This window comes from Mesorhizobium sp. M0491, assembly GCF_040321265.1.
Lineage (GTDB): Bacteria > Pseudomonadota > Alphaproteobacteria > Rhizobiales > Rhizobiaceae > Mesorhizobium.
Genome location: NZ_JAMYRE010000006.1, coordinates 56,720 through 166,230, shown reverse-complemented (window position 1 = coordinate 166,230; position 109,511 = coordinate 56,720). Strand labels below are relative to the sequence as shown.

General features: G+C 63.1%; 121 protein-coding genes, 1 tRNA gene and 3 pseudogenes (2 of these 125 running past the window's edge). 69 read left to right on the top strand and 56 right to left on the bottom strand.

Features of this window, described 5'->3' with window-relative positions; all coding sequences use genetic code 11:
• From NKI69_RS09780 to NKI69_RS09770, 3 genes are all read left to right on the top strand, one after another.
• Window positions 1–34, top strand: partial view of an ABC transporter permease gene (locus NKI69_RS09780; RefSeq protein ID WP_023809401.1) — the 3' end only. It extends 929 nt beyond the left edge of the window; the window shows 34 of its 963 coding nt (coding positions 930–963); the start codon falls outside the window, past its left edge; its stop codon occupies window positions 32–34.
• A 3-nt stretch (window positions 35–37) separates the two neighbouring features.
• The gene (locus NKI69_RS09775) at window positions 38–991 is read left to right on the top strand and encodes an ABC transporter permease (protein WP_023809400.1); all 954 of its coding nucleotides are present in this window, start codon (window positions 38–40) and stop codon (window positions 989–991) included.
• A 64-nt stretch (window positions 992–1,055) separates the two neighbouring features.
• Window positions 1,056–1,739 (top strand): SGNH/GDSL hydrolase family protein, encoded by a 684-nt coding sequence (locus tag NKI69_RS09770; RefSeq protein ID WP_023809399.1) that lies wholly within the window; start codon window positions 1,056–1,058, stop codon window positions 1,737–1,739.
• Window positions 1,740–1,886: 147 nt separating this feature from the next.
• Here NKI69_RS09770 and NKI69_RS09765 read toward each other — a convergent pair whose 3' ends face one another.
• A complete protein-coding gene (locus tag NKI69_RS09765; RefSeq protein ID WP_245273087.1) occupies window positions 1,887–2,258 on the bottom strand; it encodes a hypothetical protein in 372 nt (123 codons plus the stop codon).
• A gap of 108 nt (window positions 2,259–2,366) precedes the next feature.
• Window positions 2,367–3,470, bottom strand: coding sequence for a histidinol-phosphate transaminase (locus tag NKI69_RS09760; RefSeq protein ID WP_023809397.1), 1,104 nt, complete (start codon window positions 3,468–3,470; stop codon window positions 2,367–2,369).
• A gap of 130 nt (window positions 3,471–3,600) precedes the next feature.
• Between NKI69_RS09760 and NKI69_RS09755 the strand changes: the two genes are divergently transcribed.
• The 8 genes and pseudogenes from NKI69_RS09755 (at window position 3,601) to NKI69_RS09720 (ending at window position 11,985) form a co-directional block, all read left to right on the top strand.
• On the top strand, window positions 3,601–4,374 hold the full coding sequence (locus tag NKI69_RS09755; protein WP_023809396.1) for an SDR family NAD(P)-dependent oxidoreductase: 774 nt from the start codon (window positions 3,601–3,603) through the stop codon (window positions 4,372–4,374).
• A 207-nt stretch (window positions 4,375–4,581) separates the two neighbouring features.
• The gene (gene hisD / locus NKI69_RS09750) at window positions 4,582–5,904 is read left to right on the top strand and encodes a histidinol dehydrogenase (protein WP_023809395.1); all 1,323 of its coding nucleotides are present in this window, start codon (window positions 4,582–4,584) and stop codon (window positions 5,902–5,904) included.
• Window positions 5,905–5,919: 15 nt separating this feature from the next.
• Window positions 5,920–6,945: a zinc-dependent alcohol dehydrogenase gene (locus NKI69_RS09745; protein WP_023809394.1), complete on the top strand. Its 1,026-nt coding sequence runs from the start codon at window positions 5,920–5,922 to the stop codon at window positions 6,943–6,945.
• 32 nt (window positions 6,946–6,977) lie between these two features.
• Window positions 6,978–7,709 (top strand): histidine utilization transcriptional repressor HutC, encoded by a 732-nt coding sequence (hutC, locus tag NKI69_RS09740; RefSeq protein ID WP_023809393.1) that lies wholly within the window; start codon window positions 6,978–6,980, stop codon window positions 7,707–7,709.
• A gap of 109 nt (window positions 7,710–7,818) precedes the next feature.
• A pseudogene (locus NKI69_RS09735) lies at window positions 7,819–9,152 on the top strand (hypothetical protein).
• 164 nt (window positions 9,153–9,316) lie between these two features.
• Window positions 9,317–10,324: an ABC transporter substrate-binding protein gene (locus tag NKI69_RS09730; RefSeq protein ID WP_031212560.1), complete on the top strand. Its 1,008-nt coding sequence runs from the start codon at window positions 9,317–9,319 to the stop codon at window positions 10,322–10,324.
• A gap of 100 nt (window positions 10,325–10,424) precedes the next feature.
• Window positions 10,425–11,192 carry an ABC transporter permease gene (locus NKI69_RS09725; RefSeq protein ID WP_031212557.1) on the top strand — a complete coding sequence of 256 codons (768 nt, stop codon included), beginning with the start codon at window positions 10,425–10,427 and terminating at the stop codon, window positions 11,190–11,192.
• A 10-nt stretch (window positions 11,193–11,202) separates the two neighbouring features.
• Window positions 11,203–11,985 carry an ABC transporter ATP-binding protein gene (locus NKI69_RS09720; RefSeq protein ID WP_023809389.1) on the top strand — a complete coding sequence of 261 codons (783 nt, stop codon included), beginning with the start codon at window positions 11,203–11,205 and terminating at the stop codon, window positions 11,983–11,985.
• A gap of 105 nt (window positions 11,986–12,090) precedes the next feature.
• Here NKI69_RS09720 and NKI69_RS09715 read toward each other — a convergent pair whose 3' ends face one another.
• The 5 genes from NKI69_RS09715 to NKI69_RS09695 form a co-directional block, all read right to left on the bottom strand.
• The gene (locus NKI69_RS09715) at window positions 12,091–12,537 is read right to left on the bottom strand and encodes a hypothetical protein (protein ID WP_245273084.1); all 447 of its coding nucleotides are present in this window, start codon (window positions 12,535–12,537) and stop codon (window positions 12,091–12,093) included.
• A gap of 161 nt (window positions 12,538–12,698) precedes the next feature.
• On the bottom strand, window positions 12,699–13,139 hold the full coding sequence (locus tag NKI69_RS09710; RefSeq protein ID WP_023809387.1) for a DUF411 domain-containing protein: 441 nt from the start codon (window positions 13,137–13,139) through the stop codon (window positions 12,699–12,701).
• 41 nt (window positions 13,140–13,180) lie between these two features.
• Window positions 13,181–14,527, bottom strand: coding sequence for a multicopper oxidase family protein (locus NKI69_RS09705; RefSeq protein ID WP_245273082.1), 1,347 nt, complete (start codon window positions 14,525–14,527; stop codon window positions 13,181–13,183).
• A 222-nt stretch (window positions 14,528–14,749) separates the two neighbouring features.
• Window positions 14,750–15,112, bottom strand: coding sequence for a hypothetical protein (locus NKI69_RS09700; protein ID WP_245273081.1), 363 nt, complete (start codon window positions 15,110–15,112; stop codon window positions 14,750–14,752).
• Window positions 15,113–15,275: 163 nt separating this feature from the next.
• The gene (locus NKI69_RS09695) at window positions 15,276–17,084 is read right to left on the bottom strand and encodes a dipeptide ABC transporter ATP-binding protein (protein ID WP_352441998.1); all 1,809 of its coding nucleotides are present in this window, start codon (window positions 17,082–17,084) and stop codon (window positions 15,276–15,278) included.
• 190 nt (window positions 17,085–17,274) lie between these two features.
• Here NKI69_RS09695 and NKI69_RS09690 point away from each other — a divergent pair, with 190 nt between their 5' ends.
• The 8 genes from NKI69_RS09690 to frp all read left to right on the top strand — a co-directional run bounded on the left by NKI69_RS09690 (window position 17,275) and on the right by frp (window position 25,143).
• Window positions 17,275–18,633 carry an LLM class flavin-dependent oxidoreductase gene (locus NKI69_RS09690; protein ID WP_023809383.1) on the top strand — a complete coding sequence of 453 codons (1,359 nt, stop codon included), beginning with the start codon at window positions 17,275–17,277 and terminating at the stop codon, window positions 18,631–18,633.
• A 21-nt stretch (window positions 18,634–18,654) separates the two neighbouring features.
• Window positions 18,655–19,431, top strand: a complete 777-nt coding sequence (locus NKI69_RS09685; protein WP_023809382.1) for a DUF427 domain-containing protein — start codon at window positions 18,655–18,657, stop codon at window positions 19,429–19,431.
• Window positions 19,432–19,465: 34 nt separating this feature from the next.
• Complete coding sequence (locus NKI69_RS09680) at window positions 19,466–21,103, top strand: ABC transporter substrate-binding protein (RefSeq protein ID WP_023809381.1); 1,638 nt, start codon at window positions 19,466–19,468, stop codon at window positions 21,101–21,103.
• A gap of 7 nt (window positions 21,104–21,110) precedes the next feature.
• The gene (locus tag NKI69_RS09675) at window positions 21,111–22,070 is read left to right on the top strand and encodes an ABC transporter permease (RefSeq protein WP_023809380.1); all 960 of its coding nucleotides are present in this window, start codon (window positions 21,111–21,113) and stop codon (window positions 22,068–22,070) included.
• Entirely contained in the window at window positions 22,067–22,954 is an 888-nt protein-coding gene (locus tag NKI69_RS09670; protein ID WP_023809379.1) for an ABC transporter permease, read from the top strand. Before NKI69_RS09675 ends, NKI69_RS09670 begins: the two co-directional genes overlap by 4 nt.
• A gap of 70 nt (window positions 22,955–23,024) precedes the next feature.
• Window positions 23,025–24,047, top strand: a complete 1,023-nt coding sequence (locus NKI69_RS09665; RefSeq protein ID WP_023809378.1) for an LLM class flavin-dependent oxidoreductase — start codon at window positions 23,025–23,027, stop codon at window positions 24,045–24,047.
• Between the two features lie 42 nt (window positions 24,048–24,089).
• On the top strand, window positions 24,090–24,737 hold the full coding sequence (locus tag NKI69_RS09660) for a ThuA domain-containing protein (protein WP_023809377.1): 648 nt from the start codon (window positions 24,090–24,092) through the stop codon (window positions 24,735–24,737).
• Between the two features lie 61 nt (window positions 24,738–24,798).
• Complete coding sequence (gene frp, locus NKI69_RS09655; protein WP_023809376.1) at window positions 24,799–25,143, top strand: fluorescence recovery protein; 345 nt, start codon at window positions 24,799–24,801, stop codon at window positions 25,141–25,143.
• A 341-nt stretch (window positions 25,144–25,484) separates the two neighbouring features.
• Here the strand turns inward: frp and NKI69_RS09650 are convergent, their stop codons facing one another.
• Complete coding sequence (locus NKI69_RS09650) at window positions 25,485–27,506, bottom strand: amidase (protein ID WP_352610937.1); 2,022 nt, start codon at window positions 27,504–27,506, stop codon at window positions 25,485–25,487.
• Between the two features lie 146 nt (window positions 27,507–27,652).
• Here NKI69_RS09650 and NKI69_RS09645 point away from each other — a divergent pair, with 146 nt between their 5' ends.
• The gene (locus NKI69_RS09645; protein WP_023809374.1) at window positions 27,653–27,928 is read left to right on the top strand and encodes a hypothetical protein; all 276 of its coding nucleotides are present in this window, start codon (window positions 27,653–27,655) and stop codon (window positions 27,926–27,928) included.
• 15 nt (window positions 27,929–27,943) lie between these two features.
• Here the strand turns inward: NKI69_RS09645 and NKI69_RS09640 are convergent, their stop codons facing one another.
• The 4 genes from NKI69_RS09640 to NKI69_RS09625 are packed head-to-tail and all read right to left on the bottom strand — an operon-like array spanning window position 27,944 to window position 31,832.
• Window positions 27,944–29,029: a Gfo/Idh/MocA family protein gene (locus NKI69_RS09640; protein ID WP_352441781.1), complete on the bottom strand. Its 1,086-nt coding sequence runs from the start codon at window positions 29,027–29,029 to the stop codon at window positions 27,944–27,946.
• Between the two features lie 39 nt (window positions 29,030–29,068).
• Window positions 29,069–29,833: an ATP-binding cassette domain-containing protein gene (locus tag NKI69_RS09635; RefSeq protein ID WP_023809372.1), complete on the bottom strand. Its 765-nt coding sequence runs from the start codon at window positions 29,831–29,833 to the stop codon at window positions 29,069–29,071.
• Window positions 29,830–30,831: an ABC transporter permease gene (locus tag NKI69_RS09630; RefSeq protein ID WP_352721108.1), complete on the bottom strand. Its 1,002-nt coding sequence runs from the start codon at window positions 30,829–30,831 to the stop codon at window positions 29,830–29,832. The genes NKI69_RS09635 and NKI69_RS09630 overlap by 4 nt, the downstream gene beginning before the upstream one ends.
• Window positions 30,828–31,832: a sugar ABC transporter substrate-binding protein gene (locus NKI69_RS09625; protein ID WP_352721106.1), complete on the bottom strand. Its 1,005-nt coding sequence runs from the start codon at window positions 31,830–31,832 to the stop codon at window positions 30,828–30,830. Before NKI69_RS09625 ends, NKI69_RS09630 begins: the two co-directional genes overlap by 4 nt.
• 407 nt (window positions 31,833–32,239) lie before the next feature.
• Here NKI69_RS09625 and NKI69_RS09620 point away from each other — a divergent pair, with 407 nt between their 5' ends.
• Both NKI69_RS09620 and NKI69_RS09615 read left to right on the top strand, forming a co-directional pair.
• Window positions 32,240–32,473: a hypothetical protein gene (locus NKI69_RS09620; RefSeq protein WP_023809369.1), complete on the top strand. Its 234-nt coding sequence runs from the start codon at window positions 32,240–32,242 to the stop codon at window positions 32,471–32,473.
• A gap of 120 nt (window positions 32,474–32,593) precedes the next feature.
• Window positions 32,594–32,791, top strand: a complete 198-nt coding sequence (locus NKI69_RS09615) for a hypothetical protein (protein WP_023809368.1) — start codon at window positions 32,594–32,596, stop codon at window positions 32,789–32,791.
• 107 nt (window positions 32,792–32,898) lie between these two features.
• On the opposite strand, the gene NKI69_RS09610 is transcribed toward NKI69_RS09615, so the two are convergent.
• The gene (locus tag NKI69_RS09610) at window positions 32,899–33,855 is read right to left on the bottom strand and encodes an FAD-binding oxidoreductase (protein ID WP_196815301.1); all 957 of its coding nucleotides are present in this window, start codon (window positions 33,853–33,855) and stop codon (window positions 32,899–32,901) included.
• 211 nt (window positions 33,856–34,066) lie between these two features.
• Complete coding sequence (locus tag NKI69_RS09605) at window positions 34,067–34,924, bottom strand: LysR family transcriptional regulator (RefSeq protein WP_023809366.1); 858 nt, start codon at window positions 34,922–34,924, stop codon at window positions 34,067–34,069.
• A 133-nt stretch (window positions 34,925–35,057) separates the two neighbouring features.
• Here NKI69_RS09605 and NKI69_RS09600 point away from each other — a divergent pair, with 133 nt between their 5' ends.
• From NKI69_RS09600 to NKI69_RS09575, 6 genes are all read left to right on the top strand, one after another.
• Window positions 35,058–36,140: an amidohydrolase family protein gene (locus NKI69_RS09600; RefSeq protein WP_023809365.1), complete on the top strand. Its 1,083-nt coding sequence runs from the start codon at window positions 35,058–35,060 to the stop codon at window positions 36,138–36,140.
• 11 nt (window positions 36,141–36,151) lie between these two features.
• Complete coding sequence (locus NKI69_RS09595; RefSeq protein ID WP_023809364.1) at window positions 36,152–36,505, top strand: Rieske (2Fe-2S) protein; 354 nt, start codon at window positions 36,152–36,154, stop codon at window positions 36,503–36,505.
• A gap of 121 nt (window positions 36,506–36,626) precedes the next feature.
• A complete protein-coding gene (locus NKI69_RS09590; protein ID WP_352441777.1) occupies window positions 36,627–38,234 on the top strand; it encodes an ABC transporter substrate-binding protein in 1,608 nt (535 codons plus the stop codon).
• 88 nt (window positions 38,235–38,322) lie between these two features.
• Window positions 38,323–39,369: an ABC transporter permease gene (locus NKI69_RS09585; RefSeq protein WP_128306095.1), complete on the top strand. Its 1,047-nt coding sequence runs from the start codon at window positions 38,323–38,325 to the stop codon at window positions 39,367–39,369.
• A 101-nt stretch (window positions 39,370–39,470) separates the two neighbouring features.
• Complete coding sequence (locus NKI69_RS09580; RefSeq protein ID WP_502900168.1) at window positions 39,471–40,250, top strand: ABC transporter permease; 780 nt, start codon at window positions 39,471–39,473, stop codon at window positions 40,248–40,250.
• Window positions 40,240–41,871, top strand: a complete 1,632-nt coding sequence (locus tag NKI69_RS09575) for an ABC transporter ATP-binding protein (RefSeq protein ID WP_352441775.1) — start codon at window positions 40,240–40,242, stop codon at window positions 41,869–41,871. Before NKI69_RS09580 ends, NKI69_RS09575 begins: the two co-directional genes overlap by 11 nt.
• A 110-nt stretch (window positions 41,872–41,981) precedes the next feature.
• Here NKI69_RS09575 and NKI69_RS09570 read toward each other — a convergent pair whose 3' ends face one another.
• Window positions 41,982–42,545 carry a TetR/AcrR family transcriptional regulator gene (locus NKI69_RS09570; protein ID WP_352721103.1) on the bottom strand — a complete coding sequence of 188 codons (564 nt, stop codon included), beginning with the start codon at window positions 42,543–42,545 and terminating at the stop codon, window positions 41,982–41,984.
• A 103-nt stretch (window positions 42,546–42,648) separates the two neighbouring features.
• Between NKI69_RS09570 and NKI69_RS09565 the strand changes: the two genes are divergently transcribed.
• The 3 genes from NKI69_RS09565 (at window position 42,649) to NKI69_RS09555 (ending at window position 45,477) form a co-directional block, all read left to right on the top strand.
• A complete protein-coding gene (locus NKI69_RS09565) occupies window positions 42,649–43,464 on the top strand; it encodes an oxidoreductase (protein ID WP_352721101.1) in 816 nt (271 codons plus the stop codon).
• Window positions 43,465–43,549: 85 nt separating this feature from the next.
• Window positions 43,550–44,416: an alpha/beta fold hydrolase gene (locus NKI69_RS09560; RefSeq protein WP_352721099.1), complete on the top strand. Its 867-nt coding sequence runs from the start codon at window positions 43,550–43,552 to the stop codon at window positions 44,414–44,416.
• Window positions 44,417–44,475: 59 nt separating this feature from the next.
• Window positions 44,476–45,477: an NADP-dependent oxidoreductase gene (locus tag NKI69_RS09555; protein WP_352721097.1), complete on the top strand. Its 1,002-nt coding sequence runs from the start codon at window positions 44,476–44,478 to the stop codon at window positions 45,475–45,477.
• Window positions 45,478–45,497: 20 nt separating this feature from the next.
• Here NKI69_RS09555 and NKI69_RS09550 read toward each other — a convergent pair.
• The 3 genes and pseudogenes from NKI69_RS09550 to NKI69_RS09540 all read right to left on the bottom strand — a co-directional run bounded on the left by NKI69_RS09550 (window position 45,498) and on the right by NKI69_RS09540 (window position 47,769).
• Window positions 45,498–45,970: pseudogene (locus tag NKI69_RS09550) on the bottom strand (VOC family protein).
• A 43-nt stretch (window positions 45,971–46,013) separates the two neighbouring features.
• Entirely contained in the window at window positions 46,014–47,162 is a 1,149-nt protein-coding gene (locus NKI69_RS09545; RefSeq protein WP_023809354.1) for an amidohydrolase, read from the bottom strand.
• 163 nt (window positions 47,163–47,325) lie between these two features.
• Window positions 47,326–47,769, bottom strand: a complete 444-nt coding sequence (locus tag NKI69_RS09540) for an SRPBCC family protein (RefSeq protein ID WP_023809353.1) — start codon at window positions 47,767–47,769, stop codon at window positions 47,326–47,328.
• A gap of 439 nt (window positions 47,770–48,208) precedes the next feature.
• Here NKI69_RS09540 and NKI69_RS09535 point away from each other — a divergent pair, with 439 nt between their 5' ends.
• Window positions 48,209–48,352 (top strand): hypothetical protein, encoded by a 144-nt coding sequence (locus tag NKI69_RS09535; RefSeq protein ID WP_023809352.1) that lies wholly within the window; start codon window positions 48,209–48,211, stop codon window positions 48,350–48,352.
• A gap of 105 nt (window positions 48,353–48,457) precedes the next feature.
• Here the strand turns inward: NKI69_RS09535 and NKI69_RS09530 are convergent, their stop codons facing one another.
• Window positions 48,458–49,150, bottom strand: coding sequence for a DUF2270 domain-containing protein (locus tag NKI69_RS09530; protein ID WP_023809351.1), 693 nt, complete (start codon window positions 49,148–49,150; stop codon window positions 48,458–48,460).
• Window positions 49,151–49,307: 157 nt separating this feature from the next.
• Between NKI69_RS09530 and NKI69_RS09525 the strand changes: the two genes are divergently transcribed.
• Both NKI69_RS09525 and NKI69_RS09520 read left to right on the top strand, forming a co-directional pair.
• The gene (locus tag NKI69_RS09525; RefSeq protein WP_023809350.1) at window positions 49,308–50,036 is read left to right on the top strand and encodes a gamma-glutamylcyclotransferase; all 729 of its coding nucleotides are present in this window, start codon (window positions 49,308–49,310) and stop codon (window positions 50,034–50,036) included.
• Between the two features lie 196 nt (window positions 50,037–50,232).
• On the top strand, window positions 50,233–51,384 hold the full coding sequence (locus NKI69_RS09520) for an acyltransferase family protein (protein ID WP_023809349.1): 1,152 nt from the start codon (window positions 50,233–50,235) through the stop codon (window positions 51,382–51,384).
• Here the strand turns inward: NKI69_RS09520 and NKI69_RS09515 are convergent.
• From NKI69_RS09515 to NKI69_RS09495, 5 genes are all read right to left on the bottom strand, one after another.
• A complete protein-coding gene (locus NKI69_RS09515) occupies window positions 51,371–53,350 on the bottom strand; it encodes a glycoside hydrolase family 127 protein (RefSeq protein ID WP_023809348.1) in 1,980 nt (659 codons plus the stop codon). The two genes, NKI69_RS09520 and NKI69_RS09515, sit on opposite strands and share 14 nt — an antisense overlap.
• 23 nt (window positions 53,351–53,373) lie before the next feature.
• Window positions 53,374–54,231 (bottom strand): carbohydrate ABC transporter permease, encoded by an 858-nt coding sequence (locus tag NKI69_RS09510; protein WP_023809347.1) that lies wholly within the window; start codon window positions 54,229–54,231, stop codon window positions 53,374–53,376.
• Window positions 54,231–55,157, bottom strand: coding sequence for a carbohydrate ABC transporter permease (locus NKI69_RS09505; RefSeq protein WP_352721093.1), 927 nt, complete (start codon window positions 55,155–55,157; stop codon window positions 54,231–54,233). Before NKI69_RS09505 ends, NKI69_RS09510 begins: the two co-directional genes overlap by 1 nt.
• A 198-nt stretch (window positions 55,158–55,355) precedes the next feature.
• Window positions 55,356–56,603: an ABC transporter substrate-binding protein gene (locus tag NKI69_RS09500; protein ID WP_023809345.1), complete on the bottom strand. Its 1,248-nt coding sequence runs from the start codon at window positions 56,601–56,603 to the stop codon at window positions 55,356–55,358.
• Between the two features lie 62 nt (window positions 56,604–56,665).
• The gene (locus NKI69_RS09495) at window positions 56,666–57,709 is read right to left on the bottom strand and encodes a LacI family DNA-binding transcriptional regulator (RefSeq protein ID WP_023809344.1); all 1,044 of its coding nucleotides are present in this window, start codon (window positions 57,707–57,709) and stop codon (window positions 56,666–56,668) included.
• Window positions 57,710–58,132: 423 nt separating this feature from the next.
• Here NKI69_RS09495 and NKI69_RS09490 point away from each other — a divergent pair.
• From NKI69_RS09490 to NKI69_RS09480, 3 genes are all read left to right on the top strand, one after another.
• A tRNA-Cys gene (locus tag NKI69_RS09490) sits at window positions 58,133–58,208 on the top strand.
• 190 nt (window positions 58,209–58,398) lie between these two features.
• Complete coding sequence (locus NKI69_RS09485) at window positions 58,399–58,602, top strand: hypothetical protein (protein WP_023809343.1); 204 nt, start codon at window positions 58,399–58,401, stop codon at window positions 58,600–58,602.
• A 5-nt stretch (window positions 58,603–58,607) separates the two neighbouring features.
• Window positions 58,608–58,799, top strand: coding sequence for a hypothetical protein (locus tag NKI69_RS09480; protein WP_023809342.1), 192 nt, complete (start codon window positions 58,608–58,610; stop codon window positions 58,797–58,799).
• Window positions 58,800–58,827: 28 nt separating this feature from the next.
• Here NKI69_RS09480 and NKI69_RS09475 read toward each other — a convergent pair whose 3' ends face one another.
• Both NKI69_RS09475 and NKI69_RS09470 read right to left on the bottom strand, forming a co-directional pair.
• The gene (locus NKI69_RS09475; RefSeq protein ID WP_023809341.1) at window positions 58,828–59,094 is read right to left on the bottom strand and encodes a DUF1488 family protein; all 267 of its coding nucleotides are present in this window, start codon (window positions 59,092–59,094) and stop codon (window positions 58,828–58,830) included.
• Complete coding sequence (locus NKI69_RS09470) at window positions 59,091–59,339, bottom strand: hypothetical protein (RefSeq protein WP_023760015.1); 249 nt, start codon at window positions 59,337–59,339, stop codon at window positions 59,091–59,093. Before NKI69_RS09470 ends, NKI69_RS09475 begins: the two co-directional genes overlap by 4 nt.
• A gap of 250 nt (window positions 59,340–59,589) precedes the next feature.
• Here NKI69_RS09470 and NKI69_RS09465 point away from each other — a divergent pair, with 250 nt between their 5' ends.
• The 3 genes from NKI69_RS09465 (at window position 59,590) to msrC (ending at window position 62,365) form a co-directional block, all read left to right on the top strand.
• Window positions 59,590–59,952, top strand: coding sequence for a co-chaperone GroES (locus NKI69_RS09465; protein WP_023809340.1), 363 nt, complete (start codon window positions 59,590–59,592; stop codon window positions 59,950–59,952).
• Between the two features lie 33 nt (window positions 59,953–59,985).
• Window positions 59,986–61,611, top strand: a complete 1,626-nt coding sequence (gene groL, locus NKI69_RS09460; RefSeq protein WP_023809339.1) for a chaperonin GroEL — start codon at window positions 59,986–59,988, stop codon at window positions 61,609–61,611.
• Window positions 61,612–61,867: 256 nt separating this feature from the next.
• On the top strand, window positions 61,868–62,365 hold the full coding sequence (msrC, locus tag NKI69_RS09455) for a free L-methionine (R)-S-oxide reductase MsrC (protein WP_023809337.1): 498 nt from the start codon (window positions 61,868–61,870) through the stop codon (window positions 62,363–62,365).
• A 12-nt stretch (window positions 62,366–62,377) separates the two neighbouring features.
• Here msrC and NKI69_RS09450 read toward each other — a convergent pair whose 3' ends face one another.
• From NKI69_RS09450 to NKI69_RS09440, 3 genes and pseudogenes are all read right to left on the bottom strand, one after another.
• Window positions 62,378–63,433 (bottom strand): YeiH family protein, encoded by a 1,056-nt coding sequence (locus tag NKI69_RS09450; protein ID WP_023809336.1) that lies wholly within the window; start codon window positions 63,431–63,433, stop codon window positions 62,378–62,380.
• 139 nt (window positions 63,434–63,572) lie between these two features.
• The gene (locus NKI69_RS09445) at window positions 63,573–63,950 is read right to left on the bottom strand and encodes an ester cyclase (RefSeq protein ID WP_023809335.1); all 378 of its coding nucleotides are present in this window, start codon (window positions 63,948–63,950) and stop codon (window positions 63,573–63,575) included.
• A gap of 394 nt (window positions 63,951–64,344) precedes the next feature.
• Window positions 64,345–64,461: pseudogene (locus NKI69_RS09440) on the bottom strand (cation transporter); the annotation flags it as partial.
• Window positions 64,462–64,774: 313 nt separating this feature from the next.
• On the opposite strand from NKI69_RS09440, the gene NKI69_RS09435 reads away from it, so the two are divergent.
• The 12 genes from NKI69_RS09435 to NKI69_RS09380 all read left to right on the top strand — a co-directional run bounded on the left by NKI69_RS09435 (window position 64,775) and on the right by NKI69_RS09380 (window position 74,428).
• Window positions 64,775–65,254, top strand: a complete 480-nt coding sequence (locus NKI69_RS09435; RefSeq protein ID WP_352721090.1) for a GNAT family N-acetyltransferase — start codon at window positions 64,775–64,777, stop codon at window positions 65,252–65,254.
• A 15-nt stretch (window positions 65,255–65,269) separates the two neighbouring features.
• The gene (locus NKI69_RS09430) at window positions 65,270–65,653 is read left to right on the top strand and encodes an ACT domain-containing protein (RefSeq protein WP_023809332.1); all 384 of its coding nucleotides are present in this window, start codon (window positions 65,270–65,272) and stop codon (window positions 65,651–65,653) included.
• Between the two features lie 159 nt (window positions 65,654–65,812).
• Window positions 65,813–67,246 (top strand): aldehyde dehydrogenase family protein, encoded by a 1,434-nt coding sequence (locus NKI69_RS09425; protein WP_023809331.1) that lies wholly within the window; start codon window positions 65,813–65,815, stop codon window positions 67,244–67,246.
• Window positions 67,247–67,545: 299 nt separating this feature from the next.
• The gene (locus NKI69_RS09420) at window positions 67,546–67,968 is read left to right on the top strand and encodes an MbcA/ParS/Xre antitoxin family protein (protein ID WP_023809330.1); all 423 of its coding nucleotides are present in this window, start codon (window positions 67,546–67,548) and stop codon (window positions 67,966–67,968) included.
• Window positions 67,962–68,660, top strand: coding sequence for an RES family NAD+ phosphorylase (locus NKI69_RS09415; protein ID WP_023809329.1), 699 nt, complete (start codon window positions 67,962–67,964; stop codon window positions 68,658–68,660). Before NKI69_RS09420 ends, NKI69_RS09415 begins: the two co-directional genes overlap by 7 nt.
• Window positions 68,661–68,725: 65 nt before the next feature.
• Window positions 68,726–69,058 (top strand): ArsR/SmtB family transcription factor, encoded by a 333-nt coding sequence (locus NKI69_RS09410; RefSeq protein WP_023809328.1) that lies wholly within the window; start codon window positions 68,726–68,728, stop codon window positions 69,056–69,058.
• 48 nt (window positions 69,059–69,106) lie between these two features.
• The gene (gene arsB, locus NKI69_RS09405; protein WP_023809327.1) at window positions 69,107–70,216 is read left to right on the top strand and encodes an ACR3 family arsenite efflux transporter; all 1,110 of its coding nucleotides are present in this window, start codon (window positions 69,107–69,109) and stop codon (window positions 70,214–70,216) included.
• Window positions 70,213–70,635: an arsenate reductase (glutaredoxin) gene (gene arsC / locus NKI69_RS09400; RefSeq protein WP_023809326.1), complete on the top strand. Its 423-nt coding sequence runs from the start codon at window positions 70,213–70,215 to the stop codon at window positions 70,633–70,635. Before arsB ends, arsC begins: the two co-directional genes overlap by 4 nt.
• 63 nt (window positions 70,636–70,698) lie before the next feature.
• Window positions 70,699–71,019 carry an ArsR/SmtB family transcription factor gene (locus NKI69_RS09395; RefSeq protein ID WP_023809325.1) on the top strand — a complete coding sequence of 107 codons (321 nt, stop codon included), beginning with the start codon at window positions 70,699–70,701 and terminating at the stop codon, window positions 71,017–71,019.
• Window positions 71,020–71,069: 50 nt separating this feature from the next.
• Entirely contained in the window at window positions 71,070–72,491 is a 1,422-nt protein-coding gene (locus tag NKI69_RS09390) for an NAD(P)-binding domain-containing protein (protein WP_502900167.1), read from the top strand.
• Complete coding sequence (gene arsK, locus NKI69_RS09385) at window positions 72,484–73,713, top strand: arsenite efflux MFS transporter ArsK (protein WP_128305597.1); 1,230 nt, start codon at window positions 72,484–72,486, stop codon at window positions 73,711–73,713. The genes NKI69_RS09390 and arsK overlap by 8 nt, the downstream gene beginning before the upstream one ends.
• A 211-nt stretch (window positions 73,714–73,924) precedes the next feature.
• Window positions 73,925–74,428, top strand: a complete 504-nt coding sequence (locus NKI69_RS09380) for a hypothetical protein (RefSeq protein WP_128305598.1) — start codon at window positions 73,925–73,927, stop codon at window positions 74,426–74,428.
• 9 nt (window positions 74,429–74,437) lie between these two features.
• On the opposite strand, the gene NKI69_RS09375 is transcribed toward NKI69_RS09380, so the two are convergent.
• The 7 genes from NKI69_RS09375 to NKI69_RS09345 form a co-directional block, all read right to left on the bottom strand.
• The gene (locus NKI69_RS09375; RefSeq protein WP_023813258.1) at window positions 74,438–75,196 is read right to left on the bottom strand and encodes an amino acid ABC transporter ATP-binding protein; all 759 of its coding nucleotides are present in this window, start codon (window positions 75,194–75,196) and stop codon (window positions 74,438–74,440) included.
• A 26-nt stretch (window positions 75,197–75,222) separates the two neighbouring features.
• A complete protein-coding gene (locus NKI69_RS09370) occupies window positions 75,223–75,897 on the bottom strand; it encodes an amino acid ABC transporter permease (protein ID WP_023813259.1) in 675 nt (224 codons plus the stop codon).
• Window positions 75,894–76,565, bottom strand: a complete 672-nt coding sequence (locus tag NKI69_RS09365) for an amino acid ABC transporter permease (RefSeq protein ID WP_023813260.1) — start codon at window positions 76,563–76,565, stop codon at window positions 75,894–75,896. Before NKI69_RS09365 ends, NKI69_RS09370 begins: the two co-directional genes overlap by 4 nt.
• A 104-nt stretch (window positions 76,566–76,669) precedes the next feature.
• The gene (locus NKI69_RS09360; RefSeq protein ID WP_023813261.1) at window positions 76,670–77,458 is read right to left on the bottom strand and encodes an ABC transporter substrate-binding protein; all 789 of its coding nucleotides are present in this window, start codon (window positions 77,456–77,458) and stop codon (window positions 76,670–76,672) included.
• A gap of 109 nt (window positions 77,459–77,567) precedes the next feature.
• A complete protein-coding gene (locus NKI69_RS09355; protein ID WP_023813262.1) occupies window positions 77,568–78,731 on the bottom strand; it encodes a saccharopine dehydrogenase family protein in 1,164 nt (387 codons plus the stop codon).
• On the bottom strand, window positions 78,728–79,228 hold the full coding sequence (locus tag NKI69_RS09350) for an Lrp/AsnC family transcriptional regulator (RefSeq protein WP_023813263.1): 501 nt from the start codon (window positions 79,226–79,228) through the stop codon (window positions 78,728–78,730). Before NKI69_RS09350 ends, NKI69_RS09355 begins: the two co-directional genes overlap by 4 nt.
• 132 nt (window positions 79,229–79,360) lie before the next feature.
• Entirely contained in the window at window positions 79,361–80,224 is an 864-nt protein-coding gene (locus NKI69_RS09345; RefSeq protein WP_352721085.1) for a LysR substrate-binding domain-containing protein, read from the bottom strand.
• Window positions 80,225–80,362: 138 nt separating this feature from the next.
• Here NKI69_RS09345 and NKI69_RS09340 point away from each other — a divergent pair, with 138 nt between their 5' ends.
• Both NKI69_RS09340 and NKI69_RS09335 read left to right on the top strand, forming a co-directional pair.
• Window positions 80,363–80,569 carry a hypothetical protein gene (locus NKI69_RS09340; protein ID WP_023813266.1) on the top strand — a complete coding sequence of 69 codons (207 nt, stop codon included), beginning with the start codon at window positions 80,363–80,365 and terminating at the stop codon, window positions 80,567–80,569.
• Window positions 80,570–80,590: 21 nt separating this feature from the next.
• Window positions 80,591–81,340, top strand: a complete 750-nt coding sequence (locus tag NKI69_RS09335; protein WP_023813267.1) for a sulfite exporter TauE/SafE family protein — start codon at window positions 80,591–80,593, stop codon at window positions 81,338–81,340.
• 14 nt (window positions 81,341–81,354) lie between these two features.
• On the opposite strand, the gene NKI69_RS09330 is transcribed toward NKI69_RS09335, so the two are convergent.
• From NKI69_RS09330 to NKI69_RS09320, 3 genes are all read right to left on the bottom strand, one after another.
• Window positions 81,355–81,873 carry an acetyltransferase gene (locus NKI69_RS09330; RefSeq protein ID WP_023813268.1) on the bottom strand — a complete coding sequence of 173 codons (519 nt, stop codon included), beginning with the start codon at window positions 81,871–81,873 and terminating at the stop codon, window positions 81,355–81,357.
• Window positions 81,870–82,145 (bottom strand): type II toxin-antitoxin system TacA family antitoxin, encoded by a 276-nt coding sequence (locus tag NKI69_RS09325; protein ID WP_023813269.1) that lies wholly within the window; start codon window positions 82,143–82,145, stop codon window positions 81,870–81,872. The genes NKI69_RS09330 and NKI69_RS09325 overlap by 4 nt, the downstream gene beginning before the upstream one ends.
• Window positions 82,146–82,252: 107 nt before the next feature.
• Window positions 82,253–82,702, bottom strand: a complete 450-nt coding sequence (locus tag NKI69_RS09320) for a universal stress protein (RefSeq protein WP_023813270.1) — start codon at window positions 82,700–82,702, stop codon at window positions 82,253–82,255.
• Window positions 82,703–82,910: 208 nt separating this feature from the next.
• On the opposite strand from NKI69_RS09320, the gene NKI69_RS09315 reads away from it, so the two are divergent.
• On the top strand, window positions 82,911–83,492 hold the full coding sequence (locus NKI69_RS09315; protein ID WP_031213611.1) for a histidine phosphatase family protein: 582 nt from the start codon (window positions 82,911–82,913) through the stop codon (window positions 83,490–83,492).
• Between the two features lie 29 nt (window positions 83,493–83,521).
• Here NKI69_RS09315 and NKI69_RS09310 read toward each other — a convergent pair whose 3' ends face one another.
• Together NKI69_RS09310 and NKI69_RS09305 are read right to left on the bottom strand one after the other, a co-directional pair.
• Complete coding sequence (locus NKI69_RS09310; protein ID WP_023813272.1) at window positions 83,522–83,923, bottom strand: VOC family protein; 402 nt, start codon at window positions 83,921–83,923, stop codon at window positions 83,522–83,524.
• A gap of 128 nt (window positions 83,924–84,051) precedes the next feature.
• Entirely contained in the window at window positions 84,052–84,804 is a 753-nt protein-coding gene (locus tag NKI69_RS09305) for a pseudouridine synthase (protein WP_031213612.1), read from the bottom strand.
• Window positions 84,805–84,965: 161 nt separating this feature from the next.
• On the opposite strand from NKI69_RS09305, the gene NKI69_RS09300 reads away from it, so the two are divergent.
• Complete coding sequence (locus tag NKI69_RS09300) at window positions 84,966–85,418, top strand: SRPBCC family protein (RefSeq protein WP_031213613.1); 453 nt, start codon at window positions 84,966–84,968, stop codon at window positions 85,416–85,418.
• A 37-nt stretch (window positions 85,419–85,455) separates the two neighbouring features.
• Here NKI69_RS09300 and NKI69_RS09295 read toward each other — a convergent pair whose 3' ends face one another.
• On the bottom strand, window positions 85,456–86,289 hold the full coding sequence (locus NKI69_RS09295) for a helix-turn-helix transcriptional regulator (RefSeq protein ID WP_023813275.1): 834 nt from the start codon (window positions 86,287–86,289) through the stop codon (window positions 85,456–85,458).
• 91 nt (window positions 86,290–86,380) lie between these two features.
• On the opposite strand from NKI69_RS09295, the gene NKI69_RS09290 reads away from it, so the two are divergent.
• A complete protein-coding gene (locus NKI69_RS09290; protein ID WP_352721080.1) occupies window positions 86,381–87,271 on the top strand; it encodes an SDR family oxidoreductase in 891 nt (296 codons plus the stop codon).
• An 86-nt stretch (window positions 87,272–87,357) separates the two neighbouring features.
• On the opposite strand, the gene NKI69_RS09285 is transcribed toward NKI69_RS09290, so the two are convergent.
• Window positions 87,358–88,056 (bottom strand): RibD family protein, encoded by a 699-nt coding sequence (locus NKI69_RS09285; RefSeq protein ID WP_023813278.1) that lies wholly within the window; start codon window positions 88,054–88,056, stop codon window positions 87,358–87,360.
• A gap of 346 nt (window positions 88,057–88,402) precedes the next feature.
• Between NKI69_RS09285 and NKI69_RS09280 the strand changes: the two genes are divergently transcribed.
• The 5 genes from NKI69_RS09280 (at window position 88,403) to NKI69_RS09260 (ending at window position 94,824) form a co-directional block, all read left to right on the top strand.
• Window positions 88,403–89,350 (top strand): substrate-binding domain-containing protein, encoded by a 948-nt coding sequence (locus tag NKI69_RS09280; RefSeq protein WP_013530574.1) that lies wholly within the window; start codon window positions 88,403–88,405, stop codon window positions 89,348–89,350.
• Between the two features lie 107 nt (window positions 89,351–89,457).
• On the top strand, window positions 89,458–91,023 hold the full coding sequence (locus tag NKI69_RS09275) for a sugar ABC transporter ATP-binding protein (protein ID WP_023813280.1): 1,566 nt from the start codon (window positions 89,458–89,460) through the stop codon (window positions 91,021–91,023).
• The gene (locus NKI69_RS09270) at window positions 91,020–92,036 is read left to right on the top strand and encodes an ABC transporter permease (RefSeq protein ID WP_128305541.1); all 1,017 of its coding nucleotides are present in this window, start codon (window positions 91,020–91,022) and stop codon (window positions 92,034–92,036) included. The genes NKI69_RS09275 and NKI69_RS09270 overlap by 4 nt, the downstream gene beginning before the upstream one ends.
• 363 nt (window positions 92,037–92,399) lie before the next feature.
• Window positions 92,400–94,406, top strand: a complete 2,007-nt coding sequence (locus tag NKI69_RS09265; RefSeq protein ID WP_352721077.1) for a hypothetical protein — start codon at window positions 92,400–92,402, stop codon at window positions 94,404–94,406.
• On the top strand, window positions 94,342–94,824 hold the full coding sequence (locus tag NKI69_RS09260) for an HIT family protein (protein WP_128305542.1): 483 nt from the start codon (window positions 94,342–94,344) through the stop codon (window positions 94,822–94,824). The genes NKI69_RS09265 and NKI69_RS09260 overlap by 65 nt, the downstream gene beginning before the upstream one ends.
• A 16-nt stretch (window positions 94,825–94,840) precedes the next feature.
• Here the strand turns inward: NKI69_RS09260 and NKI69_RS09255 are convergent, their stop codons facing one another.
• The 3 genes from NKI69_RS09255 to NKI69_RS09245 form a co-directional block, all read right to left on the bottom strand.
• Window positions 94,841–95,422, bottom strand: a complete 582-nt coding sequence (locus tag NKI69_RS09255) for a hypothetical protein (protein WP_023813285.1) — start codon at window positions 95,420–95,422, stop codon at window positions 94,841–94,843.
• Window positions 95,419–96,015 (bottom strand): hypothetical protein, encoded by a 597-nt coding sequence (locus tag NKI69_RS09250; protein WP_352721075.1) that lies wholly within the window; start codon window positions 96,013–96,015, stop codon window positions 95,419–95,421. The genes NKI69_RS09255 and NKI69_RS09250 overlap by 4 nt, the downstream gene beginning before the upstream one ends.
• Before the next feature lie 89 nt (window positions 96,016–96,104).
• Entirely contained in the window at window positions 96,105–96,473 is a 369-nt protein-coding gene (locus NKI69_RS09245) for a hypothetical protein (protein WP_023813287.1), read from the bottom strand.
• Window positions 96,474–96,662: 189 nt separating this feature from the next.
• Between NKI69_RS09245 and NKI69_RS09240 the strand changes: the two genes are divergently transcribed.
• A complete protein-coding gene (locus NKI69_RS09240; RefSeq protein WP_031213614.1) occupies window positions 96,663–96,965 on the top strand; it encodes a hypothetical protein in 303 nt (100 codons plus the stop codon).
• A 241-nt stretch (window positions 96,966–97,206) separates the two neighbouring features.
• On the opposite strand, the gene NKI69_RS09235 is transcribed toward NKI69_RS09240, so the two are convergent.
• Window positions 97,207–97,911 (bottom strand): XRE family transcriptional regulator, encoded by a 705-nt coding sequence (locus NKI69_RS09235; protein ID WP_023813289.1) that lies wholly within the window; start codon window positions 97,909–97,911, stop codon window positions 97,207–97,209.
• A gap of 212 nt (window positions 97,912–98,123) precedes the next feature.
• Here NKI69_RS09235 and NKI69_RS09230 point away from each other — a divergent pair, with 212 nt between their 5' ends.
• Complete coding sequence (locus NKI69_RS09230) at window positions 98,124–98,390, top strand: hypothetical protein (RefSeq protein ID WP_245273285.1); 267 nt, start codon at window positions 98,124–98,126, stop codon at window positions 98,388–98,390.
• A 114-nt stretch (window positions 98,391–98,504) separates the two neighbouring features.
• Entirely contained in the window at window positions 98,505–99,155 is a 651-nt protein-coding gene (locus NKI69_RS09225; protein ID WP_352721073.1) for a GcrA cell cycle regulator, read from the top strand.
• Between the two features lie 250 nt (window positions 99,156–99,405).
• Here the strand turns inward: NKI69_RS09225 and NKI69_RS09220 are convergent, their stop codons facing one another.
• Both NKI69_RS09220 and NKI69_RS09215 read right to left on the bottom strand, forming a co-directional pair.
• Window positions 99,406–99,714, bottom strand: coding sequence for a DUF982 domain-containing protein (locus NKI69_RS09220; RefSeq protein WP_023813292.1), 309 nt, complete (start codon window positions 99,712–99,714; stop codon window positions 99,406–99,408).
• 108 nt (window positions 99,715–99,822) lie between these two features.
• Window positions 99,823–100,104, bottom strand: coding sequence for a DUF982 domain-containing protein (locus tag NKI69_RS09215; RefSeq protein WP_023813293.1), 282 nt, complete (start codon window positions 100,102–100,104; stop codon window positions 99,823–99,825).
• A gap of 243 nt (window positions 100,105–100,347) precedes the next feature.
• Between NKI69_RS09215 and NKI69_RS09210 the strand changes: the two genes are divergently transcribed.
• A complete protein-coding gene (locus NKI69_RS09210; RefSeq protein WP_023813294.1) occupies window positions 100,348–100,941 on the top strand; it encodes a DUF6456 domain-containing protein in 594 nt (197 codons plus the stop codon).
• 99 nt (window positions 100,942–101,040) lie between these two features.
• A complete protein-coding gene (locus NKI69_RS09205; RefSeq protein ID WP_023813295.1) occupies window positions 101,041–101,976 on the top strand; it encodes an HNH endonuclease in 936 nt (311 codons plus the stop codon).
• A 72-nt stretch (window positions 101,977–102,048) separates the two neighbouring features.
• Here NKI69_RS09205 and NKI69_RS09200 read toward each other — a convergent pair whose 3' ends face one another.
• From NKI69_RS09200 to NKI69_RS09190, 3 genes are all read right to left on the bottom strand, one after another.
• Entirely contained in the window at window positions 102,049–104,073 is a 2,025-nt protein-coding gene (locus NKI69_RS09200) for an acyltransferase family protein (RefSeq protein WP_352721070.1), read from the bottom strand.
• 242 nt (window positions 104,074–104,315) lie between these two features.
• Window positions 104,316–104,621, bottom strand: coding sequence for a hypothetical protein (locus NKI69_RS09195; protein WP_352632167.1), 306 nt, complete (start codon window positions 104,619–104,621; stop codon window positions 104,316–104,318).
• A 163-nt stretch (window positions 104,622–104,784) separates the two neighbouring features.
• Window positions 104,785–105,531 carry a helix-turn-helix domain-containing protein gene (locus NKI69_RS09190; RefSeq protein WP_352632169.1) on the bottom strand — a complete coding sequence of 249 codons (747 nt, stop codon included), beginning with the start codon at window positions 105,529–105,531 and terminating at the stop codon, window positions 104,785–104,787.
• Between the two features lie 230 nt (window positions 105,532–105,761).
• On the opposite strand from NKI69_RS09190, the gene NKI69_RS09185 reads away from it, so the two are divergent.
• Window positions 105,762–106,046, top strand: a complete 285-nt coding sequence (locus NKI69_RS09185) for a hypothetical protein (RefSeq protein WP_128305546.1) — start codon at window positions 105,762–105,764, stop codon at window positions 106,044–106,046.
• Here the strand turns inward: NKI69_RS09185 and NKI69_RS09180 are convergent, their stop codons facing one another.
• Entirely contained in the window at window positions 106,047–106,772 is a 726-nt protein-coding gene (locus tag NKI69_RS09180) for a Crp/Fnr family transcriptional regulator (protein WP_031213618.1), read from the bottom strand.
• Between the two features lie 655 nt (window positions 106,773–107,427).
• On the opposite strand from NKI69_RS09180, the gene NKI69_RS09175 reads away from it, so the two are divergent.
• Window positions 107,428–107,637 carry a hypothetical protein gene (locus tag NKI69_RS09175; protein ID WP_023813302.1) on the top strand — a complete coding sequence of 70 codons (210 nt, stop codon included), beginning with the start codon at window positions 107,428–107,430 and terminating at the stop codon, window positions 107,635–107,637.
• A 75-nt stretch (window positions 107,638–107,712) separates the two neighbouring features.
• Here NKI69_RS09175 and NKI69_RS09170 read toward each other — a convergent pair whose 3' ends face one another.
• The 3 genes from NKI69_RS09170 to NKI69_RS09160 form a co-directional block, all read right to left on the bottom strand.
• Window positions 107,713–107,829, bottom strand: a complete 117-nt coding sequence (locus NKI69_RS09170) for a hypothetical protein (RefSeq protein ID WP_023813303.1) — start codon at window positions 107,827–107,829, stop codon at window positions 107,713–107,715.
• A gap of 103 nt (window positions 107,830–107,932) precedes the next feature.
• Window positions 107,933–108,964: a hydroxyacid dehydrogenase gene (locus NKI69_RS09165; RefSeq protein ID WP_352721066.1), complete on the bottom strand. Its 1,032-nt coding sequence runs from the start codon at window positions 108,962–108,964 to the stop codon at window positions 107,933–107,935.
• Between the two features lie 428 nt (window positions 108,965–109,392).
• Window positions 109,393–109,511, bottom strand: partial view of an FAD-dependent oxidoreductase gene (locus NKI69_RS09160; RefSeq protein WP_352441848.1) — the final stretch only. The gene runs 1,072 nt beyond the window's last position; only the last 119 of its 1,191 coding nucleotides appear in the window; its start codon lies off the right edge, out of view; it ends in the stop codon at window positions 109,393–109,395.

Here is a 109,511-nt window from a genome sequence, read left to right as displayed (position 1 = left end):
CGGGCTGCAATCCCGCAAGAAGATGGGGCTCTAAAAGATGGCTGCCGTTCTCGCAAATCCGATCGCCCGGCGCCTGCTGCGCATACCGCCGTCCTATTTTGTCTTTCTCGTGCTGCTGGCGACGCTGTGGATCGCGCGACCGAACATGCTCAACCTCAACATCATGGGTATCTTCGTCAGGCAGATCGTCCCGCTCGGCATCCTGGTGCTGGGGCAGCTCGTCGTCATGCGGGTGAAGTCGATCGACCTCTCCGGCGGCGGCATCATCCTGCTCATCAACTATTTCATCTCGTCGGGCACTTTCCCCGGCGCGTCGATGCCTTTCTTCGTCGTGCTGGCGCTCGCCACCGGCCTCGTCATCGGCCTGTTCAACGGCTTCATGATAGGGAGCCGGCGGGTGTCGGCTGTCATCGTCACGCTGGCGGTCAGCATCATCCTGGTAGGGCTGGTGCAGTTCCTGTCGAGCGGCAATCCGCCCGGCGATGTGCCGAAGCTGTTCAACGACCTCTACAACACGAAATTCCTGTCGGTTCCGACGCCGGTGCTGTTCTGGGTCCTGCTGACCGCTTCGGTGTGGCTGCTTCTGTCGCGGACCGTCTTTGGCCGCTACGTCGCCTCGGTCGGGGAGAATGCCGAAGCCGCGCATTTTTCCGGCGTGCCGGTCCAGCGCACGGTCATCCTGGCGCATACGCTCGCCGGCCTGATCGCGGCGATCGCGGCCCTGGTGCAGACCGGTTCGATCGCCGTCGGCAGCGTCCGTGTCGGCCTCGACCTGCCGATCCTGGCGGTCGCGGCAACGATCCTCGGCGGCGTCGTCTTCGGTCGTGGCGACGGCGGCGTCTGGGGGCCCTTCTTCGGGGCGCTGTGCTTTGCGCTGCTGTTCGTGGTGATGACGGTGCTCGGCATCGACGAGCCCGGCAAGCTCATCGCGCAGGGCGTCATCATCCTCGGCGCGGCGATCTTCTACGGAGTGCGCGTGCGAAACCCCTGACTTAAGACGGCGAAAAGCAAGTGCGCCGGCGTTCAGACAATTGCAAACAGATGGAGAAACATGGATGTCACCGCCAAAAAACATCATGTGCTACGGCGACTCGCTGACCTGGGGCTGGGTTCCGGTCAAGGAGGGGTCGCCGACCTACCGCTACCCCTATGACCAGCGCTGGACCGGTGTGATGTCGGCGGCGCTGGGGGCGGGCTACCATATCATCGAAGAAGGCCTGAGCGCGCGCACCACCTGTCTCGACGACCCCAACGATCCGCGCCTGAACGGGGCCAATTATCTGCCCTCGGCCATCGCCAGCCATCTGCCGCTGGACCTGGTCATTGTCATGCTCGGCACCAACGACACCAAGTCTTATTTCCGCCGGACGCCTTATGAGATCGCCAATGGAATGGCGAAACTGGTCGGGCAGATCCTGACCAGTGCCGGCGGCATCGGCACGCCTTATCCGGCGCCGAAGGCGCTGGTCATTGCGCCGCCGCCGCTGACCCCGATGCCCGATCCGTGGTTCGAGGGCATGTTCGGCGGCGGGCACGAAAAATCCAGGGATCTGGCCAGGCAGTACAAGGCGATGGCGGATTTCATGAAGATCGACTTCCTCAATGCCGGCGATTACCTCACCACGGACGGTGTCGACGGAATTCATTTCACCGCCGCAAACAACGCCGATCTGGGACGCGCGGTGGCCGGCAAGGTCAAGTCGATCCTCGAGCCGGGCCAGGTCAGCACCGCCGCTTGAAGCCGCCACGCCCGTCGGCTTGCGGCACACAGGCCCACGGCGCAGGTGTATCGCAGGTTCCTCCGGCGATGCACATCGATGCGGGGCCGAACGATGCGTTTGGCCCCGTATTGATATGGCGCCCTGCGCCGGCAGATGTGCGTCGATCTAGGGGCTTGGCCTCGGAGCTACGTCATCGGCGGACGCTTTGGTTTGGCGGTCGAAAACGACCGCCAGACCGTTCTTCACGGCAAGCGAGGCGACCATGTCGTCGAGTTCGCGGTCGGGAATGACGGGTTTGAGGACCTGCCGGATGGCCCGATAGGCCTGCTCGGTCGACACATAGCCGTATCGTTTTTTGCGCGCTTCCACATATTGCTCGATGAGAATGCCCAATCGGCGGGCGGCGATGTCATCTGGTTGCTGCAAGGGAGCCTCCTCAAGCGTCGATCGTTTGCAGACCCCAGAGATGTAAAAACCCACGCCGCGAAAGTTAAGGCCTGCTGTCGGCCTGAAGCTCAAAAAAATCTGCTGCCTCATTCGACGAATTGCGCCGCAGCGTGACATCGTGCCCGAACTGGTACCTCGCTGCCGCAAGGAGCAGGTCAATTTGGCTGGTCCGTTCCGAATCCCGATCAAAGCGTGTATTCACAACAGCTCCGACAGAACGGCCATGAAGTGGTCGTTCTCCGCAGCCGAGCCGATGCTGACGCGCACATAGGTGTCAAAACCCTGCTGCTTCCACGGCTTGACGATGACGCCTTGCCGCAACAGGCTTTCGACGAACACGGAAGCATCTCGCCGGCAGTTGAAGAACAGGAAGTTGCCCCTGGAGGCGGCGACGTCGAGGCCCTTGCTCGCCAGAAAAGTCTCGACGCGTTTTCTCTCCGCCCTGGCCAGCGCGACGACCCTGGCGAGGTGTTCGTCGTCGGCCAGCGCCGCGAGTGCGGCGGCTTGGGCCATGCCGTTGGCGTTGAAAGGCGTGCGGACGCGGTCGAGCAGCGCGCGCAGCTCCGGGTCACCGACGATGCCGAAGCCGATCCGCAATCCGGCCAGACCGAACGCCTTGGAAAAGGTCCGCAGCACGATCCAGGGCCGGTCCAGCTTTTCGAGATAGGGCAGGGACGACGCATAGTCGTCGCCCTCGGCATATTCGGCATAGGCTTCGTCGATGACGATCAGCGTCTCGTCGCTCGTCGCATCCAGAACCCTCGACAGATCGCCGCCGGAGAGCCAGCTGCCGACCGGGTTCATCGGGTTCGAGAACAGCAGCATGCGCGGCCGCTCGCGCGCCGCCTCGACCAGCGCATCGACATTAATGGTCAGATCGTCGTTGACGACAACGCGCTTGACGGTAGCGCCCATCAACGTCGCGTAGTCCTCATGCAGCGGAAACGACGGATAGAGCGTGACGACCGCGTCGCCCGGCCGCAACACGGCACGGCTGATGACGGAGAGAAGGTCTTCGGAACCGTTGCCGAGGATAATCTGGTCCTCGGTGACGGCATATTTGTCGCCGATCGCCTGGCGCAGCTTGCGCCCGGCAGGGTCCGGATAGAGGCGGAACATCTCGGAGCCGGCATGCATCGTCGTGGCGAGGGTCGGGCTGGGCCCGAGCGGGTTTTCGTTCGAGCACAGTTTGGCGATTCTGGCCGGTGCGTATCGCTCCATGACCTCGTCAATTGTCAGCCCGGAATTGTAGGGCGACAGGCGGTTGACTTCGGTACGGACCATATCCGAGGCTTTCGACAAGGGCGGGCTCCTCTGCGGTGGATTTCGTCATCCGTACCGTAGCCCAAACAGTTTGTATATGCTTGTATATGCAACTTGATCTGATAGTCTCGACGCTGAAGCGGAAACCGACACCGATCAGGAGGATCACATGCGCAACGCTTCTCTCTTCGATCTCTCCGGCAGGAAGGCGCTTGTCACCGGTGCAAGCCGGGGCATCGGGCGCAGCATCGCCGAGGCGCTGAGTGCTGCCGGCGCAGACGTCGCGGTCACGGCGCGCAGCCTGGCCTCGCTGGAGGCCACCACGGCAGCCATCCGCGCCGCCGGCGGAGTGGCGCACGCCATCGCTCTCGACGTCACCGATGTCGGCCGCTGCCGGGCAGCAACCGCAGAGGCTGCCAGCCTGCTTGGCGGTCTCGACATTCTCGTCAACAATGCCGGCGTGGAGGAGGTGCGGCCCTCGCTCGATGTCGACGAGGCGCTGTGGGACAGGATCGTCGACACGAATCTCAAGGGAGCGTTCTTCTGCGCCCAGGCCGCCGCGCGGCAGATGCGCGACGCCGGACGCCCTGGTGCCATCATCAATCTGTGCTCGCTGACATCCGAAGTCGGAATCCCCACCGCGGTGCCGTATGGCTCGTCGAAGTCGGGCCTGCTCGGCATGACCCGCGCCCTTGCGGCGGAGTGGGCGGAGCTTGGCATAAGGGTCAACGCCATCGCGCCGGGCTATTTCAGGACGGCGATGACCGACGTTTTTTACAGCGACGAGGCATGGCAGCACTCCATGCTGGCCAAGATCCCGCAGCGGCGTTTCGGTGATCTCCACGACTTGCACGGCATCGCCGTGTTCCTCGCTTCGGATGCGGCTGCCTACATAACCGGCCAGTCCATTCCGGTCGATGGCGGCTTTCTCGCCTCGATCTGATGAGGCAGGTTTGCCTCCGCAGTTTCGACGGGAAGGATGATGGAAAAATTGCTGGCGACCATCATACATACATGTATATACTTTTGCCTGAGTGAAGCCTCTCGACGGCTTTGATCCTTGCCCCGGTCGGCTTGTCGACCCGCAGAACTATGGCCATCCACGGGCCAACCGTCATTGCGTTCCAAGAGTTCCAGGAGACGAGCAATCATGTCCGACATCAGCTTCCACGATCTGTCATCCATCGATGCCGACCAGCGCGCCAGTCTGCTGAAGCGCGCCGAGGCCGATCTGACGGTCTTCGTTGAGAAGGTCCGGCCGATCATCCAGGCCGTCAAGGACGAAGGCGACGCCGCCTTGATCCGCTTCGCCGGGGAACTCGACAAGGCCAATGTCGCCGAGGGCGAACTGCAGGTGTCGGAAGCCGAGTTCGATGCGGCGTTCGACAAGGTGGAAAGGGACGTCGTCGAGAGCATCCAGTTCGGCATCGACAACATCAGGCGCTTCCATGAGGAGCAGAAGCCGGAGACGATGTGGCTCAAGGAAGTCCGGCCGGGCGCCTATGCCGGGGACAGGTACACGCCCATCGCATCCGTTGCGCTCTACGTGCCGCGCGGCAAGGGCGCTTTCCCGTCGGTGACGATGATGACGTCGGTGCCGGCGGTGATTGCCGGCGTGCCGCAGATTGCCATCGTGACGCCGCCGACATCGGATGGTTCGGTGGACGCGGCAACGCTCGTCGCCGCGCGTCTCGCCGGCGTGGGCACGGTCTACAAATGCGGCGGCGCCCAGGCAGTTGCCGCCGTCGCTTACGGCACCGAGACGGTGAAGCCCGCACTCAAGATCGTCGGTCCCGGCAGCCCGTGGGTGGTGGCGGCCAAGAGCGTGCTGTCATCGGTCATCAACACAGGCCTTCCGGCGGGCCCGTCGGAAGCGATTATCTTTGCCGATGACAGCGTCGACGGCGGGCTTGCCGCGCTCGACCTGTTGATCGAAGCCGAGCACGGGCCAGATTCCTCGGCCTATCTGGTGACGCACAGCCGCAAGATCGCAGAAGCAGCACTCGCCGCACTTCCCGAGCATTGGTCGCGGATGACCGAGCAGCGTGTGGAGTTTTCGCGCGCGGTGCTGACCGGCAAGCGCGGCGGCATCGTGCTGACCGCATCGCTGGAAGACAGCTACCGCTTCATCAACGACTATGCGCCCGAACATCTCGAGATCCTGTCGACGGAGCCGTTCGCCCATCTCGGACGCATCACCGAGGCGGCCGAAATCCTCATGGGACCGCATACGCCGGTGACCCTTGCCAACTTCGTCCTTGGACCCAATGCAGTGCTGCCGACCAGCCGGTGGGCGCGGACCTACGGCCCGCTTTCGGTGACGGATTTCGTCAAGCGCTCGTCGGTCGGCTATGTCACCTCGGCGGCCTATCCGGAACTCGCTCTGCATGCCCGCAGGCTTGCCCGCTATGAGGGCTTCAGTTCGCACGAGAACGCGGTCTCGGAAATCCGCGACCGCTATCTCGCCGGCTGAGCGGAAACGATCGCGATGAGGGCTGCTCGACTTTATCAACCTGGTGACCTGCGTGTCGAGGACATCGCTCCGCCAGGCGCGCCGGATCCGGGCTGGGTGAAGCTGAGGGTCGATGCCGCCGGCATCTGTGGTTCTGATCTGCACAATTTCCGCACGGGGCAATGGATAAGCCGGTCGCCGTCGACGGCCGGCCATGAACTGGCCGGCACGGTGACCGCCATCGGCGCAGGCGTTGATAGCGTCGCCGTCGGTGACAGGGTGGTTGCCGATTCACGGTTCTGGTGCGGAGACTGCGCGCAATGTCATGCCGGCAGGCGGCATCTCTGTGCGTCGCTGGGCTTTGTGGGGGAGATCTGCGACGGTGGGTTTGCCGAACAGGCGGTGCTGCCCGCACGGCTCTTGCATATCATCGATGCCGGGCTCGACGAGCGGGTCGCGGCGATGGCCGAGCCGCTGGCGGTGGCGTTGCATGCGGTGCGGCGGCTGCCGAAAACGGCAGGCGCGGTGCTGGTCGTCGGCTGCGGGCCCATCGGCGGTCTTGCCGCGCTGCTGCTGTCGCGGACCTTCGCCGGCATCGTGCTCGTCGCCGACCGCAACCAGAGCCGCTGCGCCCGGGTGGCGCGGGTGACGGGTGCCACGATGGTCGATCTGAACCGGGATGCCGTTGCCGCCGCAACCGCCAATGCCCCGCTGCTCGCGGCCATTGAGGCGACCGGCAGCGTCGCGGCGCTCAACCAGTTGCTTGGCGTTCTCGATCCCGGCGGCACGATCGCCATGGTGGGCATCTTTCACGGCCGCCTCAACATTGATCCCAATACGCTGGTCGAACGCGAAATCGGGTTGCTGGGATGCCACGCCTTTGCCGATGAGCTGCCCGAGGCCGTGCGGATGCTAGGTGAGCTCAGCGAACCGCTGTTGGCGCTGATCGACCAGGAGATTGGCCTGGATGACATTCCGGCTGCCTATGAGCGGCTGTTGGCGGGACACAGCGACGGCTTGAAAACAATCATCCGCATGCGGCAACCTGTCGAGCGGTCGTGATTTCCGATGAATCGCCGGAAAGGACTTTGGAAATGGTCACTTTGCCTGACACGGCCAGCCCTCTCTACGAGAAGGTGAAGGACTACATCCTGGCCAACATCGGAACGGGCCGGTGGGGCAAGGATCGCAAGCTGCCGTCCGAGAATGAGTTGGTGGCTTCACTCGGCGTGTCGCGGATGACGGTTCACCGGGCGCTCAGAGAGTTGACCTCGGCCGGGTTCCTGATCCGTCTGCAAGGTGTGGGAACTTTCATCGCGCCACCGCGGCCGCAATCGACACTGATCGAGATCAACAACATCGCAGCCGAGATCGTCGAGCGCGGCAACAGGCATCGTTCCGAAGTCCTCGTCCTCGAAACCATCATGCCGACAAAGGAGCTGGCGCTGTCGTTCGAGTTCGCAAAGCGCGTCCCGATCTATCATTCTGTCGTCGTCAATTTCGAGAATGATTTGCCGGTGCAACTGGAAGAGCGCTTCGTCAATCCGAGCCTCATCCCCGACTATGACAAGCAGGATTTTTCGAAGACGGCGACCTATGACTACCTCATGCAGAAAACCCCGGTGACCGAGGTCGAGCATATCATTTCCGCCATCCCGGCGGATGCCGAGACGGCGCGGCATCTGGGCATCGATGTCGGCGCCTGCTGCCTCTTCCTGCACCGCCGGACATGGACAGGCGCGGTGGTGGCGACGATCAGCAAGCTGACTTATGCCGGCAGCCGCTACTCGCTCGGCAGCCGCTATTCACCTTCAAAAAGCAGCTAACGGAAGCAGGTCGAATGCAAGTCGGAGCGGCCCCGCTGCCAATGTATATACATGTATCGATGAAAACGGTTTCGCCCTCGGCGAACGAACTGGCTGGAAGGAGCGACAGATGACGCCGGCACTGAGCCGCACGGCGCGGATCCGGGCACTCGCGCAGCATGATGTTGCCGAAGCACAAAGCGCGCTGGCGGCATTGCTGGGCGACCTGTTCGCGATGACCCCCCGCAATGTGCGCATCAACTTCGACAAGTACAGCCTCAATTCGTTGAACGGCTTCTTCGAGGACGATGGCAAGGCCTACTTCTTCAAGTTCCATCAGGAGGAGCGGGAAGAGGCGATGACGGGCGAGTATTACCGCGCCGAGATTCTGTCGCGCGCCGGCCTGCCGGTCGACCAACCCGTGCATATGTCTGCCCAACCAGGCGAGCAGATCCTTGTCTATCGCCGCCGCACGGATCCAAGATTTTCGGATGTGCTGTTCGCGCTGGATGGGCAGGACGATGCCTGCAAGCGGCAAGAAGCCGTTCTTGCCGAGCGCGACCTGTCGGCCAGGCTGCTCAAGGTCTATCTCGAGACGCTGCATCCCGTCACTGTCGAGGACGTGGCGGCGGAGCCGATCCACAGGCTGTTTCATGAGCGGCTGATCGATGCCGAGACACGCTTGTCACCAGGCGGAAGGCTGGCCGATTTCTATGTCGGCAAGCCGTTCGTCTTTCCCGGTGCCGAGCTGGATTGGGATCGGTTTTCCCGGCTGAAATTCGTCATCAACGACCAGCAGTACACCGACAGCATCGGTGAGCTTTTCGATGCCGCGGCTGTGCGCTTACGGCCCGACCGCCTTGCCGATGCCGGCGGCGTGGTCGCGCATGGCGACGCCCACAACGCCAATGTCTGGTACACGGCGAAGGCGGGGAGGGCGGAGCTGTCCTTCTTCGATCCCGCCTTTGCCGGCTCGCACATCCCGACGCTGCTGGCCGAGGTGAAGGCGACGTCCACAACATCTTCGCCCACCCGTTCTGGCTCTATGATCCGGCGACCGCGACAGAGGCTTTTCGCGCCCAGGCGCGGCTGGACGGAAATCTGCTCCATGTCGACACGGACTGGGACCTGAGCCTCGTCCGCCGCGACCTGCTGGAGGTCAAGGCGACAGCGCTGTGGCGGCCATTGCTGCTGGAGCTCAAACGGCGCGGCATGCTGCCGGCCGATTGGCGCGCGGTGCTGCGAGCCGGTCTTTTCCTGTCGCCGACGCTGGTTATGAACCTGCGGGCTGGCGCGCGCAGCCACACGCCGGTCTCCTCCCTCATTGCCTTCTCAGTCGCGGTCATGGTCGGCAGCGAACCCGTTGCCGGAGCCGATCGGGTGACAGGTTTCCTCGACCGGATCGATCCGGCCAAGGTGGGAAATTTAGTCTTTCCAACTTGTATATGCATGTATGTATTTTAGCCTTGACATCCGCTCCCGCTGACGCTGAAATATCCTCGCACTTCACCATGAAGTGGCAGGTAAGACGCCGAGGCACAGTGCCGCAAGAGCAGAAACCCGCAGTCTCACCAGACCGGCTACCTCAGCTAGAAAAAGCGGTCTGATCATCAAGGGGAACAAAGATGATGCGTAACCTAACAGGACAGTTTCGCGCGCTCGTGATGGCCGCCGCCATCGGACTCGCCGCCGCCCCGGCAGCCTACGCGGCCGATGCGGCCATTCCCACCACGCCCGAGGCAGGAGCGTTCAAGATCGGCATCGAGCCCTGGCTCGGCTATGGCCAGTGGCATGTCGCCGAGGCCAAGGGTCTGTTCAAGACAAACGGGCTGAGCGACGTCCAGATCGTCAACTTCGCCGAGGACAAGGACATCAATGCAGCACTTGCAAGCGGCCAGCTCGACGCCGCCAACATCGCCACCCACACGGCGATGGGCATGGTTGCGGCCGGCCTGCCGGTGAAGATCGTGCTGCTGCTCGACGTCTCCATGACCGCCGACGCCATCATCGCCGGCAAGGACGTCACCTCCATCGCGGACCTTAAGGGCAAGCAGGTCGCCTTCGAGGAAGGCACGACGAGCGACATCCTGCTCAAATACGCGCTCGCCAGGAACGGCATGTCGATCGACGATGTGAAGCCGGTCCCGATGCCGGCGTCCGATGCCGGCAGCGCCTTGATCGCCGGTCAGGTGCCGGTCGCGGTGACTTATGAACCGTACCTCACCGTCGCCATGGCGCAGAACAAGGACCTCAAGCTTCTGTTCACCGCCGGCGAGGATCCCGGCCTGATCAGCGACGTGCTGGTGGTGCGTGACGAGGTGATCAAGTCGCGGCCCGGCCAGGTGCTGGCCATGATCAAGAGCTGGGACGCAGCGCTCAAGGACTACAATGCTGATACGCCCGGCGGCCGCGCCATCATCGCCAAGGCTGTCGGTTCGGACGTCAAGGACCTCAACACCGCCTTTGACGGCGTGCGCTACTACTCGCTGGCCGAAAACAAGACGGCGCTCACCGGCGACTTCACCACCAAGACCTTCGCCGATGTCGAAGCCGCCGCCAAGAACGCCAAGCTGCTGCAGGCCGATGTGACGCCGGAGCAGATGATCGACCCGTCCTTCGTCAAGGCGGCGGAATGATCAAGGCCGGATCGCGGTGGTGACACAGATGCCCGGGGAGCGACCGGCGCCAGGACCGATCGCGAAACAGGCGAGGCGCCGCCGATCCTCCGGGATCGGCGTGCCCATCGCCAGGTCGCGCTTTCTGATCATCGCGGTGGCCGTGTTCGTTGGGCTGGGCCTTGCCTGGTGGGCGGCGACCGGACTGGGGTTGGTAAAGCCGATCTTCCTGCCTTCGCCGGGCAGCGTCGCGACGCAGATCGCCAAGCTCGCTGCCGACGGCACGTTGTGGCTGGACCTCAAAGCCTCGATGTATCGCATCTCCATCGGCTTCCTCATCGCCTCGGTACTGTCGATACCGATCGGCGTTCTGATTGGCAGTTTCCGTTCTTGGGAAGCGGCCATCGAGCCGCTGGTTGATTTCATCCGCTACATGCCGGTCGTCGCTTTCGTGCCGCTCTCCATTCTTTGGGCCGGCACCGGAGATTCGCAGAAGTTCCTGATCATCTTCATCGGCACCTTCTTCCAGCAGGTCCTTATGATCATGGACAACGTCAAACGGGTTCCCACCGATTTCATCGGCCTTGGGCGCACACTCGGCCTGCCGGATCGCAAGATCCTGACGCGCATCGTCGTCCCCAGCGCCTTGCCGGGTATCTGGGATACGCTGCGCATCAGCCTGGGCTGGGCATGGACCTGGCTGGTGCTGGCCGAACTTGTCGCCGCGACTTCGGGGCTCGGCTATCGCATCACCGTGTCGCAGCGCTATTTCCAGACCAACACGATCATCGGCTACATCCTGCTGCTTGGCCTGCTTGGCCTCATCACCGACCAGGTGATGAAGGCGCTGGAGAAGGTGCTGTTCAAGCAAGAGGGCCGCTCGCAATGAGGTCCAGCCGATGAGTTTCCCCAAATTGCGGATCGCCGGCCTCCGCAAGAGCTTCGGCACGGGCGAACGGCGCACGGAAGTGCTGCGCGATATCAACCTCGATCTTGCCGACAACGAGTTTGTGTCCCTGGTCGGTACGTCGGGCTGCGGCAAGAGCACGCTGCTGTCGATCGTTGCCGGACTGCAGGACTTCGACGCGGGCGATCTCAGCATCGACGGCGCGCCGATCCTGCAGCCGGGTCTCGACCGTGGCGTCGTCTTCCAGTCCTACACGCTGCTTCCCTGGCTGACGGCGCGGCAGAACATCGAGTTTGCCCTCAAGGCCGCCGGCTACGATCGCCCGACCTGCCGCAGGATCGCGCTGGAGCATCTCGAACTCGTCAAGCTGTCCGACAGCGCCGACCGCTACCCGGCCGAACTCTCGGGCGGCATGAAACAGCGCGTCGCCATTGCGCGCGCGCTTTCCTACCGGCCCAAGATGCTGTTGATGGACGAGCCCTTCGGCGCGCTCGATGCCTTGACCCGGCACCAGATGCAGGAACTGCTCACCCAGATCTGGGAGGAACACAGGTTGACCGTCCTGTTTGTCACCCATGATGTGGAGGAGGCCGTCTATCTGTCGGACCGCATCGTCGTCATGGGCATCGGCCCGGGCCGCATCACCCAGACCTTCAACGTCGATATCGAGCGCCCGCGCCGCGAAGAGGTGATGGAAAGCCCTGCATTCATGGATCTGCAGCGCGGCGTGCACAAGGCCATCCGCGAGGGTTCAAAACGCCCCGAAATGGCGTAGGCGCTTGTGGTAGGCCCAATCATGCCGGACGAGGCTAGCACCCGGCGATACGCAAACGACGGCCGGACAGCATGCAAGCCGCCTGTCCGGCCGGAACTCCAACTGCTACGCAGGTATCAGGACGGCGATACGATGCACGCCGACCTCTTTGCTTGTATTCGTCGCCTCGTCGGTCTTGCCCTTGGCGCAGGTGTACATGTCACCCGTCTTGAGCTTGAATTCCTTGTCTGCCTTCTTGATGGTGAACGCGCCTGAAGTGATGGTGCATACCATGTCGTTGTCCATCATCATCGCGGAAGCGTGCGCTCCGGGCTGAAACACCACATCGACGATCGCGATGCTCTTGTAAGCGGCGATGTCGGAGTCGCCGGTGCCGACCTCCACCACCCTTACACCGGGCGCAATCTCCTTGCCTTCCTTCGGGCCGTATTTCTTGACCTTCGCGGATGCCGCCAGGGTGAACAGAGGCGTAATCGCGGCGGCCGTCACACCGAGAGCAATTGCAGACCTGCGATTTATGGTTTTCATTGCATCCTCCCATTGGTTGGTCACGCACGAAGGTGCATGGCCATTGTATATTAGCACAAACTCATGTCCTTGTATGCGAAATGGCGCAAAAGCAGGACACGAGGCCGTGCGAAGGACCGGAACATCATGGCGAGCCAGGTTCGGGCAGGGCAATCCGACATATCGGCAGACATCGCGGTTGCCTTTCAGTCCGTCGCGTAGACGGTGGGCGCCTTGCCGTCCTTGGTGAAGGCGTAGACGATGAACGGGCCGGCCTTCTCGCCACCCATGCCGGGAGCGCCGGTCGGCATGCCGGCTAGCGTGATGCCGGTGATGGCGGGCCGCTCCGTCAGCAGTTTCTTGACGATATCGACCGGCACCAAGCCATCGACGACATAGCCGTCGACCATCAGCGTGTGGCAGCCTTCGAGGTCGGCCGGCACGCCGGCATCGCTGCTGATCTGGGACAGGTTGTTGACCGGCTTGATGTCGACCTTGAAGCCGTTGTGTTCCAGATAGTTGGCATAGGATTCGCAGCAGCTGCATTGCGGGTTCTTGTACATCACCGCGTTGATGGTCGCCGCGACAGCTGGCAGCGGCATGGCGATCGCGACCGCTAAGGCGGCGAGGGAGTAAGTCAGTTTCATCGCAGTTCTCCTTGTTGTCTTGACGTTGTTTGACGAGAAAATCAGGTCACTCGAAACACCGTCATGAGGCCGGCCATCTGGTGGTCGGCGACATGGCAGTGCAGCATCCAGTCGCCTGGATTGTCGGCGACGAAAGCGCATTCGATCGTGTCCTTGGGGGCGAGCAGCACCGTGTCCTGCCATTGCCGGTGCGTCACCGGCGAACCGTTGCGCGCAAGCACCAGCATGCTGAAGCCGTGGATGTGCATCGGGTGCCACCAGGCGGTTTCGTTGCGCATGGTGAGATGACAGGTTGCGCCGCGCGGCAAGGTGAACTGCGGCGCCATGCCGGCGTGGCCGTCACCGGTCATCGACATGCCGTTGATCGCCCAGGCCGCGCCACCCTTCATGCCGGGTGTCGCCATGCCCATCATGCCGCCGACGCCGGCGAGCTTGCCGCCACCCATCATGCCGCCCTGCAGGACGATCTCCTGACGTTCGGCGCTTGCGAGATCGGGTTGCTGCAACGGGTTGCGCGGCAGGCCAAGCGGCGTGTCGAGAGGATGGGTCCGAAGCGGCGATGCGCTGTCATAGGCAAGCGTGGTCAGCGTATAGGCGAGACCGTCATAGAAGTCGTCGATCACCGCGTAACGCTTGCCCGGGTCGCCCTGCGTGTCGATCATGACATCGATGCGCATGGCGGGTGCCAGAACAAGACGGCCGTCATCCGGTTCGTGCGGATCACAGGGCTGGCCGTCGATCGCCACGACGACCGGGCGGTGGCCTTCGAAGCGCAACGCCATGATGCGGGCGAGCGAGGCATTGGCCAGCCGCAGCCTGACGCGTTCGCCCGCCCTTGCGCTCTGGTCGGCCGGCGCCGTGCCGTTGATGGTGACGACGTTGCCGACGCGGCCGGACATCGCCGCGTCCATCGCGCTGCCGAAGCCGAGGGCCATCTGCCCGTCGTCGGCAAGCCGCCAGTCCTGCAGCAACCACAGGAGGTCGCGGTCGACGGCGACAGGTTCGGTCTCCTCGACAACGAGGACGCCGGCCAGCCCGCGGCCGAGCTGCACGAGGCTGTTGGCATGCGGATGGTACCAGAAGGTGCCGGCGTCGGGCGGCGTGAATTCATAGACGCAATCTGTCCCCGGCTTGATCGGCGGCTGTGTCAGGCCGGGCACGCCGTCCATGGCGTTTTGCAGGCGGATGCCATGCCAGTGGACTGTCGTGTCCTCGTTCAATCCGTTCTCGACGACGATACGGGCGGGCTGGCCTTGGCGTAAGCGCAGCACCGGGCCTGGGACCGTCCCATCATAGGTCCAGACAGGCGTAAGCGGACCGCTAGCGCCGGTGAACATGGCCTGGCCCGGCGCCATCCTTATGCGGCGCTCATCGACGGCGGATGCCATCGACGATACGGGGCGCACTACGGTGGCCGCCGCAACGCCCGCCGCCGCGAGGACAAACCTGCGGCGTGAAATGGAATGACTGAAATCGATACTCACTCTCAAGCCCTTTGCGATCTCGATCGACGGCGAGCCTCTCGACGTCGAGTTGCCGTGTGCTCGCCGGCGCAAAGCGCCAGCGGTAATCAAACGCCAGAAGTCAGCCGCGAGGCGGCTGAAACTGCGTCAGACGAGATCGGTGGATTTGGGAGGGAATGGGTCGGGCAAGGAACTTCGCCCATGAAGGAACGGGGTCGGCAGTGCCGACGGCAGCGATGCCCGGGTCAAAGTCATCGCCGCGAACTCGAGCGGCAACACCGCGAGCACCGGTGCGACGCAGGTCGGCGGACAATGCATCGATTTGCCACTGTCGGCGGCGCCCTTGAGGCACGCGCTACAATCGCCATTCATGGCGGTGTCGGCCATCCTGGCCATGCCGGTGCCGGCAGGCATGCCGCTGCCAGTCGTCATCATCATCTTCGCCGACATGACGCTCGCCTGAGCGGCAGACAGGCTGAACCCGGCGGTCAGGAATACCGCGAGCAGCATGACAAGAATATGTTTTGGCGACCGGCGTGCCATCATCCGTCTAGGCTGGCCTCAAAAGATGGCTTTTGCAAGCTGGATTCCAATGCTGCGACAATCCCGGCATCGCATCGCGCCTGCCGCTAAAACCGAACTGCCGCGGGCCTTCGGGCTGCTGTTGAGCCGCTCAAAAACCCTGGCTGTGCCGCCAGCAGGCGATCCGGTGGCCGTGCGCGACCTCGTTAGCGGGCGACTCTGCCTTTCTGCAGTCGGGCAGGACCAGCGGGCAGCGGTCGGCGAAGGAGCATCCCGTGTTCGGGATGCCGGTGGCCTCTGTCTCGACCGAAGCGGAAAGCTTTGGCGCGGCCTCATCGGAAGATGCCGCCAGAAGCAGTGCGGTGTAGGGGTGGTTCGGGCCGCGAAAGATCTGGTCGGATGAGCCTGTCTCGACCAAGCGGCCGCGATAGAGCACGCCAATTCTGTCGGCCATGTAGCGCACCACCCTGAGGTCGTGGCTGATGAACAGATAGGTGGTGTCCTTGTCGCGCTGCAGGTCGTTGAGCAGGTTGAGCACTGTCGCCTGGACCGAGACGTCGAGTGCGGAGGTGGGTTCGTCGAGCACGACGACCTTCGGCACGCCGGCGAAGGCGCGCGCGATCGCCGCCCGTTGCCGTTGTCCGCCGGAAAGCGACCGCGATTTCTGCTCGGCCGTGGCGCCGGCGAGGCGGACCGATTGCAGCAGGTCGCTGACGCGCGCTCTCACCTCACTGCCGCGCAGCCCGGCGAGCCGCCGCAACGGGCGGCCAAGGATCCTGCCGATCCGCTGGCGCGGGTTGAGCGTGCGATCCGGCGACTGGAAGACCATCTGCACGTCGCGGCGTTCGGCAAGGTTTCTCTTCTCGACGCGCGGCGCGACCGTTCTGCCGAACAGCTCGACCGATCCGGCGCTGGGCGTCTGCAGGCCGGTGACGATGCGTGCCAGGGTCGACTTGCCGGAACCGGACTCGCCGATCAGCCCGAAGGTTTCGCCTTGGCCGATGTCGAGATCGATGCCGTGCAGCACTGGCTGGCTGCCGAAGGCATGACTGATGCCTTTGCAGGCGATCGCGATCCGGCGTTCTTTTGGCAAGCCGGCGTCTTCGCCTTGGGCTGTGGGGTGCGCTGGCATGCCGTCCGTCTCCGCCAGTCTTCCGTCCCGCTTGGTGTAGTTGAGCGCCGGGATCGAGGCGATGAGCGCCTTTGTGTAGGCATGAGAGGGGTTGTCGAATACATCGCCGACGGCGCCGCTCTCGACCACCGTGCCCTCCTGCATTACCGCCACACGGTCGCAGGAGCAGCGGATCATATGGATGTCGTGGCTGATCAGCAGGATGCTGGTTTTGTGATCCTTGCGAAGGTCATGCAGGATGGCGATGATCTCGGACTGGACGCTGGCATCGAGCGCCGTCGTTGGCTCGTCCAGCACCAGCAGCGACGGATCGAGCGCAATCGCAATGGCGATGTTGGCGCGCTGCTGCATGCCACCGGACAATTCGTGCGGATAGAGATCCAGCACACGCTCCGGATGGCTGACGCGGACCCGTCCGAGCAGTTCCGCGGCACGCTCGCGCGCCTCGTCGGGGCGAACCGGGCGGTGCCGCATGATCGTTTCGGTGATCTGCCGGCCGATCGTCATGCTCGGATTGAGGGCCGCGCCCGGATGCTGGTAGACGGCGGCGATGTGATTTCCCCGGAGCTGGCGCAGCTGCTCGGCGGAGAGGTCGCGGATTTCCCGGCCCTGGAATTCGAGCGCTGACACCGCCATGCGGGCATTCTTCGGCAGATAGCGCAGGATGGCGAGCGCCACCGAGCTTTTCCCAGATCCCGACTCGCCGACCAGGCCGAGCGCTTCGCCTTCGCCTATATGCAGCGACACGCCGCTGACGGCGGGATGCGATCCCTTGTGCCCGTCATAGGCGATGGACAGCTGGTCGACGTTCAGAACCGAGGAGGACATGGGGACTTGAAACCACTTTCTTCGCGGGCTGCGATCGAGGGCAATCGCTTCCGCTTTCGCAACGCATTATCTCTATAAAATTACTCGGATTAAGCCGGAGCGCAATCTACCTTTCTCGGATCAGCAGAGATTGTCGCCGCCTGCCGAAGCAGCGCGACGGTCTCCGGAGCAGATCTGGAAGGAGGCCGGCATGGCTCGAGACCACATGATCCTCAGCGCATTCTTCTTCAACCCGCAGGGCGATCATCGAATGTCGTGGCGCCATCCGCGGGCACCGGGCCGGGAAGTGCTGGACTTCGAGTTCTACCGCGATCTCGTGCAGGCGGCCGAGCGCGCCAGGATCGACACCATCTTCGTCGCCGACCACGTGTCGATCTGGGATTCGGTCAAGAGCGGCGTTGCCCACTATGCCAATGCCCGCCTCGAACCGCTGACGCTGTTGTCGGCGCTAGCCGGCGTGACCAAGCATATCGGCCTGATCACCACGGCGTCGAGCTCCTACAGCGAGCCCTACAATGTGGCGCGCATGTTCGCGTCGCTCGACCATATCAGCAAGGGCAGGGCGTCTTGGAACGTCGTCACCTCGGCTATGGACGAGGAGGCGCGCAATTTCGGCCGCGACGGCAATATCGAACATGCATTCCGCTATGAGCGCGCGGCCGAATTCCTCGATATCGTCAAAGCGCTGTGGGACAGTTGGGAAGACGAGGCGCTGCTGATCGACAAGGCGTCGGGCTATTTCGCCGATCCCGACAAGGTCCACCCCATCGACCATAAGGGCAAGCATTTCAAGGTGCGCGGGCCGCTCAACGTCTCGCGGCCGCCGCAAGGTCATCCGCTGATCGTCCAGGCCGGATCCTCCGAAGACGGCAAGAACTTCGCCACCGCCCAGGCCGATGCGCACTTCGCCATCTACAGCACCAAGGAGGATGGCATCAAATACCGTCAGGATATCAACGAGCGGCTGGCCCGCCACGGCAGGCGGCCGGAGAGCTTCAAGATCCTGCCCGGCATCCTGCCTGTTGTCGCCGCCTCCGAGGCGGAAGGCCGGGAAAAGCAGGAATATCTGCAGACCTTGCTTCCCGATCAGGTCGGCATCGACCTTCTGTCCAGCTGGAGCGGGTTGGACCTGTCGCTGTTCCCGCCGGACGGGCCATTGCCGCCTCTGCCGGACGAGAGCACGTTCAATGGCGGACGCACGTCGCTCAACCGGGTCAAGCAGTGGGCGAAGCAGAATCTCAGCCTGCGCGAGATCGCCCGCAAGCTTGCCAACAGCGGTTCGGTGCCGACCGTCGCCGGCACGCCGGTACAGATCGCCGACCAATTGCAGGACTGGTTCGTTTCGGGTGCCGCCGATGGCTTCAACCTGATGTTCCCGCTGCTGCCCGAGGACTGGGTGAATTTCGCCGAACAGGTGGTTCCGGAGCTGCAGCGGCGCGGCGTATTCCCCCTCGAATACGCGCCGGGAACGTTGCGCGACCGCTTCGGCCTGGCGCGACCAGCCAATCGCTTCGCCGAACAGCGCGACAATGCGCGCGCGGTGTCCTGACGTCAGGCCGGGAGAACGATCATGACCGTTGCACCAAGATTGCAGCCCCGCGAAGCCACCGCGCCGCAGCTCGTCAATGTCCTGCACAGCCCCAAGCGCGTGCGTGTCAAATTCGGCGGCCGCACCATCGCCGACAGCCGCAACGTGCTGGTGTTGCGCTCCAACCATTTCCTGCCGATCTATTTCTTCCCGCCGTCAGCGGTCGACCCGTCGGTGCTGAGACCCTCATTGCATCGCGAACCGCATCCGGTCGGTGGCGAGACAGCCTATTGGGATATTGATACCGGTGACAGGCGCAGCGCCAACGCGGCCTGGGCGTTCGTTTCGCCGCCGGATGAAAACCTGTCGCCGCTGGCTGGCCGCATCGCCTTCACCTGGAAGGCCGTCGACCAGTGGTTCGAGGAGGATGAAGAAGTCTTCGTCCACGCTCGAGACCCGTATGCGCGCATCGATGTGCTGCAGAGCTCCAGCCATGTGCAAATCTGGTTCGACGGCGAGCCAATCGCCGACAGCCACCGTCCGGTTCTGCTGTTCGAGACGCATCTGCCGACGCGTTTCTATCTGCCGGCGGAAGACATCCGGCTGGAGCGGCTGACGGCGTCCGTCACAACGACGCGATGTCCTTACAAGGGCATCGCCTCCTACTGGTCCGGCCTGCTGAGCGACGGAACGGTGCGCCCGGACATCGCCTGGAGCTACCGGGATCCGATAGAGGAAATGCCGAAGATCAAAGGGCTCATCGCCTTCTATCCGCAGGCCGTCGACCGCATCCATCTCGACGGCGAACCCGTCGCATAGCTTTTCAATCTTCATTTCAGAGCAGGGGTTTAACATGACCAAACGCAGAGATATCGACGCAGTTCGCAACCTGTCGGGGGACATCTGGAATGTCGCCGTCGACGAATATCAGGGCGGCTTTCTCAAGCGCCGCGATCTCCTGAAATACGCCGCACTGCTCGGCCTGACCGGCTTTGCCGCCTCGCAGGGGCTTGGAGGCGCACGCGCCGCGACTGCTGCCGGCGGCACGGTTCGCGTCGGGCTCGGCCAACCGACCAAGGCGATCGATCCGGTTTCGGTGACCGATCCGGCCAGCATCGGGGTGATCAGCCAGGTCGGCGAGTATCTGATCCTCGACGATCCGAAGGATGGTCTGCAGCCGAAGCTCGCTCTGTCCTGGGAGGCAAACGAGACGGCCAGTCGCTGGACCTTCAAATTGCGGCCAGGGGTGAAATTCCACGATGGTCGCGCGGTCACCGCTAGGGATGTTGTGGCGAGCTTCGAGCGGCTGGTCGATCCGGCCAGCGGCTCGTCGGCCCTGTCGGCCTACAAGGGCATCCTGTCCAAGGGCGGCGCCAAGCTGGTCGACGACGAAACCGTCGCCTTCGATCTCGACGGCCCAAACAGCAACTTCCCCTTCTATGTCTCCTCAGACGTCTACAATGCCGTGATCCTGCCGGCCGACTATGCCGGCGATTTCGAGAAGAATTTCAACGGCACGGGTCCGTTCAAGCTGGAATCCTTCCGTCCCAAGCAAGGCGCCAGCTTCGTGCGCAATGAGGACTACTGGGGCGACAAGGCGCTGCCCGACCGGGTCGAGATCAAGTTTTTCGACGACGAGCAGGCGCAGGTGCTGGCGCTGCAGGCCGGCCAGCTCGACGTCATCCCGAGCACGACGCGCCTGGAACTCGCGATCGAAGGCAATCCCAACTTCAAGCTGCTCAGCGTGCAGGCAAGCTCGCATGACCAGGTGCATCTCAGAACCGACCAGGCTCCGTTCACCGACAAGCGGGTCCGCCGCGCGCTGGCGCTCACGCTCGATCGCGAGGCGATCGTCAAGGGCCTGCTGAAGGGCCGCGCCATCGTCGGCAACGACACCCCGTTCGCGCCGATCTTCCCATCGGCCGATCCATCGGTGCCGCAGCGCAAGCAAGACATTGCCGAGGCCAAGCGCCTGCTTGGCGAGGCGGGCGTGCCCAACGGCTTCGAGGTGACGCTGACCACCGAACGCGCCTATGACATTCCCGACTATGCGGTGATCATCCAGAACTTCGCCAGGAAGGCCGGCATCGACATCAAGCTCAATGTCCTGCCGCAGGACGCCTATTACGGCTCGGCGACCTTCGGCAGCTCACCATGGCTGGATTCGGTGCTCGGCATCACCGACTACGGCCATCGCGGCACTCCCGACATCTTCCTCAACGCCACGCTGAAGAGTTCGGGAGCCTGGAACGCGGCGCATTTCAACAACCCGGCCTATGATGCGCTGCTGCTCGATTACTCGAAGGCGCGTGATCTGCAGGCACAGCGCCTCGTTGCCGGCAAGATCCAGACCTTGCTGCTCGACGAAACGCCGGCGATCATCAGCTACTTCTCGCAATACAGCCGAATCGTCAGCTCCAAGGTCGAGGGCGTGCGCTTCACGGCGATCTCGCATCTGCTGCTCGACCGCGTTTCCTTCGTCCAGGCATGATCGAGACATGCTGACGGGCCGCACTTTGTCAACGCGTGTGGGCACACTTGTCCTCACGCTGTGGCTGGTCAGCATCCTGGTGTTCTTCGCCGGGCAGGTCCTGCCCGGCGATGTCGGCCGCGTGATGCTCGGTCCGTTTGCCGACGCGCAGGCGGTGGCGGAACTGAACAAGCGGCTCGGCGCCGACCAGCCGATTCTCGTCCAGTACTGGCTATGGTTCAGCAAGGCCGTGACCGGTGACTTCGGCACCTCGTTGTCTATGCGCGGGCCGGTGGCGCCGTTCGTGCTCGAAAGCCTCAAGCGCTCTGCTGCCCTTGCCGGCATTATTCTGATTTTTCTCGTGCCGCTTGGTGTAGGGGCCGGCGTCATCGCGGGTCTCAATGCCGGCCGCCTGATCGACCGGCTGATCGTGATGGCGGGCGTTTCCTTCGGCATCGTGCCTGATTTCGTTTCCGGGCTGATGCTCCTTATCCTCTTCGGCCTGTGGCTGAACTGGTTCCCGATCTCCGGCGTTGCGCCCGATGGCGCGGGCTTCTGGACGCATGGCTATTATCTGATCCTGCCGGCGCTGCCGCTGGTGCTGAACCTTGCCGGCTACATCGCCCGGATGACGCGGGCAGGGGTGATCGAGGCAATGGCCGCCGACTATACGCGCACCGCCGTCCTGAAAGGGCTGGAGCGGCGCGAGATCATCTTTCGGCACGTGCTGCGCAACGCGCTGACGCCGACCATCGCGGTGCTGGCGACGCAGACCGGCTACATGCTTGGCGGGCTGGTGGTGATCGAGGCGCTGTTCGGCATCCAGGGGCTTGGCAATCTGGTTCTGAATGCGGCCAAGGCACGCGATTTCCCGATGCTCGAGGCCGGCGTGCTGGTGATGGCGGCAATCTTCGTGCTGTCGGCGGCGGCCGGCGACCTCGTGCTGGCGCTGCTCGATCCGCGGCAACGCCGCCGGACCTCGCCATGACGGATCTGGCGGAGTTTCCCGCACCACGGCGCGCGGTGGCCGGCTTTCCGGCAGTGCGCAGGATCCGCAGTGTTTTCTCCGGACTGGCCCCGTCGGTCGTGGTCGGATCGCTGCTGCTTCTGTTCTGGGTCGTTTGCGCACTGTTCGGCAACCTCTTCGTTCCCTACGATCCCTATGCCGAGGATTTTCTGGCGATGCTGACGCCGCCCGATGCGCTGCACTGGTTCGGCACCGATCATCTCGGCCGCGACGTGCTGTCCCGCATAGTCGTCGGATCGCGCGATATCCTGCTGGTTGCGCCGCTGGCGACGCTGGCCGGCGTTGCCGCCGGCAGCATCATCGGTCTGGTGCTCGGCTATTTCGACGGCCTGGTCGATGCCATCGGCGCGCGGCTGCTCGATACGCTGATGGCGTTTCCGTTCATTGTTCTCGTCACCATGACGCTGGTGGCGATCGGCCCGTCGAACCTGACCGTCATCCTGGTGATCGGCATCGCCTACGCGCCGCTGGTGGCTCGCACCGTCCGCGCCGCCGTGCGCGAGCAGAAGGAGCGCGACTATGTCAGCGCTGCGCGGCTTGGCGGCGAGGGCCCGCTCGCCATCATGTTTCTGGAGATACTGCCCAACATCAGGGAAACGATCTTGATCGAGCTGGTCACAAGGCTGGGCTACGCGTTCTTTTCGATCGCGACGCTGAGCTTTCTCGGCCTCGGCATCCAGCCGCCATCGGCCGACTGGGGACTGGCCGTCGCCGACGGCTACGGCTTCCTGACCGGCGGCAAATGGTGGGTCGTCGTCTTCAATTCCGCGGCAATCGTCTCATTGGTCATGGCGACCAACCTTATCGCACAAGGCATCGGCGCCTTCGAAAACAGCGATGCATGAGCCTTGATCGGGTGCGTCGAAAAATCTCTTTGGCATTGAAGCCTGACGCGCATCCTTATATCGCATGGCTATGAAGAAAATCGGTTTCCTGTCGTTCGGGCACTGGACGCCCTCGTCGCAATCGCAAGTGCGCTCGGCATCGGACGCGCTTTTGCAATCCATCGACCTCGCCGTCGCCGCCGAACAGCTTGGCGCGGATGGGGCGTATTTCCGCGTGCATCATTTCGCCCGCCAACTCGCTTCGCCGTTCCCGCTGCTGGCCGCCGTTGGCGCCAAGACCAGCCGCATCGAGATTGGCACTGCAGTAATCGACATGCGCTATGAGAATCCGCTCTACATGGCGGAAGATGCCGGTGCCGCCGACATCATCGCCGGCGGCCGCCTGCAGCTTGGCATCAGCCGTGGCTCGCCCGAGCAGGTGATCGATGGCTGGCGCCATTTTGGCTACGCGCCACCGGAAGGCAAAAGCGACGCCGACATGGCGCGGCATCATGCCGAGGTATTCCTCGAGACGCTGCGGGGCGAGGGGTTCGCCCAGCCCAATCCGCGGCCGATGTTCCCCAATCCGCCCGGCCTCTTGCGCCTCGAGCCGCATTCGGAGGGTTTGCGCGAGCGGATCTGGTGGGGTGCGGCTACCAACGCCACGTCGGAATGGGCGGCCAAGCTCGGCATGAACCTGCAGAGCTCGACGCTCAAATTCGACGAGAGCGGCAAGCCGTTCCACATCCAGCAGGCCGAGCAGATCCGCATCTATCGCGAGGCCTGGAAGGCGGCCGGCCACAAGCGCGAGCCGCGCGTCTCGGTCAGCCGCAGCATCTTCGCGCTGGTCGACGATCACGACCGTGCCTATTTCGGCCGCGGCAACGAAAGCCGCGACCAGATCGGCTTCATCGAGGAGAACACCAAGGCGATCTTCGGGCGCAGCTATGCGGCTGAGCCGGATGTGCTGATCAAGGAATTGGCGCAGGACGAGGCGATCGCCGAGGCCGACACGCTGCTGCTCACCGTTCCGAACCAGCTCGGCGTCGACTATAATGCGCATGTCATCGAGGCGATCCTGACCCATGTCGCGCCGGCTCTGGGCTGGCGCTGACGCCGGATCGATCGAAGCGGAGTGCTCCAAGGGAGGTACACCATGCCAAAGAAGGCCTTGATCGCCTGGGGCGGCTGGGAGGGCCATACGCCGGAGCAGAGCGCGAAGATCGTTCGCACCTTGCTTGAGCGAAACGGCTTCGACGTCACGTTGGGCGAGGGCACGGCGATGTTCGCCGATCCGGAGCTGTCGTCATTCGATCTCATCGTGCCCGTCATCACCATGTCGACGATCGAGAAGACCGAACTGCAGAACCTGACGCATGCGGTTCTCGGGGGGAGCGGACTCGGCGGTTTCCACGGGACGATGGGCGACAGTTTCCGCAACGAGCCCGACTATCAGTTCATGACCGGCGGTCAATGGGTCGCGCATCCCGGCAACATCATCGACTATCACGTCGCCATCACCCGGCCGGACGATCCGATCACAAAAGGTATCAGCGATTTCGCCTACCGGTCGGAGCAATATTACATGCATGTCGACCCAAGCAACGAGGTGCTGGCGACCACCACCTTCACCGACGCGCATTTTCCGGGGATAGGCGGCGTCGTCATGCCGGTCGTCTGGAAACGGCGCTATGGGGCGGGGAAGGTTTTCTACAGTTCCCTTGGTCACACGGCGGATGAGTTCGCGGTGCCGGAAATGGCGCTGATGGTGGAGCGGGGTTTGCTTTGGGCGGCGCGGGGGTAGCAGCAGGCACGTTTTCGTGAAAACCTGGGTTGAATTCACAGGGCATCCATGGAGATATCAAATGAGTGATTTCGAGTGGTCCGGATCCGAAAAGAAGCTCGCGCGCCATGCCTTCGATACCGCTCTTGAGGCGGCGCTCGCAAAGACGATGGCCGACTTCAAAAGCAAGGCGAGTGCGGTGACGCAGCCCTCCGAGATGTGGGAGCTCGAAGGCTATTTGCGTGAACAGCGACGGGAAATCGATCGCACGTTCGACTATCGCTATTCGCAGCTTCTCTTCGTGTTCGCGCAGCTTATTCGAGCAGGATATCTCGATGAAAAGCTGCTTGGCGGTCTGTCGCAAGACAAGCGGGATGTCATTCAGCGGGACCTGGCCTATGTCGAGAGTCGCTTTGCAAGTGGATGACGAGGGGAACGGCGCTGCCAGAACTGCGAGAGGTTGGCGATCGTTGATTGACGACACTTTTGCGAACCCCACGCTTCGTCATCCTAGGGCGTAGCAGTCGCGAAGCGACGTGGCGAAGACCCTAGGATCCATGCCGCGACTTCCGTGCGGTGCGACGGTGGAGAACTTTCAGTCGCAATCGCTGCATCTGGAAAGAAAAGTTGACCTCAATTGCTCTGGACCGATGCATTCTTCGGTCACAGTCCTGGCATGGATCCTAGGGTCTGCGCCGCGTCGCTTCGCTCCTTGCTCCGCCCTAGGATGACGAATTCGGGGAGGCTTAAGGCACGAATTGCGCAACCTCACCCAATCCCGCCCGTAACCAGATAGGCGCCGGCGCTGCGCCCATCCTCCAGCCACACCACCGCTGTGACGATCGAACCGTAGGAGCCACGCCAGACGCTGTGGAAGCGCTGATGCTCGGCGGCCGGAATGAGCGCGTGCCCGCTGAAGCGCGCACCGCTTCGCTGCAGCGCGACGGCCTCTCCGTTGACATGTACCTTGAGGCAGGCCGTCCCAGACACCTCATTTGGCAGGTCGAGCGTGATGACGATCTCGTCCTGATCGCCGAAAGGCCGCGTCTCGGCGGCAAGCGTGATGGCGAACGCTGACGCCTTGCTGTCGTCGGCTCGGGCGGGGCGGCCTGAAAACACATCGGCGGCAAGTTCTGGCGTGCGCGGCGGGCGGGTGCGGCGCTGCGTGGAGCGTTCGAAATCGCCGGCCATGCGCAGCAGCCTTTCGTCGTCATAGGCCTTGCCGGCGAAAGTCAGGCCGACCGGCATACCGATATCGGCCATCGTACCCATCGGCACGGTGACGGTGGGGATGCCGAAATGGCGCCAGACCAGATTGCCGTTGGCGACCCAGGTGCCATTGCGCCAGGCAAAGGCGGCGGACGCCTCGTCGATGTCTGCATCGGCCGGCCCGACATCGGCAGCGGCGGGCAGCACCACGGCGTCGATGCCTTGCGCGTCCAGCCAGTCCTCGAAATCGATCCGCCTTGTCGCTTCCAGTCCCTTCAGTCCCTCTTCCAGCGTTGGAATGTCCACGAGGGGCGTGACGCCGGACCGTGCCCGCTCGACATATACCCTCAGGTCGAAGCCGCCTTCGTATCGGTCGGACAGCGTGCCGGGCGGTTGCGGGAAGATCTTTGGGCCATCGACCGAGACGAGATCGGGAAGCGCCGGATCGGCATTGGCGCGCAAAAAATCGTCCCAGCCCCAGATGCAGAGGTCCCAGAGCTCGCGCTCGGCGAACTCTGGGGGCACCAGCCCGCGCTCGACCATGCTGCGCGCGCCGGGACGGTCGCGTTCATAGTTGGAGACGACGGGAAAATCGACCTCGATCACCTCGGCGCCAAGCCGCCTCAGATCGGCCGCCGCCTGCTCCCACAGGGCAAGTACCGAGGCGCGGGTTTCGATCGGCTTGTCGGCCTCGGTGTCGCGGCCGATATACATTCTGGGCACGCCAAGCCGCATGCCTTTCAACGACCCCGCCAGTGTGAGGTCGGTATAGCGCGGCGGCCGCACGTCGGAGCTTTTCGGCAGCTTGACCCAGGGCTGCGCGCGCCAGAAATCGCCGTGCGTCTCGGGGTCGTCGGCGACAATCACGTCGAGCAGTTCGAGCATGTCGGGGACGCTGCGCGTGTGCGGCGCGACGACATCCATGGTCGGGACCAGCGGCCAGTTGCCGCGCACCGAAATGACACCGCGCGACGGCGTATAGGCGACCAGCGCATTGTTGGTGGCCGGCGCGCGGCCGGACGACCAGGTTTCCTCGCCAAGCCCGAAGGCGCAGAAGCTGGCCGCTGTCGCTGTGCCGGAGCCATTGGATGAGCCCGATGCGAAGGCGGCGGTGAGATAGTCGCCATTGTACGGACTTTCGGCGCGGCCATAGACGCCGCGCTGCATGCCGCCATTGGCCATCGGCGGCATGTTGGTCAGCCCGATCAGCACCGCGCCGCCGGCCCGCAGCCGGGCGATGGTGAAGGCGTCCTCATTGGCAATGAGATGCTCGAAGGCCGGCGAGCCGGCGGCGACCGTCAGGCCTGATACCTTGTAGCTGTCCTTGGCGGTGTAGGGGATGCCGTCGAGTGGCCCGAGCACGGTGCCGTTGCGGCGGCGCTGGTCGGAGGCGGCAGCCTCCTCGAACATGCCAGGGTTGAGCAACGGGACGGCATTGAGGCTGATGCCGTGCCGGTCGAAATGCGCGATGCGCCTGAGATACGCCCCGACCAGTTCGACGCTGGTGACGGTGCCGTCATCGAGCGCGCGGCGCAATTGGTCGATCGTCGCTTCGACGAGATGAAAGCCGGCATCGGTCATCACGGGTCCCACATTTCCACGCACCATGGATGAGCGAGGCAGCTGGCTTCGGCAAGAGCCTATCGCGGTCATCTCCGGAACTTTTGTCCGGCTGGCGGTTTTGGATGTATGGTGTGATTCCGGAAATGGCCAGGAGGGTATTGGCGATGACCACGAAATGCGTTGCGATCCTAGCTCTCGCTGTCGCCATGGGCTCAAGCGTTTGCGCCCCGGCTTTCGCTGGCGACCGGTATCACGACCGCCGGGTCCACTCCGAACGCTACGTTCCCGCCGAAGGCGATCTCATCGACATCCTGTTCGGCGGCCCGCGCTACTACGATCAGCAGTTGGTCACGACAGCAGCCGGCGCGTGCTCCTATCATCGCGTCGGACCCGACGCGAATGCGTTGAACAAGATCAACGATCATCACTGTGGGAAGTAGGCGGCAGGCAGCGCCTCAGCGCCCGCCACTCTCCTTCATCCGCTCGATGATCTCGGCCATCAGCGCCAGGTCGCGGCGGGAATCGGCGAGGTCGGTCAGCGGCTTTGTGCCTTCGGTGATGTGGCGGTGGAAAGTCTCGAGTTCTTTCGAGAAAGCATCGCCGTAGAGAGGCCCGAGGGTTTTCGTCACCGGGCCGAACGGGCCGGCATCGGTGACCTCCAGCCGCGTCGGCAGGCTGCGGATGTAGGGCGTGTCGTAGATGATGCGCACCCGCCTGTTGTTCGAGCGCACCTCGATCATGGCGTCGAATAAGCCGAGATCGTCGACCACCGCGTCGTAGAGACAGGCGAAATGGCCGTAGTCGAAGGTGACTGATGTGTTGGCGCCGCCGTTGGTGCGGTGCGCGGCCAGCACGCGCGTCGGCTCGCCGATCAGCCCACGCATCGCCGAAATGTGGTGCGAGGAAAGTGCCGTCAGCCCGCGATAGGCGCGCACCAGATCGGCCGGCGCGTCGGCGCCCACCACCTCGCGGATCAGCGCGTCGCGTTCGCTTGCGCCACGCGCCAGCAGGGCAGGGTCGATGTCCTGGGGGTAAAGGACGTTCTGGCTCTTCTTGAGGAAATGCCGGCCCTCCGAGATCAGGTCGAAGATGCGGACATGGGTGATGTCGGCGAAGGCGGGCAGCTCGTCCCTGGCGGCCAGATAGGCGGGCGCATAGCGGCGCATATAGCCGACGAACAGGGTCTTGTCGTAGCCCGGCATCAGCGCCAGCAGATCGTCGATTTCGCGCACCGTGAGGCAAGCGGGCTTTTCCAGCAGGATATGTTTGTTGGCAGCAATCGCCGCCCGCACGAAGCGGCTGTGGGTATCGTCGGATGACAGCACGAACACAGCGTCGATGTCGGGCGAATTAATCAGCGCCTCGGCCGTGTCGAAGGCCTTTGCCGTCGCAAATTCGGAGGTGACGAGTGACACCAGGCTGGGCGACACGTCGTACACGCCCGCGATCACCCAGCGGTCGCGCTGATCGCCCAGCACAGGCAGATGGATCGACTGCGCGACCTCTCCAAGACCTATCAGTCCGACACGAATTGGTGCCACAGGCGAACTCCCTTTGATTTCAAGTCTGATGCTGCAGGACTATGCCGCGCCGGTTACCAGCGCGACGAGCTCATTTCCGGACGTTTCGGAAGCGCGCACGGTCGCCGCCATCTTTCCCGCCCGCATCACCCAGATCTGGTCGGACAGGCGGCGGACCTGATCGAAATTGTGGCTGACCAGGATGACGCTGACGGATTGCTCGCGCAGGCGCCGGATCAGCGCCTCGACATTGGCCGTCTCCTGCACGCCGAGCGCCGCCGTCGGTTCGTCCATCACCACCAGCTTGGCGCCGGAGCCGACAGCGCGGCAGATCGAGATCGCCTGCCGCTGGCCGCCCGACAGACGCCGCACACGCTGGTTGATCGACGGCACGTTGATCGACAGCCGCGACAGCATTAAGCGGGCCTCGCGCTTCATCGCCTTGCGGTCGAGGAAAGCGAACGGGCCGATGCGGCGCACGATCTCGCGGTTGAGGAACAGGTTCTGCGCGACCGTCAGTTCGTCGATCAGCGCCAGGTTCTGGTGCACGGTCTCGATGCCGGCCTTGCGTGCCTCGTCGGGATTGGCGAAGGGCCGCGCCCGTCCGTCGAAGAACAAATTGCCGGTGTCCGGCTGATGCACGCCGACCAGGCTGCGGATCAGCGTCGACTTGCCGGCGCCATTGTCGCCGATGACGGCGGTGACCTCGCCGCGACGGGCCTGGAAGGCGACGTCGGTGAAGGCGCGGATGCCGCCGAAATGCTTGCTCAGCCCTTCGCAGGCGATGATCGCCTCAGTGGCGGGGATATGATGGGGAGCGCTCATTTCTGATACCGCATGATCAGCGCCGCCAGCACCACGATGGCCCCCACGGCAAGCGGTTGGTAGAAAGCCGAGACGTTGAGCAAGGTCAGGCCGTTGACGAGTGCTGTGAGCATCAGCGCGCCGATCGCCGGTCCCAGAATGCTGGCGCGGCCGCCGAACAGGCTGACGCCGCCCAGCACCACCGCCGCCACCGAATTCAAGAGCAGGCTGGTGTTGATCTGCGGTTCGGCCGAGCCGATGCGGGCGACCAGGAGAATGGCCGCGATGCCGGCGCAGAGACCGGAAATCGTATAGGCGGCGATCTTGACCCGGTTGGTGCGGATGCCCAGCGCGCCGGCACTTTCAGCCTGGCCGCCGGTCGCCAGCAGATGCACGCCGAAGCGCGTGTGGTAGAGCGCGATATGGGCGACGATGACGGCTGCGATCGCTACCCAGACCGGATAGCCGAACGGTCCGAACGAGCCCGAGGCGAGCCTGAGCAGGAAGGTCGAGCCGACCATGGTCGGTTCGCCGCCCGACAATATGAGGCCAAGGCCGGTGATGCCCGACAGCGTGCCGAGCGTCACCACGAAGTCGGGGATCTTGCCTGCGGTGATGATCAGCCCGTTGAGGAAGCCGACGGCGCTGGTGGCGAGAACCGCGAGCACGCAGGCGATGAAGATGCCGTAGCCGGCGGCATTGACGAGGCCGATGATGATGGCGCCGAGCATGACGGCGGCCGCCAGCGACAGGTCGATGCCCGAGGTGGCGATGACGAAGGTCTGGCCGATCGACAGCACGACCAGGATCGCCGCCGCCAGCAGCAGCGCCTGCAGATTGGCGACGCTGAGAAAGACCGGCTGGGCGATGCCGAAGACGATGACGAGGCCGACCAAGCCGACGACGGATGCCCAGTCGGCCCAGAAGGAGGGATCGAGGAGGAGAGCCGCCAGGGAGGGACGGCTCTCCTCAGCACCCGCCGAATGGGCGGCGGGTGCGTTGTCTGAAGGTGTGCTCACTTCAGCATCTCGCGGAAGGGATCGGGATAGTCGCCGCCGGGTCGCGGGAAGTTCTTCAGCGAGGCTTCGGCATTGTCCTTGTTGATCAACAGCACCGGTGCCGGCACGTTGGCCGGCAGTTCCTTGCCCTTGGCCGCGATAGCACAGGCTTCGAGGCCCATGGCGCCGACGACATAGGGGTATTGCGCGACGGTGGCGGTGAGTTCCCCGGCGGCGATTGATTTCAGCGCATCGACGATGCCATCGAGGCCGATCACCTTGACGTCCTTGCCCGAGGTCCGCACGGCGCGCTCGACGCCGAGCGCCATGATGTCGTTGGCGGCGAAGAAGCCGGCGAGGTCCGGATGGGCAGCGAGGATATCGGTTGCGGCGGTCAGCGCCTTTTCGCGATCCCAGTCGGCGCTGACCATCACCACGATGTCGAGTTTACCTTCCACCGCCTGCTTGAAGCCCTTGATGCGGGCGTTGGAGCCGACATCGCCGACGATGCCGGCGACCAGCGCGATCTTGGAGCCCTTCGGCACCAGCTTCAGCATCTCTTCGCCGGCCAGCGCGCCGGCGGCGACATTGTCGGTGCCGATATAGGTCGAGACGGCAAAGCCGGCGGCCTTGGCCTGCTCGGGGTCGATGGTCGAGTCGATGTTGACGATCGGCTTCTTCTTCTGGGCGACCGGCACCAGCGCCTGGACGAGATTGGAGACGCTGATCGGGTTGACCAGGTAGCAATCGAAATCCTGCATGGCCATGGCGGTCAGGCGGTCGGCCTGGCCGGTGGCGTCACCCATGTTGGCGGCGGCCTGGACGCTGACATTCACGCCGTTTGCCTTGGCCTGCTCCTCGATGCCCTTCTGCATGGTCTGGAAGAACGGATTGTCGAGGCCTTTGACGATGGCCGCGACTTTCGCCGCATCCTCGGCATGGGCGGGCGCTGCGACGATGGCTGCAAGCATGCCTGCGCCAAGCAGGTTCGTGCCAAGCTTCAGGCAATTGAACATACGCATGGTTTTTCCTCCTCCTGATTGTTTTATGGGCTGCATCAATGTCGCTGGCCGGCGACTGCAATGTCCGACGGGGCGCGAGCCCGGCGCCCGGCGCGATGGTCTCGCCAACAGAATGCTGCCCGCTTGGGATGTGCGGACTGCAGCCCAGGTTCGGGCACTTTCGACGTCAGGCATTGCTCCTCCCAGAGCGCCGGTCGATGCCATGCCGGCGTTTGCGCATGTTTTATAAAAAATTGACACGCGTCAAGATTTAAAATGTGCGTAGCGATTTTTGACTGTGCGCCCTGCGGGCATGACTGTGCTGCCGGCATGCGCTACAACCAAGGCGCGAAAAAAAGTGCCGGCCTCAGGGAACCGGTTGGGGATGTCCGCGTTGGTCGCTACTTTTGTGCAGAGGGAGGTTTCGGGTGGGGCGTTTCGAAATCGTGGAAGAGCCAACGGGTACGTTTTCGATTTTCGACACAATCACGGAATTGCCGGCAACGGTCGAAGGGGGCGTGTGCATTGGGCTTTATCGGCACGAAGTGCCGCTGGCGCTGCTTGCAGCGGTTGAAACGGTCCAGCCCGGCCCTTTTTCGCTGCTGCCCTCATTGTCGGTGTTGAACGACTGGCGGGCCCATCGAGACGGTCTGCTGGCATGAGCAAAGGTGCCTGATGTCGCATCGAAAATCATACCGTATGGGAAATCACGCCCTGTTGTCGAAAGCGGCGGTGAGGCATGGAAAGCAAGGGGAGGTTGCAGTGCGTCGGGAGGTGAAGCGATGTCTGATCAGGACGACCTGATCCGAGCTGCCATCGGTCGGCTGCTCGCCGAGAAGACAGGCGCTGCCGTCATATCGATGAGAGAGAGCATCACCGAGCTTCTGGCGCTGACCGGTGCCGCGCTGGACGAAAGACTGCAAGACCTGCTGCTGGAAATGGCCGAAGTCCGCGGCATGATGGTCGCTCTCGACTTCTGAGCAATATCGGCTGGGGTCGATGGGCATCAGTCCGCTACGCCGGCAACGCCTTCACCGGCAGTTCAACACTACTGCGCCGGCTTCAATGCTGAACCAAGCACCCGGGGTTAAAGATCGAGCAAAACCGTTCCTTGCGGGCGGCTGCAACATGCCAGGACATAGCCGGCCGACTTCTCTTCAGGGGCCAGACCGCCGAGATCCTCCATGGCGACTTCGCCGGACAACTTGGCGATGCGGCAAGTGCCGCAAACTCCCTGCTGGCAGGCGGTTGGGACGTAGACGCCACATTGGCGTGCCGCCTCCAGCAGCGTCTCTCCGGGCAAGCAGTTATGCACGATCCCGGAGCGGACGAAACGGACCGAAGATGGTATTGTCGAGGCCGGTTCCAACTGAGGGCTGCTGACGCCGCCGAAGCTCTCCTGGTGGTACCGCGACGGAGCCACGCCAATCGCATCCAGGCAGGCACGTGCGGCTTTCATGTACGCTTCAGGGCCACAGGCAAAGATAGTGCGGTTGTGGAGATCGGGAACGAGGGTCAGCAGCATCTGGCTGTCTATTCTGCCAGTCGGCCCCCTCCAGGTGGGATCTTCCTGGCTACAAACGCACGTTACTTTTACGTTGGGAAAGCGAGAGGCAAGTGCGTCCAATTCCCCTCGAAAGATTATGTCACCAGGCGTTCTGGCACTATGAACGAATGAGATATCCTGGTCGGCCGCGCGGTCGGTAAGCGCACGCAGCATGGACATCACCGGCGTTATCCCGCTGCCGCCCGAAAGGAAGAGCGGCTTTTCATATGGCAGGTCATCGAGATTGAATGAGCCGAGCGGCCCTTCGATCTCGATCTCGTCGCCCGCCCCCAAATTGTCGTGGAGCCAATTCGAAACCAGGCCGCCCGGTGTTCGCTTCACCGTGATCTGCAGGTCGAGCGGTCGCGTCGGTGGTGACGAAACAGAGTAGGAGCGCGTCACCGCGGCACCCTCGATCTTAAGGTGCACGAGCACATACTGGCCCGCGCTGAAGCAGAACATCCGATCCGTCGGGGATGTGAAAACGAAGGTTTTCACATCGGGCGTTTCCTCGATTACACGACGGCAGAGTACAAGCTGCGATGTGGTTTGTGCCCATTGCCGATGACGCCTCATCGGGAGGAGGTCGGGGGCCCCAAAGGAAACGTGTGCGTTCATCGTTCATCTCGGTTTGAAGTCGAGCCAAGATGCCAGTTCCAGGCCCCCCGCAACAGAAGCATCCCTCCCAAGTTATGATCGATTATTTCGATTACATATCCAGTGACATCACGGCAACGTGAAGGGCGCGGATTCCCTTGCGGATGATCGGTTCGTGTTTGCGGCGCGCCAGGATGGCCGTGTGTACCGGCTGATGCAGCGTCGGAGCGCCTTCGACGATGAACGATGGGCGTTCGAGGGCGAACCGGCGCGCATCGTCACTTCTCATATAGCAGGTGCCGCCCGTGCGCCGTAGCATCATTTCCGCCAAGGTTTCCGATCCCATGGAAAGGCGACAGATCGCCAACTCGCCGAGCAATTCGGCATGGGCCTTCTCCAGCAGGACCGTATAGCCCGGACGAATGTAGGTTTCGGGATCGACCTCCGAGAGGGTTCTGGCCACCGTGGAAACCATCACATATTCCTCAACCATCAAATGCTCATAGGAGATTTCGGGTAGGTATCGCGGAGCATAAAGCACTGCGATGTCGAGATTTCCCATGCTTAGGTCGCTGACCATCTGGTTTGAATAATCCGACTCGACATGGATCGACGATTTGGGAAGAGCCTGACACAGCGTCTCGACCCAACCCGGCAAAACCGAGCGGGTCATCCCGACCTGCGCGGCGACGCGCAAGGTGCCTTCGAAACGATTGAACGCCCGGACATCGTGGCGAGCCTGCGACCATGTGGACAGCAAGGATCTTGCATAAGCTTCGAACCGGCGCCCTGCGGCGGTCGGCTCCGCCCCGGCGCGTCCGCGCTGGAACAGTTCGGACCCGATTGCGCTCTCGAGGTTCTTGATGCGGGTGCTGATCGTCGACTGGGTCAACCCTAGCCGATCCGCGGTGCGATTGAAGTTTCTCGATTCGATAATGTCGAGAAAGGTCTCGATGTGATCAAGTTGCATGAAATATCCAATCGAAAAACTCGATCATATTCCACGTATCATAAGCTTGATCAAACAATACTCAAGGCGGAAGCTGCAGCAGATCAGCGGCCGGCAGCGCCGCGGGACGAGACACGGATACGGAGCGGAAGAAGTGTTCATAGTCGACTGCGACTGTCATAATTACTGGTCAAGCGCCACCGTGTTGGAGCCCTATCTCTCCGGCTTGTGGAAAGACATGTTCATCGAGGGCGAGAAAACAGGTCCCGTTGGCGCCTTTCCGCATGGTCATCGGCCCTGGTTCCACCCGCAGGATTTTTCCCGCAAGGACATCCGTCCGAAAACAGAAGCCGACAATTATCTCATCATGAAGGAGAAGCACCTCGACAAATACAAAGTCGACGTGGCGATCCTGACCGGCGATGAGCCTATCGAGGCGTCGACCCTGGCTAACCCTTATTATGCCAGCGCTCTGGTCAGCGCCTACAACGATTATCAGATCGATCAGTGGTTGCCGAAAGACGATCGTTTCATGGGCTCGATCATCATCGCGCCACAGGATCCGAAGCTCGCTGCCGCCGAGATACGCCGTCTTGGCAGTCATCCGCGCATGGTCCAGGTTCTCGCCTCCCAGGGGTCCGTCAAGCCGTATGGCGACCCGTTTTACCACCCGATCTACGAAGCCTGCGCGGAAGTGGGGTTGCCATTCGCCATTCATCTGGGCGGGCATGGGGGCGTGAATTCAACTGCCATTGCTCCTGCCCCGACGACATTCTTCTGGGAAACGCATGCCATTCTGCACATGTCGGCGATGTCGCACGTGGCAAGCATGATCGCCCATGGCGTCTTCGAGAAATGGCCGGACCTCTACTTCGTGATCATCGAGTGCGGCGTCGCCTGGGTTCCGTCGGTCCTTTGGCGCTTGGACGCCGACTACAAAGCGCTGCGCAAGGAGACGCCATGGCTGAAGATGCTGCCGTCTGAATATTGCCGGCGCAACATCCGCTTTTCCACGCAGCCGCTGGAGCAGCCTGCAAACATCCAACATCTCTGGTCCACGCTCGAAGCGATGGACGGCGAAAACACGCTGATGTTTGCATCGGACTATCCGCACTGGGATTACGACGATGCCAACACGCTGCAAATCCCTCCTGCCTGGAAGAGCAAGATCATGGGACTGAACGCGCTGGAAGTCTACAAACGCATCCCCCGCGCGCAAGCCGCGAATGCCGCCTGAGGAAGCATACGATGCCCGAGAAGACCTATATCTGCCGCGTCGACGAGATCGAAACAGGGTCTCCGTTCATCGCCAAGATCCGCAGCCTTTCGGTCGGGATTTTCCGCATCGGAGATTCATTCCACGCGCTGCTCAATGTCTGTCCGCACCGCGGCGCTCCGCTTTGCGAGGGGCCGCAATGCGGCACAACCGCGCCCGTTGAACAGGCGCAATTCATCTATCATCGCGAAAACGAGATCGTTCGATGCGCCTGGCACGGCTGGGAGTTCGACATCAAGTCAGGCGCGGCCTTGGTCGATCCCTCCGTTCGCGCGCGCACATTTCCAGTCACCGTCGAAGCCGGCGGCATCTACGTGACGGCCTGATTGGCGCAAGCCGATTGGGATTGGAAAAATTCGAAGGAAAGGTGGCGGGAGCCAATAAGCAGATTTGTTCGCCGGTGCTTGACGAGAAATAACGCGGAGAACTCCGCAATGGGAGAGTCAAATGTCAGAATCTGAATACAAGCTTGGTATCGCGCAAAGCCTGATCGGAGGCGGCAAGGTTTCCCGCCGCGACTTCATTCATCTTGGGCTGGCCGCGGGCCTGACCGTTGCCGCCGCCGACCGGCTGTTCGTGAGCACGGCGCGGGCCGAACCGATGCAGGGCGGCTTCGCCAAGCTCGGCATGGCTCATGGCGCGACGACGGATTCGATCGATCCGGCCGGCTACCCCGACACGTTCACACAAACCGCATTTTCGGGCTCGCTGTCCAACAGCCTCACTGAGGTCGACGCCAAAGGCAATGTCCAACCGGACCTCGCCGAGAGCTTTGAAACTTCGGATGGGGCCAAAACCTGGGCCTTCAAGCTGCGCAAAGGCGCAACCTTTCATAACGGCAAAACCGTGACGGCGGATGACGTCGTGACCTCCTTGCAATATCACATGGGCAAGGACACCAAATCGGCGGCGAAATCGCTGTTGGACTCCGTCGCCGACGTCAAGGCGGACGGCCCGGAAACGGTGGTCTTCACGCTCAAAAACGGCAACGCCGATTTCCCTTACATCATGAGTGACTACCATCTGGTCATCATGCCGGCCAAGGACGGCAAGGCGGATTGGGCTTCAGGCGTTCGCACCGGTGCTTTCGCCCTCGAGAATTTCCAGCCCGGCGTTTCGGCCAAGCTCAAGCGCAATCCAAACTACTTCAAGAACGGCAAGCCCTATCTCGACGAGGTGGAGTTCATCGCAATCACGGATCTTGCCGCCCGCATGGCGGCGCTGTCCACGGGGGAGGTGGACTATATCGGCCGCGCCGACCTGAAGACCCTCGGCATGTTGAAACGCAATCCCAAGGTGGAAATCGTCGAAGTCACTGGCTACGGGCACTATACCTTGCCGATGAATGTCACGATGGCGCCGTTTGATAATCCGGACGTGCGCATGGCATTGAAATGGGCGATCAATCGCCAAGAAATCGTCGACAAGATTTTTCTTGGCCACGCTACTGTGGCCAACGACAACCCCATCGCGCCGGCCATCAAATTCGCCAAAGATCCGCAACCGCAACACAGCTTCGATCCGGAAAAAGCAAAGCACTACCTGAAAAAGGCCGGAATGGAGAACCTGAAAGTGGATCTCTCGGTCGCCGATGCGGCTTTTGCCGGCGCCGTGGACGCGGCTTCGCTCATTCGCGAAACGGCAGCCCAATGCGGCATCGACGTCAATGTCGTGCGTGAGGCCGAGGACGCTTATTGGGACAATGTCTGGCTGAAGAAACCCTGGTGCGCTTCCTATTGGAGCGGTCGGGCCACGGCCGACTGGATGTTCACGCAAGCCTTCGCCGCCGACTCCAGTTGGAATGAGTCTTTCTGGAAAAATCCCCACTTCAACGAATTGCTTGTCCAGGCGCGCGCCGAGACGGACGAGGCCAAGCGAGCGGCGATGTATGCCGAGATGCAGCAGTTAACCCACGATGACGGCGGCAGCATCGTGCTGGTCTTCAACAATTTCGTAAGCGCGCAATCCAAAAAGCTCGCACACGGTGATGTGGCGCCCAACTGGGAGAACGATGGACTGAAAATGGCCGAACGCTGGTGGATCGCCACGGCATGAGATGGCGGGCCGGAGCCGCGATGGTTTTGAGGGTCCGGCCGGCTTACTCCGAGTGCAGGGCTGCCGCCCAAAGGGAAACGCCACGCACATGAACCCCGTCGCAAGAACGGTCCTGCAGCGCCTTGGCCTCGGCCTGGTCACTTTGTTCATCGTGTCCATCATCATCTTCTCTGCGATCGCGATGCTTCCAGGCGACTTCGCCAAGGCCACGCTAGGGCAATCGGCGACGCCCGAAACGGTCGCCGCGTTCCAGCGGGAAATCGGCATCGATCGTCCGCCTGTCGAGCGCTACTTCGTTTGGGTCGCCCAGATGCTCCATGGCGATTTCGGCTCTTCGTTTGCGAGCCGCACCGGATATCGGCGTACCGTGGCCGAGATCATCGCACCACGCCTCTACAACACGATGTTCCTTGCAGCGGTGACTGCGCTGATAGCTGTTCCTCTGGCCTTGGGGCTTGGCATTCTGGCTGCGCTGTACCGCAACGGCTGGTTCGACCGGCTGGTGAATGTCGCGACACTGACAACCATTTCATTCCCGGAATTTTTCGTCGCCTATATGCTCGCCTACCTGGTGATCTCGCGCGACACGTTCATCGGATCCGATTTCGCTCAAACGCTGCCTCATTGGCTCACTGTCTCGCTGAACTGGGCGCTCAATGCGGTTCCCAAATTTCCGACATTGTCGAATGTGAACGATCAGACGCCATTTTGGGAGCATCTCTGGAAAGTGGCCCTGCCGGCAATCACCCTTACGCTCGTAATCGTGGCCCACATGATGCGCATGACCCGAGCGGCCATCATCAACATGCTGGCAAGCCCCTACATCGATATGGCGCGCCTCAAGGGAATGTCCCCAATGGTGATCGTGCTGAGGCATGCCCTGCCCAATGCCTGGGCTCCGATCGTCACTGTGGTGGCGTTCAATCTGGCGTATCTCATCGTCGGAGTGGTCGTGGTCGAGGTCGTGTTCGTCTACCCCGGCATCGGCCAGCTGATGGTTGACGCAGTAAAATCCAGGGATGTTCCGGTTGTCCAGGCCTGCGCCCTGATTTTCGCCGCGACTTACATCCTTCTCAACCTGCTTGCCGACGTTATTTCCATCGCCACCAATCCCAGGCTCTTGCACCCACGATGACCAGATCCGAATCTGTCGCGGCGGTTCAAAGGCTGAGGCGCTCGCGTTCTACCCGGGCGAAAACTGCGCTGAAGAAGGCACCGTTCAGCGCGTGGTTCGGCATCGTCGTGATCCTCGGCTACGTCTTTGTTGCGGTCTTCGCACACTGGATAGCCCCATATGGCGAGACGCAGGTTTTCAGCGAAGCCTTCGCGCCGTGGAGCCAGGAGTTCAAACTGGGAACCGATCAGCTCGGCCGCGACATGCTTACCCGCTTGATCTACGGTGCGCGCAACACCATCGCTATCGCGGCCGCGACCACGTTGCTGTCCTTCGCGGTCGGCGTCTCGCTCGGCCTTCTTGCCGCATTGTACAGGGGGTGGCTCGACCAGATCTTGTCGCGTGCGGTGGACGTGCTGATGTCGATCCCGAGTCTGATCTTCGCGCTGGTGCTGCTGACGATCTTCGGCTCGTCGATCACCAGCCTGATTGTCATCATTGCGCTTCTGGATTCCACCCGGGTCTTTCGGCTTTCTCGCGCCGTCGGGCTTAACGTGGCGGTGATGGAATATGTCGAGGTGGCACGATTACGCGGCGAGGGACCGAAATGGATCATCGCCAAGGAAATCCTTCCCAATGTCATGCCGCCACTGGTCGCCGAGTTCGGCTTGCGATTCTGCTTCGTGTTCCTGACAGTTGCGGCGCTGTCGTTTCTCGGCGTCGGTATTCAGCCGCCGACGGCCGATTGGGGATCAATGGTGCGCGAGAACGCGACCCTGATCACCTACGGCGATGTCACCCCGCTACTTCCGGCCGGCGCGATTGCTCTCCTTACCGTGTCCGTGAATTTCGTGGTGGATTGGTTCCTGCAAGCAACAAGCGGGTTGCGGGATGAAAAGTAGCGGTCCAGGCCCACGCGAAAAAGGAAAGGATCTGCTTCAAATCCGCAATCTGCATGTGGAGGGGTTCTCGGATGAGCGGTGGCATCCCATTGTCCACGGGGTCGATCTGACGCTGAAGCGGGGCCAGGTTCTTGGGCTGATCGGAGAGTCAGGCGCCGGCAAGTCCACCATTGGCCTTGCCGCAATGGGTTATGCCAAGCCGGGCTGCCGGATCACGCAAGGCTCGGTCCTGTTCGACGGGATTGATCTTCTGGCAGTCAATGAAAAAGGGCGCCGTCGCCTCAGGGGCTCCCGCATTGCCTATGTCGCGCAAAGCGCGGCTGCCTCTTTCAATCCGGCACATCGGCTCTTGGAACAAACCGTCGAAACCGCAGTGGCACATGGAATTGCCGGCCGGGAAGAGGCGAACCGGAGCGCCGTCGATCTTTATCGACGCCTTCAACTCCCAGAACCGGAGACCATAGGCTTTCGCTATCCTCATCAGGTCTCCGGCGGGCAGTTGCAACGGGCAATGACAGCGATGGCAATGGCTTGTCGTCCGGACCTTATAATATTCGACGAGCCAACAACGGCGCTCGACGTAACCACGCAGGTTGAAGTTCTAGCTTCCATTCGCAACATCGTGGAGGAATTCAGCACCGCTGCAATCTACGTGACGCATGACCTGGCGGTGGTGGCGCAAATGGCGGATCGCATCATAGTTCTGCGCCACGGACGAACCGTGGAGGAGGCTGACACGCGCCAGATGCTGGCCTCGCCCAGCCAGGAATATACAAAAACGCTCTGGGCCGTACGCAAGCTCGCCAAGCCCGAAGTTCCAGCCGATGACTATCTGCTGACTATAGACAACGTTACCGCGGCCTATGCAGGAAAGGTCAAGGTGCTCCAGGATGTCTCCATCAAGGTTCCGCGCGGAAGAACCGTGGCTGTGGTTGGCGAATCCGGTTCGGGGAAATCGACGCTCGCTCGAGTCGTCACCGGCCTTTTGCCGCCAATTTCAGGTTCGATTTCTTTTGCCGGCCAGCTTCTTTCCTCGAGCCTGAAGACGCGGCCGAAGGAGGTCCTGCGCCGCATACAGATGATTTATCAAATGCCCGACAACGCCCTGAATCCGCGCCAAACGGTCGAAGAGGTCATAGCTCGGCCGCTCGAATTCTACCTAGGCCTTAAGGGCGCGCGGAGGGATCGCCGGATCGGCGAACTTATGCACATGGTCGAGATGAGCGAAGATTTTCTGGAACGCCTGCCTGGTGAGCTGTCGGGTGGCCAAAAACAGCGCGTCTGCATTGCTCGGGCGTTGGCTGCCGATCCGGAGCTTATCATCTGCGACGAGATCACGTCCGCGCTCGACCAGATCGTCCAAGAGGAAATTCTCAAGCTCCTCATACGTCTCCAACGTGAACTCGGAATGAGCTACATCTTCATTACCCATGACATTGCTACCGTGCGCGCGATAGCCGACGAAATCGTCGTCATGCACCGCGGCAAAGTCGTCGAGCAAGGATTGAAGAGCGAAGTTCTCACGCCACCGCACGCGGCCTATACCGAACGGCTATTGTCCTCTGTTCCGGAAATGAATCCGGACTGGCTGACAAGGCTGCTGGCCAGCCGGAAGATCTGACGGATCGGCTATCCGTCAACGCCCGGCATATTCCTCACGATCAGCTTCCTTCGCGATTACCCGATGTCAGCCATATGGCCGGCAACGCCGTTACGATCTTTCCTGGAGCGCTAACGCTGCTCGATCAGCGTCTTCGCCGCGTCTTTCCCCGCCGAGAGGATGCGATCGGACAATTCCGTTCCGCCCACGGCGCGGGCCATTTGCAGCGTGCCGAGGAGCGTTGCGAAGACAGCCAGCGCCACGCCCTCCGGATTCTTGGCCTGCGGTAGCGCTTCCGCCAACTGGCGCACCAAAGCCAGCAGGTGGTCTGTATAGGCTTCACGCGTTTCAGGCGGCTGACGGGCGAGTTCCGGCAGCAGCGCAGCTGACGCGCAGCCCTTTCCGGGGTTGTCCCGGTGCTCGGCCGACAGATACGTGTCGATGGCCATCTCCACGCCCGAAGCCAATGCTTCCGCCAGTTGCTGCGCCTGAAGCTCCATCGCCGCCGCCACGCTTTCGCGGACAAGCTGCGCCTTGGATTGAAAGTGTGGATAGAAGGCGCCGTTCGTCAGCCCGGCGTCGCTCATGATGGTCGCCAGTCCGGACGCAGCTATGCCGTCGCCGCGAAAGCGTTCCGCTGCGACCTCCATGATCCGTCCGCGCGAGGCGTCCTTCCGGCCCTTTTCGTAGCGCATAGCTGCCATTCCTTTCTGCTATTGCATTATGAACGTAATCTGATATTACGACTGTAATTCAAAGGGTGCAAAAAAGCTAGCCCTCATGATTTTGGAGCACGAAATGAATGCGAATTCCGGAAAAACCGCTGTTGTGACCGGAGCCTCTTCGGGCATTGGCCTCGCCAGTGCCGAGGCTCTGGCAAGGGCGGGGTTCACGGTCTTCGGAACCAGCCGGCGCAAGGCCGACGACGGCCCGGATGGGGTGACCATGCTGGTTTGCGACGTGACCGACGGTGAAGCCGTTGCCGCACTCGTTTCGACGGTGCTGTCGCAGACCGGCCGGATCGACCTCCTGGTCAACAATGCCGGCGTTGGCCAGCTTGGAGGCGCCGAGGAATTCTCGATTGCACAGGTGCAGGCCTTGTTCGACGTCAATCTGTTCGGCGTCATCCGCATGACCAATGCTGTGCTGCCGTCGATGCGGCGGCGCGGCGAGGGGCGCATTGTCAATATCGGCTCTGTGCTGGGACTGGTGCCGGCGCCGTATTCAGCGCACTATTCGGCGGTCAAGCACGCGCTCGAGGGCTATTCGGAATCGCTCGACCATGAGGTTCGTGCCTTCGATATCCGCGTCTCGGTCATCGAGCCGGCATTCGTTCGCACTGTCTTCGACCAGAACGGGATCCAGCCGGATTCGCCTTTGCAGGAATACGATCAGGCTCGAGCTACGCTGGAAGCGCTGCTTCGCGATGTGATGCCTGTCGCCGATCGGCCCGAAGTGGTGGCGCAGGTGGTCGTCAAAGCAGCGACCGATGCCCGTCCGCAACGGCGCTACACCGCCGGCAAGGCAGCGCGCCAGGTCAGCCTGCTGCGCCGCTTTGCCCCTGCGGGGATATTCGACAAGAGCCTGCGCAAACAGTTCCGCCTGCCGGTTTGAACAACAGCGAGCAGAGGATTTCACGCACATGCGTCTAGGAACGACAACACGATTGGCCAGCCCCCACAAGGCGGAGGTGCCAAGCATGACACATGGGTTCAAGCGGTCGCCCCACTTACGGGCATCGTTCCAGGACACGCCAACGCATTCCGTCGATGTCGGCGGCACGGCATTCGTCTATCGGCAGCTCGGACCAAGGACGGGCGTGCCGGTAATCCTGCTGAACCATCTCGGCGCTCAACTGGACAATTTCGATCCACGCATCGTCGATGGCCTCGCCGCGACCCGGTGGGTGATCGCCTTCGACAACAGGGGCGTTGGTGCTTCAGGCGGCAAAACGCCGTCAAGCATCGCCGAGATGGCACGGGATGCGGTCGCCTTTGTCCGGGCGCTGGGGTTCGATCAAGTCGATCTCTTCGGTTTCTCACTCGGCGGCTTCGTGGCGCAGGAGATTGTGCTGACCGAACCCAGGCTTGTGCGCAAGCTCATCCTGGCCGGCACCGGGCCGGCCGGCGGCCAAGGCATCGACAAGATGACACCACTGACGATCGTGGACATGATCAAGGGTGCGCTGACTTTTCGGGATCCGAAATACTATCTGTTCTTCACCAGAACGGTGAATGGGCGTCGCGCCGCGAAGGCGTTCCTGCAGCGGCTGACAGAGCGCAAGGCCGACCGCGACAGGCCGATATCGCTTAGCGCATTCGGCGCGCAACTCCGGGCGGTGAAGGCTTATGGACTACAGGCGCCGCAAGATTTGAGCGCCATCCGCATCCCCGCGCTGATCGCAAATGGCGATCACGACAGGATGGTGCCGAGCGTCAATACCCACGATCTCGCCCGCCGCATTCCGGGGGCGCAATTGGTGATCTATGCGGATGCCGGCCATGGCGGGGTGTTCCAGAACCACGCGGATTTCGTTCCGAAAGCATTGGCCTTTCTCGAGGCCTGACACCTCTCACCGGGCGGCTTTCGTCCCGAACATCAACAATCTCTCAGAAAGTCACTGCCATGAAGGCATTCGTCGTCGACAAGTATAGTAAGAACGGCACGCTGCGGCTGGCCGAAATGCCGGAGCCGAAACTCGGGGACAGCGATGTCCTTGTCGAGGTCCACGCCGCGGCGGTGAACCTGCTGGATTCCAAGGTCAAAACCGGAGAGTTCAAGCTGATCCTGCCCTATCGCCGACCATTCATCCTGGGTCACGACGTGGCCGGGAGGGTTGTCCGCGTGGGATCGAAAGTCCGCAAGTTCAAACTCGGCGACGACGTCTATGCGCGGCCGCGCGATGGCCGGATCGGGACATTTGCCGAGTTCATAGCCATGGATGGGGCGGATGTGGCGCTGAAGCCCGGGAACCTCAGCATGGAAGAGGCGGCCTCGATCCCGCTGGTCGGCCTGACCGCCTGGCAGGCGCTCATCGAAAGGGCCAACCTGAAGAGGGGACAGAAGGTCTTCATTCAAGCCGGATCCGGCGGCGTGGGGACATTCGCCATCCAACTGGCAAAGCATCTCGGCGCGACCGTTGCGACCACCGCCAGCGCGGCGAGTGCCGGTCTGGTCAAGGGGCTCGGCGCCGATGTCGTCGTCGACTACAAGAAAGACGATTTCGAAAAAGTGCTGTCGGGCTACGACGTCGTCTTGAACAGCCAGGACACAAAGACACTTGAAAAGTCACTGAATGTGCTGAAACCGGGAGGCAAGCTCATCTCCATCTCCGGCCCACCGGATCCCGACTTCGCCAGGGAAAAGGGACTGAACATGGTGCTGAAGCTGGTGCTTCGCCTGCTGAGCCGCGGTATTCGAGCGAGAGCCAAGCGCCGTGGCGTGACGTTCTCGTTTCTCTTCATGTGGGCGCAGGGCGAGCAATTGAGCAAGATCGCATCGCTCATCGAAGCCGGTGCGATCCGCCCGGTTGTCGACCGGGTCTTTCCCTTCGAAGCCGCCAACGAGGCGCTGGCTTATGTCGAAACAGGACGCGCCAAGGGCAAGGTCGTCATCAAGGTCAGATAGCAACTCAGCTGCGATCGAGGTCAGCCGCGCCGGGCTGCATCGATCGCCGCGACGTCGATCTTCGTCATCTCCATCATCGCATCAAAGGCGCGTTTGGCTTCCTCGCCGCCGGCCGCCATGGCCTCGGTCAACGTGCGCGGCGTGATTTGCCAGGACACGCCCCATTTGTCCTTGCACCAGCCGCACGCGCTCTCCTGGCCGCCATTGCCGACGATGGCATTCCAGTAGCGGTCGGTTTCCTGCTGATCGTCGGTGGCGATCTGGAACGAGAAGGCCTCGCTCTGCTTGAATGTGGAGCCGCCGTTCAATCCGATGCAGGGAATGCCGGCAACGGTAAAATCGACCGTCAACACGTCGCCTTTCTTGCCGGACGGAAAGTCGCTCGGCGCACGGTGAACGGCGCCACCCTGGTGTCGGGAAAGGTCTCCGCGTAGAAGCGAGCCGCAGCCTCGGCGTCCTTGTCGAACCAGAGGCAAATCGTGTTCTTTGGCATCGTTGGCATTGCGTGTTCCTTTCGGTGTTAGAGTTGGCGGAGGTCAGCCCAGCAAATTACGTGCCGTGCGCATGAAGATCCTTGACCCGATCGGGATCAGGTCGTCGGGAAAGTCATAGTCGGGATTGTGCAAGGCAGGGTGCCGCTCGCCTGCACCGAGGAAGAACATCGCCGACTTGGCACTATGGCCGAACAGGCCGAAATCTTCAGAGGCGCGCATCGGCAGGGCTTCTTCGCCGTGCGCGACGCCCTCTTCATCGAGCGCGCGCCGCAGATGCTCCACCGCGTCCGGCGCGTTGACGCTGGCGACGAAGATCTCGTGATAGTCCCAGCGGACGGAAAGGCGATGCTCGCCCGCGATCCTGGCGACCAGTGCTTCGGCAGCAGCGCACAGGTTTGCCATGCGCTCGTCACGCCGGGTGCGCAGCGTTGCCCACACCTCGGCGTGAGCCGGCGCGATGCCGAACACGGCTTCGCCCATCGCGGCATGGGTGACCGTCAGCATGGAGAAATCGTCATCGGCGAAGGTTCCGCGCCCGAGCGCCGGCAGCGCCGGCATCAACTCACTGATCGCCAGCATCGGCGAGATGCCGGTCTCCGGCATGGACGAATGGGCGGTCTTGCCTTCCAGCACGATGCGCATGCCGCGTGATGCACAGTTGACCACGCCGGCTTTGAGCCGCACCTCGCCGAACGGCACGCCGGGCAGGTTGTGCAATGAGAAAGCGAAATCCGGCACGATCTCGCCGAAGCGCGGATCGGCGACGACGCCGGCCGCGCCATTGCCGGTTTCCTCCGCCGGCTGGAACATCAGCACGACGCGGCCGCTTGCAGGCCTCTCGCGCCCCAACTGACGGCCGAGGGATGCCAGGATCGCGGTGTGTCCGTCATGGCCGCACATATGCGACTTGCCCGGCACGCGCGACGAATGCGGCACGCCTGAAAGTTCTTCGATAGGCAAGGCATCGAGTTCCGAACGGAACAGCACCGTCGGCCCCGCTTTGCCGCTGTCATATATGGCCGCGACGCCGTGCCCGCCGAGCTGTGTCAGCACCTTGTCCGGCCCCGTATCGGCGAGGAAGGCGACGACCTCTTTTGCGGTCTTCTCCTCTTCATTCGAGATTTCCGGTTGCTGATGCAGCTTGCGCCGCCATTCGGTTAGTTCGACAATGTCTCGATTGGTCAAAGTCATGCTTTTTCAGCCTCCGCTGCACTCTTCATTTCATTGACACGTCCAGTCACAGGGGGTGTCAAACGCAATGTTGAATTGCTAGCGATAAAGGGCAGTTCCCGCCACAGTCCAAGTTTCGGGCTTCGGCAGGCCAGAAACGACCGTTCTCCCAGCCACTCTCAGCCTATTGATTGATCTCGGGCTCGACGAGCTTTGCCAGATTTCTGAGCGACTCCTGCCAGCCGAGATAGCAGGCCTCGACCGGAATGACGTCCGGAATGCCCGCCTGGGTGATGTCGATTTCAGTGCCGACCGACACTTTTTTCAAGACCACGGTCACTCGTATCTCGCCGGGCAGGTTGGGATCGTCGAACCTGTCGGTGTAAAGCAGGCGCTCGCCCGGAACGAGTTCGAGATATTCGCCGCCGAAGGAGTGGCTGTCGCCGGTGGTGAAATTGCGGAACGACATCTTGAACGTGCCTCCGACCTTTGCCTCGAAATTATGGACCGTGCAGGTGAAGCCGTTTGGCGGAAGCCACTTGGCCAGCGCGTCCGCTTCAACGAAGGCGCGATAGACCTTTTCCGGGCTGGTCGTCAGAACGCGGTGCAAACGTACGGTGCCGGGCATTGCTGGATCCTTTCATGAATGCCTGTTCGATACCCCAAGGACGGACGAAGGCTAGCCAGTCCGACATTGGTTTGCGAATTTTTTGGGTTTGCGAATTTTTTGAGGCGCACGGCCTGCGTACCCACAGGCATGCCGTTCGACCCCGCGCCTGTCGGGCGAGGCGGCGGACGAACTGCACCGGCTCTGGAGCTGGCGTTCACCTGCTAAATCGGGTTCCTGAGCCATCTTGTTGTTCAGGCGCGGTTTTGCCGATTGGCGCGAACGGCCGCGCGTCCCGGCCAATGCTTCGAACGCGCTAAATAGGGCAGCGCGTCTTTGCCGTCCATGTGCCGATCATTAGAATTTGCATCTGATCAGAGTTGATTTCCTATCAGGCCGTTAATGCGGCCATGCTTTTAATAAGCATTTGCTAATAAATCCTCCGAACCTGAGGCAAGCAATGACCAAGAATCTCGGCAATGCACGTCATACGCCAGCGAAGGACCAGCAGGTCTCCCTTCTAGGCAAAGCCGCGCCGGCACTTTTTCCGCTGGTCGTGGCGGCACTGGGCTACATGATTGGCAAGCAGTTCTTCGGCATCTAGCCGCGAAGACAGGGTCTTCCGTTCCCCAAACGTCCCGGCGGACCAACCATGTCAACGCCGCGGGGCGCCGTTGACATTGCAGCGGCGTGTCGCCGGACATCAACGTCAAACATGGACGTCGCCGAAGGAAAGTTCGCCGTCGTCGCCGGCCGCGAAGAAGGCGAAGGCGAGCAGCCCGACATAGAAAGCCGCCACAAAGACCACGATCGCCACACCGGGAATCGGGCCAAGGGCGGCGCTGTCTACGGCCTCGCGAAGCGAGCCGACAAAGCCGGTCCTGACACCTGCGGACTGAAGGCTGGGGGTCGATATCTTCAGCACCCAGGCCAGCAGCAGGATCAGGAAGAGATAGAGATAATTTCGCCGCAGGCGGCGCGCCAGCGCGACACGTTGCGACAGCAGGAATTTCGGCGCGCGCAGGCCTTCGCCGACGATGAGCAGCCAGTCCGAGGCGAAGTCGGGCTGTGGGGAAAAGATCTGGGCGAAATAGTGGCGTTCGAACTGGCGTACGCGCGCCCGATAGAAATCGAAGAACCGATAGCGGCGCGCCTCGATCCACAGCAGCAGCAGGATCAGCAGCATGGCGAACAGCAGCACGCCGTGATGCGCACTGGCCGTCGACAGCGATACCGAAAGCAGCGCCGCCACCACCGTGATTGCCCAGTTGGTTGTCCTGTCCAGCCGGTCGCGCCATCCTGCCATGCGAGCGATCTCGGCGCGGTGGAAATGGGACAGCGTGTTGACGCGCTCCGCCGATGAAAGGACGGGGCCAGCGGGCTTTGCCGACGCGTCGTTCATGGCATCCTCCGGCAAGGAACAGAACAGTTTGCCGGCAACATCGTCCAAGACGCGTCACGCAAGAGCGGCATCGGCCACTCGTGATCTATCTCGGCTGCACGGCCCTTGAGAATCCTTCAGCCTTCGGCAACATGGCGGTAGGGCTGGGAGCGCGAAGATGAGCAAGGCTATTTCCACCGCATCATCGAGGGTCCCGCGCAAGGCGCCGATGGCTCTGACCGAGGATCTCATCGCGCGCACCATGCGTGCTGTCGAGGATGCCGGGCCGACGCCGGGCATGGTTCACATGATCGATGCCGACTATGCGCGCATCCGCGACGAGGTGCTGGCCGGCGCTCCGGCCGGGCCGCTGAAACTATTTGCCTATGGCTCGCTGTTGTGGAAGCCCGCCGGCGAGGTGAGGGGCGGAGAACGCGCGGTGGCCAGCGGCTGGCATCGTTCGTTCTGCTTCACGGTGCAGCGTTTTCGCGGCACGGTCGAGCAGCCCGGCCTGATGATGGCGCTCGATCGCGGCGGCCAGTGCCAGGGCATGGTGTTCGAGATCGCGGAGCCGCTGGCGGCTAACCTCGAAGCGCTGCTGCGCCGCGAAATGACCATCCTGCCCGCCGTCAACGTGCCGCGCTGGCTGCAGGTCAGGACCGAAGGCGGCCCATGTCGCGCGCTTGGCTTCGTCGTCGATCCCGCCAATCCGCGTTATGCCGGCAAGCTCGACAAGCAGGCGATCGCGGCGACGCTGGTGACAGCCGCCGGTCATTGGGGCTCGGGCGCGCAATATCTTTTCGAGACGATCCGCCACCTCGAAGCCTGCGGCATCCGCGACCGCAATCTGTGGCGGTTGCAGGAATTGGTGGCCGTGGAGATCGGGCTGACCATCGCCCAGAAGTGATCCGCCCAGAAGTGATCCGCTCAGACGCGGCACGCTTCAGTCGTGTTTGGCCCCGGATGTTTGCAGGCCACAGCACTTTTCGAAGCAAATCTCTGATTTTGGAAGTCTCCGCAGTGAGGGTTTAATGAATTGAAAACAGTTCTGGCCCAACGATGACCTGAACACCGGCGCAGGAAACGGTGCGCGTGGGCAAATCATGAAATCCTCGACCGGAGAGCATTACCCAGCGCTGGATCATGTTCGTGGCCTGGCGGCCTTTCTTGTCTTTTCCTGGCATTTCCTTCATGCGTCTCCTGAAGGCCCGGTGCCTTATGACTTCGTGCCGGCTCTTCCCCTCTTCAGCGTTCTGGATGAAGGGCATACTGGCGTTTCCCTGTTCATGGCGCTTTCCGGGTACCTGTTCGCCAAGCTGCTCGATGGAAAGCAGATCAACTATCTGCCCTTCTTTGCCAACAGGGCCCTCAGGCTGCTTCCGCTTCTGCTGGTCGTGATATGTATCGAGGCTTGCCGCAGGTACCTGGCCGGACAGTCCCTCGACGGGTATTTCACGGGCGTCGGATTGGGGTTTCTTTTTCCCACCCTCCCGAATGGCGGCTGGTCGGTAACGATCGAAGCGCACTTCTACCTGTTGCTGCCGTTCTTGCTGATGGCATCCAGGCGGTTTGTGTTCGCGCCCTTGCTGTTCATCGCGGCAGCCATTGTGCTGAGGTCCGTCCTGTATGTGCAGATCGGCGAAGTGCAGTCGGCGGCGTCCGTAACCATCATAGGCCATGCGGATCAGTTCCTGGCCGGCATTCTTGCCTTCCACCTGCGTGCCCACGCGAAGAACCAACACTGGCTGGCGCTGGCCGTTCTCATGGCTTTTTCGGGGTTCTTCTGGTGGTTCGATGCAGCCGGCGGATTTTACCAACTGGGCCGCTATCCGTCGCCTCATTGGATATGGATCATCCTGCCGACCCTGGAGGCGGCAGCCTATTCATTCGGCATCGCCTACTACGACACGAGCTTTTCGAAAAAGCGAACAAGCCCGCCGTTCAGGATACTGGAGAAGGCGGGGGCCTACAGCTATTCGATCTATCTTCTGCACCTGTTCTTCGTCATGCAATTGGCGGCGTTCATAGACACGAATGTCATGAGCATCAGCAATTTCTACGTCGCATGCCTCTGGTCCGCATTGTGCTTCGTGGCGACGATCCCGATCGGCTATCTCAGCTACACCTGCGTCGAGGCGCCATTCCTGCGCCTGCGTCTGCGCTATATGGACCGAAAGCCCGAAACTGCGGCATCGACCGCGGCTGAGCTTGGATCGGTCATCGCCCATAGACCGACCTCGTTCAGCCGTCCCTGAGCCACACCAGCATTTCGCCGGGCTCGCGGTTGTCCCAGGCGAAATAGGGAATGGCGGTCAGGCGCGTCTCGGCGGTGGTCGGCGGCTCGGGCCTGTAGAGCCCGTCCTGCCAGCCGTCGGGGACATCGGCAAGTGCCGCGGTCGACAGCGTCACCACACCGCCGAGAAGTTCCGGCCGGTGCTGCGCTTCGATGGTGGCCGTCCGCGGCAGCGTCAGGCGATGCGGCTGGCTGTCATTGTCTGATGCCTCGACGCAATAAATCAGCGGACCGCGCGACAGCGCGACGCGGCCCGCATCCTGGCGCACCTGCGGGTTGGCATAGAGCCGCTCGATCGGCATTTCGAGATCGAGCCGGACATTGTCGCCCTTTTTCCATGTCCGCTTGATCGCGGCGTAGCCGTCGCTGGTGATTTCAGCCAGCTTGATGGCTTCGCGGTTCACCTTCAACTGGGCACTGGCGCTCCAGGCGGGAATGCGCAGGTGCAAGGTGAATTCGACCGGCGCCTGCGGTTCGAGCGCGATCTCGACGGCGCCGTCCCAGGGATACCTGCTCGTCTGCGTCAGGCTGACCGGGACGCCCGATATGTCGAAACGGGCGGTCGAGTCGCCATAGAGGTGGATGGCCAACGCATCGTCGGCCAGGCTGTAGAAATAGCTGCCGATCGAGGCGACCATGCGCCCGATATTGGGTGGGCAGCACGGGCAGCGGTGCCATTTCCACCTGTTGTGCTTGCCCCGGCTTTCCAATGGATTCTCGTAGAAAAACAGCGAGCCGTCGAGCGACAGGCCCGAGATCGAACCGTTGTAGAGGGCGCGTTCCATCATGTCGGCGTAGCGCGCGTTCGGCCCCATGCCAAGCATGCGGCTGGCCCAGAACACCAGGCCCACCGCTGCACAGGTCTCGGCATAGGCGCTCTCGTTGGGCAGGTCGTAGTCGCTGGTGAACCCCTCATTGTGCGCCGATGGTCCCAGTCCGCCAGTGATATAGAGGCTCTTGGTGGTGAGATCGTCCCACAGAAGGTCGAGTGTCGACCGCAGCGTGTCGTCGCCATATTCGGTGGCGATGTCGGCCATGCCCGAATAGAGGTACATCGCTCTGACCGCATGGCCGACGACCTTGTCCTGTTCGCGCACCGGGATGTGTGACTGGCTGTATTCATAGGTCTTGAAATGATAGGCCTTCGGGTCGGCGCCGCGGGCGCGGGCCTCCTCGTCGAAATAATGTGGCTGCTGCCCGCGCTGGTCGATGAAGTATTTGGCCAGCTCCATGTATTTCCGCTCGCCGGTCACCCGCGCCAGCTTGACCAGTGCCAGCTCGATCTCCTCATGACCGCAATAGCCCTTCTTCTTGCCGGGCTCGGGGCCGAGCACCGACGCGATATGGTCGGCATAGCGGCACATGATGTCGAGCAGCTTGCGTTTTCCCGTCGCCTGGTAATAGGCGACCGCGCCCTCGATCAGGTGGCCGGCGCAATAGAGCTCGTGGCAGTCGCGCAGATTGGTCCAGCGCTTGCCGGGCTGGATGCGCTGATACCAGCTCGAGAGATAGCCGTCCTCCTGCTGCAGCTTGCCATACATGTCGATGACGGCATCGATCTTCTTCTCCAGTTCGGGGTTCTTGCGCCGGTAAAGCGAATAGGCCGCGGTCTCGATCGTCTTGCCGAGATCGGAATCCCAGAACATCTGCGTGGTCACCGTCGATCCGGTGAATTCCGCGCCCTGGCGATCGGCTTCGTCGGGAGAGGGCGAGTGAAAGGGGATGACTATGCCGGGCGAGGGGCGGTCCGGATCGATCTGCTCCAGCATGCGGGCCTCGACGCAGCGCTCGTAGAGGATGTCGGCGGTGCGTGTGGCGACAGCGTCGGCGCGGTCGCCCCAGAAGCCGTGCACGTCGACCTGCGGCACCGGCAGCGGGCGGAAGGCGAGCTTCGGTTTTCCGGTTTTTGCGGATGGCGATGCGGTCATGAAACTTACTCCATTCGGTCTGTCTATTTGACGGCCCCGGCCATCAGGCCGCGGATGTAGAAGCGCTGCAGCGCCAGGAACAGGATCAGGCACGGCACCATCATCACGGTGACGCCAGCCTGCACCGCGCCCCAGTCGATGGCGCCGAAGCGGCCCGACTGCAGTGCGGTCATCATCACCGGCAGCGTGAACTTGGATTGGTCGGTCATCAGCACGAGGGCGGCGAGGAATTCGTTCCAGGCGCCGAGGAAGGCAAACAGGGCGATGGTGACGACGCCCGGCCAGACCAGCGGCAGCATCACCTTCAAAAGCATTGTGAGATTGCTGGCACCGTCCATGCGGGCGGCCTCCTCGATTTCGCGCGGCACGGCGTCGAAGGCGTTGCGCATCATGAAGATCGAGAACGGCAGTTGCAGCGTCACATAGACGCCGACCAGGCCGGTCAGGGTGTTGTGCAGGCCAAGCTTGGTCAGCACCAGGAAGATCGGCGTCAGGATCGACTGGAACGGGATCATGATCGTCGACAGGATGAGGATGAAGAACAGGTCCTTGAACGGAAACCGGAACCGCGAAAAGCCGTAGCCGGCCAGCACGCTGACGGCGACCGACAGCACCACCGTCATCACCGAGACATAGATGCTGTTTTGCGCCGAGACCCACAGCCCTTCGCCGAAGCTGTTGAGCGTGGCGTAGTTCTCCAGCGAGAAGCCTGTCGTCGGCCAGGGCGGCAGCGGCGGCAGGCGCGCTTCGGCCGCCGGCTTGAACGCCGACAGCACCGCCCAGACGATCGGCGCGGCAAACAGCACCGAGGCGATGATGCCGGTCGAATGCTCTGCGACGCGGCTCAGGAGCCGGCGGCTACGGGAGGCGGCCTGCGCCATCAGTCGAGACCCTCGGGTTTGCGCAACAACCATAGCTGGACGAGGCTGAGCGCCACCAGGATGACCAGCAGCACCATGGAAAGTGCCGCGCCATAGCCGAGCTTGAACGACACGAAGGACTGGTTGAAGATCCAATAGACCGCCGTCAGCGTCTGGTTGCGCGGGCCGCCGCGCAGGATGATGTAGAACTGGTCGAAGGCGAGGATCGAGCCGGCGACCGACAGGATCAGCGCCAGCGCCAGCGTACGACGCATCAGCGGCAAGGTGATCGCCCGGAACCTGGCGAACGGACCGGCACCGTCAATGACTGCGGCCTCCTGCAGATCCTGCGGGATCGATTGCAGGCCGGCCATCAGGATGATCATGGTGAAGCCGGCGACCTTCCAGACGACCATGGCGATGATCGACCAGAAGGCCGGCTGGAAGGTGGCCAGAAGGTTGAACTTCCTGTCGATCAGGCCGAGGTCATAGGCGGCCGGGCTGAACAGGCCGGAATCGACGTTCAACAGCCACGACCAGAGCAGGCTGGCCGAGGCGAAACCGACAACCGCCGGCATGAAGAACATGGTGCGGTAGAGATTGGTCAGCGGCCGCGGCCTTTCGACGAACAGCGCCAGCGGAAAGGCCACCACGAAGATCGCGATGGTGACGATCACGGTGTAGTAGGCGGTGAAGCGCAGCGCTTTCCAGAACCTGGTGTCGCGTAGGATGGCGACGTAGTTGCCGAGGCCGATATAACTGTGCTCGCCCATCAGCGGCCAATTGTGCAGCGACATCCACGCCGTCATGCCGAGCGGGATCAGGAAGAAGACGACGACCAGCGCGACAGCCGGCGCGACATAGAGCAGGCCGATCCATTGTTGGCGGCTGGCGACCCTGCGGGCGCGGGGCGGGGCAGGGGTTGCTGCGGTTGTGATAGAGCTCATGCCGTGCCTGTTCTTCCGTCGGATACAGTTGGCCGCCCCACCTCCCCCTTGTGGGGAGGTCGGACCGAAGGTCCGGGTGGGGGTACTGGCGCTGCCCCCACCCCGCTGCTTTGCAGCGACCCTCGCCACAAGAGGGAGGGTAAAGAACGCGCCGGCCACCCGCCCACGGAGCCGGGCGGGTGGCCGGGTAGGCCGCCGCTATTTTTGCGGCGCCTGGTCGATGATCGACTGCATCGTCTCTTGTGCGTTGGCTATGGCGCCATCGACATCGTCGCCGAAGAAGACCTCGTTGATCATCTGCGTCCACGGCCCGTTGGCGGAGTTGATCAGGTCGTTGAACACCACCGAATAGGGTGTCTTGCCCTTGGCCATAGCCTCGGCGGCGATCTGATAGCGTGGATCGAGGTCCTTCAGTGCCTCCTTGGCGATGTCGCCGCGCACCGGCAGGCTGCCGTATTTGGCGAGGATGGTCTGGCCCTCGAGCGAATAGGCGAAATCGAGGAACTCCTTCACCACGGGCAGTTTCGTGGTGCCCTTGGTGACGACGAAATTGTCGCCGCCGGCAAAGGACGACCAGCCGCTGTCCTTGCCCGGCAGGAAGGTGACGCCGTAGTCGACATCGGGATACTGGGTGTTGAGCGCGCCGATGGCGAAGGCGCCGGACGGCGAGATGCCGATATTGCCGGCGGCGAAGGCGGCAAAGAAGTTGGCGCCGGTGTCGGTCTGCGCACCTGCCGGGACCAGGTCTTTCTTGACCATCGAGCGGTAGAGATCGATGGCGCCGCGCAGCTGCGGGCTGTCCAGCGTCGCTTTCGAGCCGTCCTCCGAGAGGATGTCGCCACCCGACGCCCAGATCAGCGGCGTGAAGGTGAAGATGTTGCAGCCGCCGCAATTGCCGGAGAAGTAGAAGCCCTTGATGTTGCCGCCGAGCGCGTTGACTTTCTCGGCGTCGGTCGCGATCTCGGCCCAGTTGGCAGGGCCTTTTTCAGGGTCGAGGCCAGCCTGCTTGAACAGTTTCTTGTTCCAGATCAGCACCGAGGCGTCGGCGGAGAACGGCAGCCCGTAAATGTGGTCCTTGTAGGTGCCGGTCTTCACATGCGCAGGCGACAGGCTCGAGAAATAGGGCAGGGACTTGGCCCAGTCGGTGATGTCCTCCAGCTGGCCGGCGGCGGCGAAGGAGGGCGTGTAGATCAGGTCGAGCGACAGCGCGTCGGGCGCCGTGCCGCCGGCCGCGGAGGCACCATATTTCGGGATGATCTCGGCATTGGGGATGATGTCGAGCTTGACCTGGTTGGTGTGCGCCTTGTTGTAGGCGTCGACGATCCTCGGCATGAAATTCGAGCCGTCGGCGCGCACCCAGATGTTGGCCGTCTCGGCGGCCGCGGCACCGATGCCGCCACCCAGAACGGCAGCGGCCAGGGCCAGTTTGGCAATAAGGTTCCTCATGTTCTCCTCCTCCAGGGTTGGCCGCGCTCCGCGGCTTGGCGCCGATTGCGCGGCGCTTGGTTTCAGCCATCCAGCGGATGGCCGCATGACTGCCGCACCACCAGCCGGCACGGCAGTTTTCGAATGCCCGGCGCGGCGGGCTTGCCGCCGACCAGCGAAAGCAGGGTCAGCCCGGCCTCGCGCCCGAGAGCAACCAGGTTCATGTCGATGGAGGTCAGCGGCGGACGCGTCGCCTCGGCCACGATCTCCCAATTGTCGAAACCGATGACGCCGATATCGCCGGGTACGTCGAGGCCGCGTTCGCGCAGAGCATCAATGACGCCGCGCGCGATCTGGTCGTTGCCGCAGAAGACCGCGTCCGGCCTTTCGCTTTTGCCGTCGAACAGTTGCGCAACCGCCTGGTGACCCCAGGCTTCCGACCAGGAGCCGAGCAGCGGCTCGCTGACCGTCAGGCCGTTTTCGACGAGCACGTCGCGGTAAGCCTGGACGCGCGCGTGCACCACGGCAAAGCTCGCCGGCCCGGTGACGTGGGCGATGCGCTTGCGGCCCAGCCGGCAGAAATGCTCGACGGCCAGCCGGGCGCCGCCAACATCGTCCGAGACGAAAGCGACGGCGTCGGGATCTGGCTGCGTGAAGGCATAGATCACCGGGACGCGCAGATTGGAGAGGTCGACGGGGAGATGGCGATCGATGCGCTTGCCGGTGGCGATGATGCCGTCCACGCGCTTGTCGAGCATGGCGTCGACATGCATCTGGCCCAGCCGCGGATCCTCCTCGACATTGCACAGGAACACCGAGACGCCATTGTCGACCAGCGCGTCCGAAATGCCCGACATCAACGGCAGCGAGAAGCGGCCATAGGTATCGTTGGTGAGCAGGCCGACGGTGAAGCTACGGCGCCGGAGCAGGCTTTGCGCCAGGCTGTTGGGTCGGAAGCCAAGCCGCCGGGCGGTCTCGCGAATGCGTTCGCGCGTCTCGGCTGTCATCCGGCCCTGGCCGTTGAGCGCCTTGGATGCGGTGGCGACGCTGACTCCGGCCTGGGCGGCCACGTCACGCAAGGTGACTGGCTTGGAAAAGACCGGAACAGGCAGATCGTCCGATGGCATCGCGCCGAGATCCTTGGTTGGGAAAAGGTTTTCTCTTGCCGAGCCGGATAAGGCCCGGCAGGTGGCCGAGCCCGACGACGATTGTTTGAGAAAACCTTTTCTCAGATGAAGCTAAGCCAGATCGAATCGCTGTTCAAGGGGAAAAGTTGGTTGGCCTCCGCTCCTCTCCTCCGAAATGCAACGCGGGGTAAAAGCAGCCTCGGAAGCGCGTAGCTCAGGGGAAGAACGTCAGTCGCAGTGCTGGAGGCCCTCGGTCGAGACGGGGCGGGCTGCCGCTTGGGGCGTGAAGGATTTCAACTCTGCGCCGGAAGCGAGACCCGGCAAGGTTGGCTGGCGAACGCTCTGAAACTCGACCCCGAAAATTCTGAACAATCCCTCGGGATTAACCTTTCCGTAAATATTTGGCCGCTACTTCACAGCCATGGCCTCGTGGCGGAGCGGCTACGCTGGAGACGGCAAATCTCTGAAGCCTCGGTTCGATCCCGAGGCGAGGCCTCCAAAATTTGGCGTCCCAATCTGCCCCGGGCGCAGTCAGTTCCCACGAATAGATTGTGTGTTGCGAATGCAGTAGGGACTGGCCGTCAAAGCAGTCCTGTCTTGAATTTGGCATGCAGGCGCTCGCGAAAAAAGTGCTATGGAAGGGGTGCGAGCGTTCTTGCTTCGCTTTTCCCTGACATTCGAGGCCTTTCGTGCGTGAACCGTCGCTGCTGCCCGTCTTTGGAAAACTTGGCCTCAAGGCCCCAGTCGCCTTGGCGGCGGCACCGGTCTCGTCGGCAGGTGTGCCGCACCTGCGGAAGCTTCTGGCCGTGCATGGCGGCATGGTGCTGAAACTGTCGGTCGTCGCCTGGACGGTGCTGATCCTGGGCGCCGTGTTTTTCACGATGCAAGGCTGACCGCCATGGCCAACCGCTACACGCTGCGCATGGAGCTTCCCCAGAGCTGGAGCATCATCGATGTCTTCACCGGCCAGCCTGCGGTTGTCCGGCAAAAGGTGATGGTCGGGATGGGGCCGCGCGAGGCCGAGGACATGGTCGTGCAGATGAATGTCCGCGACGTCAGACGCCGCGAAAGGGCCGAGCGCAAGACCTGATCGCGGTCAGCGCCAACTCGCCGCCATTTCAGCCGAAATCGGCCGCCGTCAGCACATACATGCTCTTGCGGGTGCGGTCATAGGCCTTCGACGCCACCTCGCGGATGGCGCTGCTCTCGGTGTCGAATGTCTGGAGATAACCGGCTTCGTCGGCAGCTGTGCCCGGCCGCATCTTGGCCATGGCGTCGGCAGCGACGGAAAACGAGATCTGGAACATGCCGTCATGGCCAACGAAACGAATGCGCTGGCCCGCTTCGTCATAGCTGCGGCTGCGGTTGGGAAAGGTGAGGCTCATGTCTTGGCCTCCGTGGCTTTCTTGGTCACCCGCTTCTTCTTCGGCGTCGGATTGAGGGCCTCGGCGACACGATCGGCCTCTTCCTTGGCCAGCCGAAGCTCCCTCAGCCTTGCCGTCTTGATTTCCCTGGCTCTTGCCTCGGACATATATTCGGCGGTCGCCTTGTTTTTCTCCGCTGTCTTCTTCTGCTTGTCGACAAAGCGGGCTTCAGCTTTTTCCATGATCGTCTGATTGCCTTCGGCCATCGAAGAAATCTCCCTTGTGCCTGAAATCGTGAAAGTGAACTTGTCCGATAAATAGGCACTCGATCGGCAAAATTCAATCTTTTGAATTATTTGACATTCTGCGGATATCACGAAACGGCCAGCTGAAATAATACTTTTGAATATTTAATATGGTCCGCGAATAATTTTTGGCACTCCTATCTATCGAGTGCCAACGCGTCTATAGAGGAGGGGCGTGGCCGCCTGTGCCGGCCCCAGAAAGAAAGTTCCCATGAAATTTCGGCCACTCCACGACCGCGTCGTCATTCGTCGCGCCGAAGGCGATATCAAATCCAAGGGCGGGATCATCATCCCCGACACTGCCAAGGAAAAGCCGCAGGAGGGCGAAGTCATCGCCGTCGGGCCTGGCGCACGCGACGAAAACGGCGCGCTTGTTCCGCTCGACGTCAAAGCCGGCGACTTCATCCTGTTCGGCAAATGGTCGGGCACCGAGGTCAAGATCGACGGCGAGGACCTTCTGATCATGAAGGAAGCCGACATCATGGGCGTCATCGACAAGAGCGAGACCGGGATCATCGACAAGGGCGAGACGGCTGCAACCGACAAGACCGTGGCCGCCAAGAAAGCTGCCTGACCTCATTTTCTCCGAACGAACTGGATAAAAATCATGTCTGCCAAGGAAATCAAATTCTCCACCGATGCGCGCGACCGCATGCTACGCGGCGTCGAGATCCTCACCAATGCGGTGAAGGTCACGCTCGGCCCCAAGGGCCGCAACGTCATCATCGACAAGGCCTATGGCGCGCCGCGCATCACCAAGGACGGCGTCACCGTCGCCAAGGAAATCGAGCTTGCCGACAAGTTCGAGAACATGGGCGCCCAGATGGTGCGCGAAGTGGCCTCGAAGACCAACGACCTCGCCGGTGACGGCACCACCACCGCCACGGTGCTGGCCGCCTCGATCCTGCGCGAAGGCGCCAAGCTGGTCGCCGCCGGCATGAACCCCATGGATTTGAAGCGCGGCATCGACCAGGCGGTTTCCGCCGTGGTCAAGGAAATCCAGGCGCGCGCCAAGAAGGTCAAGTCGTCGGCCGAGATCGCACAGGTCGGCACCATCGCCGCCAATGGCGATGCCAGCGTCGGCGAGATGATCGCCAAGGCGATGGACAAGGTCGGCAATGACGGCGTCATCACAGTCGAGGAAGCCAAGACCGCAGAGACCGAACTCGACGTCGTCGAAGGCATGCAGTTCGACCGCGGCTATCTCTCGCCCTATTTCGTCACCAATGCCGACAAGATGCGCGTCGAGCTGGAAGAGCCCTACATCCTCATCCACGAGAAGAAGCTCGGCAATCTGCAGGCGATGCTGCCGATCCTCGAAGCGGTGGTGCAGAGCGGCAGGCCGCTGCTGATCATCTCCGAGGACGTCGAGGGCGAGGCTCTGGCGACGCTGGTCGTCAACAAGCTGCGCGGCGGCCTCAAGGTCGCGGCCGTCAAGGCGCCGGGCTTCGGCGATCGCCGCAAGGCGATGCTGGAAGACATCGCCGTGCTGACATCAGGCCAGATGATCTCCGAGGACCTCGGCATCAAGCTTGAAAACGTCACCATCGAGATGCTCGGCCGCGCCAAGCGTGTGCTGATCGAGAAAGACACCACCACGATCATCGACGGTGCCGGCACCAAGGCGACGATCCAGGCGCGTGTCGCCCAGATCAAGGGCCAGATCGAAGAGACGACCTCCGACTACGACAAGGAGAAGCTGCAGGAGCGACTGGCCAAGCTCGCCGGCGGCGTTGCCGTCATCCGCGTCGGCGGCGTCACCGAGTCGGAAGTCAAGGAAAAGAAGGACCGCATCGACGATGCGCTGAACGCCACCCGCGCGGCGGTTGAAGAAGGCATCGTGCCCGGCGGCGGCGTGGCTCTGCTGCGTGCCCGCTCGGTGCTTGGCGGCCTGACCGGCGCCAATGCCGATGTCACGGCCGGCATCACGATCGTGCTGCGGGCGCTCGAAGCGCCGATCCGCCAGATCGCCGAGAATTCCGGCGTTGAAGGCTCGATCGTCGTCGGCAAGCTCACCGACAGCAAGGACCACAATCAGGGTTTTGACGCCCAGAACGAGGTCTATGTCGACATGATCAAGGCAGGCATCGTCGATCCGGCGAAAGTGGTGCGCACCGCACTGCAGGATGCCGGTTCGATCGCAGCCCTTCTGATCACCGCCGAAGCGATGATCACCGACATCCCGCCGAAAGACGCTGCCCCGGCGGGCGGCGGCGGTATGGGCGGCTACTAAAACCCGGGACTTGTCCGATCTCTTTGAGAGGTGAATGACGGCCCCGATCGGGGCCGTCATGATTCTCAAGATGATCGCAAAGTTTACGCATAGCTGCCTTGCCGTCCGGCTCAGCGCCGGGAGGCACCCCTGATCTTGCGGCTTTCGGAGGGGACGCAATCCACGCTAGACTGTGCGGGCGGCCGTCTGGTCGCGGAGCTCGCCGACTTTGGCAAGCGATCGGACGAACAGCTATCCTCGATACGGAGACACGTTCATGTTTGCGGCCAAGGCCATCGACACCTCAGACAAGGCCGCGTTCTACCGCGACCTCGCCACTCAGCTTAAGGCGCTGCTCGACGGCGAGCGCGATTCGATCGCCAACGCCGCCAACACCGCAGCACTCATCTTCCAGATGGTGCCGGACCTCAACTGGGCCGGGTTCTATTTCCTGCAGTCGGACGAGGAAATGGTGCTCGGGCCGTTCCAGGGCAAGCCGGCCTGTATGCGCATCGCCGTCGGCAAGGGCGTGTGCGGAACGGCGGTCGAACTCGGCACCTCGATGCTGATCAAGGACGTGCATGATTTTCCCGGCCACATCGCCTGCGATGCCGACTCGCGCTCGGAACTGGTGGTGCTGCTCGAGGACGATGAAGGCGTCTTCGGCGTGCTCGATCTCGACAGCCCGCTGCCCGGCCGCTTCGACAAGGCCGACCAGGCCGGCATCGAGACGCTGGCGGCGATCTATGCCGCGGCGAGTTCGTTCGAGGACTAGGCCCGGTTTAGACTAGGCGAATTTCACCAGCAGCAGGCTGAAGCAGCCGATGAACAGGAAGGCCGAGAAGGCGAGCGCCAAGGGGCGCAGGCCGCGTGAGCGCAACTGCGAGATGTCGGCCTGCAGGCCCATGGCGGCCAGCCCCATGGTCAGCATGATGGTGGTGGCGAGCGCCATTGCCGATTTCACCTCGGCCGGCACGGTGACGAGGCTGTTCAGCGCCACGATGGCGACGAAGGCGGCGACGAACCACGGCATGGGCGGCCGCGCCGCCACCTCACTGCTGCTCCTGCGGCGCGCCATCAGGCCGAGCGCGACGACCATCGGCGCCAGCATGGCGACGCGGGTCAGCTTGGCGACGGTGGCGATCTCGCCGGACTGGGTGCCGTTCTGGAAGCCGGCGCCGATGACTTGCGCCACTTCATGGATCGAGGCGCCTGCCCACAGGCCGAAAGCGTGCTGGTCGAGGCCGAGCATGGGCGCCATGAGCGGGAAGCCGAGCATGGCGACGGTGCCGAACAAGGTGATCGAGGCGACGGCGTAGGTGACGTCCTCGTCGCGCGCATCGGTGACGATGTTGGTGGCGACGATAGCCGAGGCGCCGCAGATCGAGGTGCCGGCGGCGATCAGCTGCGCCAGCTTGGCGTCGACGCCGATCAGCCGACCGAGCGTGATGGTGAAAACGAAGGTGGCACCAAGCGTGGCCGCGACAATGCCGACGCCGCCGGCGCCGATCGAGACGACTTGGCCGAGCGTCAGCTGGAAGCCGAGCAGCACGATGGCGAAGCGCAACAGGCGCTTTTGCGAGAATGCGATACCGGCTTTGGCGTGCACCGGTGTGCCGAGCACGTTGGAGTGGATCATGCCGGCAACGACGGCCAGGATCATCGGGCTGAACAAGGCGACGCCGGAGACATTGCGGGCCGAGAAGGCAACAGCCGTGATCATCGTGACAAGGACGACGCCGGGGACGATGCCATTCCAGTTGAGGGATTTCCGCCTTGGTGTCAGATCAGCAGGAAAAGCGCTTTTCGGAATATCGTTCGCGAAGTGGGAAACGGAAGACAATGCAATGCTCCAGGCGAGTACGCGGGGAGAATGTCATTCCTCAAATAATCTTTCCAACGAATTATTTTCGTCATAATGATCGGTTTTTACGAACGATCGGTCGGGCATTGGCTGTGCGTCATCTTCTGGCCGACCTGGATTAAAGCTGCGCTTCGATCGCCGCCTTGTCGATCACCGACCAGACGTTCCTGATTGTGTCGTCGAGGAATTCATAGAAGACGTTCTCACTGAAGGAGATCTTCCGGCCGTTGATGGGCAGGCCGAAGAAGGTTCCCTTCGGCGTGCAGTTGAACTGGAGCCGGCTGGCTATGAACGGCGGTTCGGCGATTTGCAGTTGGATGTCGAAATAGAGGTCTGGGATCTCCCGAAAATCGCGCTCCAGCATTTCGCGGTACCCCGCCAGCCTGACGCGGTCGCCATTGTAGTGGACCTCGTCATGGACGAAGCGATGCAGATTTTGCCAATCCTGATTGTTGAGGCAGGCGATGTAGCCTCGATAGAGGTCGGTAACGGTCACGGCGATGGCTCCGGTGCTTGGTCTGGGTCGAGCAAAAAGATAGAACGACTGCGGGTGCAGTCCAGATGCGACATCGCCTGCCGGCGCGCCGCCTAGAACATGCCGCGGTCGTTGCTCCGCTGGTCGTCGTCCACCAGATGCGGCTGATAGATTCCCGTCCGCGCCGTCCGCCGCCAAGGCCGGGCCGGGTCCGCCGGATTTGTGTGGATATCGGCGACGGGGATGGAGGGTGTTCCATTGGCCGGGCATTGCGCCGCCACCGGCCGCCGGGGGCAACGATTCCCGAAGGCGCGGTCAGGCTGTGTTGCGCGGGGAGGGAGAAACTGGCCCAGTAATTGTTGCTTGCCGCGCGTCCCTGCATCTCGACGGCGAAAGCCGGCCGTCGGCGGCGGTGATTGTCGGATGCGTCCTCCAGAAAATCGATGCTGTCCGCGAACAGCGATGCCGATCCGATCCAGACGGCTACGGCAAACTCGATCCCGAAATAGGCCAGGTTCAGGATGGCAACCATCCGCACCCTTGTTCAGCGTTCCGGTCATATTTTGTCCATCGATCAATTGCCGTTTATCGCAAGGCCCGCAGCGATTCCATGACATGAGACATTACCGATCGAGCAGCCGCCTTGACAGCGCCACGCATCATGTTCCAGCTTGGCGCCATGTTCGTCCTCGCGCCCACCAACACCAAGCGACGCCGCACCTGCACAGTGCGGAGCGGCAGACTGATTGCGCGACGACAAAGACCGGCAGGATAGATCCGGTTCGTTCGTTTCCAGCCCCGCCCGCGACACCGCCGGCGGGGTTTTTCATATCTGGAGCACTTTGATGACCACCAATTCTTCTATCCGGCTTCGGCCCGCCGAGCCCGCTGACGCCACCGCGATCCGGGATATCGTTCGTGCCGCCTATGTCAAATGGGTGCCGGTGATCGGCCGCGAGCCGCTGCCTATGCGCGCCGACTACGACAAGGCTGTTGCCGAGCATCCGTTCGATCTCGCCGTCGAGGATGGCGGCATTGTCGGGATAATCGAAACCATCCTGGCCGCAGATCACCTCTGGATCGAGAATGTCTGCGTGGCACCGGATGCGCAGGGGAGAGGGATTGGCCGGCTGTTGCTGGAGCTGGCCGAGCGCAAGGCAATCGAAGCAGGACGTGCCGAGCTTCGCCTGCTGACCAATGGCGCCTTCGAGGCGAATGTGTCGCTCTACAAGAGGCAGGGCTATGTCATCGATCGGGAAGAGCCGTTCATGGGCGGCATGACGGTCTATATGAGCAAGAGGCTCGCGGGATTACCGGCAATCTGACGAAGGAGTTCGATAATGGCTGCCAGGGTCAGGCTTAAGCAACTCCTAGGGCTTTACGCGGTTTCCCGGCTGGAGGCGGGCGAGATCATTCCCGGTTGGGCGGACGGGCCAGGCTTCGTCAGCATCACAAGGACTGACGACGAGCTTTCGATCGTTTGCTTGCAGGACCGCGTGCCGCATGCCGTCAAGCAGGATATCGACTGGGTGGCCTTCAAACTCGAGGGCCCGTTTGCCTTCGATGAAACCGGTATCGTGCTGTCGGTTATCAGGCCGTTGTCGGAAAACGGGTTGGGCATCTTCCTGGTGTCCACTTTCGATGGTGACCATCTGTTGGTGAAAGCGACGGATCAGGCCGCCGCGAGGCGGTTTCTGGTCGAGGCCGGGCATATCTTGCTGTAGTCCATCCTCACCACTACTCGCTGGCCCAACCGCTCTGGCTCAATCACTGCCGCACTGGCTCAACGACTTCGGGGGTTGCGTTTGACAGCGGCGTTTGTGCATCGTTATCTCCAGCCAGATATGACGGCCCGGCGCGGCCATGCGGCCAAGGAGAAAACCATGTCACACAATCTGCAATTCTATATCGATGGCGCGTGGGTCGATCCTGTTGTGCCCAACACATTGGACGTCATAGATCCCTCGAATGAGGACGCCTTTGCGCAGATTTCGCTAGGCTCCAAGGCCGATGTCGACAAGGCGGTGGCTGCCGCCAAGCGCGCCTTCAACAGCTTTGGTTTTACAGAGGTTGGTGAGCGGCTCGACCTGCTGAACCGCATCATCGCGGTCTACAAGAAGCGCAGTGGCGATCTTGCCGTCGCTGTGTCACGCGAGATGGGCGCGCCGCGCCAGATGGCGTTGGACAGCCAGGTCGGCATTGGGCTGGCGCATCTGACCAAAATGGCCGAGACGCTGAAGACTTTCGAATTCCGCCACGTGAAGGGCAACCATCTGGTGGTCAAGGAGCCGATCGGCGTCGTCGGGCTGATCACGCCGTGGAACTGGCCGCTCAACCAGATCACCTGCAAGGTCGGTCCGGCGCTTGCTGCTGGCTGCACGATGGTGCTGAAGCCCTCCGAGATCGCGCCGCTCGACGCCATCATCTTCGCCGAAATCCTGGACGAGGCCGGCGTGCCGAAGGGCGTCTTCAACCTCGTCAATGGCGACGGTCCCGGCGTCGGCCAGGCGCTGTCCAGCCATCCCGACATCGACATGGTGTCGTTCACCGGCTCGACCCGTGCCGGCATCCTGGTGGCCAAGGCCGCCGCCGACACGGTCAAGCGCGTGCATCAGGAGCTTGGCGGCAAGTCGGCCAACATCCTGTTCGGGGATGTCGACCTCGCAAGCGCCGTCAGCAAGGGCGTCGCCGGCTGCTTCAGCAACAGCGGCCAGTCCTGCAACGCGCCGACGCGCATGTTCGTGCCGCGCGACCGCCATGAAGAGGCGGCCGGCTATGCCAAGGCGGCTGCGGAAAAGTTCACCGTCGGCCCCGCTGACGCCGCCGGCACCAAGCTCGGCCCGGTCGTCAGCCAGGTTCAGTTCGACAAGATCCAGGACCTGATCCAGGCCGGCATCGATGAAGGTGCGACGCTGGTAGCGGGCGGCCCAGGCCGGCCGGCCGAGCTTAACCGCGGCTACTATGTCAGGCCGACGGTGTTCGCGGACGTCACCCACGACATGCGCATCGCGCGCGAGGAGATCTTTGGGCCGGTGCTGGCGATCATGCCCTATGACAGCGTCGACGAGGTGGTCGAGACCGCCAACGACACCGTCTATGGCCTCGCTTCCTACATCCAGGCCAAGGACATGAAGAAGGCGCGCGAAGTCGCGGCGCGCATGCGCACCGGTAATGTCTACATCAATTATCCGCAGTGGGACGCCGGCCTGCCGTTCGGCGGCTACAAGCAGTCGGGCAATGGCCGCGAATATGCCGAATACGGGCTCGAGGATTTCCTCGAGATCAAGGGCATCGCAGGGTATGAGGCGGCAGAGTAGACGGGGTACTGGCGGCGACTTTCAGGACTTGGGTTCCTCGCCCCCGCAAAGCGGGGGAGAGGTGGCCGCGAAGCGGTCGGAGAGGGGGCTGCGACGCTGGCAAGTTCCCTCTAAATCACCTAAGGCCGCGCCGCCCCCGCTCCGTCTCGGCTTCCCCGAGCCACCTCTCCCCCACTTCCGTGGGGGCGAGGAACCCAAACCCTGCCACGTCCCGCCATCCTCTTCCCATCAGATGCGGTTTAACTTATTTTGCCAATTGGCAAATACATGCTATATGTCTGCCAACAGCGAGGCACAAAATGCAGCTTCAGTCCATCGTCACCACGCCGGCCACGGTCGGAGCCGCTATCTCGGATGAAGAAGCTGGCGCGCTGGCGCGCACCACGGTCAATCTGTTCAAGGCCTGGAATCTCACCGACCTGGAGGCCTGCATCCTGCTCGGCGGCATGTCGGCGCGGACCTGGGCGCGTTGGAAGACTGGGGCGAAGGAAGGCGGCGTCGGCAGGATCGACCGCGACCTGCGCACCCGCTTGGCGCATCTGATGGGCATCCATAAGGGCCTGCGCTATCTGTTCACGGACCCGGCGCGCGGCTATGCCTGGATACGCAAGCCCAATACCGCCTTCGGCGGCCAGTCGGCCCTCGATCTGATGCTGCGCGGCGAAATTTCCGATCTCTCGGCGATGCGCGAATGGCTCGATGCGGAGCGTGGTGCATGGTGAGTGGGCTTGCGGTCCGGCGCGGCGTCCATTGGCACCAGACCTTCCGCATCATCCGCTCTATCCACCCGCCGATCGACCTGTTCGAGGACATTGCCGATCCGCGCGACTGGGAGGCGTTGGCCTCGGTCGAGGCGAAGACCAACCCGCGCATAAGGTTCGAGATCGGCGACCTCGGCAAGGTGTCGGCCGCAAGGCGGGTTTCCGGCCCCGGCGCCAGCTTCGTGATGGCGCCCTTCGTGCACTGTTCGACGCTGCGGCCGGGACGCTTCTCGGATGGCAGCTACGGCATCTACTATGCGGGCGACAGCGAGGAGGTGGCGCTGGCCGAGACCATCCACCACCATCAGAAATTCATGCGTGCCACCAACGAGGGGCCGGGCTGGACGGCGGATTTCCGCGTGCTGATCGGCAGCGTCGACCGCGACCTCGATGATGTCAACGCCGTGCCCGGCGTGCTCGACCCGGACGACTATTCCGCCTCGCAGGCGGAAGGGCGGGCGCTGCGGGCAGCAGGCAGCGACGGGCTGGTGTGGAACAGCGTGCGCATGCCGGGCGGCGGCTGCATCGGCATCTTCTGGCCCGACGCGATCACCATTCCAGTCCAGGGCCGCCACTACAGCTACCACTGGGACGGCGCCCGCGTCGACTTCGTGCGCCAGCACGATACGGGAAAGGTGCTTGCCGTCACATGATGGCGGCGGACACTCTTTACAGATCGCTGGGAAGCCGATATCCATAAATCCAAGGATTCGGATATATGGATAAGAAAAGCACTTTGAATGCGCTGGCCGCACTTGGCCAGGAGACGCGGCTGGATGTCTTCCGGCTGCTCGTGCGTGCCGGTCCGGAAGGTATCCCGGCGGGCGAGATCGCAACGAGGCTCGACACGGTCCAGAACACCATGTCGGCGCATCTGAAGGTGCTCGCCCATGCCGGGCTGATCCGTCCCGAACGCGACGGAAGGACCGTGCGCTATGTCGCCGATATGACCGGCTTGCGCGACCTGCTGGCCTATCTGATGGAAGATTGCTGCAATGGCGCGCCGGAGCTCTGCCGTCCCGTCATCAATGCCGTGACCTGTGACTGCTGAGGGGCTTGTGACTGTCCGCCGCGCGCCGTTCGAACAAGGAAAGCCATCATGACCGATCATGCTTTGAACGCAGCTGTGGCGGTGCGGCCCGGCATCGGCTTCGTCGAGAAATATCTGACGGTGTGGGTTGTACTGTGCATCGTCACGGGCATCGCGCTTGGCCATCTGCTGCCGGGCGTGTTCGGAGCCATCGCGTCGGCCGAGATCGCCAGGGTCAACATTCCTGTCGCCGTGCTGATCTGGCTGATGATCGTGCCGATGCTCTTGCGCGTCGATTTCGCCTCGCTGGCCAGGGTCGGCACCTATTGGCGCGGCATCGGCGTGACGCTGTTCATCAACTGGGCGGTGAAGCCGTTCTCGATGGCGCTGCTGGGCTGGCTCTTCATCGGCTGGCTGTTCCGGCCATGGCTGCCCGCCGTGCAGATCGATTCCTACATTGCCGGGCTGATCATCCTTGCCGCGGCGCCCTGCACGGCGATGGTTTTCGTCTGGTCGAACCTGACGCGCGGCGAGCCGAATTTCACGCTTTCGCAAGTGGCGCTCAACGACGCGATCATGATCGTCGCTTTCGCCCCCATCGTCGGCCTGCTGCTCGGCCTGTCGGCGATCACCGTGCCATGGGGCACGCTGATGCTGTCGGTCGCACTCTACATCGTCGCGCCGGTGATCGTCGCGCAGTTAGTTCGTGGCCGGCTGCTGGCAGCGAGGGGACAGGTCGGGCTCGATGCCCTGCTTGCCACGCTGCAGCCCTTGTCGCTGATTGCCTTGCTGGCGACGCTGGTACTGCTGTTCGGCTTCCAGGGCGAGCAGATCATTGCGCAGCCGCTGGTGATCGTGCTGCTGGCAGTGCCGATCCTGATCCAGGTCTATTTCAACTCCGGTCTTGCCTATCTGCTCAACCGCCTCAGCGGCGAGCGGCACTGCGTGGCTGGACCATCGGCGCTGATCGGCGCGTCGAACTTCTTCGAGCTGGCGGTGGCCGCCGCGATCGCGCTGTTCGGGCTGAATTCGGGCGCGGCTCTTGCCACCGTGGTCGGGGTGCTCATCGAGGTTCCGGTCATGCTGTCGGTGGTGTGGATCGTGAACCGCAGCAAGGGCTGGTACGAGAAGGGTGGCGCCGTCCGGAATACCATGTCGACTGGGAAGGCCTCGAAATGACCATCACCATCTACCACAACCCCGATTGCGGCACGTCGCGCAACACGCTGGCCATCATCCGGCAGTCGGGCGAGGAGCCGGAGGTGATCGAATATCTGAAGACGCCGCCGTCGCGACAAAGGCTAGTCGAACTGATCGCCGCGATGGGCATCACACCGCGAGACCTGCTGCGCGAGAAGGGCACCCCCTATGCCGAACTCAGCCTTGCCGACCCGAAATGGTCCGACGAGCAGATCGTCGATTTCATGCTGGCACATCCGATCCTTATCAACCGGCCGATCGTGGACAGCCCGCTCGGCGTCGTCCTTGCACGGCCGTCGGAAAAGGTGCTGGACATCCTGCCCAACCCGGAGATCGGTGCGTTCACCAAGGAGGATGGCGAGGTGATCACAGGCGCCTCGGGCAAACGCGCCGGCTGATGTTATTTCCATATTTTTCGAAATTAAGTTGACGGCGCGAAAAGTGCCGCGTAGTTTATTTCCATGAAACTCGAAAAAGCAGCTGCCCAGCTTGAAGCACTCGGCAATCCGACGCGACTTCAGCTCTATCGCATCCTGGTGCGCGCCGGTGACGACGGGCTTGCCGTCGGCAGCGTCCAGGGCAAGCTCGACATTCCGTCATCGACGCTGTCGCATCACCTCAAACGGCTGGTCGACACCGGGCTTGTCACGCAGGAGCGGCAAGCGACGACGCTGATCTGCCGCGCCAACTATCCCGGCATGAATGCGCTGATCGGCTATCTCGCCGACGAGTGCTGCGCTGACGCCGTCTGCGCGCCCGCCGTCGGCAAAGCACTGGTTTGATTTTTTTGCACTTATAATTCGAACATACCGGAAGGATCGAACCTATGGACATGATGGCAAACCTTCCCGTCGCGGTGATCGGCGCCGGCCCGGTCGGGCTGGCAGCCGCGGCGCATCTGGTCGAGCGCGGCATTCGTCCGTTGATCCTGGAGCGCGGCGAAAGCGTGGGTGCGGCGCTGCTCGATTGGGGCCATGTGCGGGTGTTTTCGCCATGGAAATACAACATCGATACGGCGGCGCGGGCGCTGCTCGACCGCTCCGGCTGGACGGCGCCGGACAGCCAGGGCCTGCCGACCGGCGGCGAGATCGTGCGCGATTATCTGACGCCGCTTGGCCGGCTTCCCGCGATCGCCGCCAATTTGAAGCTCGGCGCCGAGGTCACCGCGATCACCCGTCAGGGACACGACAAGGTCGCCAATGATGGCCGCAAGGACGCGCCCTTCGTCATCCGCTATCGCGATGCCGGCGGCGAACACCGCGTTCTCGCGCGCGCCGTCATCGACGCGTCCGGAACATGGTGGCGGCCAAATCCGATCGGCGTCGACGGGCTGCCGGTTTCCGGCGAAGGCGAGGCGTCGGCACGCATCGCCTATGGCATTCCCGACGTGCTCGGCAAGGCGAGAGAAGACTATGCGGGCAAGCGCATCCTGGTCATCGGCGGCGGGCACTCGGCCATCAACGTCGCGCTGGCGCTGATGGAGCTGCAGGATGCGGCGCCTGGCACCGAAATCTTCTGGGCGCTGCGCCACGCCAGCATCGAGAGATTGCTCGGCGGCGGGCTGAACGACCAGTTGCCGGAACGCGGCGCGCTTGGGCTGGCTGCCAGGCAGGCGATGGCGGATGGCAGGCTGAACATGCTGGCGCCCTTCGCCGTCAACGGCATCAAGACGCAGGGCGAGGGGCTTGTTGTCGATGCCGGCCTGGGTGGCAAGCCGTTCAGCCTGGCCATCGACCGCATCGTCGTCACCACCGGCTTCAGGCCAGACCTGTCGTTCCTGAGCGAAATCCGCATCGCGCTCGATCCCGCCGTCGAGGCGCCGCCGGCACTGGCGCCGCTGATCGATCCAAACTTCCACTCATGCGGCACGGTTCCCGCGCATGGCATTGCAGAGCTCGCCCATCCCGAACCGGGCTTCACCATCGTCGGCTCGAAATCCTACGGCCGTGCCCCGACCTTCCTGATGGCGACCGGCTACGAGCAGGTCCGCTCGGTGGTGGCCGATATTGCCGGAGACCATGCCGCGGCCCGCGAGGTCCGGCTGGTGCTGCCGGAGACCGGCGTGTGCTGCGCCGTCGGTGTCGCGACGGTAGCGGCAAGCGCCGGCTGCTGTGGCGGGCCCGCGCCGGCCGCTGTCGATGCCTGCTGCGTCAGGGATGCGGACGCCAAGGCAACCGGCGCATCGGGTTGCGGCTGCGCAACCGCGCCGGCCACCGAGCCGCGAGAGGATATGGCGGCCGGCGCCGATGCCTGAACGATCCGTCCTGCGCAAGGCGATCTGGGCGCTTGGGCTGACCCAGATCATTGGCTACGGCACGCTCTACTACAGCTTCTCGATCCTGGCGCCGGCAATGGCTGGGGAGTTCGGGCTCACGGAAGGCTGGGTGTTCGGCGCGCTGTCGGCCTCGCTGTTTGCCGGCAGCCTGTTCGCGCCGACTGCCGGGCGGTGGGCCGACCGCTTCGGCGCCGGCCGCATCATGACCGTCGGCTCGGTGGCGGCAGCCGTGGCGCTGGCGCTGTGCGCCGTCGCGCCCGACCGCGTGAGCTTCGTTGTGGCCTTGCTGGCGATGGAACTGGCCTCCAGCTTCGTTCTCTACAGCGCCGCCTTCGTTGCGATCGTGCAGATCGGGGTTCCCCGACCGCAGCGCAGCATCACCCATCTGACGCTTATCGCCGGGTTCGCCTCGACCCTGTTCTGGCCGCTGACTTCGGCGCTGCATGCGCATCTGACATGGCGCGAGGTCTATCTTTTGTTCGCCGCTCTCAATCTCGGCCTATGCCTGCCGATCCACGCGTGGCTGATGCGCCTGTCGCGCCGCCATGCAGCAGTCATGCCGCAAGAGCGCGGGTCCGCCCCCGATGAAGCGGGCACGCGGCTCGATGCGCGGCGCGGCCGGACCGCCTTCCTGCTCATGCTGGCGGGGTTCGCCACCGAGGGCTTCGTGCTGTCGGCGATCCTCATCCACATGGTGCCGCTGACGGCGGCGCTGGGGCTCGGAACCGCAGGCCTCTTCGTCTCGACCCTGTTCGGGCCGGCGCAGGTCGCCAGCCGGCTGATCAACATGCTGTTTGGCGGGCGGCTGCAGCAGACGCACCTCGCCGTCATCGCCGCATCGCTGATCACAGCAGGGCTGTGCGCACTGCTCCTGACGACGCCATGGCTGCCAGGCGCTTTCCTGTTCGTGTTGCTGTTCGGCCTTGGTTCCGGCCTCACCAGCATCGTCGGCGGCACCTTGCCGCTCGAACTCTTCGGCCGCGAGGGCTATGGTGCGCGGCTCGGATGGGCGAGCGCTGCCCGTCAGTTCACCTCGGCCTTCGCGCCGTTCGCGCTCGCCTTCATGATGGCGCGGACATCCGTCGCCAATTCGCTGTGGGTGCTGGTCGTCGTCGCCGCGAGCGGCGTGATCGCCTTCCTCGCCATCGTGCTGCTCAGACGGCGGGGCGGCCTGCCAGCGTTCGTGACCCATCTCGCGTGACTTGGCACCTGGCGCCGATCATGATGGTCTGCAAAAGGGTCCGGAACGCTGAGAGTGGGGATCGACCGCAATCCCTTTTGCATCTACCGCAGTGTACTGCCGACGGAAACCTGGCTCTTATGGAGCGCCGGGAAGACCGGCTCGACATCGAATGCGTCGCGGGGTTCCCGCTACCCGCGGTCACAGTGAACCAGGTGGAATCTTATGCAGAATGATCGTATTCAAGACCGGGTCAGCAAAACGAACGCTGGGATGGTTTGTTTGTCTGGGCGCCGGGGGCGCATTGGCAGCCATGATCTATGGTATTTTCACGCATCCCGAAGCGCAGACCCCGGCCGAGCTTTGGTCCGGAGTGGTCATCGGTGTTTTCCTTGTCGGTCTCATGGTGGCCGGGATTGCTGTCCAATACGCACGTTGGAGCATCGAAGGCGAAAACATCATCTACCGTCGTCTCTTCAGAAACAAAACGATCCCACTCTCCGAGTTGGCAGGCTTTGGACAAGTCATTGTCGTTGTCGTCGCTATTCCTTTCGTCCATGTGGATCTTTACGATCGCGAACTGAAGCTCATCGCGCGGCTTCCGGTAAGTCTCAAGGATTGGCCTGAAGCGGAAGCACGGCTTGCAGCGCGTTTGCGCTATGTCGTCAATGACGGAAGCCCCGCATTGCCCAAACGGAGGTTCGTCGATACACCGAAAAAGAAGCATGTCTTATAAGGCGTGACATCAATGCCTGAGAATCTTGCTCAGGAAAGCGCGGCTGCGGTCGGTCTTGGGGTGTGAAAAGAACTCGTCCGGCGTGCCGCTTTCGACGATGGCGCCGGCGTCCATGAACACCACGCGCTGGGCGACCTTGCGGGCAAAGCCCATCTCGTGCGTCACCACCATCATGGTCATGCCTTCCTCGGCGACCGCCACCATGACGTCGAGCACTTCGGAAATCATCTCGGGATCGAGCGCCGAGGTCGGCTCGTCGAACAGCATGATCTTGGGCCGCATGCCGAGGCAACGCGCGATCGCCACGCGCTGCTGCTGGCCGCCGGAGAGCTGTGCGGGATAGGCATTGACCTTGTCGGCGAGGCCAACCTTGGCCAACAATTCACGGCCTGCTTTTTCAGCCTCGGCACGCGGGATCTTGCGGACATGGATGGGGGCTAGCGTGACGTTCTCGAGTGCCGTCTTATGCGGGTAGAGGTTGAACGACTGGAAGACGAAGCCGATCTCGGTGCGCAGCTGCGTCATGTTGGTGGCGGGGTCGCCCAGGCGTTGGCCGTCGACGACGAGGTCGCCGTTCTTGATCGCCTCCAGGCCGTTGACGCAGCGGATCAGAGTGCTTTTGCCCGAGCCGCTCGGGCCGCAGACGACGACCACTTCGCGCGGCTCGACGCTGAGCGTGATGTCCTTGAGCACGTTGAGCGAGCCGAACCATTTGTTGACGCCGCGAAAGTCGATCATACCGGTCTTGGCAAGGCCCGTTGTGGTCATGTTTTCTGGACCTTTGGGGTTGGAAGTCACAACTGCACCTCGCCATGTGCCGCGCCCATGCGCTGCTCCAGCCGACGGGCCAGCATGATCAGGGGATAGCATACGATGAAATAGCCGACGCCGACGAGGAAGAAGACCAAGAGGCCGTTGGGCACACGCTGCACCACCAGCCAGCCGACGCGGGTGAGGTCGGTGAGACCGATGGCCGACACGACGGAAGAATCCTTGATCAGCAGCACATACTGCCCGACCAGCGGCGGCAGCACGATGCGCATGGCCTGCGGCAGCACCACCTGGCGCATGCGCTGCCAGCGCGACAGGCCGGACGCCAGCGCCGCCTCGACCTGGCCGGTCGGCACCGAGCGGATGCCGGCGACGACGATCTCGCAGATGAAGCAGGCGGCCAGATTGGTCAGCGCGATGATGCCGGCGGTGAAGGCGTCAAGCTCGATGCCGAACTCCGGCAGGATGAAGAAGATCAGGAAGATCTGCACGAGGAACGGCGTGCCGCGGATCAGGTCGACCCAGGCCCCGATCAAGCCCGAGATCAGCTGGTTGCCGCCGGTGCGCAGGATGCCGAGGCCGAAGCCGAGCAAGGTGCCGAGCACAAGGCTGATCAGCGACAGCATCACGGTCATGCCGAGGCCGCGCAGGGCCAGCGGATAGGAGCCGGCGAGGCTTTGCAGTTGTTGCCAGATCATGTCCGCGCCCCCGCCGTGCCGAGCCAGCGGCTGGAGACGCCAGCCAGTCCCTTCAGTCCGTAATAGAGCAGCAGATAGAAGGCGGCGATGGTGAGGAAACCTTCGGCCGGCATGAAGCGGTCGGAGGCGAGCAACTGGCCGGCGCGCGTCAGTTCGGCAACCGAGATCAGCGACAGAAGGGCGGAATCCTTGACCAGCACGATGGCTTGGCCAAGCAGCGGCGGGATCGTCACCTTGAAGGCTTGCGGCAGCACGACCAGGCGCATCCGTTGGACATAGGTCATGCCCGAGGCGACGCTGGCTTCGACCTGACCGCGCGGGATCGACAGGATGCCGGCACGAATGATTTCAGCGATATAGGCGCCGCTGTTCAACGACAGCGCGAGGATGCCGACGACGAGTTCCGGCAGGACGAAGCCGAGCCGGGGCAGGCCGAAATAGAGAAAATAGAGCTGCGCCAGCAAGGGCGTGGCACGCACCGCATCGATATAAGCCTTGGCCGGCACACGAAACAGCCAGCCGCGCTGCAGATTCATGGCGCACAGCACGATGCCGACGATGAGCGCCCCGACAAAGGACAGCGCCGACAGCCAGACGGTCGTGATCAGGCCCTGTCCGAACAGCGGCAGGTATTCGACGATGGTGCGGAAACTGAAATTTTCGAGCATCGTTGGGTGCAATCCCCAGAGTGCAGGAAACGACGGATGAAGCGAAATTCCAGGCGGTTTCGCGGCGCTTGAGACGCGCGCTAACCGCCTGGGTTTATCGCTGCTTAGTGGTCTTTCTTCCAGGCGTCGGAATTGACCCAGTAGTCGAGGTTCTTCTGCAGGCGACCATCGATGGTGACCTGGTTGAGGAACAGGTTCATCCAGACCAGCAGGTCCGGCTCGTCATAGCGGGTGGCGAAGGCAAGCGGCTCCTTCGACAGAAGGTCCGGCATGATGGTGAAGCTGCCGGCCGGATAGGCGGTCGACTGGCCCTTGACCGCCGAGACGTCGTTGACGCCGCAATCGGCCTGGCCGTTGTTGACGGCGTCGAGCAGCAGCGGACCGCCGCCCTTGTAGCTCTTGATGTCGGCGTCGGGGAAGGCTTTCTTGGCTTCCTTCTCGCCGGTGGCGCCGAGCAGCACGGCGATCTTGGTGCCCTTGGCCTTGCAGTCTTCGGTGGTCTTGAACTTGCTGTCGGCCTTGGTGAAGACGGTGCTGCCGGTGTACATGTAAGGCGTGGTGAAGGCGACCTTCATGCCGCGCGCCAGCGTCGGTGTCATGTCGGCGACCAGAAGGTCGGCCTTGCCTGACAGCAGCGCCGGGATCAGACCATCCCAGTCGAAATCGAGGAAGGTGATTTTCACACCCATTTCCTTGGCCATCAGTTCGGCCAGTTCAACCGAACTGCCGGTGCGTTCGCCATTGGCGCCAACCAGCGAGAAAGGGGGTCCCTGGGTCTGCACGGCGACACGCAGTTCGCCGCGCTTGGTGATGTCGTCCAGTGTTCCGGCTGAGGCAGCAGTGGTAAGGCCGGCGAGCGCAAGTCCGGCGATGAAAAGCTTGGCAATCTTCATTTGGTAGTCCTCCTTGTTTTATTGTTCCATGTCTTCGTTGTTTTTCACCCTTTGGGGTGCTTTTTGAGCGGCAGCGCCGTTGCCGGCGGCAGCCACCGTTCGAAAATCCTCAGTCCCAGGCCACCGTCTCGGTGACCTTGATGCCGCGTCTGGCAAGCTCGTCGAAGAAGGGTTCGTCGGGCACGTCCAGCAGCGGGTTGAGCAGGCCGGGTTTGGTGATCTCGCCACGCGCCAGCATCTGCGCCACGATGCTGGCGGGATAGCCGACGCCGAGGCTCATGCCGAACAGGCCCGAAGCCAGGTCCCGCTCGATGATCAGGTCCGACGTCACCGTCTTGGCGCGGCCGCTTTCGAGGCCGGAAAAGACATTGCGCATCACGCACAGGTCCTTCTCGCCGGGACCATATTGCAGTTGCGGGCCGAGCAGCCGGCCGAGGAATTCGCGCGGGCTGTTGGAGGTGCCGGGCACCTTGTCCTCAGAGAGGAAACCGAGCTCCTTTAGCGGCGCCCAGAAGGCCGACCATCCCGGCCAGCGCAGCGTGTAGCGGCCGGAACGGCGCAGACCCTTGGCTGCCTCCAGCATCTCGACATAATGCAGCGCATCGCCATTTGGGAACGCTTCCAGCCTGCCCAGGCCCGCGACCTCGATCTCATGGATGAAAGGGTTTTCGTGCTGCTGGCCGGCCGGCACCGCGACGCGCTTTCCGCCCTCGATCATGACGCTGTCGCGGTTCTGGCTGACCAGGACCATGTCGAAATTCCAGCTCACCTTGTAGCACAGCGGCTTGGCCATCGCCTTCGGCTCGGGGATGCCGCCGCAATAGGAATCGATCGCGGTGATCGAAGAGAACTGCCTGGCGGCGCGCGCGTAGAGTACGAGGTCGATGCCGGGGTCGAGCCCGCATTCGGTCATGATCGAGACGCCGGCTTGTTCGGCGGCCGGCGCCAGATCGGCGATCGACTTGGCGTAGTTGGTGGTGACCAGCGGCGTGCGCGTGGCGATCGCGGCCTGCACCGCCTCGCGCATCAATGGCTGCGGCAACAGGTCGATGACGGCGTCGACATCATCAAGCACATTGGCCAGCGCCGGGCCGATCGCGCCTTCAGGCACGACGAAGCGCACACGGGCAAGATCGGTCAGGCCGGCAAGCCGGGCCGGGCCATCCGCTGCGGTGTCGACGCAGACGATTTCCTCGACGCCGTCGCTGGCAACAAGGTCGGCGATTGCCGCCCGGCCTTGCAGGCCGAGGCCGCCGAGTACCGCGATCTTCATGCCGGCTCCTTGCGGTCGTCCGACCAGCAGCCTTCCGGCAGGCTGACCCATTTGTTGCAGGACGCCATGACGACGAAGGTTTCGCTGCGCACGACTTCGCCGGGCTCGCCGGCACCCGGGATCAGTTCGCTAGTGACGCGGTAGAGGTCGGCGACGTCACCCGCCACGGTTACGTCGACGATGATGTCGAAGCGCCCGGTGACGACCGAGGCCGAGTTGACGAAGGGCAGTTCGGCAATGCGCTGCGCCAGTTCGCGGGCCCGGCCGCGCCCTTGGGCATTGATGCCGACAATGGCCGAGATCAGCTCGGGACGCTCGGTCAGATTCAGCAGGCCGACGATCTTGAGCAGGTTGCGGTCGAGCAGGTTGCGCAACCGCGTGCGCACCGTCGGCACCGAAATCGCCAATATCTCCGCGATGCGGTTGATGCCCGGCTGTGCATCCTGCGACAGCTGTTTGACCAGCCGCCGATCGGTCAGATCGAGATGTTCTCGCAAAGTCCCCGTCTTTCACAAAAGGAAAAAACTTTGGCGGTTTTTTTGCCAATGTGCAAACAAGCTACGTCACGGATATTGGAAAAGCAAGGCAATGATTCAGCGCTACTGGTGATAGGTGGTCGCTGTCAGGGCTCAGACCAGCGCTGCCGCCAACAGTTTTGCCTGTGGCGTCAGCTCTTCGAAGCGGCGGGCGCAGAGGTTGAGCTGGCGCGTCGCCCAGTCGTCGGTCAGCCGCAGTGTGCGCACGGAACGACCCGCCGCACTTTCCGGCACGATGGCGATGCCGGCGCCTTGCGCGACCAGCCGGCAGACATTGTCGAGGCCAGGCACGCGGATGCGGACATGCAGATGGCCGCCAAGGCGGGCCGCCTGGCGCGTGATGTGCTCCTGCAGCGCATGGCCGGTGCTGAGGCCGACGAAAGATTCGCCGAGAACCTCAGTGAGGTTGACGGTGCGGCCTTCAAGGCCGGGCCGGTTCCGCGCGGCGATCACCACCAGCCGGTCGGTGAAGAACGGTTTCTGTTCGAGATGCGACAGGCCGGCCCAGGTTGCGGCGATGCCGAGATCGGCCGCACCATTGGCCACGGCTTGCGCGATCTCATGGCTGGGGCGCTCGTCGAGATCGATGTCGATCTGGGCATGGGCGACAAGGAAAGCCGGCAGGATGTCGCGCAGCAACTCGGCTGTAGCGGCGGTGTTGGCCAGCAGCCGGACGCGGGCGCGCAGGCCGGTGGCATAGGCGGCCAGATCGCCGGTCATGGCCTCGATCTGGTTCTGCACGGCGCGCGCATGATGCAGCAGCGCCTGTTCCGCCGGCGTTGGCACCACACCACGGCGGCGGCGCTCCAGGAGCGGCGCGCCGAGCCGCTCCTCCATGCCCTTGATGCGGGCGCTGGCCGACGCCAGGGCCAGGCCGGCAAGCTCGGCGCCATGGGTGATGCTGCCGCGTTCGGCCACCAGCAGGAACAGGCGGAGATCGACCAGATCGAAGCGCATTCTTTTGCTCCTGCGAATATTCAGCGCCCGGGAAGGCGATCGGCCCTCCAGCCTTCGTCCTGGCCGAAGGTTGGCAGCACAACTTCCACATTGTGATCGGCCGGGATCTTCGTCAAACAGTTTCGAAGGAGAATTGTGATGAACAAACGAACGTCAGGCCGGCTCGGCATTCTCGAAAGCACGGCGATCGTGCTGGCCATTGCCGTGGCTGGCCTTGCCATGGCGCCAGCGGGATCAGGCCTGCGGGGATGCGCGGCGACGGTCGTATCCACCAGCCGCGATGCGGCGCCGGCAAAGGCCGCCAGCCTGGATGCCGACGCAACCGATATGCTGCTGCATGACTGATCCCGCCTTGAAGATACGACCATGCTGAGCGCCGGCGTCCTCGCCTGGATCGGCGCCGTGTTCCTCGCCGCCGGCTTCGTCAAGGGCGTCGTCGGCATGGGGCTGCCGACCGTTGCGATGGGCCTGCTGGCGGTGACGATGCCGCCTGCGCAGGCCGCGGCGCTGCTGCTGATCCCGTCGTTGGTCACCAATCTCTGGCAATTGCTGACCGGCCCGTCCTTCGGCGGCCTGTGTAAGCGGCTATGGACGATGATGGCCGGCGTGATGCTCGGCACCGTTGCCGGTGCCGGGCTGCTGACCGGCACGCATACGGGCGCGGCTTCGGCCGGGCTGGGCGCCGCACTGGTGCTCTATGCGATCCTCGGCCTCGCCAAGGCCGGCTTCACCACGCCGGTGCGCCACGAAGCCTTGATGTCACCGCTGGTCGGGGTGGCGACCGGGCTGGTCACCGGCGCCACCGGCGTCTTCGTCATCCCGGCAGTGCCCTATCTGCAATCGCTGCGGCTGGAGAAAGAAGACCTGATCCAGGCGCTCGGCCTATCCTTCACCGTGTCGACGGCGGCGCTCGCCATCGGGCTGTTCAGGACCGGTGCCCTGGCGTCGCCGAGCGCGCAACTGGCGGGATCGGTCGCAGCCCTTGCGCCGGCGCTGGCCGGCATGTTCGCCGGCCAGGCATTGCGCCGGAGGATGAGCATCGAGACCTTCCGGAAAGTGTTCTTCGTCGGATTGCTGGCGCTGGGTGTCTATCTTGTGGAGGACGGTATTCTGTAGCTTGCGGCAGGCGTTCAGAATGCAGCTATCGCCTTGGCGATCGCGGCGAAAGGCAGGACCAGGGACAGCGGCGCGTCATCCAGACGGATCGCACCGTAACCTTCATACCAGTGGGCAGCCTGGTCACCTTTGGCATCGATTAGCAAGGCAACGCCGCCGAGCTCCTCCGCGACTGCCATACAGCGCTTCCCGGCGGCGAGCAGCAAACCGCCGCCAAGGCCGCGGCCTTGTATCGTACGGTCTACGGCGAGCCGACCCAGACGGTAGACCGGCACGTCATAGCGGCCAAGGCCGCGTTTGGCGACTGCCGGGGTCCTGGCAAAGTCGATCGAAGCCGGGCTGAGAGAGTAGAAGCCGAGGATGCGCAAAGGATCTTGCGCCGTCACGGCGACGAAAGTTTTTGCGCCACCGCTTTGATGACTTTGACGCGCAAAGCGCTGCAAATAGATGTTGAGGTCCGCGTCGCCACAGTCGAAGGCGGCACGGTTATGTTGTCTCCCGATCGGCACTTCTTGCCATGTGACGGAGTTCACGCGAGAGTCTGGCCGGCTTTGGCGGCGCGGATAAGGCGGTTGGTCGGGGAGGGCGGGTTTTCAAGCAGGTCGAGGACGCGCAGACTGTCCCGTTCTGACAGCGCAAGATGTTCGGCGCGTTCGATCGCAGCCTGGGCGTCACGCAGTGCGGAGCGCGTAACGAACTCGGTCAGGCCGACATTCGACAAGGCGGCCGCACGTGCGATCACGGCTTTCGCTTCGGGCGGAATCCGGAAATCGATTCGACCGTTATCACCGACGTTGCGAGGCATGGCTATCTCCTTTGTCTGCTATTATATGGTACGGATTGAATCCGTACAATATAAATCCTATCGCTTTAGCCTCACGGGCATGTGAGGAGCGCGCTGGGCCAAATCTGTTACCGCACCACCAGCACCGCAATCTCCGTGTAGGACAGCACTTCCGCCGTCTGGCTGCCGAGAAGCAGCTTGCCCAGTCCGCGACGGCCGTGCGAGGCCATGACGATCAGGTCGCAGCGCAGGGCCTGCGACAGTTCCAGGATGGCTTCGGCGGGCCGCTTGTCCTCGACATGGACCACCTCCGCGGCCACGCCAACGGCGTCCGCCGACGCCTTGCATTTGGCGAGCACTTCCTTGGCATAGCGGCCTGCCTCTTCCTTGTAGGCGACGAGCTCATCGCCGGCGGCATAGCCGGCCATGGCGCCGCCCCAGGCGAAGATCGGGAATGGTTCCGAGACGGTAACGAAGGTGACGGAGGCGCCGAGGTCCTTGGCCAATGTCAGGCCGTGGGCAACGCCCTTGTCGGCCAGTTCCGATCCGTCCGTGGCGATGAGCAGATGTTTGTACATGATGATCTCGACTTGTTGTGCAAGGGCCCGTGCCCTTGTGGTGGCGGGAGCCTTGTAGAGGCTGGCCTTGATATAGTTGCGGCACCAGGATGATCACAGGGCCGGCCCGCCGCGGATCAAGGCCAGGCGACCACGCAGTTTTGTACCAAGCGGATTCCCCTTTGCCGCATCGTTGCTTAAGGTGCCGGACCACATCGAAAGGCATCTCATGAGCAGCGTGTATCCCCAAATCCATCTGGTCCGGCATGGCGAGACGGCATGGAGCCTTTCGGGGCAGCATACCGGCCGCACCGACATGCCGTTGACCCCGGTTGGCGAGGCCGCCGCGCGGGGCGTCGCGGATAGGCTCAAGGGCCTGTCCTTTTCGGCCGTATGGTCGAGCCCGTCGCAGCGCGCCTACAACACCAGCGTATTGGCCGGCTTCGGCGCGCAGAGCGTCAAGAAGGACGATCTGCAGGAGTGGGACTATGGCGCCTATGAGGGGCTGACGACAAAACAGATCCTGGCCGAGCGCCCCGGCTGGAATGTGTTTCGCGATGGTTGTCCAAAGGGCGAGATGGCGGCCTATGTGGGCGCGCGGGCCGACAGGATCATTGACGGGTTACGCAAGGCCAATGCCGACATGTTGGTGTTTTCCAGCGCGCATTTTTTGCGCGTGCTGGCGGCGCGCTGGATCGGGCTGCCGCCCGAAGGCGGCGCGCTGTTCGTGCTCGATACGGCAAGCATCAGCGTGCTCGGCTACGAGCATGATCTGAGCGAGCCGGTCATCCGGAAATGGAACCAGAAGTAGTGCGGCATCGGCCGGCGGTACCGCTCCCCCTACCTGTCGAATTTCCTGATCGCCTCGGCGGTTACCGGCGTGAAGAAATTCACCAGATTGCCATCGGGGTCGCGAAACAGCAGCGAGCGATTACCCCAGGGCATTGTGGTCGGCTTTTGCACCGTTACATCCCTGAGTAGGTCCGAGAGCCTGGCGAATTCAGCATCGACGTCGCCGACGCGGAACTCAAGGATGACGGTGTGGTTGTCGGCGGGGCGGGCGATGTCGCCGCCGAACAGCATCAAGGTGCGCGTGCTGCCGATTGCCAACGTGCAGGCAGGTGTCGCGAGTTCGGCGAAGTCTTCTGTGTACATAGTCACGGGCATGCCGGTGATCTCGCCATAGAAGCGCACGAGACGCTGGACGTCCGACGTGATGATGCGGACAGAGACGAAATTCATTTGTTTTGCTCCTGGATTGCTGGAGCCGCAGCCCGGCCCATGAGTCACCTATAGGCCAGGCCTCCTGACAGCTTCCTGTCAGGAGGTGGCGCGGATGCAAGGCCGCCGACATCGACGATACGCGGGGCTCACCCCGCCAGCAGCTCCAGTTCCTCCGGCGTCAAATGCCGTGCCGTACCCTTGGCGAGGTCGCCGAGCGGCAGGCGGCCGATAGCGATGCGGATGAGGCGCAGAACCTCGACGCCGTGCGCGGCGAGCAGGCGACGGATGTGGCGGTTACGGCCTTCGTCGAGTACGATCTCCAGCCAGGCGGTGCGGCCGCCGCTGCGCAAAAGTTCGATCGAACTGGCGCTCAGGGTCTCGCCATCGACGGTCACGCCGGCGCGGAATTTGTCCAGCATCGCTGCGTCCGGCACCATGCCGATCTGCACGTGATAGGTCTTGGGCAAATGCGAGGCCGGATCCATCAGCCGGTTGGCAAACCGGGTGTCGTTGGTCATCAACAGCAGGCCTTCGCTCGCCTTGTCGAGGCGACCGACCGGGGAGACGAAGGGCAGGTCGAGCCCTTCCAGGCAGGCATAGACGGTGTCGCGCTGTTGCGGGTCGTCGCGGGTGGTGACCAGCCCGCGCGGCTTGTTGAGGACGAGATAGACCTTGCGCTCGGCAACCACCGGCCTGTCGTCGACAACGATGCGGTCACGGTCGAGGTCGACGCGCAGGGCTGCATCGCGCACGACCTTGCCGCCGACACGCACGCGGCCTTCGGCGATCAGCACCTCGGCCTGCGTGCGAGAGCACAGGCCGAGCTTCGACAGCGCCCGGTTCAGGCTGACGCCGGGCGCCGCCTGCCTGCCGCTTTGTCGTGTCTGCCGTGGTGTCATGCTGCCGTCTGTGCTGGTGGAGCCGACAAATGCCACGGGCTGCAATGGCTTCGCAAGACGCGCTGCTGCAATCGTGCGCAAAGCAAGGGGGCAGTGGCGGCATCCGCAGTTCTTGGACCGGCGATATTGTCGCCGCCGCATCCGCGATAAACTTGCTTCGCATGAGTGAGTCTCTCGACATCTCGCCGATCACCAAGACCGTCGTCATCAGTGCCGAGCCGGCCAAGGTCTGGCGGATACTGACGATGCCAGAAATGATCCCGCAATGGATGTCCGACGAGGAGTTGACTGTCAGCCTGCAAGGGCATGCCGGCGGCGCGATCGTGATGCGCGGACTGCTGCACGGAATGCCGTTCGAGAACCATGGCACCGTCCGCGCTTTTGAGCCTGAAAAGAGCTTCGCGTATGGCTACTGGAGCACGCTGTCGGCCTCGCGGCTGGCGGACGTGCCCGAAAACCACACCGTGGTCAGCTTCGATCTGACGCCGGTGGGTGGGGGAACGACGCTGACGCTGACGCTCAGCGACTTCGCCGAACCGGCGATCCGTCCGCATGCCAATCTCTACTGGGGGCCGACCTTGCAGATCCTGAAAGCGGTCTGCGAGCGCGCTTGAGGGCGGGCGTCATCCCCGCGGACGGGCCGTCCGGCCCTTACTCTTTGGGGTGTCGGGCGAGAGCCAGCGCGCGAATACGGTCGGCGACGGCGCTGTCGACCGGGTTGTAGACGGTCAGGCTCAGATCCGGCCGGCCGTCGACCGCGAAGCCCGAATATTCCAGCTCGATATCGCCGAGTTCCGGGTGTTTCAGGCGCTTTGTCCCGTCGCCGTGGCTGAGCACGTCGTTTTCGCGCCACAGCGCGTCGAATTCCGGGCTGGCGCTACAGAGCTCGTCGACGAGTTCGCGCACCTCGGAGACAGCGCCGGCGCGTGCCGCATCGGCACGGAACGAAGCGACCACGAAACGGGCCAGGTTTTTCCAATCGTGCTGCTTGGCGCGGATGGCGGGGCGCAGGAACATGAAACGCAGGATGTTGCGCTCGCCCTCGGGCAGGGCACTATAGTCGGTCAGCACGACCCGCGCGGCGCAGTTCCAGGCAACGACGTCCCAGGTGGCGGTCCTGACTATGGCGGGGCTGGCATCGAGCGTGTCGATGAGGCGCTGCAGCCGTGGGCTGACACCCTCGACGCCCCTGTAGCGGACCTCGGGCGGGCGCCCCAGCCCGAGCATGAAAAGATGTTCGCGCTCCGCCTCGGTCAGCAGCAGCCCCTTGGCGATGCGATTGAGGACATCGGCCGAGGGTGCGCCGCCGCGGCCCTGCTCCAGCCATGTGTACCAGGTCGGGCTGATGTTGGCGCGTTGGGCGACCTCTTCCCGGCGCAGTCCCGGCGTGCGTCGGCGGCCCGAAAAGCCGAAGGAAGCCGGATCGAGCCGCGTGCGCCGGTCTTTGAGGAACGCTGCCAGCGAGCCGGCGGAATTGGAGGGCATCCTGTTAGTCATTATACCATGATAAGATCACTACTTTAATAGAATAATAGACCAGCAATATTACGCAGGCAACTAGTGCAGGAGATTTTGCATGCGTATCTTTCTCACCGGCGCGACCGGTTTCATCGGTTCGGCGCTGGTTCCCGAACTCATCCAGGCGGGCCACCAGGTGGTCGGCGTGACCCGCTCCGACGCCGGCGCCGAGGCGCTGGCCGCCGCGGGCGCCGAAGTGCTCCGGGGGACGCTCGAGGATCCCGAGGGGTTGCGCGACGGCGCGGCCAAGGCGGAGGCTGTGATCCACACGGCGTTCGACCACGATTTTTCGCGGTTTGCCGAAAATTGCGAAAAGGACAAGCGCGTCATCGCCGCACTCGGCGCCGCCCTGGCCGGCTCCGACCGGCCGCTGGTGATCACCTCCGGCGTCGGCATGGGCAGCCCCGGGCATGGCGAGCTGGCGATCGAGGACGTCTTCAATCCCGGCCATCCCAATCCGCGCATCGCCTCGGAGCTGGCCGGCAATGCCTTGCTGGACGCCGGCATCAATGTGTCGGTGGTGCGGCTGCCGCAGGTCCACAATCCGGTCAAGCAAGGGCTTATCTCGCCGCTCATCGAAATCGCGCGTGAAAAAGGCGTCTCGGCCTATGTCGGCGAAGGCCGCAACCGCTTCTCCGCGGGCCATCTCCTCGACGCCGCGCGGCTTTACCGGCTGGCCGTGGAAAAGCGGCAACCGGGCGCGCGCTATCACGCGGTCGGCGAGGAAGGCGTCGAGGTGCGGGCCATCGCCGAGGCGCTTGGCCGGGGCCTGAAATTGCCGGTCGTTTCCATCGCGCCGGAAAGAGCGGCGGAGCATTTCGGCTGGATGGCGATGTTCGCCACCATGGACCTGCCGGCCTCCAGCGCGCTGACACAGGCACGATTGGGCTGGCACCCGACCGGCCCGACGTTGATCGCCGATCTCGATGCCATGCAATACGCCGCTTGATTGACTGAAGCATCGGCCTAAAGCTGACGATACAGGGGCCGGTAATCAGTCAGATTGCCGGCCCTTCTGTACGAGGCGGTCAGCCCTCATCCAGGAGTAACTGCGTAACGCAGATGGACGAGCCCATGCGCCAGCGCCTCGCAGCTCTTCAGGGACAATTGCATCTTGCTCGCCAGGCCGCTCTCGCCAAACTCGACGAAGGCCTGGTTTGCTGCGCGTCCATCGATCGCGGGCGCCACGAGAAGGCTCAGTTCATCGACGAGCCCGGCCGCAAGGAAGGAACCGTTGATGCCGGCACCGCCCTCGAGCAGCAACCGGCGGATGCCGAGTTCGCTGCCGAGCACCTCGAGCATCGCCGCGAGATTGATGTCCGCCGCTTCCGACATGATATAGGATACGCCGTCGGCGGCGAGCTCGGCCAGGTGGCTGTCGGCGACATCATGCCCAAGCAGCACCACGACATGGTCGCCGCCGATGTCGGGTTTGGAAAAATGAAGCTTGCCCGAGGCATCAAGCGCCACGGCATAGCTGCCCGCATTCCTTTGCGCGAAATGATAGGGCCGGTCGACCTTGCCGGCATTGGCCGGCGGATGCGCGCCGGCCTTGCTCATCTCGGCCATGGTGACGCGGCCGACGATCCAGGCGTCAGCCGCGAGATCATTGTGGATATGCTCGTAGAGGCTCGACCAATCCGCCTGGGTCCCGTCCGGACTTGTCGTGTAGCGGCTTGGATGAAGGCTGCCGTCGAGTGATGCGAGCATATGGCAGATGACTTGCAGCTTCATACGGGTTCTCCAAATCACAAAAGCTTCGCGGGTCAATCCAAGGTAGTGCCGGGTCGAGGGAATGGAAGCCAGACGCCTCAGTGAGATGCCAGCCCACGATCCAAAAATCCGACAATTCCGATAATTTTGCCGGACGGCGCTGTTATATCGAGGTTGCACAAATGGTTGGCGCTGGGTTAGCATCCCTGCGCAGGCGTCGGTGGGAGGCTCTTTTTACAGCGGCGGCCAGCTGGAGCGGCATGCGTTTTCGGGCGCAGGGAGGATGCTCCACACTTTGAACCGACGCATGATCCTTCCTGAAACCGATCCGGTTTTCGGGTCGTGCGTTCTTGTGGAGGAGGATCCCATGAACAGACGTGAATTCCTGCTGTCGTCCGCGGCTTTCGGCGCCATGATGGTTGCCGCGCCCTCGGTGTTTGCGCAGGACAAGCTCACCATCCTTGGCTCGGTGCCCAGTCTCGGCTTTCCGTTCTTCGTGCACATGCTGAACGAGATCAAGGCGGAAGCCGCCACGCAAGGCGTCAATCTGACCGAAAGCGACGGCCAGAACTCGGCCACCAAGCAGACCGCCGACATCGAGGCCGCCCTGGTGCAGAAGGTCAACGCCATCGTCATCTCGCCGCTCGACGTCAATGCGCTGGCGCCGGCCATCGAGGAAGCGGTCAAGGCCGGCGTTCCCGTAGTGACGATCGACCGCCGCGTCGACGGCGTCGAGGGCATCCTCGCGCATGTCGGCGCCGACAATGTGAAGGGCGGCGAGGCGGAAGCCAACGCCGTGGTGGCGGCGTTCCCGAACGGCGCCAAGCTGTTCCATCTGCAGGGCCAGCCCGGTGCCGGCCCGGCGATCGACCGCAACAAGGGCGTGCACAATGTGCTCGATCCCTTGAAGGACAAGTATCAGATCGTCTTCGAGCAGACCGCCAACTTCGCCCGCGCCGAGGCGCTGTCGGTGACCGAGGCCGGCCTTGCCGCCAATGGCAAGCCCGACGCCATCGTCTGCGCCAATGACGACATGGCGCTGGGCGCCATGGAGGCCTGCGCCGCTCGCAACTTCACCGACGTCAAGATCTACGGCTTCGATGCACTGCCGGAAGCGCTGGTCGCGGTGCGCGACGGCAAGCTTGCGGGCACCGTCGAGCAGTTTCCCGGCGAGCAGTCGCGCACCGCGGTGCGCATCGCGGTGGCCTTTGCCAAGGACAAGACCGAGCCGAAGGAGAAGCTGGTGCTTTTGACGCCGATCGTCATCGGCAAGGACAATCTCGACAAGGCGGAGAGGATTGGCGAGACGAAGTAGGGCGATTTGGCAAGGCTGGCGGGACAGCGCCCCCTCTGTCCTGCCGGACAGAGGGGGGTGTTCAAGCGCTGATGGAGCCGTGATGAACTGCAATCCGGGAGCAACCATTGTCGCCAGCTGAAGCCGCATCGCCCGAGCCCATCCTGCTTGCCGTCGAGGGCATCACCAAGCATTTCGCCGGCGTCACCGCGCTGAGCGATGTCTCGCTCGACATCCGCCCCGGCGAAATCCTCGGCCTGCTGGGCGAAAACGGCGCCGGCAAGTCGACGCTCTTGAAAATCCTCTCGGGCGTCATGCCGCCGTCGGGCGGCCGCATCACTTTCGACGGTGCCGATTATCATCCATCCAGCCCGCAGGATGCCAAGCGGCTCGGCATCGTCACCATCTACCAGGAACTGAGCCTGATCCCGACGCTGACTGTGGCGGAGAATATCTTTATCGGCCGCGCGCCGCTCGGTCCGCTCGGGCTGGTGAGTTGGAGGCGCATGGAGCAAGAGTCGCGCTCGATCATCGCCCGCGTCGGCCTCTCCATCGATCCGATGACGCCGGTGTCGGCGCTGTCGGTGGCCGAACAGCAGCTGGTCGAGATCGCCCGCGCCCTGTCGCTGAAAAGCCGGCTGATCATCATGGACGAGCCGACCTCGGCGCTGACCGAGACCGAGGTGCAGCGGCTGCTGTCGATCATGGGTCGGCTGCGCAAGGACAAGGTCGCCATCATGTTCGTCACCCACCGGCTGGAGGAAGCGTCCGCCATATGCGATCGCATGACGGTGCTGCGCGACGGGCGGCTGGCCGGGCATCTTAACCGCGAGGGCGGACCGATCGCGCTGCCCAAAATCATCGAGAAGATGGTCGGCCGCGCGGCGTCCGAGCTCTACGCCCGGCCGGCGCAGCGCGCGGTGGCCGGCGATATCGTGCTGTCGGTGCGCGGCCTGCGCACCGTTCGCGACCCCGAGGCGCCCCACGCCATCGTGCTCGACGGCGTCGACATCGACCTCAAGGCCGGTGAAATCCTCGGCGTCGCCGGGCTTGTGGGGTCCGGCCGCACGGAACTGGCGCGCGCCATCTTCGGCGCCGACCGCATCGCGGCCGGCACCATCACGCTCGACGGGAAGCCGATCGCCCCGGCATCACCCGCGGACGCCATTGCGCTCGGCATCGGCCTGCTACCGGAGGACCGCAAGCACCAGGCGATCTTTGCCGCGCTGGGCATCCTGCCGAATTTCTCCATCGCTTCGCTGGGCAGCTTCAGCAACGGTTTCGGCTTCATGGCCGAGCGGCGCGAGCGCGATGCGCTGTCCGGGTTTCGCAAGATGCTGTCGATCCGCATGGCTTCGGCCGAGCAGGCGATCGAAGGCCTGTCGGGCGGCAACCAGCAGAAGGTGATCCTGGCGCGCTGGCTGGCGCGCGATCCGAAAGTGCTGATCGTCGACGAGCCGACTCGCGGCGTCGATGTCGGCGCCAAGACAGAGGTGCACCAGATCCTGGTGCAGCTTGCGGCGCGCGGCATTGCGGTGATGATGATTTCGTCCGAGCTGCCCGAGGTGCTTGCGGTGTCGGACCGCATCGTCACCATGCGCCGGGGACGCATCACCGGCCAGATGCCGGGCGTCGAGGCAAACGAGGAAAGACTGATGGAACTGATGGCACTCGACCGCAAGGAGATACTATGAGCGTGGCGGGGGAACAGGATCAGCGCGGCGGTGTCAACTTCGCGCGGCTTTTGATGAGCTTCGGGCCGCTGCTGTTCTTGGTGGCGCTGATCATCGTCTTCACGGTGCTGAAGCCGAGCTTCATGGACCCGATCAATTTGTTCAACATCACAAGGCAGATCTCGATCACCGGGCTGATTGCGCTCGGCATGACCTTCGTCATCCTCACCGCCGGCATCGACCTGTCGGTCGGTTCGCTGCTCGCCTTCTGCGGTATGGTCGCCGCCGTGGTCGCCAAGGGCGGCTCCGCCAACACGCTGTCGCTGTCGACGAGCGGCACGCAAGGGTTCGGCTGGTTCGCAGCACTCTTGGCCGCCGTCGTTGTGGGCGCTGCTGCCGGCGGGGTGCAAGGGCTTGTCATCACCCGGCTAAAAGTGCCGCCCTTCGTCGTCACGCTGGGCGGGCTGACGGTGTTTCGCGGGCTGACGCTGACCATCTCAAACGGCGGCCCGATCTCGGGCTTCGACGCCTCGATGCGCTGGTTCGGAACCGGGCTGATCGGCCCCGTGCCGGTGCCGGCGCTGATCTTCGCCGCGGCCGCCATCCTGTGCCACATCGTGCTGCGCTACACGCGCTACGGCCGAGCCGTCTATGCCGTCGGCGGCAATGCCGAGGCGGCAAGGCTGTCGGGCCTGCGCGTCGACCGCATCCTGATCTCGGTCTATGTCATCGTCGGCTTTTTTGCCGGGCTTGCCGCCTTCGTGCTGTCGGCGCGGCTGAACTCCTCCGAAGCAGTCGCCGGTATTGGCTACGAGCTGACGGTCATCTCGGCCGTCGTCATCGGCGGCACCTCGCTGTTCGGCGGCATCGGCTCTGTCGGCGGCACGGTGGTGGGCGCCGCGCTCATCGGCGTGCTGCAAAACGGGCTGCAGTTCAACAACGTCTCGTCCTACACGCAAAGCATCGTCATCGGGCTCATCCTGATCCTGGCGGTGGCGTTCGACCGGTGGCTGAAATCGCGGGTGAGAAGGTGAGGAGCAAAGGGGGAGGAGCGGTTGGCGCCCAGGCACCCCCCTCTGTCCTGCCGGACATCTCCCCCGCAAGGGGGGAGATTGGCAGCTTCGTCCTCGCCGCTTTCTCTTCAACGTTGAAAATTGGCGAAAGCAGTCATGACGTCCAATCTCCCCCCTTGCGGGGGAGATGTCCGGTAGGACAGAGGGGGGTGCCTCGCACCTGCGCTTGCTAGGGACCCCCATTCTTGCAAAACAAGCATGCTTTGCTAGAAAGACCTGGGGCGGGTGGCATCGTGAGAGAACCTCATGTTTGCCGATATCATCAGACCGATCACCTTGAGTTTTTCGCTGCTGCGGCGGTTCTGGCCGCAACTCGTGGCACTCGTGCTGGCCGGCGTGCTGGTCGGCGATCTCCTCATGCAGCTCGCGGCGAAGGTGGCGCTGGCCAATCACTTCGCCGGGCTGGCGATGCTGACGCTGGTGGCGCTGGCGCAGCTGGTGGTGACGGTGGCGATGTTCCATGTGTTGCGCCCCGGCCTGCCGCATGTGCTGGCCGCGCAGCGCAGCGCGGACAAGGCCGCAACCACCGAGGCGCAAGCCGTCAAGGAGCCGGGTGCTGTGGACCGGCGCGGCTCGCGGCTGGTGCGGATGATCACCATCGCGCTGCTGCCGTTCTTCGCCTATTACGCGGCCTGGGGATTTCTGGGCGACATCGTTCGCCAATATTCGCGCGCCACGCTCGACCAGGCCGATTTCGGCCAGAGCGCCAATGTGCTCGACGTGCTCGATTCGCGCTGGCTGCTGGTCTCGGTGGCGGTGTCCTGGCTGATCCACCGGCTGGCCAAATTCATGCAGACGAAAACGAAAGCCGCCTCGTTCTGGCAGATCGTCGTGGTGATCTGCGAGACCAACTGGATCTTCGTTGGCCTCTATGTGATCAGCCGCTGGAAGGACTCGGCGCTGCAATGGCTGATGAGCCGCCATTTCTGGTCGGCCCTGCAGGCCTCAGTGGACGGGCTGGCGAACCCGGTGCCGATGGCCTCGGCCGCCCCCATGGTGCCGGTCGAGTCGATCGCGCCATCGACGGTTGCCGTCAACCTGTTCTTCTTCATGTTGCTGCCGCTGATCTGGCTGGTGATGGCGGCGCTGATCTATGGCTATGACGTGCGCGACGATGCCGCCCTGATGCGCGTGCACGGCCGGCTGGAGCGCGCCGGCCGGCGCTATGTCGGCCTGCCGAAATTCCTGCGTGATTTCGTCGAGCATTTCATCGCCGGTTACCGCTCGCGCTATCTGCCGATCGCCAACGGGGTTCGGCTTGACAGTCAGCTCCAGTCTGGTGCTTTTGTGCACGCTGGTCGTCGGCTACCGCTTGCTCGACTGGGGCGCTGCCTGGCTATGGCTGGGCACGACGCGGCTGATCGGTCCGCACGAGCTCGACGTCTGGCAGATTTTTTCGCATGGCGTGACGCTGCTGTTCGGCAGCCCGTTCCAGGATTCCTCCACCGGCATCCTGATCGAGCCGCTGCGCATATGCTTTCTCGCCGCCGTGCTGGAGACAGCGTTTTCGATGGCGAAGCGGGCGGGGAAGTGAATTCTCTCCGTTTACGGGGAGAAGGACGCTCACTTCGGCGGCCTCTGAAAGCGCAGGAACCACGGCCGCTCGCTGCCCAATCCGACAGCCGGGCGGATGGTCTTGATGGCGTCCTCGGGCACGATGAAGGTTTCGCCCACGGTGATGATTTCGCCCTTCTTGGCGCCGGAGAAGATCGCCGAGGTGCAGTTCATCACGCCGTCCGGCAGGCCGACGCCGGAGATGAAGTCGGACAGCCAGCGGCGCCCGGCGGCGTCGGTCAGTATCACCTTGCAGCCCAGCCACTGTTTTTGCAGATCGGGGTCGCCAACCGTTACCGCAAAGGTGGCGATGACGGCGAAGGCGTGGTCGGGCAAGCGGCCGGCCTTGCCGCCGCGCAGATCGGCCAGCCGCCACTCGCTGCCGCCGAATGGCACGGACTGGCCGAACTCGACATCCCTGGCGATGAGGTCGTCGCCGTGCAGCCATTCACGGACGCTGTCATAGCTGGTCTCGGCCAGCGTCAGCGGCAGCAGGATAGCGAGCGCGGCAAGACCGCGCCGGCGCCATTTTTTCTCGGTCTCTCGGCCTTCGTCGGCGGCTGGTTCGAGATCGGTCGAAACTGCGGTCATGCCTTTGCCTTGGTCTTGCTCAGTGTTGAGAGTTTCGAGCGCAAACTGCGCTGCGGAATTGCTTTGGGTTCAAGCTGGGTTACTCTGAAACGATTGAGCTCCCTGCATCGGAGAACAAAATTTGCAGAGTCCCGAACCGTTTCAGATTTCCGCGACGGATTTCTGGCTCCTGAGCCACCGGACTGACTCTGCTCTGCCCGGGTACCTGGTGCTTGGTTCCAAGCTGCCGACCAACAACCTCTTGGAACTGCCGCAAGCGGCTCTGGCCGAATTGGGCCCATTGCTTGCGGAAGCTCAGAAGGCATTGACGTCGCGGCTGCGGCCTAACCGGCTCTACATCAGTCGCTACGGCCATTCTCCGGGTCATTCGTTCCATTTTCACCTGATACCTGTCTATGACTGGGTCGAACGGCTCTTCTGGTCCGACCATCGATATCGATCCCTTGAACAGTTCACTGATGCGTCAAGCGAACCGGGCACCGATGGCGCGGAACTCACGCTGTTTATTTGGAGGGAATTTTGTGAGCGGGCCGATCCACCCCCTGTCGAAGGTCCTTCTGTTGCGGAAGTGATTGCATTGCTGCGCCAGGTCATGGGCAGTTAGGCTTGCGCGCCCCTTCCTACAGTCGCGCATCAAGATCGTATTGCGGCAAGACATCCGCTGGCTGGCCATCGGCGCCGGTCGGCACCGCGTCGAGGCTGATGCGGGCCTGGGCGTCGAGCGGGCCGAACCGGCGCGCGGCGACCAGCAGGCTGGCGCCGGGGATCTGGTCGGGCGGCATCTCGAAGATGAACAGGCCGCGTCTTTCCAACCCCGGATCAATGGAATGCGGCGGCATGTCCTGGCGGTAGCCCAGCCGTTCGCTCTGGTGGTAGCGCAGGCCGGTCGGGCCTTGCCAGGTGCCGTCGGCGACCGTGGTGGAGGTGCTGGTGGCGGTGAGACTGGTCGTCACCACCGCCCACAGGCCGCTGGTCGTCAAAAGCTTCTCCTGGCCGAACTGGTCGCTCTTCAGCGTGCGGGCAAAGACCACTCTGTCGAGGCGGACAGCGAAGCTGCGCGCCCGCACCGTGTCGTGGACGGCGCCGTCGACCGGGATCGGTGCGGTGAGCTCGGCATAATGCGGCTTCGACACCTGCATGCCGTAGCTCAGCGCCACGGTGGTGGCGAGGATCAGGAGATTGCCGATGGCCCGGATATTCATGAGCCGCCTTTCCGTGAGTCTGCCACGGGCAGGTCGACGACGGGCAAGGTGACGGTGCCGAGCCGAGTGGGATTGAACCAGCCGGGCGTCCCGTAAAGGTTGTCGCGCGGCTTGAAGATCTCGGCGATGATGCCGAAGCTGAGATTTGCCGGCACGATGGCGTCGCCGGCAAGCGGCCAGACATAGGCCATGCGTTCGGTCATGCCGGGATGCAGTTCCGGCGTCAGAGTCGAATCACGGGTCAGCGCGATCATCGGCAGGCCGTCGAGCAGAGCGAGTCCGTCCGGCGTGAAGACATTGAAATAGGCCTTGTCGGATTGCGCCGTGCGATTGGTCAGGTCGACCTCCAGCACCAGCGCCTTCTGGCCTGGTTTCAGCGGCACGCCATAGACCTTGGCGCGGCTGACATATGCACGCACCGGCTTGAGATGCCAACGCCCGGCATCGATGCCGGCATCGGGCGGCAATTGCGGCGGGGCGTGGGGGGGCAGGGCGCCGAACGCGCCCATCAGGCCGGCGGCGAACAGGGCGGCGATGGTTCCCGCGCCGGCCGTTATCCAGGTTTGAAATTTTAAGCGGGCAGTCTTGAACATTCCAAACTATGCACGTCGACGATCAGCCACCCCTGCGCAGTCTAGAAAGAAAAAATTGCTGATGGAACCCGCAAATGGCTGGTCCAGCCTCACGCTGCTTCGCGCGCCCATAGAAGATGGCCATGGCGACGAAAATACCGCGCCACCAGCCGCTGTTGCTTGGCCCTGATCAGGTCGGGCAGGCGCCGCTCCTGGCGCCAGCGCGGTATGTTGCGCCAGCAGGCTATGAAGCGGACGGCGTCCTCGATGGCCTCCTCCGCCGAGAGGGCCGGGCCAATCGCGGCCAGGAACAGCGCCTCCGACGGTTTCAACGCGTCGATCACCGCCTTGCGCCTGACGTGATCCTGACGGGCGTGGGCGATGCCGTTGCGGCGGATGGCTTCGAAGGCTTCAAGCAGGGCCAGGCTGTCGCCGGCGTAACCGCAGGAACGGGCAAAATCGGCGGCAAGGGCGTCCATTATCGCTCCCGGGTTTGATGCAATGGGCGGGTTCGTGCTCCGACTCACATTTGCATATCCAGCGTGAAAGCATAACTCAAATTACCTTAGAAGAAAAACTTCTGGGAAAGTTTGAAAACTGCGACTCGACTCCGGGCGCAAAACACAGGAATATTCGAACAAATCAGGAACAAAGACGAGGCAGGGGCGATGGCATTGCCGGGCAGGGAACCAACAATGGCGCATGTCGCCTCGATCTCGGTCGAGTGCGCGGATTGCGGCCGCAACCGTTGGTGGCGGCCCGATCAGTTGAAGCGGTTCGGCGTGACGAGGAACACGCCGCTTGCCGCTCTGTCGGGCCGCATCGTCTGCTCGGCCTGCCGTGCCGACGGACTGCCGGGGGCGACCGTTACGATCCAGGCGGCCTTCATCGACGAGCGCCAGCGCGTGCGTAGCGAAGCGCAGATGCTGAGCGATCGCGAGGTGCCGCTGGAGGGAGCGCGGCGGGCTTGAGTCTTGTCGAAAGGGTGAACGGCCGGTTCGCGTAAGCGAATTGATCGTGCCAGTGGCACGATCAAAGGCCAGCGAACGCCGGGGCGCTGCGAAGCAGCGGGGACCCGGCAGGTGGATCCTGCGCTACCCGGCCCTTCGCAAGCTCAGGGCGTTCAAGGCTCGAAAAGCCAAGCAATTGGCTTTTCGTCCGCTGTGCGGACCGCCTTTCACCCCCGCAAGGGGAGAAGGCAAGAAGCGCTCCTCAATACCCCAGCAATTCCTTCAGCGAAATCACGCGCCAGACATGTTTGATGGCGTAGCGGTTGAAGGTCAGCGTCTTCGGCGGATTGTATTGCTCGACCACCAACTCGCCCGCCGTGCGTTTGACCAGCTTCTTGATGAAGGCCTTGCCGTTGCGCTCGTTTTCTTCGGGGAAGGTCTCGATCACCACGTGGTCGCCGGGCACCGCGTCGCGGCCGCCGCAATAGATCAGGTCGCCGGGCTCGTAACGCGGCACCATGGAATCCGAGAGCACGTGCAGGGCGAACACCTTCGGCAGGTTGCGCACGCCCGGCGGGCGCTGGACGTAGCCTGCCGGCTCGCCGTTGAAGGTGAAATCGCCATCGTCGCCGCCGACGGCCGCGCCTAGCACCTCGATATCCATCGAACCGGCGGGCAGCGGACCGGCATCGGTGACGATCTCCGCGTCGGCGACCGGTCCGGCATCGTCGAGAAACACGACCTGCCCTTGGCCCAGCGCCACCGGGTCGACGCGCAGGAAGGCGGCGGTCTTCAGGAGGTTCTCGGTCTTGGGCAGATTGCGGCCGGTTTCCCAGTTGCCGACGGCGGCGACATCGGTGTCGTTGTGCTCCGCAATGTGGCGCATGACCAGGCCGCGCTGCTTGCGCGCCTTGCGGATCGCCGCCCCGACCTTGATCGACAGTTCCGTTTTTGCCATGGCGCCCATGTGAGCGATGAAAGCGGCTCTCGTCTATGAAAGAATGGCTTGCATGTATTTTCGAGTTATGCTTATATCCGGTCATGCAAAACCTGTCCAGCTTTGATGGCGCCGAGTCGCCGGCCTCACGCGAGGCGCATCCGGCGGTCATAACCGCCGCCCATTCCCTTCCGCCCCGGCCGTCCTCCTCCCCGGCCGGGGTGAAGCCCGAGGCTCAGTGCTTGACTGCACCAGCCTCGGGTCCGGTCCGCCTGTTTCCGGCGACCGGAACGGCCGGAGCCGCCGCTCCCAGCGGCTCCGGTCCCCAATTCGGCCGGCATGGCGCCGGCGCTGTTTTTTCGGCTGGCCGATCCTGCATCCGCACCGAGGACGGCACCGTCATCCTGTTGGACAGGCTAACGGGCAGGGCGGTTTCCGCCCTGGACAGAAACACGGCCGAGGCGCGGCTTTTGCACCTTGCCGGCGGGAAATCGGCCCAATCCGGCTGAGGCTGGCCGGCTGACAGCCGGCTCTTGAAAAACAACCTGACTGCGGCCCGGCCACCGGGTCGAACCTTGACGCTGCCCGACGGCGCGCGGCCGAACTTTGGATGGAGCTGGTATATGGCAAGCTATAGCGACGCGGAATTGCACGAGATCGGCCGCTGGCTGAAGGACGGGCTTTCAGCCTCCAGGATTGCAGTCGCGTTCACCGCGCTGCGTGGCAGTCCGGTGTCGCGCGACGCCATCATCGGCATCGTGCATCGTAACGCCATACTGGACGCGATCGGCTTTGCCAATGGCAAGGGGCCGCCGCCGCGAGCCAGACAGGCCGGGGGCAAGCGCGCTGGAAGCAAGCGGGCCGATGGCATGTCGGCGAATGCGACGCCTGCCGTCGGCAAGATGCATGGCGTGCTTGCCGCCAAGGATATCCATGCGCGTGAAGTGGCCCGGCCCAGGCGCGCCCATTCGTTCGTGCGCGAGGCGGGCGTGCTGATCGCCGACGGCGTAGCCTATCGCCTGGAGGTGCCGGCGCCGCCGCGCGCGGCCATCGGCCGGCAGCCGCATGGCGTGGCGATGCGCTTCATCGGTTGCCTGTTTTCACGCTGCCGCGCGCCGCTGGATCTGACGGTGGAGGAGGATTCTGAAAACGATGCGCCCGGCAGCCGGCCGGGCGCCGACATGCTGTGCTGCGGCATGCGCACCACGCCGCTGAAAAGCTATTGCACCTACCATCAGGCGCGCTTCCAGCGCCGCGTATTTGTGGCGGGATGAGCACGCTCTCCCATTGCTGCGCCAGCCTCATCCGGCCGCTTCGCGGCCACCTTCTCCCCGTGGGGGAGAAGAGAGGGCACCCGACGGTGCAAGTCTCCTCTCCCCTCGGGGGTCCGAAGGACGGACGAGACACGTGGCTCGCCCCAAAATGGTCAGCCGAGCGAAGCGGAGGCTGGGTGAGGGGGCTGCCTCGCCGCACAAAGGTGGAGGATCTGAGATGAATCAAGCCCGGAGCAAAATCGCCAGAACCTTACTTCGGCATTTGCCGGCCCTGCTTGGGCGTGCGGCTCTGCATGCTCCTTGCGTCCATCGCCATCGCCGGGTTGCCTTCGGCGATCAATATGCCGGTCACCCGGGCAAAGCCGGTAAACACCTTCATGGCGTCGGCTTCGGAAATCTGCGCGGCGATCGCCGCGCTGCAGGCGTTAAGCGCGCTGCGGTAGACATGGCCGCGTCGCTCCAGCGGCCAGCGCTGCAGAAAATCGGCGGCTTCGCTGACGCTGTCGATCTCTTCGACCTCATCCTCCACCCGCACTTTGAGCGGCACTCCGGTTTTCATCGTACCCACCGCGTTCACCTTCGCTTTGCGCGCGGCTCTGTCTACCGCATCCTTAAACGCGCCCCGCTGGCGGGCGGTTGCATCAATTTTTCGGCTGGCTGGCGATCCTCATGGACTAGCCACCGCGTCCAGCCAGTCATGGGCGCGGCTTTTGGGCCTGGCCACCAGTATGTTCTGTTGCTTGGCCGCCCTGGTGAAGGCGTCGAATGCGATGCGCTGGCAGCAGGTGCCGTCGACGGCGAGCGTAACCAGCCGCGTCGCCTCGAGATAACCAGGTGCTGTCTTGTCGGGCCATTGGTGGCGCAGTGCCTCGGCTGCGCCGGCCACCGAACTGACCAGCATGGTTTTGTTGTCGCAAAAGCGCACGGTAACCGGCATGAAGGCTGTCATCGGCGAACCTCCCCTTGGCGTGGACGCGACATAACGTCGAAAGCTCGCGCCGGTTCCATCAGCCTGGATGCCGGGCGGCAAGGATGGTGGCGCAGCGGCGAAGAGGCGACGACCTCCGGTTCAACGAAGGCTAACCGAACGGCGGCCCTCTCCGCCCTGCCGACCATGTGGGGAGATGCCCAACAGCGCGAAGGATCGCCGCCTTGCCGTCCTCCATCATCCCAAGCCAACCAGGAGCCTTCCATGAGCAAAAAGACCAAATCCGCAAAACCGCAGGCGCCGAAATTGCCGAAGGGTGAGGCCGAGCAGGTGCGCATACGCCGCCAGATCGGCCATGATTTCGCGCTCAGGGATGACGCCTTCGGCCGCAAGCGGCTGGCGGCGGGAACGCTGGAGGCTGCTCGTGTCTACGAGGTGTCGAATGACGGCCACGCCGCCGCCGGCGGCATCGTGCGGGTGCGCGCCATCGATGCGCTTATCGGCATCACCTCGCTGTCGCGCCAGCAGCGCGAGGCAGGCCTGCGCTACCGCGAGGATTTCCGCTGCAGCCAGCAGGCTGATGTCAAGCCGATGCGCTGGACCGAGCGCGTCGACGGCGGCCGCGAGGGCGGCGGCATCGCCGACAGCGTTCTCGACGCCGGCAGGGCCTATGCCGCCGCCACAAGAGCGCTAGGCCATTGGGAGGTGGCCGCCGTGGTGCGACAAGTCTGCTGCGCTGACGGTTCCCTCAAGCGCCTGTCCGAGCAGACCGGCGAGGGCCGGAATGTGGTGACAAAGCTGCTGAAGGTGGGGCTGGATCTGCTGGCGGTGCATTACGGGATGATGATGAGGAGGTGAGGTGGTGAGGTGGTGAGATGGTGAGATGGTGCAACGGATGGCTCGCACGATGCGTAAAACATCGCTAGCCTAGGCGTTTGCATTCCCAGGAATAGAATCGTGAAAGCCGTTTTCGATGTGAAGCCGGGTTCTGGCTACGACGATGACATCACCCGCCGCTATCAATTCCCCGCTCGCAGCAATTATCTGGACGCTGCCCGGAACGCCATTGGCGACTGGGTGCTGTTTCGCGAACCGCAGCGCAATGGCGGCCGTCGTGCGTATATCGCCTATGCGCGTGTAACAGATGTCTTGCCGGATCCTGACCGATCCGACCGTTACTATGCCCATGTGACGGACTATCTCGAATTTCCTACACCGGTGCCTTTCGTTAAGGATGGCCGCTACGCGGAGGCGCTGTTGCGCGAGGTTCTCGACCCCAGCCACGTCGGCCAAGCCGTGCAGGGCAAGTCGATGCGCCCGATCCTGAGTGAGGATTTCGACAACATCGTGCTGGCTGGTTTGAATGAGACACTTGACCCTGCCAACGCCAGAAGGCTCAGCCCCGACATGCTGCCGCTGGATGTTCCATGGCCGATCCAGCCTGGTTTTGCCGGACAGCCCGGTTTTGCCGAGACGGTCGATCGTCGGGTCGAACAGATCTTGCTGAACCGCAAAATCCGCGACGCCACCTTCCGGTTGGAAGTCTGCCGTGCTTATGAGGATAAATGCGCAGTCACCGGCTTGCGCATTATCAATGGTGGCGGCAGGGCCGAGGTTCAGGCCGCTCATATCAAACCTGTCGCGGTCGGCGGGCCGGATGTTGTCCGGAACGGCATCGCGCTATCGGCCACCGTGCATTGGCTGTTCGATCGGCATCTGATTTCGATAGACGAAAACCATCGACTGCTGGTCGCGCACAACCGGGTGCCGAGCGAATTGAGAAATCTCTTCCGTCCGGAATCCCAGGGTTTGCATTGGCCCAAGGATGCGCGGTTGATGCCACATCCGGCGTTTCTGGCTCATCATCGCGAGCTGTTCGCGGGGGCGCATTGATTTGCCGCGCCGCGCCGCCCCTCATCCGCCTGCCGGCACCTTCTCCTCGTATAGACGGGGAGAAGGGAACCTCTAAAACAAGACCCTCTCCAATGGCCCCGCCAGTGTCTCGGCAAAGCCCGTCGCCAGATGGTGCCTGTCACGAAACGCCAGCTTGCCTGATATGACGACGTGGCAGGTGGTCGGGCCGCAGAATTGGTTGGTGAGGTCGATGTAGCGGGTGTCGGGTACGCTGGTCACCACGGCGCGCTCGGCGGCGGCGGTGCTGTCGTTGGCGGCGTCCGCCCTTGGCGTATCGCAGTGCGGCGAGGGGGCTTCGCGCCACCACAGGGTGCGCGCCACGCAGGAGCCGGCGAAGCTGGCGTTAATCGGCGTGTCGCGGATAACAGCCGTCTCGACACCGGCCCGGCTGAAGGCCTGCAAGGTCGAGCGCAGGCCGGCCTGCCAGCGCGCTACTTCGGCGGTGCGTTCGGCGGCGGGCAGGTCGCGGGTCAGATTGCCGATGGAAAATTCGGAGATCACCACCAGGCGCGGCTTGCGGCGGATGATCTCTGATATGGCCTGCTCGCGCCAGGCGTCGCATTCGGTGTAGTCGCGCTTCAGCACCGTGTTGAAGGTGGAGAGCCGCGAGGCGCGGCACGATGATTTAAGATAGGTGATGACCTTTGTGTCGTTGCGCTTGGCCGCCTCGATCAGCGGCGTCGACCACTGGTCGGCGTGCGAATCGCCGAACAGCACGATGGTGCGGGTGGCATCGGCCGGGCCGAACATGCAGGGTTTCGGCGTCACCGTTTGGAAGTCGGCCAGGCAGTTCTTGTCGACGGCCCGCGCGATGGAAGGTCTTTCGACCGCCTGCTCGATGCCGCGCTGCTCGGGGCCGATATTGCGCGTGGCCAGATGCGCGTTGGCATAGGCGACCGCCACGCCGGTGCCGGTCAGCATCAGAGCGGGAACCAGCACAAGGCCGGGAAAAGCGCGAAGCGGTTTTGCGTCTGGAATGACCCTGGGAAAGGCGCGGGCACCCACCGCCATCCAGGCGCCGCGCCGCGCCGGGTCTTCGATCAAATGATAGGTGAGCACCGACAGCGCGAGCGCCAGCACGCCACAGCCAAGGCGCTGCGGCACGGAAAGGTCCGGCGCCAGCATCCCGGCATAGACGATGACCGGCCAATGCCAGAGATAGAGCGAATAGGAGAGCGTGCCGATCCATTGCAAGGGAGGCAGGGACAAAGCGGTAGCCGGGCCAAGGGCTTGCCAGCCGGTCCGTCTATTGGTCTGCGGCCCGCCAACGCCGCTCAGCAGCACCAGAACGGTGCCCGCCACCGGCAGCAACGCGTACCAGCCGGGGAAGGGCAGGTCTTCGCTCAACAGGAGATAGGCGGTCGCGATCAGCGCCAGGCCGAGCCAGCCAAGTGCTGCCCGCAGCCAGATGCGGTGCTGCAGCAAAGCCATGGGGACCAGCGTCGCAAGGCCGCCGGCGGCGAACTCCCAGGCGCGCAGCGGCGAAAAATAGAAGGCCCAGGCCGGCGCCGCGCTGGTCAGCCACTGGCAGGCGGCGAAGGAGGCAAGGCCGGCAACGCCGATCACGGCTGCGGCCGTTCGCCGGCCCGGCCGCAGCCAGGCGGCCAGCAGAAGCAGCGCCGGCCAGGCGAGATAGAACTGCTCCTCCACCGACAACGACCAGAAGTGGATGAAGGGATTGCTGGTGGCGTCGGCGGCGAAATAGTCGAACGACCAGCGCAGCAGCCAGAGATTGATGGCATAGGCGGAGGCGAACATGGCGCCGCGCGAATAGAGCGCCTGCTCCTGCGGCGCCAGGATGAAGTAGCCGGCGGCCAGCGTAACCAGGATGACGAACAAAGCTGCCGGCAGAAGCCGCCGCGCGCGCCTGGCATAGAAGCGCCAAAGGTCGAGCCGGCCGGTCTCGCCGATCTCCTGCATGAGGTGGGTTGTTATCAGCCAGCCCGAGATGACGAAGAAGATGTCGACGCCGGCAAAGCCGCCGGGGAGCGCGGTGAGGCCGAAATGGTAGGCGACGACACCGCCGACAGCGAGCGCGCGCAATCCTTGTATGTCCGACCGGAACGATGCTGCCACGACGGCTCCTTCGTGCAAGGCCCAGCCCCTGCGCAACGTCGGCCGGGCAGGCCGATATCGCAATGCAACAATTTTATCGCAGTGCAACATAAAACAATTTTGTCGCAGTGCAACATAGCAGGAATGGAAATGGGCCGGAGCGCCGGCCGGGCTTGATCGTTGCGTGGCGGGCTTGGCCGCGCCCTGCGGCAGACGCAAAACAGCCCCGCGAAGGGGCTGTTTCTAATCGGTTCGCTGGATTGCTACTTGCTGCCGCCGTTCGCTTTCACGCTGCTGCAGAATTCCGGATGGCTGTTGGCCGCAGTGGCGTCCTTCGCCTCGTCCTCGCAGGCCTTCATCATCGCGGTCTGGTCGTCCGGCGTAAGGGCCTTCCAGGCCTTCACGAAGTCGTCCTCGCCGACCATCGTCTTCCTGCTGGAGTCCGTGTAGAAGGGCTGCATCTTGGCCGGATCGTCGAGAGCCGACGTGCCGGTATCGCTTGCGGCAAGCGCGGAGCCGGCAACCATCGAGAGCGTCATCGCGCCGAAACAGATCATCTTGATGTTCATGGTGTACTCCTCCTGTTGCTTTGGGATCGTCGAAGCAACGATCAGTTGGAAAACGACAGGTTTGGGTGAAAGTTCCGGCTTTTTTTGCGCAAAAATCCCGAAACGAAGAAAAATATAGTCGAAAAACTTGAAACTTTCCCGATTTTTCCCGTAGAAAGCGAGTTTAGCGGGTCTCTCGTGCAAGACTGACCACCAGCCGATCGACGCTGGGGTCGTCGAGACTGACGATATGGGCCATCAGCATCGCTCGCCTCATGCTGATCCTGGTGACGTCCTGCCGCATGATGACCGACACAAAGGCCGGCCCCGATCCGGTGAGGACGATCGCCCTGCCGACCAGAACCGGTTCGGAGATGGGAGCCCACTGTACGGTCATGATCGAGGGCTCGCTTGTCTGGCGGCGGTTGATGCCTGTGAAATAGATCCAGTTCAGGCGCGAGATCGCCACGCCGTAATGGTTGCCGGGTATTCTCGAACCACCCTGGCCACCGCCCGGAGCCCAGCGCGTCACCCGCCTGAAGGTGACGAGATCGGTCTCACGCCGCACGAAGGTGACCGAGCGCATCAAAAAATCGGGTCGGCCGGGGATCGAAAAATAGGTGAAATAGGTGCCTCCGGCGATGGCGGGCGACGGCGGCCGCACCATGTTCTCGTACAGTGCCTCGCGCAACGTTGCATTGCTGTCGCCCTTGGCTGCCGCGGCGGCCGGCTCACGATACAACTCATCCTCGTCGATCTTGAAATAGTCGCAGATCAGCCTGGCGGTGGCTTTGTTGGGAACCGCCTTGCCTTGCAGATAGCGCTCGAACTGGGTGCGGTTGATGCCAAGCTCACGGCACACCGCGCTGACGGAAGCGTAGCGTTGGACCAGCCGCCTGAGATTGGCGGCGAGATTCTCGCGGATTGGCACGACATCTCCCCGACAGACGTACGGACCAGTATTCAAGCGATATCTTATATACACTTGCATGACGTAGCGAGGGTGCGAAGATGGACCTTTGTCCAATAGGGCGAGGATCCCGTGGGCGCGTAGACTGTACGATTTTGACAGTCCGGCTATGCAAGCCCCGCAAATGGGCGTATTTCGGTGGCAAGAGCGACCTCAGATCGGCCTCTCGACATCCTGCAATGGAGGGCGGTTTGGATCATACCGGCCTGGTCGAGCTTCTGGACTACACACAAGCGCAATTGACGAAGATCCGCCAGGCGGTCGCGGCAAGCGAGCACGCCGGTGCCATGTTCACCATCGACTGCCTTGTCGGAGCGGCGGCCGAGCAGACGAAGTGCAAGCTTGCAAGTCTGGAGCATGCCGGCTTGCCGGTCGGCAGGGATGGGCCGATTGGCCGAGGCGCATTTGAAGGCGGTGCGGCGCTGCCCGGCAAAGCGACATCGGGCAAGCCGGATGCCGGCGGCGACCGCTCCTGATCAGGGCGCGCCGATCTCGCCGATCAGCCTTGCATATTCGGCCTCGGCTTCGCCGTAACTGCCATTGGCAAGTTCCAGCAGCCCGGCGCGGTCACGAATGACGATCTCGCCCCGACGCGAGCGGATCAGCGCGCGGCCTTCGAGCAATTGAAGGGCAACGGTGACGCCTGGCCGCCTGACACCAAGCATGATGGCCAGGAATTCGTGCGTGATGGCGAGATGTTCGCCCGGCACGCGGTCGTCGCACATGAGCAGCCATCGCGCCAGCCGCTCCTCGAGCTTCAGCCGCGCGTTGACGAGCGCGGTGCAGCCGGCCTGGGTTTGTAGCGCGTTGATGAAGCGCAGCAGGAACATGCGCATGGTCGCACTTGCCGCCAATGCTGCCTTGAATGCGCCGGCTTCGATGCGGATCGCCTCGCCTTCGAGTTGTACATAACAGGCATGCGGCGCACGGTCGTCGCCCATCACCAGGGAGTATCCCGTCATGCCTTCGAAGCCGATGAAGCCCACTTCGGCCTCTTGGCCGCTCGCCGTGCTGGCGACCACCGAACCGATGCCCTGTTCGATGAAGTAGACGGCCTCGATCGGAATATTCGGGGTCACAAGCATCATGCGTAGCGGCAAGTCGCAGCGCTGCATGTGCGGCTCGAGCAACGCCAGATCATCCGCAGGCATGCGTCGCAGCAGTTGGTTTCGGTATTGATGATTTTTGTTGGGATCAGACATGGCGTGGCCCAATGCAGGGCAAGAGCCATCCAATCTCCCAGCCGTCCGTGCCCGTAAAAACGTGCGGACGATCGCCTATGTATAGGGGCGCAGAACGAATAAAGCTATGAATGCGATGTGAAATTCGAAGCACGGCGCCCCCCAACGCCCGTTCGCATATGAAAAGATCGGCCTGAATGTTAGTGTCGGAAACGTACCAAGCGCCACTTGGTACAAAACCGACATATATCTTGAGAGCGTCGGATCACGGTGAGGGCCAATAAAATCCGCCGGCTAATGACAAAGCGCCATGTCGCGCTGGGCCTGAGAACCGTTCGGCAGACCGGCGGGAGAATTGTACGATACTTACTGTGATGAGGCCGATGTTGACTCTTGCTCAGTCCGATTTCATTTTTTGACCGACAGCGTCAAGGAAGTGGTCGCTGCTCCGAAAGGGGCTTCTTATGCCGAGCCTTCATAAGCGCAATCCCGGTTTCCATCCTTCCGATCTGCAGCTGTGCCAGCGCGTCTTCGATCGGGTCTGCCTGGAGCGCAAACTTGACCGCGTGTCGGGGGAGTCGGACGTACAGCGGCTGGCAGCCACAGTGTTTTCGCTGTTTCAGAATGGCTGCCGCAATGAAGGCGAGTTGCTCGAAAGTTTCAGGCGGACCCGCCAATGACCAAGGCCAGGATCACGTCCGCGACACCGGCAGCCAAAAACGAACCTTACGACGCTGCGATCTTCGCCCGGAAATACGGCATGTCGCGGAAGGCCGCGGAGGTCGTGCTGTCCGCGAACGGACCGTCCAGAACGGCTTGTGACGCTGCCGCGCGCTCTTTTATGGAAGCGGTTGCCCGCAGAGCGAAGAGCAGCCATGAACACTGAAGTTGCGAGCGACTGTCGTTTCGCCGCCGACCCGCAGGCGCGTCCAATGCTGCCTTTATTGGACGCCGCGAGGCGTTAGCCTGTCGGCCCTGTCGGACCTGTCACTCCTGAAGCGGCTTGCTGCGCCGTCACGGCAGAGAGTTTCTGCCGTTTGAGCAGCATCGGTTTTTCATAGATCTTCTTCATGTTCATGGCTTCCCTCCACAAAATTCGATTGCGGGAGCGTCGTCGCCGGCCGCGCTCTTGTCAAGCCGACCTTGTCGAGGGTCGGCCGACCGGGACGAAAATCCACGCTTCAATTCCTGTCGGCCGGCTTGGAACGCATGCGCGAAACCGTCTCGCGCTCGGCGCGCTTGGAGCGCAGCGGCGGCAGGCCGCGGTCGATCAGGTCCATGTCCTCCAGCACCATATCGCCCATGCGCTTGAAGGCGATGTCGAGCGCGCCGGCACGGTGAGCCGAGCGCAGGAAGCCGGGCAGGGTGCGCACCGGATGGTCCCGCGCCAGCGGTTCTTCGGGGAAAACGTCGCTGGCGGCGACGATGTGGCCGCTCTTCACCGCCGCCATCAGCGCCGGGAAGTCGACCACGCCGGCGCGGCTGAGCAGGATGAAGGCGGCGCCCTTGCGCATGCCGGCAAAGGCCTCGGCACCGAGAAAACCCTGGTTCTCGCTGGTCACCGACGCAACGACGAAGATGAAGTCGCTGGTCGACAGCACCTCGTCGAGAGAGGCCGGTTCGACGCCATTGTCGATGAGGATCGATGGCGGCAGCCAGGGATCGAAGACTTTGGTGCGGGTGCGGAAACCCGACAGCAGCCGGTTGAGCGCCCGGCCGAGATCGCCGAAGCCGATGATGCCGACATCGGCGCCGGACAAGAGCCGCGCCGTGTGGTTGCCGTCGCCGCCCCACAGTTCCTGTCCCTGGCGGAAGGCGAGATCGGCATCGACGATGTCGCGGGCGAGGTTGAGCGCCATGGCAAGGCCAAGCTCCGCGACCGGCTCGGCGAACACCAGGCCGGTGGTGACGACATGGATGCCGCGCGCGAACAAGGTCTCGTAGGGCATGTTGTTGATGAGGTTGGTCTCGACATTGAAGACGCAGCGCAGCGCCTTCATCCGGTCGAGCGTTTCGGGCGATATGGGCGGCTGGCCGATGATATAGCGCGCCTCGGCCAGCACGTCGGCCGGCAGTTTCGCGACGCCGTCAGCGGTCGTCTCGACAATGCGATAATGCGCCTTGAGCCGCGCCAGCTGCCGGGCTGTGAAGATCAGGTCGAGCGTGCGTGGTTCCGGCGCACTGATAACCAGCGGCAAGGCGCTGTTGGACATGACTATTCCCTCTGTTCCCGATGGCCAAAATACCTTGGATGAAACGATTTACAACATCGCGCGGGGAGGCAAGGAGAGCGCGATTGGCGCTGGGATGAGGTGCCCTGTCGGAGCCGATATGTGCCGCAATGCAACAGTGAAGAATCGTTTGACTACGATGGCGCGGAAACGACGTAAGGACCAGTAATGACACAATTGACACGGGGCAGGGAATTGGTTCTGCTGGCACCGTACTAATTTGGAGGGCACTTTACAGTGAAGAAATACGAGAAACCAACATTGCAGAAGCGCGACAGGCTTTCGGGCGTCACGGCCCAGACTGCCCCATCGACACCTCCGCCGATCCTCAGTGATTGATTGGCGCCTGATGCATTCGCCTGACAAGGGCAATCAATAGCAGCAATCGATAGGGCGCGACTGGTCGCGCCCTATCGCATATTGGCCACGGGCGCCCGCCGCTGTCCCAGATGCCGGACCTTGCGGCCGATGATCATCAGCTGGCGCGCGGTGTTGTTGCGCAGGCGCCTTGCGCGCCATTCCAGTCCGG

Coding starts and splice junctions, on each gene's coding strand:
- NKI69_RS09415 (WP_023809329.1), top strand. CDS start 67,962: ATGGTGAGTGGGCTTGCGGTCCGGCGCGGCGTCCATTGGCACCAGACC.
- arsB (WP_023809327.1), top strand. CDS start 69,107: ATGACCGATCATGCTTTGAACGCAGCTGTGGCGGTGCGGCCCGGCATC.
- NKI69_RS09420 (WP_023809330.1), top strand. CDS start 67,546: ATGCAGCTTCAGTCCATCGTCACCACGCCGGCCACGGTCGGAGCCGCT.
- NKI69_RS09535 (WP_023809352.1), top strand. CDS start 48,209: ATGACCAAGAATCTCGGCAATGCACGTCATACGCCAGCGAAGGACCAG.
- NKI69_RS09170 (WP_023813303.1), bottom strand. CDS start 107,829: ATGAACATGAAGAAGATCTATGAAAAACCGATGCTGCTCAAACGGCAG.
- NKI69_RS09305 (WP_031213612.1), bottom strand. CDS start 84,804: ATGACACCACGGCAGACACGACAAAGCGGCAGGCAGGCGGCGCCCGGC.
- NKI69_RS09280 (WP_013530574.1), top strand. CDS start 88,403: ATGAACAGACGTGAATTCCTGCTGTCGTCCGCGGCTTTCGGCGCCATG.
- NKI69_RS09530 (WP_023809351.1), bottom strand. CDS start 49,150: ATGAACGACGCGTCGGCAAAGCCCGCTGGCCCCGTCCTTTCATCGGCG.
- NKI69_RS09320 (WP_023813270.1), bottom strand. CDS start 82,702: ATGTACAAACATCTGCTCATCGCCACGGACGGATCGGAACTGGCCGAC.
- NKI69_RS09545 (WP_023809354.1), bottom strand. CDS start 47,162: ATGACTTTGACCAATCGAGACATTGTCGAACTAACCGAATGGCGGCGC.
- NKI69_RS09710 (WP_023809387.1), bottom strand. CDS start 13,139: ATGAAACTGACTTACTCCCTCGCCGCCTTAGCGGTCGCGATCGCCATG.
- NKI69_RS09625 (WP_352721106.1), bottom strand. CDS start 31,832: ATGCGTATGTTCAATTGCCTGAAGCTTGGCACGAACCTGCTTGGCGCA.
- NKI69_RS09505 (WP_352721093.1), bottom strand. CDS start 55,157: ATGAGCTCTATCACAACCGCAGCAACCCCTGCCCCGCCCCGCGCCCGC.
- NKI69_RS09315 (WP_031213611.1), top strand. CDS start 82,911: ATGAGCAGCGTGTATCCCCAAATCCATCTGGTCCGGCATGGCGAGACG.
- NKI69_RS09375 (WP_023813258.1), bottom strand. CDS start 75,196: ATGACCACAACGGGCCTTGCCAAGACCGGTATGATCGACTTTCGCGGC.
- NKI69_RS09595 (WP_023809364.1), top strand. CDS start 36,152: ATGCCCGAGAAGACCTATATCTGCCGCGTCGACGAGATCGAAACAGGG.
- NKI69_RS09500 (WP_023809345.1), bottom strand. CDS start 56,603: ATGAGGAACCTTATTGCCAAACTGGCCCTGGCCGCTGCCGTTCTGGGT.
- NKI69_RS09380 (WP_128305598.1), top strand. CDS start 73,925: ATGATCGTATTCAAGACCGGGTCAGCAAAACGAACGCTGGGATGGTTT.
- NKI69_RS09240 (WP_031213614.1), top strand. CDS start 96,663: ATGGCATTGCCGGGCAGGGAACCAACAATGGCGCATGTCGCCTCGATC.
- NKI69_RS09765 (WP_245273087.1), bottom strand. CDS start 2,258: ATGAGGCAGCAGATTTTTTTGAGCTTCAGGCCGACAGCAGGCCTTAAC.
- NKI69_RS09685 (WP_023809382.1), top strand. CDS start 18,655: ATGACCGTTGCACCAAGATTGCAGCCCCGCGAAGCCACCGCGCCGCAG.
- NKI69_RS09345 (WP_352721085.1), bottom strand. CDS start 80,224: ATGCGCTTCGATCTGGTCGATCTCCGCCTGTTCCTGCTGGTGGCCGAA.
- arsC (WP_023809326.1), top strand. CDS start 70,213: ATGACCATCACCATCTACCACAACCCCGATTGCGGCACGTCGCGCAAC.
- NKI69_RS09495 (WP_023809344.1), bottom strand. CDS start 57,709: ATGCCATCGGACGATCTGCCTGTTCCGGTCTTTTCCAAGCCAGTCACC.
- hisD (WP_023809395.1), top strand. CDS start 4,582: ATGTCCGACATCAGCTTCCACGATCTGTCATCCATCGATGCCGACCAG.
- NKI69_RS09720 (WP_023809389.1), top strand. CDS start 11,203: ATGAGTTTCCCCAAATTGCGGATCGCCGGCCTCCGCAAGAGCTTCGGC.
- NKI69_RS09425 (WP_023809331.1), top strand. CDS start 65,813: ATGTCACACAATCTGCAATTCTATATCGATGGCGCGTGGGTCGATCCT.
- NKI69_RS09470 (WP_023760015.1), bottom strand. CDS start 59,339: ATGGCCGAAGGCAATCAGACGATCATGGAAAAAGCTGAAGCCCGCTTT.
- NKI69_RS09225 (WP_352721073.1), top strand. CDS start 98,505: ATGGCAAGCTATAGCGACGCGGAATTGCACGAGATCGGCCGCTGGCTG.
- NKI69_RS09215 (WP_023813293.1), bottom strand. CDS start 100,104: ATGACAGCCTTCATGCCGGTTACCGTGCGCTTTTGCGACAACAAAACC.
- NKI69_RS09390 (WP_502900167.1), top strand. CDS start 71,070: ATGATGGCAAACCTTCCCGTCGCGGTGATCGGCGCCGGCCCGGTCGGG.
- NKI69_RS09340 (WP_023813266.1), top strand. CDS start 80,363: ATGAACAAACGAACGTCAGGCCGGCTCGGCATTCTCGAAAGCACGGCG.
- NKI69_RS09300 (WP_031213613.1), top strand. CDS start 84,966: ATGAGTGAGTCTCTCGACATCTCGCCGATCACCAAGACCGTCGTCATC.
- NKI69_RS09430 (WP_023809332.1), top strand. CDS start 65,270: ATGGCTGCCAGGGTCAGGCTTAAGCAACTCCTAGGGCTTTACGCGGTT.
- NKI69_RS09220 (WP_023813292.1), bottom strand. CDS start 99,714: ATGAAAACCGGAGTGCCGCTCAAAGTGCGGGTGGAGGATGAGGTCGAA.
- NKI69_RS09410 (WP_023809328.1), top strand. CDS start 68,726: ATGGATAAGAAAAGCACTTTGAATGCGCTGGCCGCACTTGGCCAGGAG.
- NKI69_RS09680 (WP_023809381.1), top strand. CDS start 19,466: ATGACCAAACGCAGAGATATCGACGCAGTTCGCAACCTGTCGGGGGAC.
- NKI69_RS09690 (WP_023809383.1), top strand. CDS start 17,275: ATGGCTCGAGACCACATGATCCTCAGCGCATTCTTCTTCAACCCGCAG.
- NKI69_RS09520 (WP_023809349.1), top strand. CDS start 50,233: ATGAAATCCTCGACCGGAGAGCATTACCCAGCGCTGGATCATGTTCGT.
- NKI69_RS09700 (WP_245273081.1), bottom strand. CDS start 15,112: ATGCTGCTCGCGGTATTCCTGACCGCCGGGTTCAGCCTGTCTGCCGCT.
- NKI69_RS09570 (WP_352721103.1), bottom strand. CDS start 42,545: ATGCGCTACGAAAAGGGCCGGAAGGACGCCTCGCGCGGACGGATCATG.
- NKI69_RS09270 (WP_128305541.1), top strand. CDS start 91,020: ATGAGCGTGGCGGGGGAACAGGATCAGCGCGGCGGTGTCAACTTCGCG.
- NKI69_RS09165 (WP_352721066.1), bottom strand. CDS start 108,964: ATGTCCAACAGCGCCTTGCCGCTGGTTATCAGTGCGCCGGAACCACGC.
- NKI69_RS09175 (WP_023813302.1), top strand. CDS start 107,428: ATGACCAAGGCCAGGATCACGTCCGCGACACCGGCAGCCAAAAACGAA.
- NKI69_RS09540 (WP_023809353.1), bottom strand. CDS start 47,769: ATGCCCGGCACCGTACGTTTGCACCGCGTTCTGACGACCAGCCCGGAA.
- NKI69_RS09290 (WP_352721080.1), top strand. CDS start 86,381: ATGCGTATCTTTCTCACCGGCGCGACCGGTTTCATCGGTTCGGCGCTG.
- NKI69_RS09515 (WP_023809348.1), bottom strand. CDS start 53,350: ATGACCGCATCGCCATCCGCAAAAACCGGAAAACCGAAGCTCGCCTTC.
- NKI69_RS09675 (WP_023809380.1), top strand. CDS start 21,111: ATGCTGACGGGCCGCACTTTGTCAACGCGTGTGGGCACACTTGTCCTC.
- NKI69_RS09245 (WP_023813287.1), bottom strand. CDS start 96,473: ATGGACGCCCTTGCCGCCGATTTTGCCCGTTCCTGCGGTTACGCCGGC.
- NKI69_RS09555 (WP_352721097.1), top strand. CDS start 44,476: ATGAAGGCATTCGTCGTCGACAAGTATAGTAAGAACGGCACGCTGCGG.
- NKI69_RS09565 (WP_352721101.1), top strand. CDS start 42,649: ATGAATGCGAATTCCGGAAAAACCGCTGTTGTGACCGGAGCCTCTTCG.
- NKI69_RS09770 (WP_023809399.1), top strand. CDS start 1,056: ATGTCACCGCCAAAAAACATCATGTGCTACGGCGACTCGCTGACCTGG.
- NKI69_RS09510 (WP_023809347.1), bottom strand. CDS start 54,231: ATGGCGCAGGCCGCCTCCCGTAGCCGCCGGCTCCTGAGCCGCGTCGCA.
- NKI69_RS09360 (WP_023813261.1), bottom strand. CDS start 77,458: ATGAAGATTGCCAAGCTTTTCATCGCCGGACTTGCGCTCGCCGGCCTT.
- NKI69_RS09465 (WP_023809340.1), top strand. CDS start 59,590: ATGAAATTTCGGCCACTCCACGACCGCGTCGTCATTCGTCGCGCCGAA.
- NKI69_RS09585 (WP_128306095.1), top strand. CDS start 38,323: ATGAACCCCGTCGCAAGAACGGTCCTGCAGCGCCTTGGCCTCGGCCTG.
- NKI69_RS09325 (WP_023813269.1), bottom strand. CDS start 82,145: ATGCCTCGCAACGTCGGTGATAACGGTCGAATCGATTTCCGGATTCCG.
- NKI69_RS09525 (WP_023809350.1), top strand. CDS start 49,308: ATGAGCAAGGCTATTTCCACCGCATCATCGAGGGTCCCGCGCAAGGCG.
- NKI69_RS09650 (WP_352610937.1), bottom strand. CDS start 27,506: ATGACCGATGCCGGCTTTCATCTCGTCGAAGCGACGATCGACCAATTG.
- NKI69_RS09635 (WP_023809372.1), bottom strand. CDS start 29,833: ATGAGCGCTCCCCATCATATCCCCGCCACTGAGGCGATCATCGCCTGC.
- NKI69_RS09370 (WP_023813259.1), bottom strand. CDS start 75,897: ATGATCTGGCAACAACTGCAAAGCCTCGCCGGCTCCTATCCGCTGGCC.
- NKI69_RS09745 (WP_023809394.1), top strand. CDS start 5,920: ATGAGGGCTGCTCGACTTTATCAACCTGGTGACCTGCGTGTCGAGGAC.
- NKI69_RS09605 (WP_023809366.1), bottom strand. CDS start 34,924: ATGCAACTTGATCACATCGAGACCTTTCTCGACATTATCGAATCGAGA.
- NKI69_RS09355 (WP_023813262.1), bottom strand. CDS start 78,731: ATGAAGATCGCGGTACTCGGCGGCCTCGGCCTGCAAGGCCGGGCGGCA.
- NKI69_RS09475 (WP_023809341.1), bottom strand. CDS start 59,094: ATGAGCCTCACCTTTCCCAACCGCAGCCGCAGCTATGACGAAGCGGGC.
- groL (WP_023809339.1), top strand. CDS start 59,986: ATGTCTGCCAAGGAAATCAAATTCTCCACCGATGCGCGCGACCGCATG.
- NKI69_RS09665 (WP_023809378.1), top strand. CDS start 23,025: ATGAAGAAAATCGGTTTCCTGTCGTTCGGGCACTGGACGCCCTCGTCG.
- NKI69_RS09670 (WP_023809379.1), top strand. CDS start 22,067: ATGACGGATCTGGCGGAGTTTCCCGCACCACGGCGCGCGGTGGCCGGC.
- frp (WP_023809376.1), top strand. CDS start 24,799: ATGAGTGATTTCGAGTGGTCCGGATCCGAAAAGAAGCTCGCGCGCCAT.
- NKI69_RS09235 (WP_023813289.1), bottom strand. CDS start 97,911: ATGGGCGCCATGGCAAAAACGGAACTGTCGATCAAGGTCGGGGCGGCG.
- NKI69_RS09695 (WP_352441998.1), bottom strand. CDS start 17,084: ATGTCCTCCTCGGTTCTGAACGTCGACCAGCTGTCCATCGCCTATGAC.
- NKI69_RS09285 (WP_023813278.1), bottom strand. CDS start 88,056: ATGAAGCTGCAAGTCATCTGCCATATGCTCGCATCACTCGACGGCAGC.
- NKI69_RS09645 (WP_023809374.1), top strand. CDS start 27,653: ATGACCACGAAATGCGTTGCGATCCTAGCTCTCGCTGTCGCCATGGGC.
- NKI69_RS09250 (WP_352721075.1), bottom strand. CDS start 96,015: ATGTTCAAGACTGCCCGCTTAAAATTTCAAACCTGGATAACGGCCGGC.
- NKI69_RS09730 (WP_031212560.1), top strand. CDS start 9,317: ATGCGTAACCTAACAGGACAGTTTCGCGCGCTCGTGATGGCCGCCGCC.
- NKI69_RS09775 (WP_023809400.1), top strand. CDS start 38: ATGGCTGCCGTTCTCGCAAATCCGATCGCCCGGCGCCTGCTGCGCATA.
- NKI69_RS09295 (WP_023813275.1), bottom strand. CDS start 86,289: ATGCCCTCCAATTCCGCCGGCTCGCTGGCAGCGTTCCTCAAAGACCGG.
- NKI69_RS09335 (WP_023813267.1), top strand. CDS start 80,591: ATGCTGAGCGCCGGCGTCCTCGCCTGGATCGGCGCCGTGTTCCTCGCC.
- NKI69_RS09480 (WP_023809342.1), top strand. CDS start 58,608: ATGGCCAACCGCTACACGCTGCGCATGGAGCTTCCCCAGAGCTGGAGC.
- NKI69_RS09255 (WP_023813285.1), bottom strand. CDS start 95,422: ATGAATATCCGGGCCATCGGCAATCTCCTGATCCTCGCCACCACCGTG.
- NKI69_RS09310 (WP_023813272.1), bottom strand. CDS start 83,923: ATGAATTTCGTCTCTGTCCGCATCATCACGTCGGACGTCCAGCGTCTC.
- NKI69_RS09210 (WP_023813294.1), top strand. CDS start 100,348: ATGAGCAAAAAGACCAAATCCGCAAAACCGCAGGCGCCGAAATTGCCG.
- arsK (WP_128305597.1), top strand. CDS start 72,484: ATGCCTGAACGATCCGTCCTGCGCAAGGCGATCTGGGCGCTTGGGCTG.
- hutC (WP_023809393.1), top strand. CDS start 6,978: ATGGTCACTTTGCCTGACACGGCCAGCCCTCTCTACGAGAAGGTGAAG.
- NKI69_RS09575 (WP_352441775.1), top strand. CDS start 40,240: ATGAAAAGTAGCGGTCCAGGCCCACGCGAAAAAGGAAAGGATCTGCTT.
- NKI69_RS09195 (WP_352632167.1), bottom strand. CDS start 104,621: ATGAACATCAAGATGATCTGTTTCGGCGCGATGACGCTCTCGATGGTT.
- NKI69_RS09365 (WP_023813260.1), bottom strand. CDS start 76,565: ATGCTCGAAAATTTCAGTTTCCGCACCATCGTCGAATACCTGCCGCTG.
- msrC (WP_023809337.1), top strand. CDS start 61,868: ATGTTTGCGGCCAAGGCCATCGACACCTCAGACAAGGCCGCGTTCTAC.
- NKI69_RS09395 (WP_023809325.1), top strand. CDS start 70,699: ATGAAACTCGAAAAAGCAGCTGCCCAGCTTGAAGCACTCGGCAATCCG.
- NKI69_RS09705 (WP_245273082.1), bottom strand. CDS start 14,527: ATGGCATCCGCCGTCGATGAGCGCCGCATAAGGATGGCGCCGGGCCAG.
- NKI69_RS09755 (WP_023809396.1), top strand. CDS start 3,601: ATGCGCAACGCTTCTCTCTTCGATCTCTCCGGCAGGAAGGCGCTTGTC.
- NKI69_RS09180 (WP_031213618.1), bottom strand. CDS start 106,772: ATGTCTGATCCCAACAAAAATCATCAATACCGAAACCAACTGCTGCGA.
- NKI69_RS09590 (WP_352441777.1), top strand. CDS start 36,627: ATGTCAGAATCTGAATACAAGCTTGGTATCGCGCAAAGCCTGATCGGA.
- NKI69_RS09560 (WP_352721099.1), top strand. CDS start 43,550: ATGACACATGGGTTCAAGCGGTCGCCCCACTTACGGGCATCGTTCCAG.
- NKI69_RS09615 (WP_023809368.1), top strand. CDS start 32,594: ATGTCTGATCAGGACGACCTGATCCGAGCTGCCATCGGTCGGCTGCTC.
- NKI69_RS09660 (WP_023809377.1), top strand. CDS start 24,090: ATGCCAAAGAAGGCCTTGATCGCCTGGGGCGGCTGGGAGGGCCATACG.
- NKI69_RS09435 (WP_352721090.1), top strand. CDS start 64,775: ATGACCACCAATTCTTCTATCCGGCTTCGGCCCGCCGAGCCCGCTGAC.